99 protein-coding genes and 1 pseudogene (1 of these 100 running past the window's edge) are annotated in these 115,343 nt (G+C 62.3%); 51 read left to right on the forward strand and 49 right to left on the reverse strand.

Going from position 1 to position 115,343, the window contains the following annotated elements:
- Nucleotides 1-871: 871 nt before the first annotated feature.
- Nucleotides 872-1,408 carry an ankyrin repeat domain-containing protein gene (locus NKH16_RS04105; protein ID WP_352663153.1) on the forward strand — a complete coding sequence of 179 codons (537 nt, stop codon included), beginning with the start codon at nucleotides 872-874 and terminating at the stop codon, nucleotides 1,406-1,408.
- 27 nt (nucleotides 1,409-1,435) lie between these two features.
- Complete coding sequence (locus tag NKH16_RS04110; protein WP_352741920.1) at nucleotides 1,436-1,948, forward strand: YHS domain-containing (seleno)protein; 513 nt, start codon at nucleotides 1,436-1,438, stop codon at nucleotides 1,946-1,948.
- A 42-nt stretch (nucleotides 1,949-1,990) separates the two neighbouring features.
- Here the strand turns inward: NKH16_RS04110 and NKH16_RS04115 are convergent, their stop codons facing one another.
- On the reverse strand, nucleotides 1,991-4,210 hold the full coding sequence (locus NKH16_RS04115; protein ID WP_352741921.1) for an adenylate/guanylate cyclase domain-containing protein: 2,220 nt from the start codon (nucleotides 4,208-4,210) through the stop codon (nucleotides 1,991-1,993).
- A 694-nt stretch (nucleotides 4,211-4,904) separates the two neighbouring features.
- A complete protein-coding gene (locus tag NKH16_RS04120; protein ID WP_352741922.1) occupies nucleotides 4,905-5,114 on the reverse strand; it encodes a hypothetical protein in 210 nt (69 codons plus the stop codon).
- A gap of 209 nt (nucleotides 5,115-5,323) precedes the next feature.
- Between NKH16_RS04120 and NKH16_RS04125 the strand changes: the two genes are divergently transcribed.
- From NKH16_RS04125 to NKH16_RS04155, 7 genes are read left to right on the forward strand one after another with little or no spacing between them, the layout of a single operon-like run.
- On the forward strand, nucleotides 5,324-5,638 hold the full coding sequence (locus NKH16_RS04125) for a helix-turn-helix domain-containing protein (protein WP_352742228.1): 315 nt from the start codon (nucleotides 5,324-5,326) through the stop codon (nucleotides 5,636-5,638).
- Entirely contained in the window at nucleotides 5,635-7,656 is a 2,022-nt protein-coding gene (gene hyfB / locus NKH16_RS04130; RefSeq protein WP_502894905.1) for a hydrogenase 4 subunit B, read from the forward strand. The genes NKH16_RS04125 and hyfB overlap by 4 nt, the downstream gene beginning before the upstream one ends.
- On the forward strand, nucleotides 7,647-8,603 hold the full coding sequence (locus NKH16_RS04135) for a respiratory chain complex I subunit 1 family protein (protein ID WP_023675520.1): 957 nt from the start codon (nucleotides 7,647-7,649) through the stop codon (nucleotides 8,601-8,603). The genes hyfB and NKH16_RS04135 overlap by 10 nt, the downstream gene beginning before the upstream one ends.
- Nucleotides 8,603-9,265: a hydrogenase-4 component E gene (locus NKH16_RS04140; protein ID WP_023675519.1), complete on the forward strand. Its 663-nt coding sequence runs from the start codon at nucleotides 8,603-8,605 to the stop codon at nucleotides 9,263-9,265. The genes NKH16_RS04135 and NKH16_RS04140 overlap by 1 nt, the downstream gene beginning before the upstream one ends.
- Entirely contained in the window at nucleotides 9,262-10,713 is a 1,452-nt protein-coding gene (locus tag NKH16_RS04145; protein WP_352452925.1) for a hydrogenase 4 subunit F, read from the forward strand. The genes NKH16_RS04140 and NKH16_RS04145 overlap by 4 nt, the downstream gene beginning before the upstream one ends.
- Nucleotides 10,714-10,731: 18 nt before the next feature.
- Nucleotides 10,732-12,249 carry a hydrogenase large subunit gene (locus tag NKH16_RS04150; protein ID WP_352741924.1) on the forward strand — a complete coding sequence of 506 codons (1,518 nt, stop codon included), beginning with the start codon at nucleotides 10,732-10,734 and terminating at the stop codon, nucleotides 12,247-12,249.
- A 12-nt stretch (nucleotides 12,250-12,261) separates the two neighbouring features.
- Nucleotides 12,262-12,801, forward strand: a complete 540-nt coding sequence (locus NKH16_RS04155; RefSeq protein WP_352452927.1) for an NADH-quinone oxidoreductase subunit B family protein — start codon at nucleotides 12,262-12,264, stop codon at nucleotides 12,799-12,801.
- Here the strand turns inward: NKH16_RS04155 and NKH16_RS04160 are convergent, their stop codons facing one another.
- The 6 genes and pseudogenes from NKH16_RS04160 to NKH16_RS04185 form a co-directional block, all read right to left on the reverse strand.
- A complete protein-coding gene (locus NKH16_RS04160; RefSeq protein ID WP_352741925.1) occupies nucleotides 12,802-13,335 on the reverse strand; it encodes a hypothetical protein in 534 nt (177 codons plus the stop codon).
- A gap of 232 nt (nucleotides 13,336-13,567) precedes the next feature.
- Nucleotides 13,568-14,872, reverse strand: a complete 1,305-nt coding sequence (locus NKH16_RS04165; protein WP_352898452.1) for an NAD(P)/FAD-dependent oxidoreductase — start codon at nucleotides 14,870-14,872, stop codon at nucleotides 13,568-13,570.
- Nucleotides 14,872-16,257, reverse strand: a complete 1,386-nt coding sequence (locus tag NKH16_RS04170) for a glutamine synthetase family protein (protein ID WP_352898454.1) — start codon at nucleotides 16,255-16,257, stop codon at nucleotides 14,872-14,874. The genes NKH16_RS04165 and NKH16_RS04170 overlap by 1 nt, the downstream gene beginning before the upstream one ends.
- A complete protein-coding gene (locus NKH16_RS04175) occupies nucleotides 16,250-17,545 on the reverse strand; it encodes a glycosyltransferase (protein ID WP_352452939.1) in 1,296 nt (431 codons plus the stop codon). Before NKH16_RS04175 ends, NKH16_RS04170 begins: the two co-directional genes overlap by 8 nt.
- A 5-nt stretch (nucleotides 17,546-17,550) precedes the next feature.
- Nucleotides 17,551-18,273 carry a GntR family transcriptional regulator gene (locus NKH16_RS04180; RefSeq protein WP_352742232.1) on the reverse strand — a complete coding sequence of 241 codons (723 nt, stop codon included), beginning with the start codon at nucleotides 18,271-18,273 and terminating at the stop codon, nucleotides 17,551-17,553.
- A 63-nt stretch (nucleotides 18,274-18,336) separates the two neighbouring features.
- A pseudogene (locus NKH16_RS04185) lies at nucleotides 18,337-18,501 on the reverse strand (GntR family transcriptional regulator); the annotation flags it as partial.
- Between the two features lie 219 nt (nucleotides 18,502-18,720).
- Here NKH16_RS04185 and NKH16_RS04190 point away from each other — a divergent pair.
- From NKH16_RS04190 to NKH16_RS04225, 8 genes are all read left to right on the forward strand, one after another.
- On the forward strand, nucleotides 18,721-19,785 hold the full coding sequence (locus NKH16_RS04190) for a polyamine ABC transporter substrate-binding protein (protein ID WP_352741931.1): 1,065 nt from the start codon (nucleotides 18,721-18,723) through the stop codon (nucleotides 19,783-19,785).
- A 106-nt stretch (nucleotides 19,786-19,891) separates the two neighbouring features.
- Complete coding sequence (locus tag NKH16_RS04195; protein ID WP_352742234.1) at nucleotides 19,892-20,734, forward strand: ABC transporter permease; 843 nt, start codon at nucleotides 19,892-19,894, stop codon at nucleotides 20,732-20,734.
- Nucleotides 20,727-21,521 carry an ABC transporter permease gene (locus NKH16_RS04200; protein ID WP_352741933.1) on the forward strand — a complete coding sequence of 265 codons (795 nt, stop codon included), beginning with the start codon at nucleotides 20,727-20,729 and terminating at the stop codon, nucleotides 21,519-21,521. The genes NKH16_RS04195 and NKH16_RS04200 overlap by 8 nt, the downstream gene beginning before the upstream one ends.
- A complete protein-coding gene (locus tag NKH16_RS04205) occupies nucleotides 21,518-22,591 on the forward strand; it encodes an ABC transporter ATP-binding protein (RefSeq protein WP_352741935.1) in 1,074 nt (357 codons plus the stop codon). Before NKH16_RS04200 ends, NKH16_RS04205 begins: the two co-directional genes overlap by 4 nt.
- Nucleotides 22,592-22,608: 17 nt before the next feature.
- The gene (locus NKH16_RS04210; RefSeq protein ID WP_352539292.1) at nucleotides 22,609-23,883 is read left to right on the forward strand and encodes a glycosyltransferase; all 1,275 of its coding nucleotides are present in this window, start codon (nucleotides 22,609-22,611) and stop codon (nucleotides 23,881-23,883) included.
- Nucleotides 23,880-24,227: a cupin domain-containing protein gene (locus NKH16_RS04215; RefSeq protein WP_352539293.1), complete on the forward strand. Its 348-nt coding sequence runs from the start codon at nucleotides 23,880-23,882 to the stop codon at nucleotides 24,225-24,227. The genes NKH16_RS04210 and NKH16_RS04215 overlap by 4 nt, the downstream gene beginning before the upstream one ends.
- A 23-nt stretch (nucleotides 24,228-24,250) precedes the next feature.
- Nucleotides 24,251-24,595: a cupin domain-containing protein gene (locus NKH16_RS04220; RefSeq protein ID WP_352452935.1), complete on the forward strand. Its 345-nt coding sequence runs from the start codon at nucleotides 24,251-24,253 to the stop codon at nucleotides 24,593-24,595.
- A gap of 161 nt (nucleotides 24,596-24,756) precedes the next feature.
- Nucleotides 24,757-26,265 (forward strand): aldehyde dehydrogenase family protein, encoded by a 1,509-nt coding sequence (locus tag NKH16_RS04225; protein ID WP_352741937.1) that lies wholly within the window; start codon nucleotides 24,757-24,759, stop codon nucleotides 26,263-26,265.
- A 127-nt stretch (nucleotides 26,266-26,392) separates the two neighbouring features.
- Here NKH16_RS04225 and NKH16_RS04230 read toward each other — a convergent pair whose 3' ends face one another.
- On the reverse strand, nucleotides 26,393-27,724 hold the full coding sequence (locus NKH16_RS04230) for a PQQ-dependent sugar dehydrogenase (protein ID WP_352741939.1): 1,332 nt from the start codon (nucleotides 27,722-27,724) through the stop codon (nucleotides 26,393-26,395).
- Between the two features lie 398 nt (nucleotides 27,725-28,122).
- Here NKH16_RS04230 and NKH16_RS04235 point away from each other — a divergent pair, with 398 nt between their 5' ends.
- Nucleotides 28,123-29,082, forward strand: coding sequence for a DMT family transporter (locus NKH16_RS04235; protein ID WP_031211408.1), 960 nt, complete (start codon nucleotides 28,123-28,125; stop codon nucleotides 29,080-29,082).
- 68 nt (nucleotides 29,083-29,150) lie between these two features.
- On the opposite strand, the gene NKH16_RS04240 is transcribed toward NKH16_RS04235, so the two are convergent.
- Entirely contained in the window at nucleotides 29,151-30,347 is a 1,197-nt protein-coding gene (locus NKH16_RS04240; RefSeq protein ID WP_352448122.1) for an ROK family transcriptional regulator, read from the reverse strand.
- 143 nt (nucleotides 30,348-30,490) lie between these two features.
- Here NKH16_RS04240 and NKH16_RS04245 point away from each other — a divergent pair, with 143 nt between their 5' ends.
- From NKH16_RS04245 to NKH16_RS04300, 12 genes are all read left to right on the forward strand, one after another.
- The gene (locus tag NKH16_RS04245) at nucleotides 30,491-31,756 is read left to right on the forward strand and encodes an ABC transporter substrate-binding protein (protein WP_023675509.1); all 1,266 of its coding nucleotides are present in this window, start codon (nucleotides 30,491-30,493) and stop codon (nucleotides 31,754-31,756) included.
- Nucleotides 31,757-31,813: 57 nt separating this feature from the next.
- On the forward strand, nucleotides 31,814-32,752 hold the full coding sequence (locus NKH16_RS04250; RefSeq protein ID WP_352466746.1) for a carbohydrate ABC transporter permease: 939 nt from the start codon (nucleotides 31,814-31,816) through the stop codon (nucleotides 32,750-32,752).
- Nucleotides 32,745-33,647, forward strand: coding sequence for a carbohydrate ABC transporter permease (locus NKH16_RS04255; protein ID WP_352741943.1), 903 nt, complete (start codon nucleotides 32,745-32,747; stop codon nucleotides 33,645-33,647). The genes NKH16_RS04250 and NKH16_RS04255 overlap by 8 nt, the downstream gene beginning before the upstream one ends.
- Nucleotides 33,648-33,657: 10 nt before the next feature.
- Entirely contained in the window at nucleotides 33,658-34,755 is a 1,098-nt protein-coding gene (locus NKH16_RS04260) for an ABC transporter ATP-binding protein (RefSeq protein ID WP_352741944.1), read from the forward strand.
- 3 nt (nucleotides 34,756-34,758) lie between these two features.
- Nucleotides 34,759-35,532 carry an SDR family NAD(P)-dependent oxidoreductase gene (locus NKH16_RS04265; protein WP_352741946.1) on the forward strand — a complete coding sequence of 258 codons (774 nt, stop codon included), beginning with the start codon at nucleotides 34,759-34,761 and terminating at the stop codon, nucleotides 35,530-35,532.
- A 37-nt stretch (nucleotides 35,533-35,569) separates the two neighbouring features.
- Entirely contained in the window at nucleotides 35,570-36,571 is a 1,002-nt protein-coding gene (locus NKH16_RS04270; RefSeq protein ID WP_352741948.1) for a sugar phosphate isomerase/epimerase family protein, read from the forward strand.
- A complete protein-coding gene (locus NKH16_RS04275; RefSeq protein WP_352741949.1) occupies nucleotides 36,568-37,380 on the forward strand; it encodes an SDR family NAD(P)-dependent oxidoreductase in 813 nt (270 codons plus the stop codon). Before NKH16_RS04270 ends, NKH16_RS04275 begins: the two co-directional genes overlap by 4 nt.
- Nucleotides 37,381-37,580: 200 nt before the next feature.
- Nucleotides 37,581-38,828 (forward strand): ABC transporter substrate-binding protein, encoded by a 1,248-nt coding sequence (locus tag NKH16_RS04280; RefSeq protein WP_352898463.1) that lies wholly within the window; start codon nucleotides 37,581-37,583, stop codon nucleotides 38,826-38,828.
- A 4-nt stretch (nucleotides 38,829-38,832) separates the two neighbouring features.
- Nucleotides 38,833-39,786 carry a carbohydrate ABC transporter permease gene (locus tag NKH16_RS04285; RefSeq protein WP_023675501.1) on the forward strand — a complete coding sequence of 318 codons (954 nt, stop codon included), beginning with the start codon at nucleotides 38,833-38,835 and terminating at the stop codon, nucleotides 39,784-39,786.
- Nucleotides 39,787-39,793: 7 nt separating this feature from the next.
- Entirely contained in the window at nucleotides 39,794-40,609 is an 816-nt protein-coding gene (locus NKH16_RS04290) for a carbohydrate ABC transporter permease (protein ID WP_352741952.1), read from the forward strand.
- A 22-nt stretch (nucleotides 40,610-40,631) separates the two neighbouring features.
- Nucleotides 40,632-41,966, forward strand: coding sequence for a sulfatase family protein (locus NKH16_RS04295; protein WP_352741954.1), 1,335 nt, complete (start codon nucleotides 40,632-40,634; stop codon nucleotides 41,964-41,966).
- A 68-nt stretch (nucleotides 41,967-42,034) separates the two neighbouring features.
- On the forward strand, nucleotides 42,035-43,030 hold the full coding sequence (locus tag NKH16_RS04300; protein WP_352741956.1) for a LacI family DNA-binding transcriptional regulator: 996 nt from the start codon (nucleotides 42,035-42,037) through the stop codon (nucleotides 43,028-43,030).
- Between the two features lie 12 nt (nucleotides 43,031-43,042).
- Here NKH16_RS04300 and NKH16_RS04305 read toward each other — a convergent pair whose 3' ends face one another.
- Both NKH16_RS04305 and NKH16_RS04310 read right to left on the reverse strand, forming a co-directional pair.
- Nucleotides 43,043-43,483 (reverse strand): DUF2267 domain-containing protein, encoded by a 441-nt coding sequence (locus NKH16_RS04305; RefSeq protein ID WP_352741958.1) that lies wholly within the window; start codon nucleotides 43,481-43,483, stop codon nucleotides 43,043-43,045.
- 120 nt (nucleotides 43,484-43,603) lie between these two features.
- Nucleotides 43,604-43,864, reverse strand: a complete 261-nt coding sequence (locus tag NKH16_RS04310) for a hypothetical protein (RefSeq protein WP_352682016.1) — start codon at nucleotides 43,862-43,864, stop codon at nucleotides 43,604-43,606.
- 311 nt (nucleotides 43,865-44,175) lie between these two features.
- Between NKH16_RS04310 and NKH16_RS04315 the strand changes: the two genes are divergently transcribed.
- Nucleotides 44,176-44,601, forward strand: a complete 426-nt coding sequence (locus NKH16_RS04315; RefSeq protein WP_352469607.1) for a VOC family protein — start codon at nucleotides 44,176-44,178, stop codon at nucleotides 44,599-44,601.
- Nucleotides 44,602-44,677: 76 nt separating this feature from the next.
- Here the strand turns inward: NKH16_RS04315 and NKH16_RS04320 are convergent, their stop codons facing one another.
- From NKH16_RS04320 to NKH16_RS04340, 5 genes are all read right to left on the reverse strand, one after another.
- Complete coding sequence (locus NKH16_RS04320) at nucleotides 44,678-45,874, reverse strand: glycoside hydrolase family 172 protein (protein ID WP_352741960.1); 1,197 nt, start codon at nucleotides 45,872-45,874, stop codon at nucleotides 44,678-44,680.
- A gap of 24 nt (nucleotides 45,875-45,898) precedes the next feature.
- Nucleotides 45,899-46,741 carry a carbohydrate ABC transporter permease gene (locus NKH16_RS04325; RefSeq protein WP_352448136.1) on the reverse strand — a complete coding sequence of 281 codons (843 nt, stop codon included), beginning with the start codon at nucleotides 46,739-46,741 and terminating at the stop codon, nucleotides 45,899-45,901.
- Nucleotides 46,734-47,660, reverse strand: a complete 927-nt coding sequence (locus NKH16_RS04330; RefSeq protein ID WP_352448137.1) for a carbohydrate ABC transporter permease — start codon at nucleotides 47,658-47,660, stop codon at nucleotides 46,734-46,736. The genes NKH16_RS04325 and NKH16_RS04330 overlap by 8 nt, the downstream gene beginning before the upstream one ends.
- A 21-nt stretch (nucleotides 47,661-47,681) precedes the next feature.
- On the reverse strand, nucleotides 47,682-49,037 hold the full coding sequence (locus NKH16_RS04335; protein ID WP_352821190.1) for an ABC transporter substrate-binding protein: 1,356 nt from the start codon (nucleotides 49,035-49,037) through the stop codon (nucleotides 47,682-47,684).
- 73 nt (nucleotides 49,038-49,110) lie between these two features.
- On the reverse strand, nucleotides 49,111-50,115 hold the full coding sequence (locus tag NKH16_RS04340; RefSeq protein ID WP_352690525.1) for a LacI family DNA-binding transcriptional regulator: 1,005 nt from the start codon (nucleotides 50,113-50,115) through the stop codon (nucleotides 49,111-49,113).
- Nucleotides 50,116-51,011: 896 nt separating this feature from the next.
- Here NKH16_RS04340 and NKH16_RS04345 point away from each other — a divergent pair.
- Nucleotides 51,012-51,476: a hypothetical protein gene (locus NKH16_RS04345; RefSeq protein ID WP_352448140.1), complete on the forward strand. Its 465-nt coding sequence runs from the start codon at nucleotides 51,012-51,014 to the stop codon at nucleotides 51,474-51,476.
- 39 nt (nucleotides 51,477-51,515) lie between these two features.
- Here NKH16_RS04345 and NKH16_RS04350 read toward each other — a convergent pair whose 3' ends face one another.
- The 3 genes from NKH16_RS04350 to NKH16_RS04360 form a co-directional block, all read right to left on the reverse strand.
- A complete protein-coding gene (locus tag NKH16_RS04350) occupies nucleotides 51,516-52,190 on the reverse strand; it encodes a LuxR C-terminal-related transcriptional regulator (protein ID WP_352448141.1) in 675 nt (224 codons plus the stop codon).
- The gene (locus NKH16_RS04355) at nucleotides 52,187-53,629 is read right to left on the reverse strand and encodes a sensor histidine kinase (RefSeq protein WP_352821187.1); all 1,443 of its coding nucleotides are present in this window, start codon (nucleotides 53,627-53,629) and stop codon (nucleotides 52,187-52,189) included. Before NKH16_RS04355 ends, NKH16_RS04350 begins: the two co-directional genes overlap by 4 nt.
- A 148-nt stretch (nucleotides 53,630-53,777) precedes the next feature.
- A complete protein-coding gene (locus NKH16_RS04360; RefSeq protein WP_352741963.1) occupies nucleotides 53,778-55,295 on the reverse strand; it encodes a S10 family peptidase in 1,518 nt (505 codons plus the stop codon).
- Between the two features lie 282 nt (nucleotides 55,296-55,577).
- Between NKH16_RS04360 and NKH16_RS04365 the strand changes: the two genes are divergently transcribed.
- Nucleotides 55,578-56,075: a hypothetical protein gene (locus NKH16_RS04365; RefSeq protein ID WP_352741965.1), complete on the forward strand. Its 498-nt coding sequence runs from the start codon at nucleotides 55,578-55,580 to the stop codon at nucleotides 56,073-56,075.
- Between the two features lie 113 nt (nucleotides 56,076-56,188).
- Here the strand turns inward: NKH16_RS04365 and NKH16_RS04370 are convergent, their stop codons facing one another.
- Together NKH16_RS04370 and oiaX are read right to left on the reverse strand one after the other, a co-directional pair.
- Entirely contained in the window at nucleotides 56,189-57,523 is a 1,335-nt protein-coding gene (locus NKH16_RS04370) for a four-carbon acid sugar kinase family protein (RefSeq protein ID WP_352741967.1), read from the reverse strand.
- A gap of 4 nt (nucleotides 57,524-57,527) precedes the next feature.
- Entirely contained in the window at nucleotides 57,528-58,802 is a 1,275-nt protein-coding gene (gene oiaX, locus NKH16_RS04375; RefSeq protein WP_352741969.1) for a 3-oxo-isoapionate-4-phosphate decarboxylase OiaX, read from the reverse strand.
- A 178-nt stretch (nucleotides 58,803-58,980) separates the two neighbouring features.
- Here oiaX and NKH16_RS04380 point away from each other — a divergent pair, with 178 nt between their 5' ends.
- Both NKH16_RS04380 and NKH16_RS04385 read left to right on the forward strand, forming a co-directional pair.
- Nucleotides 58,981-59,694: a transcriptional regulator NanR gene (locus tag NKH16_RS04380; protein ID WP_352741971.1), complete on the forward strand. Its 714-nt coding sequence runs from the start codon at nucleotides 58,981-58,983 to the stop codon at nucleotides 59,692-59,694.
- Between the two features lie 312 nt (nucleotides 59,695-60,006).
- Nucleotides 60,007-60,975, forward strand: a complete 969-nt coding sequence (locus tag NKH16_RS04385) for a GlxA family transcriptional regulator (RefSeq protein ID WP_352821184.1) — start codon at nucleotides 60,007-60,009, stop codon at nucleotides 60,973-60,975.
- A gap of 76 nt (nucleotides 60,976-61,051) precedes the next feature.
- On the opposite strand, the gene apnL is transcribed toward NKH16_RS04385, so the two are convergent.
- The 7 genes from apnL to NKH16_RS04420 form a co-directional block, all read right to left on the reverse strand.
- Nucleotides 61,052-62,959, reverse strand: coding sequence for a D-apionate lactonase (apnL, locus tag NKH16_RS04390; RefSeq protein ID WP_352741974.1), 1,908 nt, complete (start codon nucleotides 62,957-62,959; stop codon nucleotides 61,052-61,054).
- A complete protein-coding gene (locus tag NKH16_RS04395) occupies nucleotides 62,956-63,990 on the reverse strand; it encodes a Gfo/Idh/MocA family protein (RefSeq protein WP_352741975.1) in 1,035 nt (344 codons plus the stop codon). Before NKH16_RS04395 ends, apnL begins: the two co-directional genes overlap by 4 nt.
- Nucleotide 63,991: 1 nt before the next feature.
- A complete protein-coding gene (locus NKH16_RS04400) occupies nucleotides 63,992-65,056 on the reverse strand; it encodes an ABC transporter permease (RefSeq protein WP_023675478.1) in 1,065 nt (354 codons plus the stop codon).
- Nucleotides 65,053-66,597 (reverse strand): sugar ABC transporter ATP-binding protein, encoded by a 1,545-nt coding sequence (locus tag NKH16_RS04405; protein ID WP_352741977.1) that lies wholly within the window; start codon nucleotides 66,595-66,597, stop codon nucleotides 65,053-65,055. Before NKH16_RS04405 ends, NKH16_RS04400 begins: the two co-directional genes overlap by 4 nt.
- The gene (locus tag NKH16_RS04410) at nucleotides 66,594-67,247 is read right to left on the reverse strand and encodes a DUF2291 family protein (protein WP_352448153.1); all 654 of its coding nucleotides are present in this window, start codon (nucleotides 67,245-67,247) and stop codon (nucleotides 66,594-66,596) included. The genes NKH16_RS04405 and NKH16_RS04410 overlap by 4 nt, the downstream gene beginning before the upstream one ends.
- Before the next feature lie 112 nt (nucleotides 67,248-67,359).
- Nucleotides 67,360-68,301, reverse strand: coding sequence for a D-ribose ABC transporter substrate-binding protein (locus NKH16_RS04415; RefSeq protein WP_023675475.1), 942 nt, complete (start codon nucleotides 68,299-68,301; stop codon nucleotides 67,360-67,362).
- Between the two features lie 265 nt (nucleotides 68,302-68,566).
- Complete coding sequence (locus tag NKH16_RS04420) at nucleotides 68,567-69,394, reverse strand: phosphogluconate dehydrogenase C-terminal domain-containing protein (RefSeq protein WP_352568083.1); 828 nt, start codon at nucleotides 69,392-69,394, stop codon at nucleotides 68,567-68,569.
- 341 nt (nucleotides 69,395-69,735) lie between these two features.
- On the opposite strand from NKH16_RS04420, the gene NKH16_RS04425 reads away from it, so the two are divergent.
- The 3 genes from NKH16_RS04425 to NKH16_RS04435 all read left to right on the forward strand — a co-directional run bounded on the left by NKH16_RS04425 (nucleotide 69,736) and on the right by NKH16_RS04435 (nucleotide 72,240).
- Nucleotides 69,736-70,410: a DUF2161 domain-containing phosphodiesterase gene (locus NKH16_RS04425; RefSeq protein WP_352741979.1), complete on the forward strand. Its 675-nt coding sequence runs from the start codon at nucleotides 69,736-69,738 to the stop codon at nucleotides 70,408-70,410.
- A gap of 147 nt (nucleotides 70,411-70,557) precedes the next feature.
- Entirely contained in the window at nucleotides 70,558-70,983 is a 426-nt protein-coding gene (locus tag NKH16_RS04430) for a hypothetical protein (RefSeq protein ID WP_352448156.1), read from the forward strand.
- A gap of 66 nt (nucleotides 70,984-71,049) precedes the next feature.
- Nucleotides 71,050-72,240, forward strand: coding sequence for an NADH-quinone oxidoreductase subunit D (locus tag NKH16_RS04435; protein WP_352702790.1), 1,191 nt, complete (start codon nucleotides 71,050-71,052; stop codon nucleotides 72,238-72,240).
- A 288-nt stretch (nucleotides 72,241-72,528) separates the two neighbouring features.
- On the opposite strand, the gene NKH16_RS04440 is transcribed toward NKH16_RS04435, so the two are convergent.
- Entirely contained in the window at nucleotides 72,529-72,960 is a 432-nt protein-coding gene (locus tag NKH16_RS04440; RefSeq protein WP_023675469.1) for a hypothetical protein, read from the reverse strand.
- Between the two features lie 476 nt (nucleotides 72,961-73,436).
- Here NKH16_RS04440 and NKH16_RS04445 point away from each other — a divergent pair, with 476 nt between their 5' ends.
- The 3 genes from NKH16_RS04445 to NKH16_RS04455 are packed head-to-tail and all read left to right on the forward strand — an operon-like array spanning nucleotide 73,437 to nucleotide 76,243.
- Entirely contained in the window at nucleotides 73,437-74,405 is a 969-nt protein-coding gene (locus NKH16_RS04445; protein ID WP_352741981.1) for an HlyD family secretion protein, read from the forward strand.
- Complete coding sequence (locus tag NKH16_RS04450) at nucleotides 74,402-76,015, forward strand: DHA2 family efflux MFS transporter permease subunit (protein WP_352448159.1); 1,614 nt, start codon at nucleotides 74,402-74,404, stop codon at nucleotides 76,013-76,015. The genes NKH16_RS04445 and NKH16_RS04450 overlap by 4 nt, the downstream gene beginning before the upstream one ends.
- 60 nt (nucleotides 76,016-76,075) lie before the next feature.
- Nucleotides 76,076-76,243, forward strand: coding sequence for a hypothetical protein (locus NKH16_RS04455; protein WP_352448160.1), 168 nt, complete (start codon nucleotides 76,076-76,078; stop codon nucleotides 76,241-76,243).
- Nucleotides 76,244-76,247: 4 nt separating this feature from the next.
- Here NKH16_RS04455 and NKH16_RS04460 read toward each other — a convergent pair whose 3' ends face one another.
- Nucleotides 76,248-77,000, reverse strand: a complete 753-nt coding sequence (locus tag NKH16_RS04460) for a metallophosphoesterase family protein (protein ID WP_352898482.1) — start codon at nucleotides 76,998-77,000, stop codon at nucleotides 76,248-76,250.
- The gene (locus tag NKH16_RS04465) at nucleotides 76,993-77,805 is read right to left on the reverse strand and encodes a nucleotidyltransferase family protein (RefSeq protein ID WP_352448162.1); all 813 of its coding nucleotides are present in this window, start codon (nucleotides 77,803-77,805) and stop codon (nucleotides 76,993-76,995) included. The genes NKH16_RS04460 and NKH16_RS04465 overlap by 8 nt, the downstream gene beginning before the upstream one ends.
- Before the next feature lie 54 nt (nucleotides 77,806-77,859).
- Here NKH16_RS04465 and NKH16_RS04470 point away from each other — a divergent pair, with 54 nt between their 5' ends.
- Both NKH16_RS04470 and NKH16_RS04475 read left to right on the forward strand, forming a co-directional pair.
- On the forward strand, nucleotides 77,860-78,051 hold the full coding sequence (locus NKH16_RS04470) for a hypothetical protein (RefSeq protein ID WP_352741984.1): 192 nt from the start codon (nucleotides 77,860-77,862) through the stop codon (nucleotides 78,049-78,051).
- 463 nt (nucleotides 78,052-78,514) lie between these two features.
- Entirely contained in the window at nucleotides 78,515-79,378 is an 864-nt protein-coding gene (locus NKH16_RS04475) for a hypothetical protein (protein WP_352448417.1), read from the forward strand.
- Nucleotides 79,379-79,437: 59 nt separating this feature from the next.
- Here the strand turns inward: NKH16_RS04475 and amaB are convergent, their stop codons facing one another.
- The 15 genes from amaB to NKH16_RS04550 form a co-directional block, all read right to left on the reverse strand.
- A complete protein-coding gene (gene amaB, locus NKH16_RS04480) occupies nucleotides 79,438-80,952 on the reverse strand; it encodes an L-piperidine-6-carboxylate dehydrogenase (RefSeq protein ID WP_352741985.1) in 1,515 nt (504 codons plus the stop codon).
- 186 nt (nucleotides 80,953-81,138) lie between these two features.
- Nucleotides 81,139-82,413 (reverse strand): RNA polymerase sigma factor, encoded by a 1,275-nt coding sequence (locus NKH16_RS04485; protein ID WP_352741987.1) that lies wholly within the window; start codon nucleotides 82,411-82,413, stop codon nucleotides 81,139-81,141.
- A complete protein-coding gene (locus tag NKH16_RS04490; protein WP_292663532.1) occupies nucleotides 82,410-82,784 on the reverse strand; it encodes a YciI family protein in 375 nt (124 codons plus the stop codon). The genes NKH16_RS04485 and NKH16_RS04490 overlap by 4 nt, the downstream gene beginning before the upstream one ends.
- A gap of 87 nt (nucleotides 82,785-82,871) precedes the next feature.
- Nucleotides 82,872-83,987 (reverse strand): DNA topoisomerase IB, encoded by a 1,116-nt coding sequence (locus NKH16_RS04495; RefSeq protein WP_352448165.1) that lies wholly within the window; start codon nucleotides 83,985-83,987, stop codon nucleotides 82,872-82,874.
- Nucleotides 83,988-84,105: 118 nt separating this feature from the next.
- Nucleotides 84,106-84,990, reverse strand: a complete 885-nt coding sequence (locus NKH16_RS04500) for a transglutaminase family protein (protein WP_352448166.1) — start codon at nucleotides 84,988-84,990, stop codon at nucleotides 84,106-84,108.
- Nucleotides 84,991-84,997: 7 nt separating this feature from the next.
- Entirely contained in the window at nucleotides 84,998-87,409 is a 2,412-nt protein-coding gene (locus NKH16_RS04505) for a circularly permuted type 2 ATP-grasp protein (RefSeq protein WP_352741988.1), read from the reverse strand.
- A gap of 6 nt (nucleotides 87,410-87,415) precedes the next feature.
- Nucleotides 87,416-90,787 carry a transglutaminase family protein gene (locus NKH16_RS04510; RefSeq protein WP_352821178.1) on the reverse strand — a complete coding sequence of 1,124 codons (3,372 nt, stop codon included), beginning with the start codon at nucleotides 90,785-90,787 and terminating at the stop codon, nucleotides 87,416-87,418.
- A 446-nt stretch (nucleotides 90,788-91,233) separates the two neighbouring features.
- Entirely contained in the window at nucleotides 91,234-92,439 is a 1,206-nt protein-coding gene (locus tag NKH16_RS04515; protein WP_352741990.1) for an acyl-CoA dehydrogenase, read from the reverse strand.
- Nucleotides 92,440-92,681: 242 nt separating this feature from the next.
- A complete protein-coding gene (locus NKH16_RS04520; RefSeq protein ID WP_352741992.1) occupies nucleotides 92,682-94,994 on the reverse strand; it encodes a Tex family protein in 2,313 nt (770 codons plus the stop codon).
- 119 nt (nucleotides 94,995-95,113) lie between these two features.
- The gene (locus NKH16_RS04525; RefSeq protein ID WP_352741993.1) at nucleotides 95,114-96,295 is read right to left on the reverse strand and encodes a serine hydrolase domain-containing protein; all 1,182 of its coding nucleotides are present in this window, start codon (nucleotides 96,293-96,295) and stop codon (nucleotides 95,114-95,116) included.
- Between the two features lie 150 nt (nucleotides 96,296-96,445).
- Entirely contained in the window at nucleotides 96,446-97,480 is a 1,035-nt protein-coding gene (locus NKH16_RS04530; RefSeq protein ID WP_352741995.1) for an ABC transporter substrate-binding protein, read from the reverse strand.
- Nucleotides 97,481-97,503: 23 nt separating this feature from the next.
- Nucleotides 97,504-98,304 (reverse strand): ABC transporter permease, encoded by an 801-nt coding sequence (locus NKH16_RS04535; protein WP_352681964.1) that lies wholly within the window; start codon nucleotides 98,302-98,304, stop codon nucleotides 97,504-97,506.
- Entirely contained in the window at nucleotides 98,297-99,217 is a 921-nt protein-coding gene (locus tag NKH16_RS04540; protein WP_352681962.1) for an ABC transporter permease, read from the reverse strand. Before NKH16_RS04540 ends, NKH16_RS04535 begins: the two co-directional genes overlap by 8 nt.
- Nucleotides 99,217-100,311, reverse strand: a complete 1,095-nt coding sequence (locus tag NKH16_RS04545) for an ABC transporter ATP-binding protein (protein ID WP_352741997.1) — start codon at nucleotides 100,309-100,311, stop codon at nucleotides 99,217-99,219. Before NKH16_RS04545 ends, NKH16_RS04540 begins: the two co-directional genes overlap by 1 nt.
- A gap of 139 nt (nucleotides 100,312-100,450) precedes the next feature.
- Nucleotides 100,451-102,118: an amidohydrolase gene (locus tag NKH16_RS04550; RefSeq protein ID WP_352741999.1), complete on the reverse strand. Its 1,668-nt coding sequence runs from the start codon at nucleotides 102,116-102,118 to the stop codon at nucleotides 100,451-100,453.
- A 141-nt stretch (nucleotides 102,119-102,259) separates the two neighbouring features.
- Here NKH16_RS04550 and NKH16_RS04555 point away from each other — a divergent pair, with 141 nt between their 5' ends.
- The gene (locus NKH16_RS04555) at nucleotides 102,260-103,291 is read left to right on the forward strand and encodes a histone deacetylase family protein (RefSeq protein WP_352448177.1); all 1,032 of its coding nucleotides are present in this window, start codon (nucleotides 102,260-102,262) and stop codon (nucleotides 103,289-103,291) included.
- A gap of 75 nt (nucleotides 103,292-103,366) precedes the next feature.
- On the opposite strand, the gene NKH16_RS04560 is transcribed toward NKH16_RS04555, so the two are convergent.
- Nucleotides 103,367-104,554: a TMEM43 family protein gene (locus tag NKH16_RS04560; protein WP_352742001.1), complete on the reverse strand. Its 1,188-nt coding sequence runs from the start codon at nucleotides 104,552-104,554 to the stop codon at nucleotides 103,367-103,369.
- Between the two features lie 1,149 nt (nucleotides 104,555-105,703).
- Here NKH16_RS04560 and NKH16_RS04565 point away from each other — a divergent pair.
- Nucleotides 105,704-107,347 (forward strand): MFS transporter, encoded by a 1,644-nt coding sequence (locus NKH16_RS04565; RefSeq protein ID WP_352742003.1) that lies wholly within the window; start codon nucleotides 105,704-105,706, stop codon nucleotides 107,345-107,347.
- Between the two features lie 220 nt (nucleotides 107,348-107,567).
- On the opposite strand, the gene NKH16_RS04570 is transcribed toward NKH16_RS04565, so the two are convergent.
- Nucleotides 107,568-109,868, reverse strand: a complete 2,301-nt coding sequence (locus NKH16_RS04570; RefSeq protein ID WP_352742005.1) for a hypothetical protein — start codon at nucleotides 109,866-109,868, stop codon at nucleotides 107,568-107,570.
- A gap of 323 nt (nucleotides 109,869-110,191) precedes the next feature.
- Here NKH16_RS04570 and NKH16_RS04575 point away from each other — a divergent pair, with 323 nt between their 5' ends.
- From NKH16_RS04575 to NKH16_RS04600, 6 genes are all read left to right on the forward strand, one after another.
- Complete coding sequence (locus NKH16_RS04575; protein WP_352742007.1) at nucleotides 110,192-111,052, forward strand: FAD binding domain-containing protein; 861 nt, start codon at nucleotides 110,192-110,194, stop codon at nucleotides 111,050-111,052.
- The gene (locus NKH16_RS04580) at nucleotides 111,052-111,528 is read left to right on the forward strand and encodes a (2Fe-2S)-binding protein (protein ID WP_352742009.1); all 477 of its coding nucleotides are present in this window, start codon (nucleotides 111,052-111,054) and stop codon (nucleotides 111,526-111,528) included. Before NKH16_RS04575 ends, NKH16_RS04580 begins: the two co-directional genes overlap by 1 nt.
- A 2-nt stretch (nucleotides 111,529-111,530) precedes the next feature.
- On the forward strand, nucleotides 111,531-113,795 hold the full coding sequence (locus tag NKH16_RS04585) for a xanthine dehydrogenase family protein molybdopterin-binding subunit (protein WP_352742237.1): 2,265 nt from the start codon (nucleotides 111,531-111,533) through the stop codon (nucleotides 113,793-113,795).
- Nucleotides 113,795-114,040, forward strand: coding sequence for a MoaD/ThiS family protein (locus NKH16_RS04590; RefSeq protein ID WP_352898495.1), 246 nt, complete (start codon nucleotides 113,795-113,797; stop codon nucleotides 114,038-114,040). The genes NKH16_RS04585 and NKH16_RS04590 overlap by 1 nt, the downstream gene beginning before the upstream one ends.
- Before the next feature lie 319 nt (nucleotides 114,041-114,359).
- Nucleotides 114,360-115,268 (forward strand): tyrosine-type recombinase/integrase, encoded by a 909-nt coding sequence (locus tag NKH16_RS04595; protein WP_352821177.1) that lies wholly within the window; start codon nucleotides 114,360-114,362, stop codon nucleotides 115,266-115,268.
- 3 nt (nucleotides 115,269-115,271) lie between these two features.
- A protein-coding gene (locus NKH16_RS04600; protein ID WP_352742013.1) for an IS91 family transposase crosses the window boundary here: on the forward strand, nucleotides 115,272-115,343 show its 5' end (the start). Its footprint extends 1,122 nt past the window's final position; only the first 72 of its 1,194 coding nucleotides appear in the window; its start codon is at nucleotides 115,272-115,274; the stop codon falls past the right edge of the window.

The following is a 115,343-nucleotide window of genomic DNA, read 5'->3' on the forward strand; positions in this document are numbered from 1 at the left end:
CCGCCGCAAGCGGGATCATGGAACAGGTGCATGCGCCCTGACCGAATATAAGGTGGACTGGGTTCGTTCGCGAACCGCGTCACGCAAACGGACCCATCGAATGGATCTACGGATTGCCGCGGAGGTACATGACAATGTCGACGTGACGCCGTTTGTAGTTGACCATCCCATATAAGAGTTTCGGGCGCCGGCAGGCGTACGAAGCTCTTCACGGAAGGGTAACTAAAGGCGCATAAGCGGACATTGCCTGGGTTAGGCGGCGCCCGGGTTTGACCCATTCCAGACATTCGGCCCCCTTTTTCGCGAAGGAGGGTCAATTCGACATCGCCTTTTTCTACGGAAAACACAGGTTCTCCCCAAGCGACGCTGCCAGCGCGCCCATCAAGAAGCTGACACTAAACTTCGCGCCTACGCACAAGCGCAAGGCTGGTGGGCTGCCCTTTTAAAGGATGAACCTCGTTCCACTCTAAATCGCCGTCATCGGCGTCCTAATGCTCGCCACGCCGTCTGGCGCTTCCGGCAGCACGATATGATCGGCATGGCCGCCTGCCTGCTGATGGCCATTCTAGCGGTCGTGGTGCTGGTGCCCGGATAACCCGCTGCCGGGGGTGACACAGGGCGCCTCGCGCGACTTCGACTCGCGCATAACCCGGACACCCTATGGCTCCGCTGCGCCAAATGTATTAGACTGATCTCATACACGTCCATCCGCGGGCGAGCGCGCCCGGAGGGTTAGACGATGACGGTCTACAGGCGATTGTTGCTGCCGAGGGCCTTCCCGATCAGGGTCAGGCTTTTCGAAACCGGTTGGCTTCGGCTTGTCAGTCGGGCTCTGGTCGTTGCTTTCCTTTCTTGTTTTGCCGTCGGTGCGGTGACGGCCGGGCCGCTCAACGACGCTGCTCGGGAGGGCGACGCCGGAAAGGTTGCCGAACTCCTGGCACAAGGCGCCAATGTGAACGATCGCGACGAGAGCCGTCAGACCCCGCTGATCGATGCGGCGCTTGCCGGCAAGACCGAGGTCGCCATTGCGTTGATCGGGGCCAAGGCGGACATCGAAGCCCGCAACGATCGCGGCTTCACCGCGCTACATGCGGCAGCCTACTCAGGAAGCCTGGACATCGCAAAATTGCTGCTCGACCACGGGGCCGAGGTCGACGCGTTGAGCACGCACAAGATCACGCCGCTGCATGTGGCAGCAGAAGAGAACCAGACGGCCATCGCGGAGCTGTTGATCTCGCACGGCGCACAGGTCGAGGCAATCCAGGAATACGGGTACACGCCTCTCAGCCGCGCGACATTCTATCAGAGCACCGACGTGATGGTTTTGCTCAAGAAGCACGGCGCGAAGTGCCAACCCAAGGAAACGATGGGGTCGTCGTACAAGGTGTGCATCGCCCTCGGCAACTGACATCGAGAAAGGCTACTGGAGGAGAACATGACAGAGAACCGTTCCAGAACGTTTGACAGTTTGCTTTGCGCGGGAGTAGCCGCCGCCTCCCTCCTCCTCTTCGGCACCGGTGGATCCCACGCCGGCGACGGAGTGAACACCGGATACTTCGGCAATGTCGCCATCCTGGGTTATGATCCGGTAGCATATTTCACCGACGGTCGCGCGACGATGGGTTCGCCCAAGATCTCGAGGAAGTGGCTCGGGGCGACGTGGTACTTCGCCAGCGTCCAACACCGGGATGCCTTTGTTTCCGAGCCGGTGCGCTATGCCCCTCAGTTCGGCGGCTTCTGCACCGGGGGAATGTCAGTTAAGGAGGCATCCGCGAACCTTGACCCGAAAGCCTTCCGCATCGTCAATGGCAAGCTCTTCCTGTTCTCCGGAAAGGAGGGCCTGGAGGAAGACTTCGATGCCAACCCGGCGCCTGTCATTGCGAAAGCGGAAGCCGAATGGCCCGCAGTGGAGGCGAAGGAATTCGAGGCTAGAGCGGCCGCCAACTAGCTCCGGCGCGATGTCGTGAGCCCGCAAGTTGAATGGCGCCCGTCACGGAGACACCGAGAAATACCAGACTGTGACGGAGTCCGGCCAAGCGTACTCGTCCTGCGTATCGCTGCTCCCTAGGGGATTGCGATAGACCGGGGCGCAGAACTTGCGGCCGAGCAAGGTCGCGGTGGATTGCGTGCAGAAGAGGTCGCCATCCACGCTGGACGTGCCGGTGATGATGCTGCTTTGCGAGCTCAGTGCGACATCTCCATTTGCGCTCAGCTCCATGACGAAGGCTGCGCCATTGTGTTGATGTCCTACCCATGTCCGATCGCCCGTTAGGGCTCGGATCGCGGCGGCGCCCAGGCGGTCCTCCTCCCGCCCGCGAAAATCGAAGCTCCGCTCGGGAATCCCCGCGGCGCGAAGGGCGCCCAGCCGGTGATCGAGGTCCTCTTGCCGCCGATGGTGGGCGTAAACGACACGATAACCAGCGAGGTTCTGTTCGGGTATCTCTTTCAGGATTGCTGCAGCCGCATCGTGCGCCTCGGCCATGCGGCCAAGCCGCGCATTTGCCATGGCCAGCGTTTCGAGACCAAGGTCGCTGCGCTCTCCCGGCTGGACCTTGCTCAGCGCCTGCAAAGCCTTCTCGTACTGATGGTTCATGTAGAGCACGAAGCCGTAATAGTCGAAGACCTGAGCGCGCGGCTTGGGATCGAGCCGCAACACGCGTTCCATCGCTGCCAGCGCCTCCAGGTTCTGTCCTGCGTAGGTCAGCACGATCGCCCGATTGAGCTCCGCCTCCGCGCCGTTCGGGTCCAGCGCGACGGCTTTCTGGACCGACGCGATCGCCTGGTCCCATTCGCCGTCCAGCATCTGCAGGATGCCGAGCACGGCATAGGCGCGCGCAGATTGCGGATTGAGCTCCAGCGCCCGCCCTGCCGCTTCGTAGGAGCGCTGGCGAGCGACGGCGCTGAGCATGAGCACCTGGTAGTCGAAGCCGAGCACGTCCACCGTGGCGCGGGCATAGCCCGAGTAAGCATCTGCAAACGTAGGATCGAGCTTGATCGCCTTTTGATACAGGGACAGGGTCTCTCCGAGAGACCTGTTGTCGACCACATAAACCTTCTGCTCGGCTCGGGTGTAGAAATCGTATGCCTCCAGGCTTCGCGTGGGGAGGCGAGCAATCTGCGCTCGTTCGCCTTCCGTCAGACGCACCGAAAGTGCCTCAACGATACGCCCGATCACTTCGTCTTGAAGTGCAAATATCCTGGAGTAGTCGCGGTCGTATCGCTCGGCCCAGATGTTGCTCCCCGTTTGGGCATCGATGAGCTGGACATTGATGCGGACTAGATCTTCCTCCCGCCGGACGCTGCCCTCGACCACGTAACGGACGTTCAACTGCGCCGCGATCTCGTCGACGTCGAGGGATCGATCCTTGAAGGAGAACGCGGAGTTGCGTGCGATGACGAGGAGCCCCGAGATCTTCGAGAGATCGGTGATGAGATCGTCTGCGAGCCCTTCCGCAAAATAATCCTGGCCTGCCTTCTCGCTAAGATCGGTAAACGGTAGCACGGCGATGGAGGGCTTGCCGACCGACGAACCGACCGGGGTGGAACCGTGACCGGCCAGCAGGGCAATCGCTTGCGGCCAGAGAATCACCGCAATCCCCGCTATCAGAGCCAGAACGAGTACCGTGGCGCCGATCACAGGCCATTGCCGAGAGCGCGACTTATTGGCTCCTGCGGTCTGTTCCAGCAGAACCCGATAGGCGCGGACCCGCTCTGGAATGTTCTTGAGACGCTGTTCGCCGAGTGACTTGAAGGTCAGGCCGAGCTTGTTGTGAGCCTGATCGTAGGCCGTTCCCGAGATGACGATGCCGCCAGGATCGCTCAGTCCTTCCAGCCGGGCCGCGATGTTGACGCCGTCGCCGTAGAAGTCGTCCTTGTCGGGGATCACGTCACCAAGGTTGATGCCGATGCGGAACACGATCCGGGTATCTTCGGGAAGACCGAGGTTCTGCTGCGCGGTGACCCGTTGGATTTCAACGGCGCATGCTACGGCATCGACGACGCTCTCGAACGCGACCAAAGCGCCGTCGCCCATGAGCTTGACGATGCGGCCATGGTAGCCCTCGATCGCGGGTTCGATGAATTCGCGCCGGAGCGCCTTGAGCCGCGAGAGTGTGCCCGTCTCGTCCAGCCCCATCAGCCGGCTGTACCCCACCACGTCGGCGGCGAGGATAGCGACCAGCTTCCGTTCGAGATGTTGAACCTGTTCCACTGGGCAGAATTATAAGGAAAGCCCAATGGCAAGACCATACACACTTAGCAGCCAACACCCGTTTCTCCGATGAGGTACGTTACAAAATCGGCTACGGGCGTTCGCCTTGAATTCCGAAAAGGTGATGTTCGACGGAATGTCGGCTCATGGTGCAACCGCGACCTACGTATTCGCCGACGTCAGACTTTCGGGCGACGGCAAAGCTTGCCCCTACGGCCGACATCAGGCGCAAACGCGACTGGCCACGGTCTGTCTGCTTGCAGGAAGAGCAAAACTGATCCCGACGGCCGATATAGGGCGCAAAGCTGCCGTTCGCGTCGTGGAAAACGTACGTCGCCTTCGGGTCGGACTTCCGTTCCCCAGCGGTCGTTCCAGCACCGAGACAGGTCCCTCACGCCCAAAACCGTAGAAAATATCGCAGGGGTTCCGAATGGGGTAAAAGGCGGTAGCGCTCTCCCGCTACCAAATTCTAAAGAAAAATCAGATACATAGAGATGTACCGGTGCCAGTCGTCTCATTGTAGCGGGTCGCGCGATTTTGCAATTTTGACACCCGGTTTTGCAGCAGGGCGCTTCTCTCAAGACAGGGCGATCCGATAGCTGCGAGGGCCATGACCTTTCGGTGCTCTAGATTGCCCTCCCGTACAAGCCTCGAGACAACATCCCATCGAAGCGGTGGCTCTCCTACGCTTTCTTCAGAAATTCCGTCCGGCGTTGAGGAGATCGGCGAGTTTCTCGGGATCGTGCTGGTTCATTCCAACGATGGTTCGGCTGCCCATCTCGGCGGGCCGCCCGGTACGAGCATCATTGACGGTCCAGGTGCCGGTCGGATCCTGAAAAGGTCTGTAGCCCGCGGCGGCTCCAATCGAGTGGCCGGCCGAGATAAGGCCCATTGCGAGCGCCATCACGCGCAATCCGAGATGGCTGGCGACAAGACTGGCCGTGACGGGAATGGTCGCATGGCTTTGGTTCGAGGCGCAGGACGTATCGCCAGGTTTTCTACAACTTCAAGACAGATGCGTCACGCATCATTAATTGAATGCGCCGCATTTTAATATATGCTGCAAGACGTAGAGATAATATCTCAAAGCTGATCAAGAAGGGGGATGCGACCGTGATAACTGCTCCACAGTTGCGTGCCGCGAGGGCGCTCCTTGGCATCGACCAGCGCAGGCTTGCCGAATTGTCCGGTCTTTCCGTGCCGACAATTCAACGCATGGAAGCCAGCGAGTCGATTATTCGGGGTAACGTCGATTCTCTCATGAAGCTGATCGGGGCACTTGACCTCGCCGGCGTGGAATTGATCGCTGAAGGCGCCTCCAGCCAAATCGGCGGGCGCGGCGTGCGACTGAAAGCGGATTTCGACCCCGCCAAAATTCTTGGCGGGGTCGATACGAATGCCAAACTCCCCGTGAGGAGCGTGGCGTGATTTCGGCGGCCGCGGTCCTCCTGTGGGGCGTTGCTGCGCTCCTGGGGACTGCGGTGCTTGCGATTGCGGAAAGCCGCAGATCGGACTCGGGAACACGCCTGATCTACGGCTTGACGCTAGGTATATCGGCGGCCGTGCTCATGGTTGTCGCGAGCCGCATCGCCGACAATCCCGTCACCCCGTCGACTGTGGTGTTGCCTCTTGGATTGCCATGGATTGGCGCTCATTTCCGTTTGGATGCGCTCTCGACTTTCTTCCTCATCGTCGTCAACTTCGGCGGCTCCATGGCCAGCCTTTATGGCCTCGGCTACGGCAGGCATGAGTCTGCGCCGCATCGGGTGCTGCCGTTCTTCCCGGCTTTCCTAGCCGGAATGAACCTTGTCGTGGTGGCCGACGACGCCTTCACTTTCCTGCTTTCCTGGGAATTCATGTCGCTCGCCTCCTGGGCGCTCGTCATGGCGCACCATCGCGAGCAGGACAATGCGCGGGCGGGCTACATCTATCTCGTGATGGCGAGCTTCGGCACACTCGCGCTGCTGCTTGCGTTCGGCCTGCTCGCCGGATCCGATGGAACCTACACATTCGACGCGATGCGAGCCGCCGACCCCACCCCGTTCGCCGCTGCTTTCGTCCTGGTTCTCATGCTGCTGGGCGCCGGCTCCAAGGCTGGACTTGTCCCGCTGCACGTTTGGCTGCCACTCGCTCATCCGGCCGCGCCAAGCCAAGTCTCGGCTCTCATGAGCGGCGTGATGACCAAGGTCGCAGTCTATGGCTTTATACGCGTTATTTTCGATCTGCTCGATGAGCCGGCATGGTGGTCGGGCGTTGCCGTGCTTTTCCTTGGCGGCCTGACGGCGGTTCTCGGCATCCTCTACGCGCTGATGGAAAAGGACCTGAAGCGACTGCTTGCCTATAGCACCATTGAAAACATCGGCGTCATCTTCGTAAGCCTTGGTCTCGCGCTCGCTTTCAAGGCGAACGCCATGCCATCGGCTGCAGCGCTGGCCCTCACCGCCGCGCTGTTCCACGTCCTCAACCATTCCTTTTTCAAGAGCCTGCTGTTTTTCGGCGCGGGCGCCGTGCTGACGGCAACCGGAGAGCGGGATATGGAGAAGCTGGGCGGTCTCATCCACCGCATGCCCTTTACAAGTTTTGCCTTTCTCGTCGGTTGCGTCGCGATCTCGGCACTTCCACCCTTCAACGGCTTCGTCTCCGAATGGCTGGCCTTTCAGGCCATATTGCAGAGCCCCGATCTGCCACAATGGGGACTTAAGGTCATGGTGCCCGCCGTTGGCGGTCTGCTGGCGCTGTCGGCGGCACTGGCCGCGGCCTGCTTCGTAAAGGCGTTCGGGATTACATTCCTCGGCCGGCCACGCTCGGCCGCGGTGGAACTGGCGCATGAGGTCGACCGCTACTCGCTGGCGGCAATGTTCATTCTCGCTGCCCTTTGTCTCCTGGCCGGCATTCTGCCCGGTCTTGTGATAGACGGCCTCTCATCGGTGACACTGCCACTGATCGGCAGCCGGATGCCTGTGCAGATGGCCCAGCCCTGGCTGTCTATCGTGCCGATTGCAGCGAGCCGCAGTTCCTACAACGGCCTGTTGGTGTTCCTGTTCATCGCCTTTTCCGCATCCGCTGCGGCATATGTGATCCATCGCTTTGCATCACATGCACTCCGTCGGGGTCCCGCCTGGGGTTGTGGCTTCCCGGATGTGGTCCCGAGCTCGCAGTACACGGCCGTCAGCTTCGCGCAGCCGATCCGCCGCGTCTTCGGCACGTTCGTATTCCGTGCAAGGGAAACCGTCGAAATGCCGGCACCTGGCGAGACCGGTCCGGCTCGTCTGAATGTCGAAATGCATGATGTGATCTGGGAGACGCTGTACCTGCCTATCGGCCGGGCCCTCGACTTTGCGACCGACCACCTCAACCATCTGCAGTTCCTGACGATCAGGCGCTACCTGACCCTCGTCTTTCTCTTTCTCATTGTCCTGCTCCTGGTGCTCGCACTATGGCCGTGATTCTCGAGTTGGCCGTTCAAGGCGCGCAGATGGCGCTGGTGCTTTTGCTGGCGCCGCTCCTGACCGGATTCGTGCGCAAGGTGAAGGCACGGCTCTTGCGCCGCCAGGGTCCTTCCCTGATCCAACCTTACCGCGATCTCTTGCGGCTGATGCGCAAGGAAGTCGTTCTGGCGGACAACGCATCCTGGCTGTTTCGCGTGACGCCCTATCTGATCTTTGCCACCACCTGGGTCGGCGCGGCGCTCATCCCGACATTCGCCGCCGGCCTCACATTCAGTTGGACCGCCGATCTCATAGCCATTGTCGCACTGCTGGGAAGCGCCCGGTTCTTCCTGGCGCTGGCAGGCATGGACGTCGGCACGAGCTTCGGCGGCATCGGCTCGAGCCGCGAGGTGATGATCGCTTCGCTGGCCGAACCCGCCATGCTGCTCATCGTGTTCAGCCTGGCGCTCGTCGCGGGTGCTACGCAACTCTCAACGGTCGCCGCCTTCATGGGGTCACCGGAGGTTGGCTTGCGGGTGTCGCTCGGGATGTCGCTCATCGCCCTCGTGATGGTGGCGATCGCCGAAAACGCCCGCATACCCGTGGACAACCCATCGACCCATCTGGAACTCACCATGGTTCATGAGGCGATGGTGCTGGAATATTCCGGTCGCCATCTGGCGATGATCGAGTTTGCCGCCTTCCTCAAGCTTCTGCTCTATGTGTCGCTGATTTCCTGCGTCTTCCTACCTTGGGGACTGGCGAGCGCCGGGGCAGGACTGGAATCCCTTGCTCCGGGTGTCGTCGCCTATGTCGGCAAGCTTGCCGTCTGTGGCGTTCTCCTCGCCGTGTTTGAGACTGCCATCGCCAAGATGCGCGTCTTCCGCGTCCCGGATTTCCTCGGGGCAGCGCTGATGCTGGCCCTGCTCGGCACGCTCCTGCTGTTCGTCTCACGGAGCCTCTGATGAACGGCCTCACCTTCGACATCGCTCACCTGCTCGCCGGCGGCCTGGTGCTGGTCAGTTTCATGATGCTGTATCAGGATCGCCTCTTTGCTCTGATCAACGTTTTTGCGCTTCATGCAATCGTGCTGGCCCTGTCCGTAGCTTGGCAGGCATACATTCAGGACGCGCATCATCTCTACGTCACGGCGGCGATCGCCCTCGTCTTCAAGGCGATCGTCATTCCTGTCGGGCTTCATCGCATCATTCAGCGGCTCGGCATCCATCGTGACGTCGAGACCGCCGTCGGCATCGGTACGACGATGCTTGCGGGGATAGGCCTGGTGACCTTGTCCATGGTCCTGATGCTGCGCGTCACTCCCGAGGCTGATCCCCTCGCCCGCGAGGACCTGGCTTTCGCGCTGTCCATCATTTTGCTGGGGCTGCTGGTGATGGTCACCCGCCGCAACGCCGTCAGCCAAGTTGTCGGATTCATGTCGCTCGAGAACGGTCTGGTCCTCGCCGCCACGGGGGCCAAGGGCATGCCTCTGGTCGTCGAGATCAGTGTCGCCTTCTCGATCCTTATCGCCTTCATCGTCATCGGAGTCTTCCTGTTCCGCATTCGCGAGAGGTTCGACTCGGTGGATGTCGGCGCGCTCGACGACTACAGGGGAGAACACCGTTGACCGCGTTTTCCCTCGATGCGGTGGCCGCCATTTTGCTGATACCGGTCTTCGCGGCCGCACTTCTGGCGGCGCTGCCGAAATACCGGATATCGGCGGGCGTCAATGTCGCTGCGAGCTTGCTGACCTTGCTCGCCGCACTGTCCCTTCTTGTCACCGACCGCCCGCAGCCTGGGCAGTATCTGCTCGTCGACGATCTCAATATCGTCTTCATCGTGCTCAACACATTCGTCGGCTTCACCACCAGCGTCTTCAGCGCTTCCTACATTGCCCACGAACTGGAGAGCGGGCGGCTAACAGTCCCGAACTTGCGGTTTTATCACGCAATGTACCAGGTCATGATGTTCGGCATGAACCTGGCGTTCGTGTCGAACAATATTGGCTTGATGTGGGTGGCGGTGGAGCTTGCCACGCTGACCACCGTGCTCATGGTCGGCATCTACCGCACGCACGAAGCGCTGGAGGCCGCCTGGAAATATTTCATTCTGGGCAGCGTCGGCATCGCGCTCGCACTGTTCGGCACCATCCTCGTCTACATGGCTGCACAGCCGGTTGTTGGCGAGGGGACGAATGCGATGGTCTGGACGGTGCTCATCGCTAACGCCGCGCGCTTCGATCCGGCTCTGCTCAATGTCGCCTTCATCTTTCTGCTGCTCGGCTACGGGACGAAGGTCGGCCTTGCGCCCTTGCATGCCTGGCTGCCAGACGCGCATGCTGAGGGTCCAACGCCGATTTCCGCAGTGCTGTCGGGCTTGCTGTTAAACGTCGCACTCTATGCCGTGCTGCGCTTCAAGCTATTGCTCGCGGCAAGTCCGGAAGCGATCGCACCTGGGCCATTGATGATCACGATGGGACTGACGTCGCTTGTCTTCGCGGCCTTCATGCTCTACCGCCGCCGCGACATCAAACGCCTGTTCGCGTACTCCTCGATCGAGCACATGGGCATCATCGTGTTCGCCTTCGGCATAGGAGGCCCGCTCGCCAATTTTGCCGGGCTGCTGCACATGGTCATGCACAGCCTGACCAAGTCGGCGATCTTTTTCACGGTCGGCCACATTGCCCAGGTCAAGGGGACACAGAACATCGCCGAAATCCGGGGACTGACGGAAACACATCCTGCCCTTGGCTGGGCGCTCGTCATCGGCGTCGTTGCCATTGCCGGCCTCCCTCCGCTCGGTATCTTCATGAGCGAATTCCTGGTCGTGAGTTCGACATTTGCAAGACACCCTCTTTTGGCGATGCCCTTGGTTTTCGGGATTCTGCTCGCTTTCGGCGCCCTGCTGCTTCGACTGACCGGCGTCGCTTTCGGCGAACCGCGCGGCAGCACTGCACCCGCCGAGGCGTCCTACATTCCGATGTATTCCCACTTGGCGTTGGTGTTTGCCGCCGGCATCTATCTGCCGCCACCGCTGGTCACATGGTTCCAGCACGTCGCAAGTATCCTGGGGTGAGCAGAAGAGAGAAAGAGCATGCCCGCGCTGATCGACCTCATCCTTGCTGGCCAACGTGTCGAAAATCATTTCCCGTGGTCGCGCGCCGTGGTGACTCCGAAAAAATGGGGCTTTGCCGTCGAGCAACTGGCCGAGGGCCACTGGAGCTTGCTCGGCCTATGGGGTGAGCCAGGCGCCGTCCACATGGCACTTCTCGATGAAAGCGCCGGGGACATCGGCGTCGTCAGCCTGGAATGCCCCAGTGGCCGCTACCCATCGGTCGGCCGGCTGCATCCGCCCGCATTGCGGCTCGAACGTGCGGCTGCTGACCTGTTCGGGCTCCTGCCACAAGGCGCGCCTGATACGAGACGGTGGCTTGATCATGGCCATTGGGGTGTCAGCTATCCGTTGAGTACCCGCGTCAGGACGTCTGCTGCGACAGCCTTCCCGTACAGTTTCCTGCCTGCCGAGGGGGAGAGCCTGCATCAGATCCCGGTCGGGCCCGTGCATGCCGGCATCATCGAGCCGGGCCATTTCCGGTTCACGGCGAGCGGTGAAACGGTCGTCCGGCTGGAGCAGCGCCTCGGATACGCGCACAAAGGTATAGAAGGCCTGATGGCGGGGTCCGACATCGACCATGCGGCCAAATTGGCGGGCAGAACCTCTGGCGACAGTACCGTGGCATACTCCCTCGCTTTTGCCCGCGCCGTCGAGGCGGCGCTGGGTGTCCAGGTTCCCCCACGCGCGGTCTGGCTGCGAGCGCTCATGGCCGAGTTGGAGCGCCTGGCCAATCATCTGGGTGACATCGGCGCTATCTGCAATGATGCCGCCTTCGCGCTCATGCATGCCCACTGTGGGGTGCTGCGTGAGCGCGTATTGCGGGCAAGCGATGCTGCCTTCGGTCATCGTTTGATGCGCGACTGCATCGTGCCCGGAGGCGTGGCAAGCTTCCTGAGCGATGAGGGCACGACAGCGCTCAGGTCCCTGATCGCAGAGATCAGGCAGCGGTTTCCCGCGCTGGTCGAGCTCTACGACAACACGGCGTCGCTGCAGGATCGGACTGTCGCAACTGGCCGGCTGAAGGTGGAACTCGCTCGTCAATATCGCGCCGGAGGCTACGTTGGCCGGGCCTCCGGTCGGGACTTCGATGCCCGACGCAATCTCGCTTATCCACCCTATGGCGAACTCGCCTTCGATGTACCTCTCCTCCAGGAAGGCGATGTGAACGCCCGTGTATGGATTCGTATCCACGAGGTCGAACAGAGCCTGTCCCTGATCGAACAAGTCCTGCGACAGCTGCCAGACGGGCCGATCCGCGTCGATTTCGCGCAGACAAACCGATCGCATGAAGGCATGGCGCTCGTCGAAGGTTTCCGCGGCGATATTCTGGCCTGGCTGCGCATTGGCAAGGGCGGCTTGGTCGAGCGCTGTCACCTCCGTGATCCGTCATGGTTTCAATGGCCGCTCCTTGAAGCGGCGATCGAAGGAAACATCGTTGCCGACTTTCCGCTGTGCAACAAATCGTTCAACTGCTCTTATTCGGGCCATGATCTCTGAAGGCACGCTGTCATGCGCAAGCTTCTTTTTGAAAGCCTGATACGCCCCCCTCTCACCGAGCGTCCGCCGTTGGCAAGCAGCACGGCAGTCGACGAACTCGCACGCGCGCTCGATGGGGCTGCTCACAAACGATTGGGGCGAAGCCTGTCGATCCGGGCGGTCGATGCTGGTTCCTGCAACGGCTGCGAACTTGAGATGCACGCGCTGAACAACGCCTTCTATGACATCGAGCGTTTTGGGATCCGGTTCGTCGCATCACCGCGCCATGCCGATGTACTGCTCGTCACCGGGCCGGTCACAAAAAACATGCGCGAGGCATTGAAGCGGACCTACGACGCAACACCCAACCCAAAATGGGTGGTCGCACTGGGAGATTGCGCAGGCAATGGCGGCTGTTTCGCCGGCAGCTATGCGGTGGTGCGCGGAGTGTCCGAGGCCTTGCCTGTCGATCTGCACATTCCAGGTTGTCCGCCGCCGCCAATCGAAATTCTGAAAGGCCTGCTCGCCTTGCTTGAGGGCGTGAATTCCAAGACTGGTGCTGCCCGAAGGTGACTATGTAGAGGCTTTGCCAAGGTTGGCCTTGTCGCTGCATAGATCCAACCAATGCGTAGCCGTGAGTTTAAGGGCATCAGCCAACCTCTGTCCCAAAATTGGAAGGCGCTCGGCGGCGAGAACGGCTAAAACGCCTGCTTTTTCGCCGGCAGCCCAGCGCTTTCGATCGAAGGGGAACCCGTTCCCTAGTCCGAAATGGTTACTTGCGCTGCAGCTAATGTAGTTACAATCTTGTGCAGTCGGAAGCTGCATGGGCCGGCCAGGCGCGAATACCGCCTTCGCCGGCGTCTCAAGGCAGTCGACCACATTTTTGCGGTGCTCTAAGGGGGAAACAATGAGATTGACGATTGTTTGCGCGGCAATTGTGATGGCCGTATCCACCGCCGCCGTTGCGCACGAGAAAAAGAGAGTGGTCAGTACAGAAGTAACGTCGGCCGGCGCCGACCTGTCGGGCAGCACGATCAAGAAAAACAGGGAAACAAAATTGGATTGCAGTTCAACCGGAACTGTCTCCAGCGCGATTTCGAAAGACAAATCGGAGCCGCGCCTGGGCTATGAAACAGTTAATCCTGCAATCATATCGATCTATTAGCTGAGGAAATAGCAGGCAGGTCTATCGGCGCTCAGGCTTCGGGAGCAGGGCACGAACCGACTCGCGACCATTGCCTGCGGACCATATTCAAGCATCGATCAAGTCGGACGCCGCCGCGAAATCAGCCGTTAATCGCTTGGTGGCGGCGCTCGGCCTCATTGCGCATGCCTGCGCTCAATGTTTGATGCGGTCACGCATTGCGTACCAAAGCATGCCGAGCACATAGAGCGGGCCGCGCAGCGCCGTGCCGCCGGGGAACGGCAGCGGGCTTAGGGTCGAAAACAGATCGAGCCGCGAAGCATCACCGGTGAGCGCCTCAGCGAGCAGCTTGCCCGACAGCGTCGACAGGATCACCCCCTTGCCCGAATAGCCATGCGCAAAATAGACGTCGCCATAGCGACCGACATGCGGCAGGCGCGATGTCGTCACCGAGACCAGCCCGCCCCAGGCGTGATCGATGCGGCGGCCGCGCAATTGCGGAAAGGTGTTTTCCATGTGCGGCCGCACGAAGCCGGCAATGTCGGCGGGCGGCGACGGCGTATAGCGCTCGCCGCCGCCGAACAGCAGGCGTCCATCCGCCGATAGCCGGTAGTAATTGACGACGAAGCGCGTGTCGGAGACGGCCACATTGCTTGGGATGACGTCGCTCGTGTCGCCCAGCGGCTCGGTGGCGATGATGTAGTTGCCGACCGGCATGATGCGGCTGTTGACGCGCGGCTCAAGCCCGTGGAGCAGCGCATCGCCGGCCAGTACGACATGCCTGGCCCGGACCGAGCCTTTGGCCGTCGAAACCCGGGGGGAAGGTTCCCGCTCCAGCCGCAGCGCCACCGAATTCTCGTGGATGGTGACGTCCGCCGCAGCCGCGGCGCGAGCAAGACCGAGCGTGTAGTTCAGCGGATGCATATGGCCACCGAGCTTCTCGTACATCGCGCCGTGATAAGGTGTGTTCACCATTCCGCGCGCCTGCGCTGCCGACAGCATCTCGACATCATGAAAGTTCATCACCGTCGAAAGGCACTCGGCCTCTTCTTCGAGGTCGCGCAGGTCGGAACCGTTGACCGCACCGGCCAGATGGCCGGTGAGCCTGAGGTCGCAATCGATGGCATGGCGCTCGATCAGACCGAGCACGAGGGCCCGCGCCTCGAAGGCGAGATCGAACAGCGCCCTCCCCCGTTCCGGCCCATATAGCTTGACCAGCCCCTTGGCGCCCTTGCGCAGGCCGGGGATCATCTGGCCGCCATTGCGCCCCGATGCCCCCCAGCCGATCTTGCTGCCTTCGAGCAGCACCACCTTCAGGCCGCGTTCGGCTGCATGAAAGGCTGCGGAGAGGCCGGTACAGCCGCCGCCGACCACCACCAGATCGGCGTCGACGTCGCCCTGCAGCGCCGGATGGTCCGGAGCCGGATTGGCCGTCGCGACATAGTAGGATTTGCCGATATCCAGGCCGGAGTTGAAGCCCCCAGAATTGAAGCCCATCATCACACCTTGAGCAGCAGATGGTCGCGTTCCCAAGAGGTGACGACGCTCTGGAACAGGTCGAGCTCAACGCTCTTGACGCGCAAATAGGTCTGGAAGAATTCCTCGCCGAGCACCGCCCGAACCGGATCGCACGCAGCGAAGCGGTCGAGCGCCTCTTCCATGGTTTTGGGCAGCGTGCTCCTGCTGCGATAGGCATTGCCTGACGCTTCCGTCGAACGAGCGATCTTCTCCTCGACGCCGAGATAACCGCAAAGCAGCGAGCCGGCTATCGCCAGATAGGGATTGGCATCGGCGCCGGGCAGCCGATTTTCCACGCGCCGCGCGGTGCGCCCGCCGGCCGGCACACGCAGGCCGCAGGAGCGGTTGTCGTGCGACCACTCGATGTTGGCGGGTGCACTGTGGTTCGGCCGGATGCGGCGGAACGAATTCACGTTCGGCGCAAACAGCGGCATCACCTCGGGAATGTATTTCTGCAGGCCGCCGATGAAATGCCCGAACATCTCGGTGTCGGCGCCGTCACGCCCGGCAAACAGCGTGTTGCCCGCCTCGTCGACGACAGACATGTGGAGATGCATTGAGCTGCCGGCTTGTGCGGCTATCGGTTTGGCCATGAAGGTCGCCTGCATGCCACCTTCCTGCGCGGCCTGGCGCGTCATTCGCTTAAACAGCAATGCCTTGTCTGCCAGCGGTAGCGCGTCGCCATGCAGGAAATTGATCTCCAGTTGGGCCGTGCCCGATTCATGGATGAGCGTGTCGAGCGGCAGTCCGGCTGCCGCAGCATAGTCATAGAGGCGCCGGATCACCGGCTCGAATTGCTCCAGTGCCGCCATGTCATAGGGGTGCTGTACGCTTTCGGAGCGGCCATTGCGCCCGACCGGCGCCGTCACCGGCCTGTCGGGATCGGGATTGGGCGCGGTGAGATAAAATTCAAGCTCCGGCGCCACCACCGCCCGCCAGCCGCGCCGGCGATATAGATCGAGCACGGCCCGCAACACGTGCCGCGGCGAAGCCATCCACGGCCGGTCGTCCATGTGGAACGCATCGGCGAAGGCATAGGCCTTGCCTGGCCCGCCACCGGGCGCCAGACAGATTGTTGCGACATCCGGCACCATCCGCATGTCGGGGTCCTGGTAGGCGAACCCCTCGTCGACGGAACCGGAATAGCGGCCGTCGATGCTGACCAGGAACGCGCTGCTCGGCAGATAGAGTGCTCGGTCCTCGATCGCCTTGAGGAACTTGGCCGCTGGCAGGGCCTTGCCGCGCAGCACGCCGTTCATGTCGGGCACCAGGCACTCGACCTCGCTGACAGCGTGAGCGGCCAACCAGTCTTTCGGGTCGTTGGTGCCGTTCATGGTCGAGGCATCCGTTGTTGTGGTGTCAAGCATCAGGTCGGGTCCTTGCGAGAGCGAGAATGGCTTCGGCAGCCACGTCCGTTCCGGGTGTCAGCGCCATATGCACTGCATTCTCCCGGAGGCGTGCGCGCATTGCAGCATCGGCCATCAGGCCGAGAATGCTTCGCTCCAATTCGTCTTCCGTCCAGCCATCGCGGCTGATGTGGCGCCCGACGCCGGTTTCCTCGGCACGTTGCGCATTGTCATGCCCGTCCCAGCAATAGGGCATGACCAGCGACGGCACACCGAAACGCAGTGCTTCGCAAAAGCTGTTGTTGCCGCCATGATGAATGAAGAGGTCGCATTTCGCCACGACCGAAGGCTGTGGAAACCAGGCATCGAGATAGACATTGTCCGGAACGGCGCGATAGCTGTCGCGCAGACCTCCGGCATTGACAATGAAGCGGGCCGGCAGCCTGTCGAAAACGGCGAGCATGCGCTGGATCAGGCCGACATCCATGGCGCCAAGACTACCGAAACTGACATAAACCAGCGGTCCGCCATTGCGCGGAAAGACCGGCACGTCGAACGGCCCTTCCGAGCGGACGCAGCCTTCGAGATAGACGAAGCTGGCAGGGTCGAGCGGCTCGGCGCGCTGCCTTCGCACAATCGTTGGGGTCAGCAGCAGATTGAGGGCGGGCGAAGGTTCCAGAAAAAGACCCGTTGGCAAGGGCGCAAGACCGGCGTCGGTCCGAAGCCGATTGAAGCGGTCATGGGCCGGAGCGACCGCTGCCAGGTAGCGCGCCTCGAACACCGCGCGGCTCGGGTCGTCGGCGGCGAGACCGGACAGATAGGGTGGCACATTGGCATCGGGAAGCTCGGTTTCGGCGCAGGAGACGACGCGCACCCACGGGCAACCGGCTGTCGCCAATGCCGGGAACATGACGACGTTGTCGAGCACCACGGCGTCCGGCTTCAGCCGCGCCAGCAATTGGCGCAGCGGCGCCTCGGCGTTGACCGCAGTGTCTACGATTGCTTGCCAGGTCGGGGCAACGTAGGTTTCGAGCTGATCGATGGGGCTCAGCCTGAAATGCGGCAGATGACGGCGCACGAAGGCCTGCCAGTAGCTCTGGCGTTCGCTGTCGGTCAACGGATCGTCAGTCGGCAACTGGTATTCCTGAAAGCCATAGTCGGCGAACACGCCAGAAAAGCCGGCATGGCAGATGAACACCGGACGGGCGCCACGAGCGCGCAGGGCCTGCGCTATGCCAACGCAATTCAGCGCAGCACCGAAGCTCGCTTCCGGAAACAGTGCGATGGTCGGGCTGCCTTTGCGCATGATCCTCGTTATTCCGGCCGGCTGATCATGCCGAACAGCGCGGGCGCCCCGCGACTGGCCGCCTGCGGTCGCTGGCTGCGGGAAAGCCGCAGATGGACCCGAAGCAGATCGGCTGCAACCTCGTACTGCTGGCTCTCCAGATGGTCGAGTATGGTCAGATGCTCGCGCAATGATTGCTTCAGCCGGAAGACATTGACGCCGGCATACGTTCCCGGCAGCCGGCGCAGCCTGAGATGATCGGCCAACGCCTCGGCGACGAAGCGGTTGGCGGAGCCACCGGCGATCATTCCATGAAAATCGATGTCCAGCCGTTGGAACTCTCTGGAATCGAATGCCGCGTCGGGCAGAGCCAGCAGCATTTCCATGCCCTGTCGCAAGGCTGCCGCGCGCGTCCCATCCAGCCGGAACCCAGGCACCAGAAGCGCGGCGGGTTCCAGCAACAGCCGGAATTCATAGCTCTCCCCTTGTGCGCCAGGATCGTCCGGCACTCTCCTGAAAAGCCAGGACTGCCCCGGCGCGCGGTCCAGAAGATTTTCCTCGGCCAGTTTCTTCAGCGATTTTAGTACCGTCCTGCGCTCGGCATTATACCGTCGCATCAGCGCGCCGACGGTGACCGTCTGGTCCAGCCGGCGCGCCGAGCGGTCTCGCAGGATCATGTCGGCAAGTTCATCCTCCTCGGCGCTCGGCAGGTCGGCGGCGACGGTCGCCTGGCTTGTGAGGTCTACGGCCAAGCGATAGCCGGACTCAGCCTCCCATTGAACTACGCCTTTTTCAGTGAGCAGACGCAGCGCGGCCCGCACCGGAGTTCGGGATACATTGCAGAGCGAAGCGATCTGCTGCTCTGGGAGATGAGCGCCGGGTTCAAAGCCGCGTTTCCGGGCCACATCGAGAATGCGCTGTGCAAGGTCGAGATGGTTGGTGCGGGGACGTCGGGCTGCAACTTGCATGGTAATTCTCATGAAGGACTGGCGGCGCAGGTTTGGCCGATTGCCCTTGCGGATGCGATCGGCCGGGATTCACCGTAGTTTGACAAATTATGGATTGACGTACTTTTTTCTGCAATAGTACTGTGAGATCAATCGGCAATAAAAAGACTGGGGAACAGGATCAAAGCGGCTACGGCTGCAAGCGCTGGTCCGACGACTAAGTTCGATGATCAACCAGAATGGGAGTCTGTCATGACCACCACCACCCTGCGGCACCGTCCGTTAAGGAAATCCTTGATCGCACTTGGCCTTGGCCTGGCGCTGTCAGCGCCGGCGGCTGCCTCCGACCTCGTTATATCCAACTGGGACGGCTACATGGCGCCGGATGCCATGAAAGCTTTCAAGGCGGCGACCGGTGTCTCCGGTGAAGTCGTGGTTCACGCCACTAACGAGGAGATCATGGGCAAGCTCGTCGCGTCCGGCGGCAAGGGCTATGACGTGGTCTTCGTCTCCTCGCCCTTCGCCGAAGTGCTGAACAAGCTCGGCCTGATCGAGGCGATCGACCATGCCAAGATCCCTAACCTCGCCAATCTCTACTCCGAGGCGGCGAAGCTGCCGCACGACGCCGGCAACAATTTTTCCGTGCCCTACACTTGGGGCACCACCGGCCTTTGCTACCGTTCGGATCTGGTGAAGGCGGAGCCGGTGAGCTGGAACGACCTTCTCGCCCCGTCCGATGCGCTCAAGGGCAAGACGACGATGCTGGCGACCGACCGCTGGCTGCTTGCCGCCGGCCAACTCGCCAAGGGCTATTCGGTGAACGAGACCGATCCGGCAAAGCTCGGCGAAGTCAAGGACCTGCTAATCTCGGCCAAGAAGACCTTGCTGGCCTATGACGACACGACCTTTTATTCAAAGCTGGTCTCAGGCGAGGCGCTGATGGTTCAGGCCTGGGATGGCTGGTGCAATTACGGGATCGCCGAGAATCCACAAATTAAGTACACCATACCGAAAGAAGGCTCGGATCTCTGGGTCGATACGATGGTCGTGATGAAGGCATCGGCCAACAAGGACGCCGCCTTCCAGTTCATCAACTTCATGCTGGGCGCCAAGAACCACGCCTGGGCGGCCCAGAACATCGACTACAAGGTACCGAACAAGCCGGCTATGGAAAGCCTGCCGGCGGATTTTCTCGCCAAATTTCCCAATATGAGCATGCCGGTGGCAGAGTTGGTCAAGTTCGAGCAGTTGCGCGATGTCGGCGATGCCCAACGCGACTACTCGAAGATCGTCAGCGAAATCAAGGCCGCGCAATAACCGACATCAAAATCAGAGATCCCGGTCGACGGCGGGGCTTTTCGCCGCGACCGTTGAATGCGGTACCGCAATCTTGTCCCAAACAAGACTTCGCTCATCCTTGCTGATGACGCCGGCGCTGGCCTGGCTCACCGCCTTGATGGTCGTGCCATGCGCGCTGGTGCTGGCGCTCGCCTTCTTCCGGCGCGGCATCTATGGCGGCATCGATTACACTTTCACGCTGGAGAATTTCGGGCTGGTGTTCGACCCGCTCTATGCCGGCATCTTCCTCAATTCGGCGCGCATTGCCGGCACGGCAACCCTGGTCGCGGTGGTGATCGGTTATGCCGCCGCCTATGCGATCGCGGCAGCACCCCGGCAACTGCAGCCGGTGTTTCTGTTCTTTGCCGTCTTGCCCTTCTGGTCCAACTACCTGATCCGTACCTATGCCTGGATCGTGCTGCTCAACCGCGAAGGGCTGATTACACAACTGCTGCGCTGGTTCGGCTACACCGGCGAGCCGCCGTCGATGCTTTATACCGAAGGCGCCGTCATCGCCGGTCTGGTGTACAACTATCTGCCCTTCGTCATCCTGGCCTGCTACGCGCCGCTGTCGCGGCTCAATCCGGAGCTCGCAGAGGCCTCGCGCGATCTCGGCGCGTCGGCCGTGACCACATTTCGCCGGGTCATCCTGCCACTGACCGTGCCGGGTATCGCCGCCGGTGCTGTTTTCGTCTTCGTGCTGTCGATCGGCAATTTCGTGACCCCTGCTCTGCTCGGCGGTGGGCGCTTCCAGATGATCGGCAATGTCGTCTACGAGCAGTTCCTGACCGCCAATGACTGGCCCTTCGGTGCGGCACTGGCAATGGTGCTGATCGCCATCATGCTGCTGGTGCTGACGGCGCAGGCCCTGGCTGCTGATCGCGCCTCGGGCCGTACCGCGGAAGCGAGAGGAGGCGCCGATGGCTGAGCGCTCCCTCGCCACGAGGCGCGCGCTCTGGCTCGTGCTTTCACTGGTCCTGGCCTTCCTCTACATCCCGATCGCCGTGCTGGTGGCGCTGTCGTTCAACCAAGGCGGGCTCCCGACCGTCTGGTCGGGCTTTTCGCTGAAATGGTATGTCTTGCTAATCGGAAACGCCGCAATCCTTTCTGCCGCGCTCAACACACTGATCGTGGCACTTGTCTCGACCGCCATCGCCACGCTGCTCGGCACGCTGCTGGCGATCGGCGTCGAAATACGCCGGCAATACGGCAAAGGTCTCGAGGCGCTGATCTTTGCGCCGATGATCATTCCCGACATCGTGCTGGCGATCGCGCTGCTCAGCTTCTTCTCGATGCTTGATCTCACCTTGGGCCTGCACACCATCATCCTCGCCCATGTCGTCTTCAATCTCGCCTTCGTCTGCTCCGTGGTGCGCGCTCGGCTGAAAAGCTTCGACTGGTCGATCGTCGAGGCCTCTGCCGATCTCGGTGCTTCCGCGCTCACGACATTTCGGCGGGTGACGTTGCCGGTGATCCTGCCTGCCGTCGGCGCCGGCGCGCTGCTCGCCTTCACCCTTTCGGTCGACGAATTCATCATCGCCTTCTTCACCGCCGGCGCCGGCCGCGCCTCGACCACGCTGCCGATGCAGATCTATTCGATGATTCGCTTCGGCATCACGCCGGAGATCAATGCATTGGCGACTATCGTCATGGCGGTCTCAATCACCGCGCTGACCCTGTCGCAGCGGCTCAACCGTGGAGTGATCGGCCAATGAACGAGCCCCGCACGCTGCTGGCGATCGACAACGTGTCGAAGAAGTTCGGCCGGGTGACGGCGGTCGACGGCATTTCGCTGGATATCCGCGAGAACGAGTTCTTCGCCTTGCTTGGACCTTCGGGCTGCGGCAAGACAACGCTGCTGCGCATGTTGGCCGGCTTTGAGACGCCCAATGACGGGCGCATCCTGCTCGACGGCCGTGACATCGCCAGGACCCCGCCCAATAAGCGGCCGGTCAATCTGATGTTCCAGTCCTATGCGCTGTTTCCGCATATGAGCGTCAGGGCGAATGTTTCCTACGGCCTCGAAATGGAACGCTTGCCTGCAAAGGAAATCCGCTCCCGTGTCGACGCCATTTTGGCGACGACCGAACTCGTTGCCTTCGCCGACCGCAAGCCGGAGCAATTGTCTGGCGGGCAGAAGCAGCGCGTCGCGCTTGCCCGAGCGCTGGTCAAGCGACCACGGCTGCTTCTGCTCGACGAACCGCTTGGTGCACTCGACAAGAAATTGCGCGGGGCCATGCAACTGGAGCTGAAGCGGCTGCAGCACGAGGTCGGCATCACCTTCGTCATCGTCACCCATGATCAGGAGGAATCGCTCGTCATGGCCGACCGTATGGCAGTGCTCAGGGACGGCAAGCTGCTGCAATGCGATACACCCCATGCGGTCTACGAGCACCCGGGGGACCGTTTCGTCGCCGACTTCATCGGCGTCATGAATTTCGTACCGGGCAAAGCCGCCGGCGACGGCGTGCTGGCAAGCAACGGCGTGCGGATCGCCGGCGATGTTCCCGCAACAATTTCGCCCGGCGCTGCGGCGCTAGCTTCAGTGCGGCCCGAACGCATCCGGCTGTTCCCATCGGCAGAAACGGCCAACCGTATCTTCGGCGCGGTCGAGGCGCTGGCCTATCAGGGACTCGATCTGCAGCTGCACGTCCGCACCGCCCTGTCGCCAAAGCCGTTCCTGGTGCGCGTCACCGCCGACGCCGCCGACCGCCGCCCGGTCTCGTCGGGCGATACAGTCGAGCTCGGCTGGGATGCGGCTGACGTCAGAATTTTCGCAGATTGATCGAAGGAGAACCTCTCATGACGCAGAAGACGATCGCGTTCTTTCCGGAGGCCGCCTATGGCCCCGCGCTCAATTCCGTCGGCATAGCCCAGGCGATCGAGGCGCGCGGCCACAGAGCGGTGTTCCTGTCGGACCCCGGTTTCGTCGACGTCTACAAGGGCTACGGCTTCGAGGCTCATCCGGTGAACCTGTCCGAGCCGATGCCGCCGGAACAGATGGCCAAGTTCTGGGAAGACTTCATCAACGGCCACATCCCGAACTTCCGCAAATCGCCCTACGACCAGGTCGACAATTACGTGAAGGATTGCTGGACGGCGATCGTCGACAGCGCCAAATGGGCTGAGAAGGATCTGCCTGGCGTGCTTGCGACGATCAAGCCTGATGTCATCTGCGTCGACAACGTCATCCTGTTCCCGGCAATCAAGCAGTATGGCAAGCCCTGGGTGCGCGTCATCTCCTGCTCGGAAAACGAGATCGAGGACGAGGACATCCCGCCACATCTGTCCGGCTGCGGCGAGAACGACCACGCCTGCCATCGGCGTTACCGCGACCATTTCAACGCCGTCATCAAGCCGATCCATGACAACTTCAATGCGTTTTTGAAAGCGAACAACGAAGCGCCGTATCCGATCGGCCAGTTTTTCGAGGCCTCGCCGTACCTCAATCTGCTGCTTTATCCCGAGGCGGCGAAGTTCATGCGCCGCTATCCGCTCGACCCGGCAAAATTCCAATATCTGGAAGGCTGCGTGCGGCAGGAGAAGCCCTACACCGTGCCGGTTTTTGCGAAGAATAATGACGGGCCGCTGCTCTATGTTTCCTTCGGCAGCCTTGGCGCCGGCGATGTCGATCTGCTGAAGCGCATCGTCGCAACGTTGGGCAAGACGCGCTACCGGGCGCTGGTCAATGTCGGCGGCTACAAGGAGCAGTACGCGCAAGTGCCCGAAAACGTCATCGTCGAGAGCTGGTTCCCGCAGCCCTCGGTCATCCCGCAGGTCGATGCGGTGATCCATCATGGCGGCAACAACTCGTTCACGGAGTGCCTGTATTTCGGCAAGCCGGCGATCATCATGCCCTACGTCTGGGACGGCCACGACAATGCGACGCGGGTCGAGGAGACCGGCCACGGCTTCGGCATGCCGCGCTACGACTGGAGCGACGCCGAGCTCATCGCCAGGATCGAAACCTGCCTGACCGACCCGGCAATCAAGGCCAAGCTGGCCAAGACGTCGGCCCAGATGCAGTCGCAGAACGGCCCGGAGAAAGCGGCTGCTTTGCTGGAGAAATTGCTGTGATCTCAGCCCCACACCTCCAGCAAGCCTCGACCCGCACCGACCTCGTCGACTGGGGCACCCAGCCCGACGCGCTGGAAGGCGCTTCGCACTCCACCGGCAGGCTGGTGCACAAGGGGCCGAACAACCAGCCGGAATCCGGCATCTGGGTCTGCACACCCGGTCGCTGGCGGCTGGCGATTCCGCGCGACGAATTGTGCCATTTCGTTGCCGGCCGCGCGACCTACAGATCGGACGACGGCGAGGTGATCGAGGTATCCGCCGCCACGGTTGTCATGTTCCCGGCCGGTTGGACCGGCGAATGCACCGTCCACGAGACCATCCGCAACGTTTACATGCTGGCCTAAAGCCGGCCACTGGAGCTCCCGACATGCCGACACCGATCATGAAATCGCCGCTCGCCCTCACCGACCTGGTCGACTGGGGCGTCATCCCCACCCTGATCGAGGGCGAATCCCGCACTTCCGGCAAGCTGCTGCACAAGGGGCCGGAGGGCCGCTCCGAATGCGGACTGTGGGTCTGCACGCCGGGCAAATGGCGCTGCCACGTCACCCGCGACGAGTTCTGCCATTTCCTCGAGGGACGCTGCACCTATGTCCACGAATCCGGCGAGGTGATCGAGATCGAACCGGACACCGCAGCGTTCTTTCCGCAGGACTGGAAGGGCGTCTGCACCGTCCACGAGACCATCAAGAAAGTTTACATGATCCGCTGAACCTTCTCGATAATTCTACCCTACCGGACACCTGACGCCGTTTTCTCCGCTTCCGATGCTCACGGACTTTAATGTCCGCTCCGCTTCGGTTCTCGAAAACCACGCCGCCTGTCTCGGCAGGGTGAATTCTCAAAAAGTTTCCGTGCACACGGGAGGACAGAATGGACTTTTCACCTGACCGGCCGACCTTCTTCGTCAATCCGGATTATCGGCCAATGACCGGTGCGGCAAAACCGGTGATCGATCCGGCGACGCTCGAAACCGTCGGCGCGATCACCGCAGCCAGCAACGGCGAGATCGACGCCGTGCTCACCGCAGCGACCAAGGCGCAAACGGCCTGGAAAAAGCTCGACGCCAAGAGCCGTGCCCGGCATCTGCACGCCGTCGCGAACGCCATCGAAGCGGCCGACTTCACGCGCTGCGCCGAGCTGATGGTGCACGAGATGGGCAAACCCTATCCGGAGGCGATCGGCGAGATCGCCAATTGCGCGCCGATCTTCCGCTATTACGCCGAAATGGCGCGTGACGACGCCGGCAAGATCGCCGGCACGACGCAGGCCGGTTCGTTCCAGTATGCCCGCTACGAGCCCTACGGCACGTCGGTGCACATCATGCCTTACAATTTTCCGATCCTGTTGATGTGCTGGACCGTCGCCGCCTCGCTTGCCGCCGGCAATGCCTGCGTGATCAAGCCCGCCGAAGCGACAACATTGTCGACGCTGGATTATATAACCGTGTTTCGCTCCCTGCCGGAGGGCCTGGTTTCCTGCATGCCAGGCGGAGCAGCAACGGCGCAGGCGCTGATCGCCTCGGACCGCACGCATGCGGTTGCTTTCACCGGTTCGGTCGCCGCCGGCAAGGCTGTCGCCGTCGCATGTGCAGAGCGCATGAAGCCTTGCGTCATCGAGGCCGGCGGCAGCGATCCCCTGATCATCAGCCAACACGCCCCACTGGACGTGGCGGCTGCCGGCAGCGTCACGGCTGCCTTCCATCTCACTGGCCAGGTCTGCACTTCGGCCGAACGGTTCTTCGTGGTTGATGCCGTTCACGACCGCTTCGTCGATCTGTTTGCCGAGAAAACGCGCGCGCTGCGTATCGGCAACGGCCTCGACAAAACCGAGATCGGACCGCTGGTCAGCGAGGCCGCGCGTGCGAAGGTCATCCGGCTGGTCGACGATGCGATCCGCAGCGGTGCCAAAGCGATCACCGGCGGACGCATTCCGCCGGCACATAATGTAGGCTGGTTCTACGAGCCGACCATCCTGACCGGCATCACCGCCGATATGGCAATCGTGCGCGAAGAGTGTTTCGGGCCGGTCGCCGCAATCTGCCGGGTCAAGGATTTCAACGAGGCGATAGAGCTTGCCAACGACAGCCCCTTCGGTCTCGGCGCCTCGGTCTTCACCACCGATCTTGCCGAAGCGCATGAGGCCGCGGAGCGGCTCGAGGCCGGCATGGTCTGGGTCAACAATCCGCTGATAGACAATGACGCGTTGCCGTTCGGGGGCTGGAAGGCTTCGGGCCTCGGCCGCGAGCTCGGCCGCCAGGGTCTGGATGCATTCCGCCGCTCGAAGATGGTCATCATCGACCACAGACCGGAGATTCAGGGCTGGTGGTATCCCTATCCTGACAGCTGGTTCCGCGAGGCAGGCGGGCGCAAGCATGTTTGACACGACTATCTTCGGGCGTGCTGCTAGCTAATTGTTTAGGATATCCGTCTCCGCCGAATGCAGCCATATCGGGCGTGGCGCTGTAGCCGAAGGCTGGTGAGATCGGAATCAGAAAGGCCACCTGCGCTCAACGGCCGTTCGCCCGGCGGACCCGCCAGATGACATTACCGACGTCGTCGGCGACGAGCAGTGCGCCAGTCTGATCGATAGCGACGCCGACCGGACGGCCCATCGCCTCGCCATTCCGCCCGATGAAGCCGGTGAGCACATCCTTCGGGAGACCGCTCGGTTTGCCCCCACGGAACGGCACGAAGATGACCTTGTAACCGCTGCGCACACTCCTGTTCCACGAGCCGTGCTGGCCGACGAAGGCGCCGTTGCCGTAGGCCGGACCGAGTTGCGCGCCTTTGGAGAAGGTCAGTCCCAGCGAGGCGGTATGAGAGCCCAGGGCGTAATCGGGCTTGATCGCTGCCGCCACGAGATCGGGGCGCTGCGGCTTGACGCGTTCGTCGACGTTCTGTCCGTAGTAGCTGTAGGGCCAACCGTAGAAAGCGCCGTCACGAACCGAGGTCATGTAATCCGGCACAAGGTCGTCGCCGATCTCGTCACGCTCGTTCACGGCGACCCAAAGCTGGCCAGTCTCAGGATTCCAGGAGAGCCCGTTCGGGTTGCGCAGGCCCGAGGCGAAGACCCGAGTGCGGCGGGTAGACCGATCCACTTCAAGGACAGCGGCGCGGTTCTTCTCGGCGGCTATGCCGTTTTCTCCAACGTTGCTGTTGGAACCAACGGTGACATAGAGCTTGCGTCCATCCGGAGTTGCGATCACGTCCTTGGTCCAATGATGGTTGAGGTCCCCGGCCGGCAAGTCGATGATCTTTTCCGGCGACGTGCTGACTCGGGTCTGGCCATTGGAGTAGGGGAAAGCGACGAGCGCGTCGGTATTCGCGACAAAGAGTTTGCCTTTGGACAGCGTCATGCCGAAGGGCGAATTGAGGCCTTCCGCGAACGTCGTGCGCACATCCGCAATGCCGTCGCCATCGGTGTCGCGCAGGAGCGTGATGCGGTTGGCGCTTTTGGTCGCGGCGCCAGCCCGCTTCATAGCCAGGTCCATGAAGACCTTTCTAAGACTGAAGCCTTCGTCATGCTTGGCAGGGGCATTGGTTTCAGCAACCAGCACGTCGCCGTTCGGAAGCACATGTAGCCAGCGCGGATGGTCGAGGCCGGTGGCGAAGGCGTTCACTGTCAGCCCCTTCGCCGGGGTCGGCATACCTTCTTTCTGCCAGCCTTTCGCCTCGGCGATGTTAACAGTCGGGATCAGCGTCGGTCTTGGTTTCGGTAATGTGGGGTTGGGGCCATAGCCGGATATTGCCCCGGTTTTTTGCGCCGGAATGCCAGCGCAGCTTGCCATGACGGTGCCCAACACCGCTACGAGTACGCTTCCTGGGAAGCCGGCATGCATCGGACGTCCTCCGCATGGATTTGTGTCGCGCTCTTTGTGCAAACGGAAGTCAGTGGCTTATTCTTCCAATTGCTTCGAAACAGCGGCGCTCGTAATCCGAGGGCCAGGAATTCGCGACAGATCTGCGCTCGGTAGAAATATGGCGCGAGAAGATTGTGGCAACCGCGCGAATATCTGTCGCGCAATATAAATCTCACATTTGTATCGCGCGAAATCGGTACGGCTTGCGCTTTTCGGTATCGAGTTGCTCATGGGCCAACATGCGTTCGAATGGAAGGAGACCGTGAACGGCGGGACCCACAACGACCCACCGATTGCACCAGCTGGTGAAACAGCTGTTGTTGCTGCTTAGCAAGACGCCGCAAATCTGCTAAAGTCTGCGGTGGGAGGAGACGGATATCCAATCGCTGCCGATAGCACATCCAAGTGTAGCGAAGGCGACACCCGGCGCATCACTTCCGCTCGCCTATTCCCTCGCGACGCTCTGCTGGCTCCTGTCGGCCGGCGTCTATATCGCCGCCAAGTGGGTTGCCCCCGAGATGCCGCCTTGGGCGCTCTGCTTCTGGCGGCTGACGCTCGCGTGCGCGATCCTGCTGCCTATCGTCCATCGTCATCACGGGGCGATGCTCGTGCTGATCCAATCCCGGGTGATCGAGGTGCTGGTCATCGGCACTATCGGGCTAACCTTGTGTCAGGGCATGATCTACACGGGCCTCAACTACACCAACGCGACAACCGCCGGCATCATCATGGCGCTGTCGCCGATCATGACTATGGTGCTTGCCCGCTTCGTGCTCGGCGAGCCCCTCGGTATCTGGAAAGCGCTTGGAGCGCTGGTCGCTCTGGCCGGGATGGTGGTGATCGTGGCGCGCGGCGACCTTGCCGCGCTGATGCAGCTGCAGTTCAATCCCGGCGAGTTGTGGATCGTCGGCAGCGCGTTTTGTTGGGGCCTCTACACCGTGCTGCTGCGTCGCGCCAAATTCGCTATCGAGCTTCTGCCGATGGTGGTCCTGCTGCTGGGAGCCGGCGCGCTGGCCGCACTGCCCTTCTATCTCTGGGAACTGTTTTCCGGGGATCGTTCGGCGCTGCATGCGAACGGCCTTCTGGCTCTCGCCTATGTTGCCGGCCCCGGCGGCGCTCTGATGTACTATCTCTACAACCGTAGCGTCGAGACACTTGGTGCGGGGCGCGCCAGCATGCTGCTCTATCTCCAGACCGCCTTCGTCGCCGTTCTCGCTTATCTGGTCCTTGGCGAAAGCTTGCACGACTACGATCTCGCCGGCGCCGCCTTCATCATCGCCGGCCTGCTGCTCGCCACCGCGATCAAGCCGAGGCAGCGCACGGTGCGTGTCGCGTAGGCAAACATCAGTTCCGCTGCTTCGGCGAGCAGCTCGCAAAATCAGAGCGCCACCCGAAGCAAGCCGGGTCACTGAAGCCGGCTGTTGTGGCGCAGCACGAGGCCGACCGCGCCGAGCAATGCGTCGTTCTCCGTGTGCTTGCCAACGATTATCCGCGTGCGCAGCGCAGGCGCCACATCGCGGGACTTGATGAGCGTGTGGCGTTCATATGATGCGATCAGTGGCGCCAGGAGAATGTCGCCCGCCAGGGCCATGCGGCCGCTGATGATGATGAGCGGCGGATTGAGAACCGAACCGATCAGGCCAAGGCCACGGCCGGCGAACTCGGCGGTGTCCTCGATCATCCGCAGCGCCCTCACGTCGCCCTCCTCGGCCATCATGATCACGTCGTCCATCGTGACCGGCCGCCGCACGATGCGCGAAATCTGCTCGAGCGGTCCGGCAAAGCTGGCATAGAGCTCCAGGCATCCTCGATTGCCGCACCGGCAAAGGTCGCCGCCGGGATCGATGCTGATGTGCCCGAATTCGCCGGCGCCGCCGGCGATGCCGCTCACCAGCCGACCGTGCTGGACAATGGCCCCGCCGACGCCCAGATCGACCTTGAACAGCACGAAATCGTCCTGGCCGACGGCCGCACCCCACATCAGCTCGGCAATGGCCGAGCAGTTGCTCTCATTGTCGGCGAAGATCGGCTGTTCAAGGACCGGCCCGAACACATCGCGGATGTTGACCCCGGCCCAGGTCGGAACGATACTCGCGCGCAGCACCACTCCTTCGCGGCTGACTGGGCCCGAGACGGAGACCCCAACCCCCAGGAGCCCCGCCATCGGCAGACCGTTCTCTTCGTAGCATCGGGCAATTACTGACTTGGCGAGCTGGGCCGCCTGTTGCGGCTGGTAGTCCAGACCCATGGGGATAGTTTGTTCGGCAACGAAAGAATGCGAGACGTCAGCGACGACACACCGCATCTCGTCGAGGCCCAGATGGATGCCGACGCAGGTGCCCGCAGCGGGATTGAGCGTCAATGTCGTGGCAGGCCTGCCGATACCCCTGGCCGCGTCATGATGGGCCGAGGATTCGATCACCATCCCTGACTTTCTCAAGCCGTTGAGCGCGGTTGAAACCGTCGACCGCGCCAAACCGGTAATGCGGGTAATTTGCGACGCAGAAAGCACGCCGCGCTCGCGCAGGCATCGGACGATCAGGCTCTCCGGCGACGCCGACGGCCTGTCGATCAGCCAATTTCTAAGCGAAGGTTTGTTCATGATGAGCACAAAGCACGTTGACTGATAGCCCAAATATGTCATCTTGGAAAGAACGGAGATTACTGCATCTCGCCGGCCACGACCTCAAATCGCGGGCCACAAGCGGTCGATACGAACCGTGCATCACATATGGGAGTGAAACGATGAAATACCTGAGGACGGCCTTTGCGGCCGCTACCGCCTTCACCTTGATTACCGGAACAGCCCTCGCGGAGCCGAAGACCAACCTCTTGCATCAATGGGCCACCGGATCGGACGCCCAGGCTATCGCCAAGCTCGGCGAGATGTTTACCGCCAAGGGTGGCACCTGGCAGCAGACCTCCATCGCAGGCCATACGGCCAATACATTGGCCAAACTGCGTGCTGATGTGATCGCCGGCAACGCACCTCCCGCTGTGCAGCTAAAGGGCCCCGAGATCGCCGAATGGAACGAGACGGGCATGACAGCCAATCTCGACGACCTGGCGAAGGCGGAAAATTGGGAGAAAGTCGTCGCTCCCGAATTGCTGCCGGTGATGAAGCCGACCGGGAATTGGGTGGCCGCGCCGATGAACATCCACCGCATCAACTGGCTGTGGGCATCGCCGAAGGTCATGAAGGACGCGGGCGTCACCGAGATGCCGAAGACATGGGCGGAATTCAACGCCGCCTGCGACAAGATCGTGGCCAGCGGCAAGATCTGCATTTCGCACTCGACCGCCGACTGGACCGACTCGACCGTCTTCGAAGTGGTCGTGTACGGTCAGGACCTCGATCTCTACAAGAAAGCTTTCGTCGAGGGCGACGTCGATGCCATGCGCAGCGACGGCATGGTCAAGGCCTTCGAGCAGTTTCGCACCATGACCTCGAAGTACATGGACCCCGGCATGAACGGGCGTGACTGGGATACCATGTCGCATCTCGTCGGCCGCGGCGAGGCCGCCTTCCACATCATGGGCGACTGGACGATCGGCCTGCTGACGGCCGGCGGCTTCAAGGAGGGCACCGACTATGTCTGCGCTCAGGCGCCGACCGATTGGGGCAAGCCCGGTTTCATCTTGAATTCAGACTCGGTCGTGTTCTTCAAGCAGAAGGACCCGGACTATATCGAGGGACAGAAGCTGCTTGCCAGCATCATCCTGTCGCCCGAATTCCAGACCATTTTCAATCAGACCAAAGGGTCCATTCCGGCCCGCCTCGACGTCGATCTTTCGAACGGCTTCAATCCCTGCCAGCAACTCTCGCAAAAGGATCTGCAAGCCTCGATCGCCGCCGGCACGCTCGTCCGTTCGATGGCGCACAACATGACGGTTCCGCAAAAGGTCCGCGGCGCAATAATGGATAGCATCACGGAGTTTGTAGCAACGCCGGATATGAGTGCGCAGGACGCGGCCAATGCGATGGCGGATGCGGCCGAAGCGCAGAAGTGACGCTGCCGATGATGGCCGGGGGCGAAGCTCCCGGCCAGACCTCGCCGGAGCAGCCCGATGTCCACCCATGATCTGATTGTACCAGCCGCAGCTGCCGCGGCCCGTCCGTGGCGCGAGCGCCTTGGCACGATGGTGCCCATTCTGGTGCTGGCGCCGTCGATAGCGGCGAGTTTCATCTATGTTTTCGTCTTCACGCTCTGGACGCTCTACATCTCGCTGTCCAATTCGTCGCTGTTGCCGACCTATGGGTTCGTCGGCCTGGACAATTACGCTTCGCTCTGGGCAAACCGGCGCTGGAACATCGCCTATACCAATCTCTTCCTGTTCAGCGGCTTCTATATCGTTGGCTCGATGGCCGTTGGCCTGCTGCTCGCGATCGCGATCGACCAGCGCGTCCGCGGCGAGGCGGTTTGGCGCACCATCTTTCTCTACCCGTTGGCGGTGTCCTTCATCGTCACCGGTACGGTGTGGAGTTGGCTCTATAATCCTGTCGACGGTATCCAGGCCTTCGTTCGCGGGCTCGGCTGGACCGACTTCAGCTTCGCCCTGACGGCCAACCGCAACACTGCGATCTATGCGGTGATCATAACCGGTATCTGGCAGTCGTCCGGCTTCGCAATGGCACTTTTCCTGGCCGGTCTGCGGTCGGTCGATCCGGATCTCGTCAAGGCCGCGCAAATCGACGGCGCGTCGGTTTTCCGGACCTATCGCAGGGTCATCCTGCCAACCATCGCCCCGATATTCCTGGCGGTGGCGGTCATTCAGATACAATTCGCCATCAAGACCTTCGACCTGGTGGCGGCGTTGACGCGAGGCGGCCCAGGTGTGTCCACCACCTTCCCCGCCATCTATGTCTACGACCTGATGTTCCAGCGCGGCCAAATCGGCGAAGGTGCCGCCGCGGCGATGATGATGCTCGCTGCGGTCGCGGTGGTGCTGGTGCCGTATTCCTTGTGGATCGTCTGGCGCCGGCGAGCGGAGGGCCGCAATGGCTGAAATTGCGCCTAATGCCCGTTTTGATCCGGAAGAAGCCGCTGCCACGCGCCGGCATTTCTGGAGCCGCTTCCTTGTCTATGCCGTGCTGACGCTTTTCGCGGTCGTTTATCTCGTGCCGTTGCTGGTGGTGATCTTCAACTCATTGCGCGAGCAGTCGGAGATTGCCCGCAACGGCCTCATCTCCGTACCGCGCAGCTTCCGGTTCGATGCGTGGGCGCAGGCCTGGGGATCCTACTGCGTCAGCGGTACCTGCGAGGGAATGAAGCGCAATTTCTTCAACTCCCTGGCCATGACGATCCCCGCCACCATCATCTCGACCATTCTCGGCGCCATGAACGGCTACATCCTCTCCAAATGGCGCTTCAGGGGCTCTGAACTGATCTTCAATCTGATGCTGCTCGGCGTATTCATGCCCGGCCAGATTTCGCTGATGCCGTGGGCGTTCCTGCTCGGCAAGCTCGGCCTGACCAATTCCACATATGGGCTGGTGCTGATCCACATCGTCCAGGGCATCTCGTTCACCACCCTGTTCTGCCGCAATTTCTACGTCAGCATACCGGACGACCTGATCAAGGCGGCACGCATCGACGGCGCCGGCTTCTGGCGGATCTTCCGCAAGATCATCCTGCCCCTGTCGCCGCCCATCCTAATCGTCACCGTCATCTGGCAGTTCACCGGCATCTGGAACGAGTATCTGTTCGGCGTCGTCTTCACATCGGGCCAGCAGCAGCCGATCACAGCGGCACTGGTCGCGCTCACGGCCGGCGGCACGACCGCACGCGCTTACGATGTGATGAGCGCAGCCGTGCTGATCGGCGCGTTGCCTCCGCTGCTGATCTATCTGTTTGGTGGAAAATACTTCGTGCGCGGCCTCACCCAGGGCGCCATAAAATGAGGCGTCGCCCATGTCCGCGTTGATGATCCGCAACCTTCACAAGAGCTACGGCTCGCTCGAGATTCTTGCCGGCATCAATCTCGAGGCTAAGACCGGAGAATTCGTCGCCCTTGTCGGCCCGTCGGGTTGCGGCAAATCAACCTTGCTCGCCATGATCGCCGGACTGGAAACCGTCACGTCGGGCGAGATATGGATCGGCGACCGGCTGGTGAACTCGGTGCAACCCAAGGACCGCGATATTGCGATGGTGTTCCAGTCATACGCCCTCTATCCCACCATGACGGTGCGCCAGAACATCACCTTCGGCATGGAGAGCCGCGGCGTGCCAAAAGCGGCGCAGGCGGAAGCTGTCCAGCGGGTTACCGCACTCCTGCAGATCGAACAGCTGCTTAAACGCAAGCCCGGCCAGCTCTCGGGAGGCCAGCGGCAGCGCGTTGCGATGGGGCGTGCCCTCGTGCGCGACCCGAAGCTGTTTCTGTTCGACGAGCCCTTGTCCAACCTCGACGCCAAGCTGCGCGTCGACATGCGTACCGAAATCAAGAAGCTTCACCATCGCGTCGGCAAGACCACGGTGTATGTCACCCACGATCAGGTCGAGGCGATGACGCTTGCATCCCGCATTGCGGTGATGAACCAGGGCTCGGTACAGCAGTTCGACACGCCGAAGCGGATCTACGACCGGCCGACCAACATGTTCGTTGCCGGTTTCATGGGATCGCCGGCGATGAATTTCATTCCCGCTCGGCTTACGGGCTCGACCAGCATCTCGGTACGCGCCGCTGACGGCAGCGACGCCAGCCTCGCCCTTGCCGCGCCGATGCCCGCCGGTGCGCCAAAGGACGTCGTGCTCGGTATCCGGCCGGAACACATCTACCGTTTCACGACCGATCTGAAGTCGCGCAAACCTGCTGTGGCGTCCATGCAGGCGCCGGTCGAATTGGTCGAGCCTACCGGGGCCGAGACGCTTGCCGTGCTCAGGCTGGGTGACCTGGAGATCACCGGCCGTTTCGAGCCGGATGACGCTCCCGTCATGGGCGAGACGATAACGCTCGGCATCGACATGTCGCGCGCCTGTCTGTTCGATCCAACAACCAAGGCGCTTCTGTAATCGATGTCCGTACAATTCGCGACTTATCCGAGCTTGACCGATCGGGTCGTGCTGATCTCCGGCGGCGCCTCCGGCATTGGCGCCGATGTGGTCCGCGCCTTCGTGGCGAACGGCGCCCGGATAGCCTTTCTCGATGTGCAGGACGAACCAGCGGAGGCGTTGGTGCGCGAGCTCGCTGGTGCCGCCGGGCAGGCTCCGTTATTTCTCCATTGCGATGTGACCGACGTCGATGCGCTAAAGGCGTCGGTAGCAGGCGTGCGCGCGCGGCTTGGTCCGGTCGCCGTCCTGGTGAATAACGCAGCCAATGATCAGCGCCATCCCATCGACGCGCTGACGGCCGACTATTGGGACCGCAGCTTCGACGTCAATCTGAGGCATCACTTCTTCGCCGCCCAGGCAGTGCATCCGCATATGAAGGAACTCGGCTTCGGCTCGATCATAAACTTCTCCTCCATTGCCTGGCGGTTCGGAGCGGACCAGATGGTGGCCTATGCCACCGCCAAGGGGGCCGTGGTGGCGCTGACGCGTGCGTTGGCGCGGTCGTTCGGACCGGATAACATCCGCGTCAATGCGATCGAACCCGGCGCCGTCATGACCGAGCGGCAGCGCGAGCTGTGGTTCAAGACGCAGGAGGCAGTCGACCAGACGGTGCAGCGGCAATTGATTCGCCGCGTCCTGCTGGGCGAGGAGATTGCACGCACCGTGCTCTTCCTGGCGGCCGACGACAGCCGCATGATCACCAAACAGTCCATAACCGTCGATGCCGGTCTGCGCTAGTGACGCCTCTCCGCTCTCCATTGGAACCGCCAAGCTGATGTTTCGTCTCGGCCTCAACCCTTACGGACTGACCTACTATCTCGGCCTGCAGGGCCGCGGCACGCCGCGGCACAATCCGGACGGCGTGGGGCTGGAAGGCTTCATCACGCTGGCGCAGGAACTGGGCGCACGCACGCTCGAGATCTACGAACCCTGGTTGACCGACTTGACTGACGCCGAAATCGTCGCCCTGCGCAGGCGTCTTGCCGCGCTGGACATCGTCCCGGTGGTGAGCGGCGGACTTCTGGTGGCAGGTCCGCTGGACAACGCCTTTCGGGCTGCGCGCCTGCTCGAGGCGACGACCATCCGTATCGCACTGACGCCTGTCCTGTGCGGCGACCGCAATGCGTGGGGTCCGAAATGGAGCGAGTTCAACGCAACGATTCGCGCTGCCTTGACGGAATGGGGGCCGCGTGCGGCGGCCGAGGGACGCGTGCTCGGCATCGAGAACCATCAGGACTTCGGCAGCGACGAACTGGCTGCGTTCTGCGAACTCGGCGGGCCGGGTGTCGGCATCACCTACGACACCGGCAACACCTTTCCTGTCGGCGAGGCGCCGCTTGCCTTCACGCGCCGGATCGCGCCCCATGTCCGCCACGTTCACCTCAAGGACTATCGCGTCCAGTTCACGGATGAGGGCTACCGCCTGGTCCGCTGCGCGATCGGCGACGGCGCCGTGCCTTTCGCCGAACTGGCAGCCATCCTTGGCGAGCACCACGACACGCTGACGGCGGTGCTTGAGCCCGGCGCGCTGGAGGCCCGTCACGTTCGCTGTCTCACCGACGACTGGTGGAACGGATATGCGCCGAAGACCGCCCGCGAATTCGCGGCCTGCCTGAGTGCTGCGCGCCTGAACCGCCTTGCGGACGACGCCGACTACCGCACGCCATGGGAGCGCGATGATGACGGTGCGCTCGTTTCGTACGAGCTCGACATGATCCGGCGCAGCGCCGCCAACATGATGAAATTCGATTTCATTGCAATGGAGAAATCAGCATGACTGCCCGAGAACTCAGCGGCCTGACCGCCTTCGTCACCGGCTCGGGACGCGGCCTCGGCCGCGTGATGGCCGACCGCTTGGCCGAACTTGGCGCAAACGTCGCGGTCCACGACCTCGATTGGGCCCGGCCATCTCAATATGGCGAATTCGCGGACCTCGGCGACTCTGCCAGGGGCTTGGAGAAGCACGGGACGCGCATCACCGCGGTCACCGGCAACATCGGCGACAAGCAAGCTGTCGCGGAAATGAAGAGGAAGATCGAGGCGGAGCTCGGCGACGTGCACGTCTTGGTAAACTGCGCCGGCGGCGACATCGGCGCCAAGGGCGAAAAGCCCAATCCCAACAACGCACTGGACATCGACTACGAAGACATCAAGGTTCTAACCGAGAACAACCTCATCGGCACTATGCTGGTCTGCCAGGCGTTCGTTCCGCCGATGGTCAAGCGTGGCTCGGGCTCGGTGATCAACATCGCCTCGGCGGCAGCGCATATCGGATGCTCGCCCGAGGTGGTCTACTCGACGCTCAAGGCGGCTGTCGTCCATTATACGCGCTGCCTCGCCAAGGAACTGATCGACGATGGCGTACGCGTCAATGCGGTGAGCCCCGGCGCCACCAAGACGGCACGGTTCCAGGCGAGCCGCGTGGTCGATCCACAGCGCATGGATTCGAGCAAGAAATCGCTGAACCGGTATGCGGAGCCTGAAGAGATCGCCGAAGCGGTTGCCTTCCTCGCCGGTCCGCGCGCGCGCTTCATCAACGGGCAGGTAATCCGCGTCGATGGCGGTTTCACGATCTTTCCAGGTTAGGCCGCGATCGTCCATACCGGGTACCGGAAGCAACTTCGCCATCGCGCGCTGTAGATAGCTCCGCCCGAGTTCGGGCAGAACTATGCACTGCATTACAGTCGGAGCTTGACAAAAACTGCGGTATAGCGGGTATATTAATCGAATAATATGACGCCATCCATTGCGAGGAAAGCGGGTGGCAAACCAGGGAGGAGACCAAGATGAGCCGCTACAAGTCAGTCGGATTCCTGCACGGCATGGTTTTGGGCGTGGCCCTGACGACCGCGACTGCGGCCCATGCCGAGACGTTGACGCTCTATTGGAACGCCGGCCACGCCTATCAAGCTTATGCCGATGCAATAGCAAAGTTCGAGGCCGATCATCCCGGATGGTCGGTGCAGTGGGAGAAATTCCAGTGGCCGGATATGCGCACCAAGCTGGTGGCGGATTTTGCTGCGAAGAGCCCGCCCGATCTCGTCGCCGAACCCGGCGGCTGGGTGCAGGAATTCGGCCAGCGGAATCTGCTGCGGCCGCTGAACGACTTCATCGAACAAGACGGCAAGGCGATCGGCTATCCCGACGACTGGCAAGCCTATTCCGTCGAGCGCAACAAACTCGGCGACCAGTACTATGGCGTCCAGATCCACCTCACCTGCGCCACCCTCGTCTACAACGTCGATATGCTGAAGCAGGCGGGCTTCGACGCGCCGCCTGCGACCTGGGAGGAGTTCCTGAAGGTTGCCAAGGCGACGACGACCGGCGCCCGCTTCGGCTTCGCTCCCAACCCGAGCATCGGATATTATTCGTCGTGGCTGCTGCAGAACGGCGTAAGCTATTACGATCCCAAGACAAACAAGGTCAATCTCGACAGTCCGGAGGCGATCGAAGCGATCCAGTTCCTCGCCGACCTGATCCACAAGGAAAAAGCAGCGACCAAGCCGGCGGCGGGTGCTGACTATGAGGGTCCGCAAAAGCTGTTCACGGCCAACCGGGTCGCAATGATCATAACCGGTCCGTGGGACGTGAAGCCGATCCACTCGGGCAACCCGAAGCTCAACTGGGCGGTTGCGCCATCACTCAAGCACAAGGTGCAGGCGACGTTCGCGGGCGGCGTCAGCTTGATGATCCCTAAGGACGCCAAGCACCCGAAGGAGGCCTGGGAGTTGTTGAAGCGGCTCGTCGCGCTCGACACGGAACTAGCGGCTACCAAGGAAGCGGGCATGACGATGCCGCGCAAATCCTGGGCCGAAAACGCCGAGGTTCAGGCCGATCCGGTCATCGGCAGCTTCAGCAAATGCCTGCCTTACGCGCAAGACGTCACCGCCGAGCTGCGCCTCACCGGCAAGCACGCGCGAATCGAGAAGCTTCTGCAAAGTGCGCTCGAGGATATCATCTACAATCAGAAGCCAGCAGCCGAGATCATGCCGAAATTCGCGGCCGAGGCCAACGTCATCCTGGCCAACAACTAGGCCGATGTTTATCAGCGGCAGCACCGATACGGCCGATACGGACATTCGCGTCGGTGCGATGCCGACCCGGCGAGCTGCCCGCTTCAGCCGGCGCACCAGACAAACGCTTCTCGCTTACCTGCTGCTGTCGCCAGCAATCCTCTATTTCTCGGTCTATTTCTTCTATCCGATAGGACTGGAGTTTTGGGCGAGCCTGTACAGCGGCCAGCCGCTGATCGGCGAGAGCCGATTCGCCGGACTGGACAACTACGTTGCTGCCCTCGGCGACGCGCGCGTTCGGCAGTCGCTCTTCGTGACGCTGGCCTTCGCGATAGGCGTCACTGCGGCCAGCATCGCCATTGGCCTCGGACTGGCGGTCGTGCTCAACCGGCCGATCCCGGGGCGCACTCTGATCCGCGCAATCATCTTCTTTCCCTACATCACCTCCTTCGTGATCGTCGCGTTGATGTGGCAGGCAATTCTCGATCCCTACACTGGCATCTTGAACAGCTTCCTTGCCGAGCTTGGGCTGCCGACCCAGAATTGGCTCGGCGACACCTCGACCGCGCTGCCGACGCTCATCGCCATCACGGTGTGGAAGGATGTCGGCTATGCCATGCTGATCTACCTCTCCGCGTTGCAGTCGATCCCGTCCGACTTCTATGATGCCGCATCCATCGACGGCGCCACGCCGACGCAGCAATTCCGCTATCTGACCTGGCCGTTGTTGACGCCGACCACGCTGTTCATCGCGGTCGTCAGCACGATCAGCCAGCTGCAGGAGCTGGCGCCGGCCTACCTGATAACCAAGGGCGGACCGGCCGACGCGACGCGGTTCTTCAGCCTGCACGTGTTCGAGGCAGCCTTCTTCGAGCTCAACATCGGCTACGCCTCGGCGCTGTCTTTCCTGATGTTCCTGCTGATCCTGGCCATCACCTTCGTTCAGTTCCGCCTGCTCAACCGCGAAACCACCTATTGAGGTTGGCATGACATTCGCAAAAACGCTCCCGTCCTACCTACTGCTGCTCTTCTGCGTGGCGCTGTCGATCTTTCCGTTCCTCTACATGCTTTCGCTGTCGCTGCAGAGCGATGCCGACGTCTTCAGCGGCATTCCGATTCTGATCCCCGAGACGTGGCAATTCACGAATTACATCGACATCTGGCAGAAGGCGCCGTTCGCGCGTTTCACGCTCAACAGCTTCATCATCGCCGGCGGGATTACCTTCCTCCATCTGATCTTCGATCCGTTGATCGGCTACGTCTTCGCGAAGATGGAATTCGCCGGTAAGCGCGTCATGTTTGTCGCGGTGCTGTCGACGCTGATGATCCCATTCTTCATCCGCATGATCCCGCTCTATGTGCTCACCGCGCGGATGGGATGGCTCAACACCTATCAGGGCCTTATCCTTCCATTCGCCATGAGCGCCTACGGAATCTTCCTGATGCGGCAGTTCATCCGACCGATTCCCGACGAGTTGCTTGACGCTGCACGGATGGACGGCTGCTCGGAACTCGGCCTTTACTGGCGCATCGTGCTGCCGCAGGTCCGTCCGGCACTGGCGACGCTGGTCCTCCTCACCTTCGTGTTCCAGTGGAACGAATTCCTCTGGCCGCTGGTCGCCGTCAACACCACCGAAATGCGGCCGATCACGACGGGACTGACGCTTTTCAACCAGGAATTCTTCACCCAGTGGAACCTGACGGCGACGGGCGGGATCATTCTCTTCATCCCGAGCCTGCTGCTGTTCCTCTTCACGCAGCGCTACTTCGTCCGCAGCGTGATGCTGGCAGGCATGAAATGACCATTCGGAGGCATTGCACCCTATGACGTCCCGCCGACCGAACGTGATCGTCTTCTTCACCGACCAGCAGCGTTGGGATACCGTTGGTGTCCATGGCAATCCGCTCGAGCTTACGCCAAATTTCGACCGCCTCGCCGGGACCGGCACGTTCTTGGCGAATTCGTTTACCTGCCAGCCCGTTTGCGGCCCCGCCCGCTCCGTCTTTCAGACGGGGCGGTACCCGACCATCACCGGCTGCTACCGCAACGACATCCCGCTGCCTAAGAGCGAGCGCACGCTCGCGCATCATTTCACCGCGGCAGGTTATGACACCGCCTACATCGGCAAGTGGCACCTGGGGTCCGCCGAGCCGGTCACCCAGGAACAACGCGGCGGCTATCGCTACTGGCTGGCCTCCAACATCCTGGAGTTCACGTCCGGCCCCTTCGACACCGTCGTCCACGACAATGACGGCAAGGCGGTGAAGCTGCCGGGATACCGCGTCGATGCCCTAACCGACGCTGCAATCCGCTATGTCGCATCGAGGGAAGACGAGCCGTTCTTTCTATTCCTGTCCTTCCTCGAGCCGCATCACCAGAACCAGACGGACAACTACCCTGCCCCGCTCGGATACGAGGACAGGATCCGCAAGAAGCTCGCCATTCCCGGCGATCTCGCCGCACTTGGCGGCACGACAGCAGAACATTTCCCCGGCTATCTGGGCATGGTCGCGCGCCTCGACGAGGCGTTTGGACGGCTGATCGAGGCGCTCTACAGCCTTGGCCGGCTTGACGACACGATCATCCTCTTCACCTCCGACCACGGATGTCACTTCAAGACCCGCAACAACGAATACAAGCGTTCCTGTCATGAGGCGTCGATCCGCGTGCCGACGCTATTCCACGGCCCCGGCTTCCAGCGCATCGGCACATATGAAGGCCTAGTCAGCCTCGTCGATCTCGCGCCGACCCTGCTCGCCGCGGCCGGCCTGAAAGTGCCCAATTCGATGCAGGGCGTCTCGCTGCTCGACGCGCTGCAGGGCGAACGGCCGCCGCGCGACGAGATATTCATTCAAATCAGCGAGCACCATGTCGGCCGCGCGTTGCGCACCAGACGGTGGAAATATGAGGTCGAGGCACCGGGAAAAGACGGCTGGCGGGATTCCGGCAGCGATTTCTATGTCGAGGCGAGGCTCTACGACCTCGATGGCGATCCGAACGAGCTAACCAATCTCATAGCTTCGCCCGATCACGCAGAGACGCGTGCATGGCTGCGAGGCCGCATCGTTGCCCTGATGGAGGAGGCCGGCGAGGCAAGGCCCGAGATCCTTGCCGCCGGACATGGAAGCTGGAATGAAATCCGGCTGAGCGACAGCTGATCATGTCACGTCGCGCAGCGGATCCAACAATGCACGAGAGAAGTTCCGATCGCAGAAAGGCGCCGACCATGGCGGATGTCGCCCGGCGCGCCAATGTATCGACCGCTGCCGTGTCGTACCTGCTCAGCGGCGACAGCACGCGCCTGAAGTTCGTCGGCAAGGAGGCGCGGCAGCGCATCCTCGAGGCCGTCGCTGAGCTCAACTACGTGCAAAACCGCACCGCGCGGCAGCTGCGCCGCCAGCAGGCCGAGCGAATCTGCCTTGTACTGCCTCGTCTCGGCGTGCCGTTCAGCGACCGGATCGCGCAGGATATCCAATCTGCAGCGGCGCTGAGGGGATTTTCGACAATTATCACCGCGGGAGACACCTTCGAGCGAACCGACCGGATCGTGAGGGAAATCGAGAGCGGGCTGGCAGACGGCATTATCGCCGACTGGCAGCATCTCTCCGAGCCCGAGGTGATGGTCTTGGCCGCGCGCCTGGCGGCCGCGGGCCGGCCAGCGGTGATCTTCCATCCGACCATCGAGCCGGCAGGCTTCTCGGTTGTGCGCCAGCATACCGGCAGGGCCGTCTTCGAGGCACTCGACTACCTCTACCGAGCCGGCCATCGCTGTATCGCCTATATGGTGCATGAGCAAGCTGTGGACGGGAGCCGTCTCGCCGCCTATCGCAGCTTCCTGCAAGCACGCGGCCTTCCGCTGCGAGACGACCTGGTGATCGGCGGTGCAGAGGCGCGCAAGGCTGCGTTTGCCAATGCTACGGCGCTGGCCGCCCGCAAGGATCGGCCGACCGCGCTTTTCGTCGAATCCGATCTTGCCGCCGTGACCGCCCTGCACGCATTCGAGGAGGCCGGCCTCTCCGTGCCCGGCGACATTGCAGTCATCGGCTGCGGCAATATCGACGAGGGCGAATTCAGTCATCCGGCATTGACGACAATCGGCCCCGAAACTGCCCACTACGACCATCTTGCCGATCATCTGATCTCATTGATCTCGGCAACACCGGGCGCAATACCTACCCTTTTCAGCGTTTCGTGGCAGTTGGTCCGTCGCGTGTCCGCATGAGCAGGATCGCCGCTATTTGACGCCCACGCTTTCAGGCCAGAGGACCTGGATTTCCTTTGGCAGCGCATCCCGCACCTTTGCCGACTGGCCAAGGTCGATATGCCGTGCAAGCACACGCAGTACTGAGCGTGCCGCATCCTCGGGATCGACAGGACGGGTCGATTTCAATTCATCGGCGATGTGTTGCAGGAACCTCTCGAGCGAGCGTGTCTTGTCGGGCATGTCGGCGGGCCGATAGCGATCATAGTAGGCGCCGCGCACGAGCAGCGGCAGTTCCGCTCCCAATTTGGCCGCCAGTCCGATCTGCAGCCTGTCGCGAAGGGTTCGCAGAACGGCGCCCAATGTATGCCAGGCCACGTGTCGATCCGGACCAAGATCCGCCATGATCTCGTCAAGCCAGATGTTTGTTATTTGCAGCGTTTTGTCAAAAACGTCCAAGCCGGTTGCGCTCATCGTCGCCTCCTCGAAAGGTTCTGCGGGCGAAACGGCGACCGGAGATTATTGTTTCGTGATCCTGTGAAAATCGTCCTGGCAAAGCGGCGGAAACCGGTTCGGTCGGAGAGCCTGTCGGCGTCAGGTCTGCTCGACACTCTGCTTCTGCTGGATTTCGGCGATCTGTCGGAAGCGGCCGTTTTCCACCCCGTTGAGTGCAGTCACAGCGGCCAGATTGTCGCCCTTTTCATCCCACCGCACCGGCTCGCGATAGGCGATTCCCCTGAAACGGATATCGCGCACCGCCGCCAGAACGTCGCGCCGGCTCGGATATCCCTTGGATACAGTGCTGGCGTCTTTGATCGCGGCAAGGAGAAGGCAGGCCGAATCGTAGGCATTCACGGCATAATTGCGCTTCGGCTTCGCCGTCCGACGATCTCGCCAGCTTCGGCGAGCGTCGCTTCCAAGCAATCCCTTCGCGCGTCAACGACGCCCGTTCAACCTTCCCACAGTTGTATTCGGCGCCTGCGTTCCGATCATTAAAGTCGGCCTTGCTGATCCGAAAGGTGGTTGTCCTCCGCCTAACTGAGCTTGTGCTCATCGGTTCCGAACGCCGTCTCAGCAATGAGACCAGTCCTCACGTTGCCCCAGCCCGGGTATCTCTTGACTGACTGAGCGGCCCGCGCCGACAATGGCATTGGGAAGATGGCGGGATGGCGCCCACGGTGTTCGGCACCACTTGGCGATCAAGCTGCGAAAGGGCTGTCATGGATTGGAAGCTGGAACTGGTCCCGGTCCCCGTATCGGACGTCGATAGAGCAATTGCCTTTTATGTTGGGAAGGTCGGCTTTCATCTCGATCACGACCACACCGTAAGCGACGAGATACGTTTCGTGCAATTGACGCCGCCCGGTTCGGCCTGTTCGATTGCCATGGGCAAGGGCCTCGTCGACAGCCCCCCGGGATCCATAAGGGGCCTGCAACTCGTCGTGCCCGATATCGATGAGGCTCACCGGTACCTGGCCGCTCAAGGTATCGAGGTCAGCGATATCAAGGATTTTCCCTGGGGCAGATTTGTCTTCTTTGAGGATCCCGACGGCAACACCTGGTCTGTCCAGCAACTTCCACCTCGCAGCTGAGGTGGCGCGCTGCGGCACGGTCGTGCCCCGACACAGATAGCGCGGAATGCACGGTTCAATTCGAACGCATCCCGGCCTAACGCCTCTTCTCGTCGAAGGCGGCATTCCAATTGTGATAAGGCGCGCGATAGGTGGGGATGCGGTCCTCGACATCGGCAAGCGCTTCGAACGGTTTGTGCGGTTCGGCCTGATACCAGAAGGCGACCGACGAAATGTCGTCCGAGCGGCGATTGGCGTGACCGCGCTCGATGGTCACCCGGATGCGTTTGTGGAAGATGACCGGGTCCTCTATGTGCCAGCGATAGAGCGTAACCGGCTCGGTCCAGTTCGGCCCGCCGGCGGCGATGATGCCGTGATAGGGCGCGCTGTAGTCCTGTGTCGGGCACCATGCCGTGTTGAAATAGTCCTCGGTGCCGGTGCCGTGCAGCGTCGGCGGCCAGGCATCGTTGGCGGCGGGGCCGGTCTCGCCGCGATCGTCGATCAGTTCGGCCTTCGGTCCGATGCGCGGATCGGGCTTGCGCACTGTATCCGGCACGGAAATGCCCGGCTCGCCGTCGACGAAGATCATGTCGTCGCCCTCGCCATACCAGTCCCATAGTGCGGAACGCCGCCGCGAATAGACGGAATAGAGCACGCCGACATAGTGGCCGTGACCTTCCGCCTCCAGGATGGTGTAGTTGCCGTTCCCGTCGGTGTTTTCCCCGCCAAACAGGACCTGCTCGTTGGCCAGCCCCGTCTCGTCTATGCCGTCAGGTCGCTGCTGCCTGTATTGGGCGTGGAAGCGGCCCAGGCCTTCCTCGAGTTCCTCATGCAGTTCGAGATCGACATAGTAATAGAAAAGCAGGTCGTCCTCAGCCTCATTGGTGACGGTGAAGCGCATGTGGCTGGCAAACGGCATCGGAAAGTAGCAGTTGAAGGCCTTGCCATCCTCTGGACTTGCCTGCACCGGCAGGCTGGCAAAATTGCGGGTGCGGGCATGGCCCATGCCGAAGAAATCGCCGATCGGCGTTTCGATGCTCGGATGTGCCTCACCATCCCAATAGGCGCGCAATACGATCTTGCGCAGGAACGCCTCGCTCTCGCAGGCGAGCGTCGCCCAGATATGCGTGACGATGCCGGCACCGTCATGCTCGGCAATCACCACCGTCTGGCCGGGTTCGATGTGCAGCCGGTCGTCATTGCCGCCGGTGCGGTCGTAGCTTGAGAACCGGCGGGTTTTGGCGTCGCGCAATTTGGCGAGCCCGCGAAGCGGCGACAGGCCGGCATTATCCATGTGTTTCTCCTCTTGCTTCAGCGGTTATTTCAGGCCGCTTGTCTTGATGGATTCCATGATCTGGCGCTGGAAGATCACGAAGAGGACCAGCATCGGCACGGCGACGATGGTCGAGGCGGCCATGACATAATTCCAGGCGGCGGCGTACTGGCTCTTGAAGTTCGCAATGGCTACCTGCACCACCCAGAGGTTGAGGTCCGATGTGATCGTCAACGGCCACAGGAAAGCGTTCCAGTTGGCGAGGAAGAACAGGATCGCCAGTGCCGACAGGATCGGCCGGCTGAGCGGCAGGATGATGCTCCAATAGATGCGCCAGTAGCCGGCGCCGTCCATGATCGCGGCTTCTTCCAGTTCCCTGGGCAGCGACAGGTAATATTGCCTGAGCAGAAAGATGCCGAACGCGTTGAAGATCGCCGGAATGATCAGCCCGGCATAGCTGTCCAGCATGTGCAGCGTCCGCGTCAAAATGAACAGCGGCACGATGATGACTGGCAGCGACACCAGGAAGGTCGAGAACATGGCGAGGAACAGAATGTCGCGGCCCGGAAAACGCAGCCGTGCGAGCGAATAGCCCGCCATCGAATGGAAGAACAGCGCAGCAACCGTCACCGTCGCCGACACGAAGAACGAATTGAAGAGATAGCGCAGGAACGGCACCTCGGTCAGCACATAGAGGAAATTGCCGAGCGTCGGGCGTTCCGGAATGAGGCTCGGCGTGAAGACGTCGCTCGCCGGCTTGAGCGAGATGACCAGCATCCAGACAAGCGGGAATACCGTCATCAGGCCAAGTGCGGCGGTTGCCAGCATCCAGGCAAGTCTCGCCGCTCGTATCTGCGAACGGCCGGAAGGAGTTCGGCCGTCAGTCATGCTCGAAACGTCCGCCGCGCGTCAGCACGAAGAAGAAGACCGTGACCAGCATCAGCGCCAGCACCAGCAGCGATGCCATTGCCGACGCATAGCCGAAGGCGCCGAACTGGAACGCCTGCTTGTAGATGTAGATGATCAGCACCGAGGTCGAATTGACCGGCCCGCCTTTGGTCATCACATAGATCAGGTCGAAGACCTGGCCGCCGGCGACAGCCGCGACGAGCGAGACCAGGAGGACGAAGAAGCTGGTCGGCTTGAGCAAGGGCAAAGTAATGTACCAGAAGCTTGTCACCGGCCCGGCACCGTCGATCTTTGCGGCTTCGTAGTACTCTGCCGGGATGTCCTGGAGCCCGCCGAGGAAGATCAGCATGTAGAAACCCATCAGGAACCAGACGCTGACCAGCACCAGCGTGAACAGCGCCAGATTTGGATCGCCGAGCAGCGAAATTCCGCCGAGGCCGACGAGCGGCGCCAGCCGGCTGACGATGCCGACCTTTTCGACCAGCATGAGCTGCCACACGAGCGCCACCACGACCAGGCTGACCATCTGCGGCGCAAAGAACATCGAGCGCATGACCGCGTTGAAGCGGTTGGTCTTCTGCACCAGAAGCGCCAGTCCCAGTCCGGCGACGTAGAGCGCCGGCACCAGCATGACGGCATAAGCTACCGTCACCTTCACGGACGACCAGAACAGCGGGTCGCCCCACATGCGCCTGTAATTGCCGAACCCGACGAACCTGTAGCCGCCGAAGCCGTTGACCTCGAAGAACCCGACGGCGAGCGACAGCAGCATCGGCACGCCGACGAACACCAGCAGGCCAACCGCATCGGGCAGGACGAACAGCCATGCGGCGCAGCGCTCCCTTTGCTTGGCGGTGAGGCCGCGGGCGGAATTCGCGCCCGCGGCTGGCGGTTTCATCTGATCCATGCTGGAAAGGGCCTAAAGGATCGGCGCGCCGGAATAGGAAGCGAGGAACGCATCGAGTTGCTGACTGGCCGTCGTCGCCGCCTGCTGGGCATCAACCCCGCCAAGCTGTGCCGACTGGATGGCGTCGGAGATGATCTTGTAGGCCTCCGGCGGAACCCGCGGCTCGGCGCGCGTCCCCGGATGGATCTCCTTGGCGAAGGTGCCGAACTTGCCGGTGCTGAAGACATCGGCGCCGGCCTTCAGCGCGCTGTTGCGCGGCGGCATGTCGCTCTTGGCGACAGTGCACCAGTTGACGACCCGGTCGATCGATGCCGGATCCATTGAGGCCAGCGCCCAGGCGCAGAACTGGGCGGAAGCATCCGGGTTCTTGCCTCCGGCATTGGCGACAAAGGCCCAGCCACCGCCGACGGTGACGTATTTGCCATTGGCCGGTGTCGGCAATTTGAAGATGCCGTAGGGCACGTCCTTGGCGTTGTTGTCCATCGCCGAAATGCCCCAGATGCCGCAGTTCTGCATGGCGCACAGCCCTGCCCCGAGATTGGCGACTATGTCGAAGCCGCCGCCGACCACCTGACGCGGCGCCACGCCGGTATTGATGGCATCCTGCCAGAGTTTCAGCGCCTGGACGGTGGCCGGCGAATCGAAGGCGCTCTTGCCGTCCTTGCCCTGGAATTCGCCGCCGCCCTGCCACAGGAACGGATACCAGGTGAAGTTCTGGTAATAGCCGGGAGTCGTTTCGAACAGCACGCCGTAGCGACTGGGCGTCGTCAGCTTTTTGGCGACCGCCAACAGCTCGTCCCAGGTCTTCGGCACGTCGTTCTCGTTGAGCTTTGCATCCTCGAACGCTTTGACCGAATAGTAGAAGGCCATCGGCTCGACTTCCATCGGCACACCGTAGATCTTGCCGTCCACCATGCGGTTGGCGATGACGCTTTCCGGGAAATCGGCTTTGGCGGCATCCTCGATATGCGGCGTCAGGTCGGCAAGTACGCCGCCATTGTAATAACGCAGGAAATCGCCGGGGCTGATGAGGAAGATGTCAGGGCCCTCGCCCGACGCGAAGGCCGTTGCCAGCTTGGAACCGGAGATGTATTCGCTGTTGACGACATATTCGAGCTCGACCTTCTGGTCGTGGCCGTCGTTCCAGTCGGCCACCAGCTTCTCGAACCACTGGACCTGCGGCTTCACGTCTCCCCCAGGCGCATAGAACTGCCAGAATTTCAGCGGCGCTTCCTGAGCGCGCACGGCCATCCTGTTGATGAACGGGAAGCCTGTGAGGCCGGCGGCAGCGAAAGTGGCGCCGCCCTGGATCAGCCGACGGCGGTTCAGGCTGGCCAATGTCCGGTCGCGGGTCGTTTTGTCAGTCATCAATTCCTCCCTTGGATGTTGTTCGGTCGAACGTTGGCGAAGGGACCTCCGTTCCCTTTGCCGGCATCTGGCGTCACGCGCTGTCGAATGGGCTCAACACGCATGGGATCACTTCGGTGCGCGGCGCGCCCTCGACTTTGCCACCCAGCCGTTCGAGCAGCATTTGCGTGGCGCGCTTGGCAAGCATTGTCGGACTGTTGCCGACACGGGTCAGCTTCGGCCTGACATATTCCAGTTGAGGCAGGTCATCGAAGACTGCGATGGCGATATCCTGAGGGATATTGATCCCATGGTCGTAGAATTCGGTCAGCGCACCGGAGGCCATCAGATAATTGGCGAAGAACATCGCCGACGGCAGGTTTCCGCCGTGCTTCTCCCTGAGCCAGGTGACCGCTTCCCGCCCGGACGGGGCAAGATAGCTTCCCTCGAACCGCAGATCGGCGGAGATTGGCACGCCATTGTCGGCGAGCCCTTTTTCGAAGCCGGCGGCACGCGCCATCGCCTCCTTGAAAAAGGCTGGCCCGGTGACATGGGCGACGCGGCGATGGCCCCTCTTCGCCAGATACTCGCCCATCAGATAGCCGCCGCCGAAATCGTCCAGCTGGACGCTGTCGACAGCATGGTTCGGCAGATGGCCGATGAAGACGGCGGGCAGATCGAGGCTGAGCAGTTCGCTGTGCATGCCGTGCAGCGCGAAGTCGGCAACGATGACGCCGTCGACCCGCTTGCGCCCTATCTGGCGCAAATACTCGCGGCCGTGATCCTGTGAATGTCCGCCCGGCACGTCGGTGTTGAAGATCAGCATGTCGAGGCCGACCACTTCGAGCGTCGACTGCGCCGTTTTCACCAGCTCCGGATAGAACGGGTTGCGGATGTCCGGGATCAGCATCGCGATGATGTTGGTGCGGCCGGTGCGCAGGCTTTGCGCCTGCGGGTTCGGCGTGTAGCCGAGTTCGTCGATCGCCGCTTGTACGCGTTCACGCAGCGATTTCGATACCCGGTCCGCATGGTTGATGACATGCGACACGGTCGTGCGCGACACGCCCGCTCGCGTAGCAACTTTGGAAATCGTGCTCATGGTGACAGGTTATGAGCACATGAATGCATTTGCAAATCGATTTTACCGGTGTCTCGCAAATTAGGGCCGTCAGGCGGATTGCGCAAAATGCCAAAAGAAAAGGCCGGACTGTTAAGCCCGGCCAAGTGTGAAGGTCTATAACCTCCAGAGGGGAACGCGCCGGACGCAATGGGAGGAGACATCCGACGCAATTCGCATATGGGTCTGTATTGGTGGCGTTTCAACGATGCGGCAGTAGACCAACGGCGTTGCTGCCATAGAGCCAGAAACGCAAAGCATTCGAAGGGGGCGGTGGATCGCAGCTGCCAGTTGGACACAAAGGTCGCCGAATGCAGGGTGGCTCCTGGCATAGGGACTTCAGTCTGTAGGCCTATCGACCAAGGACCCGCACAGCCAAACTTTGGTCCGAGGCTGCTATCGCAAAAGCCCGAAATGCGAGAGTTTCAGGAACTGAGTTCCGAGGAGCCCCGTTGCGATGCCGACTGTTACAGGAGGCCGCCATGGACCCGAGCATTCACCAGGCGCGTTGGCTGCTTTTTCCGTTATTTGGCCTGTGTTTCGGGATCGCGGCCATTGGATTTATTGTTGGCTGACAGTGGGAACTCGGCGCTATCGCGGAGAGACGCAACCACGGGAAGGCAAAAGACTTGCGCAGTAAATAGTCCCTTCCTGCGCTAGCGAGACCCACCAGTTACCATCGTGGGACTGGTGGGCCTTGACGTTCCGGACGCAAACCATTGTTTTAAGCATCACACGAATTCGAACAGGAGGCAGTACGACAGAGCCGTATGATTAAGGGGAGTTCCGACATGCGACTGGCAAGTTCATTGATGACGACCCGGAAACGAAGGACCGGATCTTCACGAGGACGTCGTGTCGGCATTTCTGTAGTCGTCTTGACCTTCATTCTCGTCGTAAGCCCCTATCGCGTCGTGTTCGATGGATCATCGCAGCCGCTCGGCCCGCAGGCTGCCTGGGCCAAAGATGGCGGGAACGGCAACGGCAATGGCGGGAACGGGAACGGGAATGGGAACGGCAATTCGGGCAATTCGGGTGGAAACTCCGGCAATTCGAACTCGAACGCTGGTGCCGGCAAGGGCAAAGCAAAGTCGCAGGACGACAATCTCCCTGATCCCGCCCCTGCGGTAAACCCCGATAGCAAGCCAAAACTCTTTGTCAACGCATCCACAGGAGACCGGGTCGAGGTGAGCGGCCCGAGCATTGGCGTGGTGCATTCGAACGGCCTCAGCGAGCGCATCGACAGCGACCAATATGAAATGCGGGATGCCGAGGGCCGCACCATCATTCGGCGCCTGGCGACGCGTTCCGATCGGGACAGGTTGCTTGGAATGATCAACTGAGGGCCAGTTCACATGGCCGCGCTGTGCGGCAATTTCGGCTCAAGCATGATCGCGAACAGGCGGATGCCGGCGCTCAGTCGCATCGCGCAAGGTCATGGCGGCTTCGGTCCTGTTGCTGACGTTGAGCTTGGCCAGGATTCGCGTCATGTGGTGCTTTATCGTCTTTTCATGCAGGTTCAGCCGAAGCCCGATCCGCTTGTTGCTCAGTCCCGCGGCAACCAGCGTCAGGATCTCCCTTTCGCGGCTGGTGAGGTCGGCAAGTCCGTCAGCTTTCGCCGGCTCTTTTGATTGAGCCGAGAGATCGGCCAACAGGCGCGCCGACAATTGTGGACAGACATATCGTTCGCCCGACGCTACCGTGCGCAGGATCGCAGCCAACGTCCTCGACCCGACCCCCTTCAGAACATAGCCCCTTGCCCCGCTCTGCAACGCGGTCATCACGTGCTGGTTTTCTTCCGAAACGGTCAGCATCACAATTTTCAGTGCCGGATGCCGCTCAAGGGCCGGTCCGATCACGCCAAGGCCACCTCCAGGAACCGAGATGTCCATCAGCAGAATGTCGGGCCGCTGGTCTTCGATTATCCGCAGGGCATCGTCTCTGCTGCTTCCTTCACCGACGATCTCGAACCCGCCGATCTGATCGAGCGTGCGCACAACGCCTTCCCTGAACAGCGGGTGGTCGTCGACGATGGCGAGCTTGATGGCTACTGTCATGTCTGCCCCATTTCAACGATGTTGAGGGCCATTCTTACGACTGTGCCACTCTGTGAGGAAGTCACGGTAAACTGGCCCCCGAGGCTTTCCACCCGCTCGCGCAGCCCAATGAGTCCCAGCCTCTCGGGACGCACGATTTGCGGGTCAAAGCCAGCGCCGGCGTCGGCCACTTCGATACAAACGCGCTCGCCGTCGAAATGTTTCTCGACCGACTGACCTTCACCTCCGGCATGACGGAATCCATTGTTCAGCGCCTCCTGGACGAAGCGGAAGATGCAGATCTTGGCCGCCGGCGACAACGGCGCATGGCCGCCGGTCATCGATAATCTCACTTTGACGCCGGTTCGTTCTTCGTGCGCCCGTACGGCTAGCTGGAGAATTTCACCCAGTTCGGCATGCTCGATATGCGGCAGGACAAGGCCCTTGCTGATGCTCCTGATCTCGCGCATGGCATCGTCCAGATGTGCTTTGATGGCCAGCAATTCCTGTGCACGCTTCGATTGCGGCGTAGCGGGATCGGCAATGACGGGGCTGTCGATCCCCAGCGCCGCGAGAGCAACCAATTGCGCGGGGCCATCGTGCAAGTCCGCACCGATGCGCCTGAGATAGCGTTCGTTAAGTGCGGTGGCACGCTGCGAGGCACGCTGCACCCGCAGCCTCAACAGTCTGTTTTGCGCAAGCAGATCGGAAAGCTCGGCAATGCGCTGCTTCAACGAGCGGCTCTGCGAACTGATCATGCGGCTGCCACGGAACACGATTGCCGACAGCCCGAGAAAGAAGGCCGCTGTGACGACGGCAACGTCCAGCCAGGTTCGAATGAGCGCCTGATGCAGGTTTCTTTCAAAATCAGTGGCGACCTCGTAGAATTCCGAAACGGCCACCACTTCCCCCGACCATGGCTGCAGCACCGGATTGTAGATCTCGAGGAGATGCAAGCCGCTGGCTCTTTCGGCCTCGCTGTCCGGATCGTCGAGCTTGTCGAACTCCGAGACCATTTGGCCTGCGAATGCCGCCCGGAGATTGTCGCTGGGTTCGAAGCGCTTGCCGATCAATGTCTTGTCGGTCGAATACAGGATGGTTCCGTCGCGACGCCAGAGCTTGAAGGATTCGAGCCTTGTGCCGAGTGCCCCTTGTCCCAGCGTTTCATCGAGCGCATGGGCGACGCTCTCGTCGAGCACTTCGCTCTTGCGCATATCCGGAAGCAGCGGCGCGATAACGCTGTCCACGTAAAGAGCCGTTGCGGATGCCGAATTCTGCGTGACCACGGTTTCTATATGGTTCGTGACGGAAATCCCCACCACCACCATGGCTGACAGGGAAAATAGGCCGCCCGCGAGCAGGAACTGCGTTGCCAGCGACAGCGCATTCCAACGGTCAACAAGGCTTGTCAGCCTGTGTGGCTTGGTGTTCCGAATGGCCCGCTCGGCAGCACGCCGCACCAGTGGCGCGATTCTGGAGAGCCGGCTAATCCGTTGTCGAACGTCGCTGAAAGACGCCATCCTAGGTGTGTAACCGATCAATCGCGATGGAACTAGGGCCTGATGAGAGGGCGAACAGCGTATCCGGCGCTTTTTTGGGCAAACCGTCTCATTGCGTCGTTCGGTAAAGCTCGGACGCGGCCTGCTTCAGTGCCGCCCGTCCATCCGGCCTCAGATACATCATGTGCCCGCCCTCCAGCACCTCGGTGCGAATGGGCTTTGCGCCGGCAAGCGAAGGAATTTGACCAAGCAGGTAGCGCGAGCCCATGTACGGCGTCACCAGGTCGCTGTAGCCGTTGACGATCAGCACGCCGAGGCTGGGGTTTAGCACGCGCGCCTGTTGAAGGTCGTCCATGACACCCGCATAGCCCTGACGCGTCGCGCTCGTCCCATAGTCCCAATTGCCGCTGACTTCACGGTTGAGAAGCCGATAGCTGATATCCGTGCGGAAGTTCAATTCATCACGCACATAGCCGACGAAAGCGGAGGTGAGCGCCGGCACGCTTCGGTCGAGCACCGGATCGGGACCCTCGACTCCCAGGCTCTCTGGCGCCACGTCCGCTGTCGCGATGTTGCCGTCATAGGCGCTGAGAACATTGCCCTTTGCCCGTGCAAACTCCTTGGCGAACAGCCCTATGGGAATGCGTGCAAAGTGCCGCTGGACGAGATCGAGCGGCAGACCGGTGATTGCGGCGACACGCTGGCTCGCCAGGCGTCCACCCTGCTCCAGCCCACCTGCCAGCGCGGCCAGATAATCGCCGAGCGCATAGCGTTCGACTTCTGCCAGCCGCTCCTGCAGGGCCGGGCCGGAAACGCCTTCGCTGTGTAGGCGCACTGCCGCCAGCGACGGCAGTTCCAGCGCCCAGTGGAGCGGCTGGAACTCGTCTGGGCGCACCAGCGTGAATTCGAGCGCCGGCGAAATCAGCACGACGCCACTCGGGCTGATGCCGATGTCTTCCTGAAGCTTCCTGGCGAGCAATGCTGCTCGAAAGCCGCCATAGCTTTCGCCAGCCAGGAAGACAGGCGATGCCGTACGGTTCGTCTGCGCCAGATAGAGCCGGATAAACGCGCCTATCGACGCGACGTCCTGGCTGACGCCCCAGAAGCTGTGTGCTTCTGTGCCGGGCGCTTCACGGCTGTAACCGGTTCCAACAGGGTCCACAAAGACCAGGTCGGTCATGTCGAGCCAAGTGTCGGCGTTGTCGAACAGCCTCTGCGGCGGCGGCAGGAAACTTCCATCGGCCGCCGTCGCCAGGACCCGCGGACCGAGCGCGCCGAGATGAAGATAAGCGGAAGCTGCTCCCGGACCGCCATTGAACACGAAGGTGATCGGGCGCCGCGGATCCGGTCCCGTTTCTTTCCCGGAATGCAGTGCATAGGCGACGTAGAAAATCTCGGCGGTGATATCGCCTTTGCCGGACGGCAATGACAGCGTGCCGGCCTTGGCCTCGTAATCGAGCGTGCGTCCGGCTATGACGATCGAATGATCGGAAGTCTGCGGCGGTGGCAGGAGCGAGAGAACCCCGCCTGTGGGCGGCGGCCGCTGGGCCGTCTCCGCGTGACCCACCCCAACTCCGGCAACCAACAGCAGAAGAGCGAGGGCGATTTCTTGCAGCTTGATAGGCATGACGTCTCCGGAGCAATTGGCTGGAAACTAGCACACCGTCGGCCGAACCAAAGTCACAGCACCGTGCGCCAGTACATCTGACAAGAAGAGGGGTCGGATTTGGAAATCCGATGCCCAGGCGGAAGATAGGGCGCGAGGGTCACGGCAGCAGCCTCAACCTCTTCCAGCAGATGCGTGCGGCGGATTGGCGGACCAAACGACTTCGTGAATTTTCTGCCGGTTGACTCGATTGGCCCACTTCCTAGGTTGGCATTCGGGGCTCCCGTGCAATCCGAAGTTGGTATGACATCTTTCCACACCCGAAAGCTTGCCTTTCTCCTTCTATCGGCAAGCGCCGCCATCCTGTCTTCCTGCGTCATGCCCGACGACACGTCGAGCACTGCGAAGGAAGACGCCACGGCGGCGGCAGCCCGCAGGGAGATGGTCGGCCTTAGCGAGGCGGACGTTCGAATGTGCGCCGGCTTTCCGACCGCCACTGCCGATGTCGGCAAATCCGGCCAGATCTGGACCTATCAGCGCGTCGTTCAACGCGGCAATCTCAACATTGTCGTTCCGACCGTGGCCATTGGCCCGGTCCCGGCGCTGGGAGGTTCCGTCAACGTCGCCCCCGGCGGCTATTGCAACACGCAAATTCGAATGGTTGACGGTCATGTTGCCGAGGTTGCCTACGCCGGCGACAACAACCTGCCGAACAACCGCGATGCGCTCTGTGTCAGCACGGTAGACGCCTGTGTCGCCTACGCCCGTCAGTATCATCCAGGCAGGACAATGGGCAGATAGCGGGATGAGTGGCATTGCCGCTGATCTGAACGCCTGAGATTTCTGGTTTGCCGGCTATTGACTATCCTCGATCCCGATCGAGCATCACCGATTTGACCTGACATTCCCCGCTCTCAACCGCCGACCCCATCGCGAATAGTGGAGAAATAGCGGTCGGTTCCGACCTGCCCGCCCTTGAGGGCAATTTCCAGCCCATCGATCGCCTTAATGCTTGAATGCGCCACACAAAGTGGCGAGCCCGGCGATGCCGGCAGCGGCATTCGCACAGTCAGCGCGTCGACGCCCATCTGGCCAAGTGCATGGCTCGACGTGTCGCCGCCGGCGATGACCACGCGCAGTAGCTTCTCTTGAAGCGTCAGTTCGCGGAGAACCTCGCCAAGGCCGCGGCCGAGCTTATGGCGGGCGCCTTCCCGGAGATCGATTTCTGCACCGCGGTCGGCCGCAGGTCCGAGCGCGGTGTAGAGGATGACGCTGCGCCCGGCCCGTAGGCTGGAGCGGCCGGTTGCCACCGCGCGCGCAATCGCGTCGTTCGAAGCCTCAGAAACCAGTTCGACCGGGTCGAGCTCGATCCCGTCGAAGCCGTCGGCCAGAGCATGACGGATCTGTCGTTCCGTCGTCGGCGAGCAGCTCCCCGAGACCACGGCAATCCTGTCGGCAGCGCCCGGCGGCGAAAAGGCGGATTTGGTATCCACGATCCGGTTCGATGCCCATTCGACCAGCAAGGCATATTCGATGCCTGAAGAGCCGACGACGAAATAACCGCCCGGCTTGCGAGCGCGCCAAATCTCCTTGCCGGCAATTGCCTGGGTTTCCAGGCTATCGACATCGACAAGCACGATACCTGAGCCATTCTCCACAAGCCGGTCGAATGCTTTCGACCGCGACGCGGACTGCAGCGTCGCCAGGTCGACCAGGCCCGAGGCGAGGCTGGTCTGGCGCGACAGATGGATCAGCAGGTCTGATTCGTCCATCGGCGTGGTCGGATGGCGGCTCATCACGGGATGGCGGTCGATGCGGAAATATTTTTCGCGATAGGCCGCGAACAGATGACCGAAGGCGGTGTAGCGCTTCAGCTGCGGCGCGCCGACCACCAGCGGCACGCCGTCTTGCCGGAAAACCGAGCGGCCGATTTCGATCGCCCGGCCGATGCTGCCGATTGCCGGGCTGGAATCGAAGGTCGAGCAGACCTTGTAGTGGCAGATCTCGGCGTTGACGGTCTTCAGCCAGGCGAAGGCATCTCGCAGATGCGTGTCCATCCACTGCGGCGTCTCGCTGCGGCTGGTGCCGGCCAGCCCGAGGGCGCGGCAATGCGCAAATTGCGAAAGCAGCGCCTCGTCCGGCTGGCGCATGAACAGGACGGTCGGCACGCCGCCGAGCTCGAGCGCCTCCATAACGTCGGTCGAGCCGGTCAGGTCGTCGCCATAGTAACTCAGAAGCCGGTTTTGCATGGCGTCAGGCCGCCTCGCCGCCGCCGAACTTCTCGATCGACCGCGCCAGCTCGACATGGCTCAAGGCATAATCTGCCAACGGAATGTCTTGGACCGCCGCCTGCCAGGCCTGCTGCACGGCGCGCACGCCGGCGCCCGGCCCGTCCGGGTGGCTGACGATGCCACCGCCGCAGAGATAGAGAAGATCGACCGTCCGGCCGGTTCGCTGGAAGGTTTCAGGCGCCTGCCCGCCCCACTGGCCGGAGCCGGCGACCGGCAATGCGCAATCGGCCGGCGAAAAGATCGGCGTGGTCACCGCCTTGAAGGATTCGACGAAGGACCAGTCGGGTTCCCAGTATTTCGAGGCGATGCCGTTGATCTGGAACTGGTCGACGCCGAGCAACCGCCAGAACTGCTGCCAGACCTTGAAATCCATGCCGAGGCCGGGATGGCGGGTGAGAATGTCCCAGCCATTGCGGTGGGCATGGAGCACCAGGCTGGAGCGCTTTCGGAGGTAAGCCATGCCACCAAAGCCGATCGAATTGATGCTGACCACCGCGCAATTGCCGCCGGCCTTTGCCACCAGATCGTGGTTTCGCATCATCTCGTCGGGATCGGCATGTGAAATGCCGAAGGCATACATGACCTTCTTGCCGGTCTTCTGCTCGTGGTCGAGGATCAGCGGCATGATTGCCCTCACCCGCTCCGACAGCGGTGAATAGGCCGGGCTCATCAGCTTCTCGTCGTCCTTGATGAAGTCGACGCCGGCGGCAATCAGCTCTTGCACCATTGCGGCCGTCTCGTACGGGCGGAGTCCCAGCGCCGGCTTGACGATGGTCCCGATGATCGGACGATCCGCGACACCGGTCAGCCTGCGGCTGCCCGTGACGCCGAATTGCGGGCCCGGATGCGCGCCCCGGTACTCCTCGGGTAGCTTCATGTCGACGACACGGATGCCGGACAGGCCCTTGATCGAAAAGGTGCCGCCGATGGCGATGGTCATCAGCGCCGACAGGTCGGTGCCGATGGCGTCCAGCGGAAAGGCGATATCGATGTCGGCGCGCTTGACCGGGCCGTTGCGTGCTTCGGGGCTTGCTCCGGAACCGGTTTCGGGAAGGGACGGCCGGTCCGCGTCCGGCAGATGCCGTATCGCCAGGACTCGCGCTGCGACCCTGGCCTTGAGCTCTTCGGTCTCGCCGGCCAGCGCGACGAAGGTTCCGGTCGACTGGTCGCTTGCAATCTTGGCCGCCAGCGCCTCGATATTGCCGGGCGTTTCGATGCGATAGGTAAGAACAATCATATTCGCGCGGCCTGCCGGGGAGGTTTCGAAAAAGGTTCCTTGGCCCTCGAAATCTGGTATAATGAGTACATAAGCATTGCAAGCCCTATCCGGCTTGGCGGTAAGGGCGAGCCCGCAACTGGCGTTCCGGAATTCACGGCGGAAATGCATAGGCCGGTTAAAGGAGTGATTCGCGACGATGAACCGTTCGGAGCCGATCGTCCGGCGCAAGCTTTCCGACGAAGTATTCTTGAGACTGAAGCGCCTGATCACCAGCGGCGAATTGCTGCCGGGTGACGACATGCCGTCGGAGCGCGAATTGATGGAGCGTTTCGAGGTCGGCAGGCCGGCGATCCGCGAGGCGATGCAGGCGTTGAGCAATATGGGGCTGGTCGCGATCTCGCATGGTGAGCGTGCCAAGGTGCTGCAGCTCACCGCCAAGTCGATCATCAAGCAGGTCGACGGCGCAGCCAAGATCATCCTGTCGTCATCGAAGGACACGCTCGAGCACCTCAAGAACGCGCGCATCTTCTTCGAGCGCGGCATGGTCAGGGAAGCCGCGGAGAAGGCAACCGCCGAGGACGTGCAGCGGCTGCGGGAAACGGTCGCCGAGCAGCGCAGCCATCGTGGCAATTCGGAAGCCTTCATATCCGCCGACATGAAATTCCACACACAGATCGCGGCAATATCCGGTAACCCGATCTATGTCGCCGTCAGCGAGGCAATGCTAGGCTGGCTAAAGGAATACCACACCGAAATGCTGATCTGGACCGGCAAGGAAAAGTTCACGCTGACCGAGCACGAAGAGATCGTCGGACACATCGAAGCCAAGGATGCGGATGGCGCCGAGAAGGCGATGATCAAGCACCTCGAACGCTCGCGCGCGCTCTACGTGATGAATTCCGGCAACTGAAAATCAAGTGCAGGTCCCGACCGGCGTCGCGGTCGAACCTTGTTCTCGGCCTACTGGCTGACCACAGATCAGCCTGAGCCCGGACCGACGCAGTTTTATGTTGCCGTCTGAATCCGGTGTATGTGCCGCGTTGTTTTCATTCAGCGATTTCAGCATTTGCATCTTCCCAGCCGTGGATTTCCGCCGCCCGCTTTCGTCAGCAGGCCCGCATAGGCCCGTCTTGGAGGCGCCTGGCTTCTTCTTGAATTGGCAATTCTTGCAAAGACTATGCTAGATTTGCCGCTCGGCGAGAACGACACCGGGAGAACCGCAATGGCTGACAGGAGCCTCCACGTCGTGATCTGGCTGCCGTCGAATTTCTATTCGGCCGTCGTCTCGACGCTCGTGGAAATGTTTCAGCTTGTGAATGACGTCTGCCGGTCACAGGTTCTCTCCTGTGAGTTCGTTTCAAGGGGCGCGCCGTCGACATCAAGCACAGGAATTTCCTTCCCGACGAAGGCTCAACCATCCCGGAAAATGGATGTCCTGATTCTCATTGCGATGCCGGGTGTCGAGATTCCGGAGCTTCTGCGCTCGCTCGACGAGGAGTGTGAACATTCAAAACCGCTGATCGCGCTCGCGCAACAGCAGGACGCAATCATCGCAGCACATTGCGGCGCGTGTTATCTGCTCGCCAATTCGGGATTATTGGACGGTAAACGCGCAACGATATCCTGGTGGCTGAAAGCCGAGGCAAGCCGCCGGTTTCCGCAAGTGCGATGGGACGCTTCCCGCCTGCTCATTCGCCAGGACCGCCTTTACACATGTGGAGGCGGGTTTTCCGGACTCGAACTCGCCAGGGCTTTGCTGATCGATCTGGGCTTCGAGAAGGAAGAGCGGATCATTCGAAAACTTTTGGTTCTTCCTCCGCCGCGCAAATTCCAGAGTCCCTACGAATTTCCTCTCGACAAAATTTCGAACGACGCCAGCCCATTCGAGAAAAAGCTGCGCGAGCTCTCGAAAGACAAGATGTCAGAAATCGATTTGAAATTTCTTGCAACCGAATTGGCGATGTCTTCGCGAACCCTGTCTCGCAGGTTTTTCGACGAGCTCCAGACAACGCCGGGAAAATGGATCCAGGAAAGGCGGCTGGAGTTGGCAAGGTCCATGCTTGAGGAAACGAAACTGAGCGTCTCAGAAATTTGCTATCGGGTGGGATATCAGGACGTCGCTTCGTTCAGCCGTCTTTTTTCCAAGACAACTGGAATGGCACCAGGCGAGTTTCGAAAGCAAGTCCGGTGACAAGTCGGCAGCGGAAGTACTGCGGCTACGGGCAACCGCTGCGGAACTGCGGCGATTCATGAACCCCGGCGTGACTTCAGCCAATCCGGACGATTGCGTAGGGCGTCATCACAAGACGGTCTCGGCCCGACGCGTCGCGCTGAATCTGGCGTGACGTTCGTCCATCCCAGATATTCAGAAAATCCTGATCGGAACCGAGCCCGGAAACATCGACTGGAAGGTCGGCCGGGGTAAGGTTCGCCAGCCAGACGATGATCCTGCCTGTCCGGGAGCGGCCGGCCAGTGCCAGCACCCGCGTCTCATCGGTCGTTGTCGCCGCCACATGCGCATGGCCGGCCAGATCGCAAAGTCCTTTCACTGCGTGGAAAATCGGCCGGGGTGTACCTTCTTTGACAGGTTCGCCCGACGAGGCCAGCACGCCGAATGGTCCGGTGAAGCTGCAGAGCGTCAGCATTTCGAGCCCGGCCGGCGCAACGCGCGCGGCATAGCCGATCGTCCATGCGGCCCCGAACAGCCCGGCATGGCGAGGGTCGCGGTCGGCCATGGCAATGCGCTGATTGTCGGGATTGGCCTTGGTCGCGCCGCCATAAGGGTTCTGGCGCATGGCAATGGTCGACGGCCCGATCCGATAAGGTATTGTTCCGAAGATCGTTCGTACTGACGCCGTGATGAAAGGCAATGCCTCCAGCGATTGCATGACGCTGAGATCGTCGGCGGCGTGCACGATCGGGCAGGTGCAATGCGTGACGAAATCGAGCGGGTCGGCCGGCACACGCTTGCGATTGAGTTCGGTGAAATAGCTGAACATGCCGCCGCCGAGGCGGCTGTCGGGAAAGGCGCGCCGCGTCGCGGCGTAGACGTCTTCGAGCGGCGGGCATTGCGGCCATGCGCTGCCCGGCGGCGTCGACTGCCGGTCGACCGAGGGCGAGACGGCAATCGCCGAAAGCTTGAGCCCGGCCTGGCGCACCCTGTCGGCGACGCCTGAAAGCTCGGCGTCGAGATCGCCGTCGCCGGCAATGACACATTCGAGCGTTGTCCGGACCGGATAGGCGGCGGCCAGCCGGGCGTAGGATCGCAAGGCGTCGAGCCCATGGCCGCGCGTCGGGTCGTAGTGGAACATCAATTGCTGCGGACCAAGCTCGCACAGCATCGGTAGCTTGCCCAGCGCCGCCTCGACCTCATCCGGATAGACGATCACGCCGATATCCGGCAGCCCCGGTCCGGCCTTGCCGAGCGTGACGCGAATTGGTTCGACGGTTGCCGCAGCCGCCGGCACTTTCCCGCGACCCTCTATCCGCAAGCTGATGGTCTGACGGAAGGTCTTGCCGGCGGGCAGCACATAGGGCCGCGGCAGCGCCAGCGGCCGAACATAGGTCTTGTAGGAGGCATCCGACCAGTTGCGCTGGTCCTCCATCTCGAAAGTATCGCCTTGCATACGGCATTCGGCGGTGACGCCCGGCCGGACCTCATGGGTGATCGCCCGCAGATCCTTGAAAGGCTGCCAGGCATCGATCAGCTCTGGAAGCCGCATCGCGACCACGCTGCCATCGGTATGCTCGACCGTGACCGGGCTGCCGGCCAGGCCGGCAATCGGATGCAGGATGCAGAAGCCGCAGCGATTGGTCTCGAAATCGTTGTCGGGAAGAGCGCTCACGTCGAAGATCAGCTGGCCATCGGCCGAGCCCTTGATGGTCGCACGGAAGTCGAGCCGGCTGCCGTCCGGTGCTTGGCAACTTGCCGAATAGCTGACGAAGAAAGCGTCATCGCCCTGGTCGATGATTAAATCGGTGAGCGTCGGCTCGTAGGTGCCCCAGTCGCGATCCCTGACGATGTAGGCGATGGCACGCAGAACTTCGGTGTCGCCGTGCCGGATGGTGCGCAGATTGCCATTGACGAAGTCCGCCGTCAGCGCGCCGGCGCGCAGCCTGACCGGTTCGGCTTCAACGGCACGTGTGCCGTAGAGGAGGAAGGCGTCGGCTGTCATTTCAGCAAGGCGTCGAGTTGCACCGGCTCCCGGCTTGCGGCGCCGGCGTAGGCTGCCTCGACCAGCGCTAATGTCTTGAGGTTGTCCGCGCCCGAGGTCGCGGGCTCGGTTCCGTTGGTCAGGCAATCGACCCAGTGCTTTTGAATGGCGACGACGCTTTCCTGGATGTTGTGCCACGGCCGCGATGCCCAGGCCAGCAGCGGTGGCGAGACATCGCTGACGACTGTCCCGCTTCTTCCGGTGACGGTGAGCCGGTAGCCCTGCGCCAGCCGGATCGTGCCGTCGCTGCCGTCGATTTCGATCAGCGTCTCGGGGAACGGCTCTGTCGCGAGCTTGCTCGCGTAGCTGCAGTCGACCATGGAAGTGGCGCCGCTCGCGTGGTCCATCAGCATCGTCGCAACATCCTCGCCGGCAATGCCGGGATTGATGCGCGCCGTTCGCGCAGTGACCGTCGAGACGTCGCCCAGCAGAAAGCGGGCGATGTCGAGGATATGGATGCCGAGATCCTCGATAATGAAGCGCTTTCCGGTCGCCAGATAGGGCTGGCCGGAAAACACGTCATAGGCAGAGCGGAACGAGATCCGTCCGAAAAAGGGGGTGCCGATTTCGCCGCTGTCGAGCACGGTACGCACCGCCTGGATCGGCGACTGCCAGCGAAAATTCTCATGCACCATCAGCGGCACGCCAGCGTCAGCACAGGCCTTTACCATCGCCTTGGCGTCGGCAAGCGTCGGCGCAAACGGTTTTTGGCAGATTGCAGGAACGCCGTGCTGCGCCGCCATCTCCACCAGCATTCTGTGGCTTGGTGCGGTAGTGGCGATGTCGACGAAATCCAGCCTTTCGCCGGCAAACAGCGCTGCGGCGTCGGTATAGCGCCGCGCGACCCCGAACTGGTCGCCGACGATCCGCAGCCGGTCCGGATCACGGTCGCAGATGGCGGCGATCGAGGCGCCCTCTATGTCGCGCCAGGCATGCATCTGGTTGAGGGCAAAGAAGCCGCAGCCGATCAGCGCTCCCCGCAACTCCGCCATTTCAGCCGGCCTTTGCCATCTGCATCAGCGTCACCCGGCTCTGCAGCCGGCGCTGTGCTTGGTCGACGACGACGGCGACGATGATGACCAGGCCCTTGATCACCATCTGCCAGAACGAGCTCACCCCCATCATCACCAGCCCGTCCGAAAGGATGCCTATGACGAAGGCACCGACAATGGTGCCGCCGATGGTACCGCGACCGCCCGACATCGAGGTGCCGCCGAGCACCGCCGCGGCAATGGCGTTCAGCTCGAAGCTCTCGCCGGTCGCCGGATGCGAGGCCATCAGCTCGGACGAGATGATCAGCCCGACGATCGCCGCGCAGAAGCCGGAGAACATGTAGACGAACATCTTCACCATATTGACGCGGACGCCCGAAATCCGCGCCGCCCGTTCGTTGCCGCCGACCGCGAAGATGTGGCGGCCGAGCGGAGTGTATTTGGCGAGATAGGCCGCCCCTAGCGCAACGACGAGCAGAATCCAGAGCGCGACCGGCAGGCCGAGCAACCGGCCGGCGCCGAGAAAGCCGAATCCGGTGGTGCCGAGCTCCGGCTTGCCGACGAGATTGGGGAAAGTACGGCCATCCGACGACAGCAGCGCCAGGCCGCGTGCGACATAGAGCACGCCGAGCGTGGCAATGAAAGGCGCAACGTTAAGCCTGGTGATCAGCAAGCCGTTGACGGCGCCGATCAATATGCCGACGGCAAGCGTGATCAGCGCGATCTCGAAGACGTTGAAATAGATGGTGTAGCCGACCTGCAGGTCGATGCCGTTGAGCACGAGGTAGCCGGCCACCATGCCGCACAGGCCGACGATTGAGCCGACCGACAGGTCGATGCCGCCGGTGATGATGACGAAGGTCATGCCCATTGCGAGGAATGCGTTCAGCGCCACGTGCTTCGACATCAGGATAAGATTGGCGGCCGATAGGAAATTGGGGGCGGCTATCGAGAAGAATAACAGCACGGCGATCAGCGCGATGAACGTCCTCGCCTTCATCAGCGTCAGCAGGACCGAGCCGCCCGACATGGAGTTGACCGCCGCCTTGGCTGGGATGTCAGTCATGCGCCTTGCTCTCCGTGCGGGACCGGTCCGTGGCCGAAGGCCGAGGCAGCGACGAGCGCGGCCTCCGTCGCCTCGGCGCGATCGAACATGCCGGTCAATTTTCCATTGCTCATCACTGCGATACGGTCGGACAACGCCATCACTTCGTCGAGATCGGAGGTGGCAAACAGAATCCCCAGGCCGTCGCGTGACAGCTTGCGCATGGTGCGGAACACGTCGGCCTTGGCGCCGACGTCGATGCCGCGGCTGGGCTCGTCCATCAACAGCACCTTCGGGCCGGTGAGCAGCGCCTTGCCGATCACCACCTTCTGCTGGTTGCCGCCTGACAGCGACGAGACTTCCTGCGCCGGATCGGCGACCTTGATGGCCAGTTCGCGCACCGTCTGGGTCACCGCCTGTCGTTCGGCGGCACCACGAATGTGGAACAGGCGCACGAACCGCGACAGGCTGGCCAGCGTCAGATTGCTGGCGACGGAGAGGATCGACACCAGCCCTTCGCGCTGGCGGTCTTCGGGAATCAGCGCCAGGCCGCGCCGGATGCGCCGCGTCGTGTCGCGCTCGTGCACTTTTTTGCCGGCAATGAATATCGTGCCCGTCGAATGGCCGTGGCGGCCCATGATGCAGTCGAACAGCTCGCTGCGTCCGGCGCCCATCAGGCCATAGATGCCGAGAATTTCGCCGGCGCGCAGCGACAGCGAGACGTGATCGACCGCAAGCCCGCCGGTGACGCGCGGCAGGCAGATGTCCTCGGCGCGGAATATTTCCTCGCCCGGCACATGGCCGTCGGCCTTGGCGAAGTCCTTGGCGTCCGAGCCGATCATCTGCCGCACGATCCACTGGGTGTCGACGTCTTTCATCTCCGCCTGGCCGGTGATGCGGCCGTCGCGCAGCACCGTGATGGTGTCGCCGATGCGGATCAGCTCCTCGAGCCGGTGCGAGATGTAGACGACTGCCACGCCGCGTGCCTTGAGGTCGGCAATCACCTTGAACAGTATCTCGACTTCCGCCGCGCTGAGCGCCGAGGTCGGTTCATCCATGATCAGGATGCGCGCATCGAGCGAAACCGCCTTGGCGATCTCGACCAGCTGCTGCTGGCCGATGCGCAGATCCTCGACCAGCATGTCGGGCCGGATGCCGGCTTCCAGGCGTTCAAGGAACTCCGCCGCGCGGCGCTCCTGCTCCTTGCGGTCGATCTTGCGGAAGCGGTTGGTGATCTCGCGGGTGGCGAAAATATTTTCGGCGACAGTCAGATTGCCGAACAGATTCAGCTCCTGGAAAACCATGCCGATGCCGCGGCTCACGGCATCACCGGAAGACGAGAATGAAACCTCCTCGCCGTCCAGAAGGATGCGCCCGAGCGTCGGTTGCTCGACGCCGGCGATGATCTTCATCAGCGTCGATTTGCCGGCTCCGTTTTCGCCGACCAGCACGTTGACCGCGCCTTTGCGCACCTCGAAATTCGCCCGCTTGACCGCGACGGTGCCGGAATAGACTTTCGAGACGTCCTCCAGCTTCAGGATGACATCTTGATCGCCGGTCATGGCTTCGGCCCGATCTTTGCCTCCGCCGGCGTCACCAGCGGCAGGTCCTGGCCACTGCCCGGCGTATAGGCGCCAAGTACCTCGACGCTGCGGCCCTCGAGTGCCTCGCGCGGCAGCTTGGAAAGCACGGTCTTGTCGGCATAGGCGTTGAAAGCCTTGCCGAACTGGGCGAAGTCGATCTGGTTGGTGAAATCGTTGAACTGGATGAAGTCGAGGCTGTCGCGCAGCGCGGTTCCGCGCATGGCGGGTCCGATCTGCACCCGCGCGTCCGCCTTGCCGTCGCCGTCAGCATCGATGTCCATCGTCGCCGCGCGTGACTGTGTATTGGCTGCAACGACCTTGCCCTCGAGCCGAACCGCGAAGGTCCATGGCGAATTCGCCTGCTTCTTCGGGTTGCCGTATTTGGCGCCGGCAGCGGCGGGATCGGTCTTGGCCAAGGTGTGAACCTCGGCAAACGGCCCGGCCTTCTGCTGCAGATAGGGTATGACTTTCGCCGCCCAGATGTCCTCGACCATCTTGTCGGGATTGAATGCGGAGCCAGTGCCGCCGTTTTCCGCTGACGGCGTCGGCAGGATCTTGCAGGCGGTCAGGCTGACTATAGCTGCAAGGAACGACGCGACAAGGATCGGCCGGGTCAGCTTGTTGAACATGTCGGCTCGTTCGGCATGGCAGTCAGGAGCACCCAAAGAAATGGAAGAAAGGGCGAAATGGAAGCAAGGGACGAACCGGAGGCTCGTCCCTTGCTGCTGATGTTACACCGGCTCAGTTGGTGAGCGCGAATGTCTCCAGCTTGGCGGCATTGTCGCCATTGACCAGGACGCAGTCCATCAGCTGCTTTTCTTCGGCGGGAGACTTCTTGTTTTTGATGAAGTCGTTGGCCTGCTCGACCGCCATCTGCGCCTGCGCGAAGGCCGGCTGCAGGACTGTCGCCTTGATGCCGCCGGAGGTGATCGAGTCGCGCACGTCGTTCGACCCGTCGAAGCCGACGACGATGACGTCTTTGCGGCCGGCAGCGGCAAGTGCCGCGTAAGCGCCCATCGCCATTGTGTCGTTGCCGGAGATCACGCCCTTGATATCGGGATTGGCCTGGAGGATCGATTCCATCTTTGAATAGGCCTCGGTCTGGCTCCAATTGGCCGACTGCTGCGCCACCATCTTCAGGTCCGGATAGTCGTCGATGACGTCGTGGTAACCCTTGGAGCGGATGCCGGCATTGGTGTCGGATTCCTTGCCGACGAGCTCGACGAAATTACCCTTCTCGCCCATCAGCTTGACGAATTCCTGTGCGCCGAGCTGGGCGCCCTGATAATTGTTGGAGACGATCTGCGCGACGGCAACGCCGGTGGCATTGATCTCGCGATCGATCAGGAAGGAAGGAACGCCCGCGTCCTTGGCCTTCTGCACCGCGGCGACGGTGGCGTCGGCGCCGGCATTGTCGAGGATGATCGCCTTGGCGCCGCGGCCGATCGCCGTGTCGATCAATTCGGACTGCTTGTTGGCGTCGTCGTCATGGACGAGCACCAACGCCTCGTAACCGAGTTCCTTGGCCTTGGCCTCCGCGCCGACAGCTTCCGCCTTGAAGAACGGATTGTCATGCGAGGGCGTGATGATGGCGATCAAATCCGCCGCATAGGCGGGTGCGGCGGTGCCAAGCGCCAGCATGCCGGCAAAAGCCGCAAGCGTCATTCTGCGTGTCAGTTTCATGTATTCCTCCCGTTGAAAATCCGTGCCTTGTCCCAAGGCTATATGCATTCGATTTCGTTAGCCGGCCGTAGGCGGCGGGTCGCGTCAGATTCACAAGCCCTTGGCCGGCTTCACCTCGACGGATCGCTCCCCCTATCCTCCACTCATCCAGCGCCTGATCCTGCTGCGAAGCTTGACGGTCCGATCCATCGAACAGCTAAGCCAACTGGTATAATGAGTCAATGACAATTTCAGGTGACATGTTCCGGAGAACGCGTCGCTGCCCTCAAGTGATGCGCTGAATGCTCGCGGCAATCTCCTCCGGCTCGAACACCCGCTTCCAGTCGTCGCGCATCAGCACCGGCTTGCCGAACTCTATCGCCTTGTTGCAGGCGTCGGAGAACACGCCTTTGGTCTCGCCGAAGATGACGGCGCCAAGCACGTTCATATGACCAAGCAGGAAGTCGAGCGCCGCCTGCTTGTCGACCCCGCGCGCCACCACCTCGTCGACCGCCTCTTTCATGACGACGAGCAGCGAGGCGCATACCGTTTCAGAAAGGCCGGGCTCGAGCAGGGCCATCTGATCGACCGTGACGCGATGCGAGCGCATGACCGGCGCCCAGATGATTTTTGCGATCGCCTCACCCTTGGCGAAATCCTCCTCCGGTCCCTGCATCAAGGCGCTGACCATATGCTGCTTGGCCTTGACGCCGCCGAAATAATCCTTCTTGGCCGCCATGTCGGTCTCGTCGTTGAAGATCGGCGGATGGCACGGGTGGGTGACGAAATAGGTCAGGTCCGGCCGCTTCGGCAAATGCCCGGCGAAAGGTGCCGCGGCGTCGAGCACGACGACCATGGTGCCTGATGCAAGCTTGCTCTCGATACTCGCCGCGACCTTGCCGATGTGCGTGTCCGGCACCGCCAGGATCACCACATCGGCGCCATCAAGCGCCTCATCGGCGCTGACGGCATCGATGCCGAGGCCCGACTTAAGCCGCTCGCGGCCGGCGTCGCTGACCTCGACATGGCGTATCGTATAGGGAGATCCGCGAAAATTGGTCGACAGACGGTAACCCATTTTGCCGCCCGCACCAAACAGCGCAATCGTTGTCATGTGTCCGTTACTCCTGAATTCCAACGACGGCCCTGCCGATCGTCATCCCATTGACTTGTATGCACATTGCCGCCGGTTGGCGGATTAGAAAACGCAGGGGAGCCGCCGCTCAAATGACGATGCCATGGACGATATCTCGGGCGCCCGGATGTCCAGCACAGCGCAGCTACGCGGAGCATGCTACCTTAGGTACACATTATACCAGCATACCAAATTGGCAAGCGGCCATGGCACGGCTCTGACCACTTGGTCGGCCGTCGTTTACCTCCTGTTCAACGGCAAGGAGCGATCATCGCGCTGAACCGCCGATCGGCGGGATGATTCGCAGCCGACAAAGGCCCATGCTCGAAACGTCACTCTACAGCCCGGTCAAGGCCTTCCTCGAAGGCCTGGGATTTATAGTCAAGGGCGAGATCGGCGGCTGCGATCTGCTGGCGCTGAATGCCGACTCTCCACCGATCGTCGTCATCTGCGAGCTGAAGCTGAAGTTCAATCTCGAGCTCATCCTCCAGGGCATCGACCGTATGGCGGCGAGCGACGAGGTCTGGCTAGCGGCATGCATGTCGGCCCGTGGCAAGGGCCGTGAGAGCGATGTGAGATACCGCAATCTCTGCCGTCGGCTCGGCTTTGGCCTGCTTGGCGTGCGACCGAACGGCGAGGTTCAGGTGCTGCTCAGCCCGACGGCATTGGCTCCGCGTCGCGATCCCCGGCGCCGCTCGAAGCTAATTGACGAACATCGGCGTCGGCAGGGCGATCCTGTCGCCGGCGGCGGCTCGCGTGCGCCGATCATGACCGCTTATCGCCAGCAGGCGCTGGCATGCGCCGCAGCCCTCGCCGACGGCCCAAAGCGGCCGCGTGACTTGAAGCCCAACCTGCCGAACGCGCCTAAGATCCTGCTGCACAATGTGTATCGCTGGTTCGCACGCACCGATCGCGGGATCTACGAACTGACCGCTCAGGGCCGTGAGGCGTTGCAGCGCTGGCCGCAGCCCGATCGCAGCCACACCGCTGCCTGAGACAGGCAACGCCGGATTTCGCGCCCTGCTTTCCGCGACAATCACGGCTTTCGGCAAGACATCACCTCGGTCACGGAACCATATTTCGACACGATGGTTTTGTCGTCACCGAATTGATCGTCCGCTGAGCAAACGGAAGGAACGGCCATGCGCCTATCGACGACAATTGCCACACTTTCGGCACTGGCCCTTGCCTCGCCGGTCTATGCGCAATCCGTGGGACCAGAGCTTGCCCCTGTCCCGCCGACGGCCCCGCAAACCCTGCCGGAGCAAGCCACCCCCGAAGGGACCACTCCCGACCAGGCTACACCTGACCAAGCCTTCTCCGCCCAGAATTTCACCGCAGTGACAATCGTGGCGATGGAGGATCTGCCTCCTGACATCAAGGCACAGGCGGAGGCCGTCGTCACGCAGACCAGCGCCGAGGATTTGCGCATCCTGCAAAGTTCGATCGACGCATCGCCGCAGGCGGCATCGGCGCTGGCGGCGAACGGGCTTAATTCCACGCAGGTCGTGGCGGCCAATATCGACGGCGACGGCACGCTGACGCTGATCATCCAGACGACGACGTGAGCGGCTGAAAGCGGACAAGCCGGCTCCGGCACGGAAACGAAGGCCGCCCGATCGCGGAGGACTGTCATGGCCGAGGCTGCAGTTCGCAACTTCACCATCAATTTCGGGCCACAACATCCCTCCGCTCACGGCGTCCTGCGGCTGGTGCTCGAACTCGACGGCGAGATCGTGGAACGCGCCGATCCCCACATCGGCCTGCTGCATCGCGGCACCGAAAAGCTCATCGAGTACAAGAACTACCTGCAGGCCTTGCCCTATTTCGACCGGCTCGACTACGTCGCGCCGATGAACCAGGAGCATGCATTCTGTCTCGCCGCCGAGAAGCTCCTCGAAATATCGGTTACGAAACGCGGACAGCTCATCCGCGTGCTTTTCTGCGAAATAGGCCGGCTGTTATCGCACCTCCTCAACGTCACCACGCAAGCCATGGACATCGGCGCGTTGACGCCGCCGCTCTGGGGTTTCGCCGAGCGCGAGAAGCTGATGGTCTTTTATGAGCGCGCGTCCGGCGCCCGCATGCACGCGAATTATTTCAGGGTCGGCGGCGTGCATCAGGATCTGCCGCCGGAACTCCTCGACGACATCTGGAAGTTCTGCGATCCGTTCCTCAAGGTCTGCCACAATCTCGAAGAGCTGTTGACCGAGAACCGCATCTTCAAGCAGCGCAATGTCGATGTCGGGGTGATCGGCCTCGATGATGCCTGGGCCTGGGGCTTTTCCGGGGTGATGGTACGCGGATCGGGCGCGTCCTGGGACCTGCGCAAGGCGCAGCCATACGAATGCTATTCGGAGATGGATTTCGATATTCCGGTCGGCAAGCATGGCGACTGCTACGACCGCTATCTCGTACGCATGGAGGAAATGCGCCAGTCGGTCCGGATCATGCGGCAATGCCTGGAAAAGTTGCGCTCACCCGAAGGCCAGGGACCGGTCGCGATTCCGAACCACAAGATCACGCCGCCGCCGCGTGCCACGATGAAGCGCTCGATGGAAGCGACGATCCACCACTTCAAACTTTATACCGAAGGCATTCGCGTGCCGAGCGGTGAAGTCTATGCCGCCGTCGAGGCGCCGAAGGGTGAATTCGGCGTCTACCTCGTGTCGGACGGGGGCAACGTTCCCTACCGATGCAAGATCCGCGCACCTTCCTTCGCCCACCTGCAGGCGATGGATTTCCTGTCCCGAGGCCATATGATCGCCGATGTTGCCGCGATCATCGGCTCGCTCGACATCGTGTTCGGAGAAATCGATCGCTAGTTTAGCCAGGTCGCAGGATCTTCCCCGATCGCAGGATCATTTGTGTCGTTAGTAGCCGCGCAGGCAGGCCTGGACGGCGCTCGGCCGCCGGCCAGACGAAGGCCCTCACCTGCGGCGGGCCAGCTCAAATTCTCACATCAAAGACGGACGCATGGCCGCGACAAGGCGCAGCCAAGCGTCGAGGAGTTTCACAATCTGCGCGGCCCGACGGCGCACGAGCCCTTCCAAATTCGGAAGCGCTCTCCACGGCGCGGAAAGAACGCGTGTTCCGCCGTTCCTCGTACCGCCTCAATGCACGATCAAGCCCTTCATCCAGGCAACAAATCTGTTGCCGCGAACTATCCCGCGCACCCTGGCAGCGGCCCATCTCGCTTGCATCGTAGCGCCGACATGGCAATGGCAGACGATTTGGTGCAACTGCCGGTCGCTCAGTTCGAAGAAGCGCTTTGCCTCACCATAGGTATCATCGCTGAGGCCCATGGCACGCAGAACCGGATCCTCGAAGGCGACAGTGAGCGGCGTGCCAGCGCCACGCGATCTGTCGCGCGCTTCCCTGTTCATATATTCGGTGCCTGGAAGCGCCCCAAGGCATCGCGTCGGGTTTTGTTCGAGAAGTTCCGCCCAACGTTCAATCCGCTGGGTTCGAGTCATCGCCGGATACGCCGCGAAGGACTCAACTTCCGCGACGGCCTGCAGTTGGTCGAGTGTTTGATGTTTCATGGTCGGCTCCTGTCGACAGGTGAATTCGCCCACGCCTACATGAGCAATTATCGCGCCATGGAGCGCTGACAAGGCCGGACCGCCGCAACATGAGGCGTACGGATCACCTGCCCCGTCGAAGCGGCGCTCGAATTCCGACGCGCCCCCGCCTGTGTTCGATGTCGACCCGTTAACCGAACCCGTTTCCGGACAGGAACTTTTGCGGAAGCTTGCCGTTTGGCTTTGCGTCCGCTTCGGCGGCTGCAATATCAATCTTGAAAGCAATTCCGTTGGACACGAAGCCTCAACGCGTCGAGCAAGACGTCGAGCCTGTAAATGAAACCCGGGAGCAACCGGCCCCGGTTCGAGAATCTCATAAGCGATCGGCAGAGCCCCGGCAGGAAAAACCCGACGGGAATGCCTCGCAACGAAAGGCCGGTCTGCTCGGCTTTCCCAGGCGCCATCCCTATGCGGCCGCAGCCATCGCGCTTGCGCTGTTGCTCGTCGCGGCAGGCATCGCGATCTGGTGGCTGAACGCTCGCCAGTACGAATCGACCGACGACGCCTTCATAGATGCGCGCACAGTGACGATCGGTGCGCAAATAGCCGGCCGCATTACCGAGCTGGCGGTTACCGACAATCAGCATGTACAGGCGGGCGATGTCCTCCTGCGTATCGACGACAGCGACTATCAGGCAAACCTGAAGCAGGCCGACGCCGGCGTCGCCGCGGCCGAGGCCGAAATCGTCAATGTCGCCGCCCAGATCGAGGCTCAAAACGCAAAGGTAAACGCTGCCCAGAGGCAGGTTGCACAGGCCAAGGCAGCGCTGGACTTCGCCAAGGCCGAGGATCAACGCAATCGCGAACTCCTGGCCAGGGGCACAGCAACGCAGCAGCAGGCGCAGCAGGCGGCATCGACGTTGCGTCAGGATCAGGCCGCGCTGGACAGCGCCGAGGCCAATGTAGCCTCCGCAAAAAGCCAGGTTTCGGTCTTGCAGGCACAGGCCAGGAGCGTCGAGGCGCAGCTCGAGCAGGCAAAGGCCAGCCAGGAGCAAGCCCGCACGACGCTGTCGCGCACGACTATCACAGCACCCGCAGCCGGGCGGGCAACGAGCATTTCCGCCGCGAACGGCACCTACGCCCAACCCGGCCAGGTATTGATGATGTTCGTTCCCGACGAGGTCTGGGTGAAGGCCAATTTCAAGGAGACGCAGCTCGATCTGATGCGGCAGGGACAGCCGGTCGACATCGACATCGACGCCTACCCGGACAAGTCCTTTCACGGCCGCGTCGACAGTATTCAGGCCGGCAGCGGCACCGCCTTCAGCCTCCTGCCGGCCGAAAATGCCACCGGCAATTATGTCAAGGTGGTGCAGCGCGTGCCGGTCAAGATCGTCTTCGACAAGCCGCCGGATGTGCTTCTCGGGCCAGGCCTGTCGGTGGTGCCGACGGTCAAGGTGCGATGAACGGCGAAACCGCCAGAAATCAGGGCGAAAGCCGATCCGCCGCCGGGACACACAATCCGTGGCTCATCGCCGTCGTCGTCTCCATCGCCACTTTCATGCTGGTGCTGGACACCTCGATCGCCAATGTCGCCCTGCGCAACATCGCTGGCAGCCTGGCGGCCGGAATGGACGAAAGCACCTGGGTGATTACCACCTATCTCGTTGCCAACTCGGTGATCATTCCGGTCAGCGGCTGGCTGGCAAGCGTCATCGGCCGCAAGCGCTACTACATGCTCTGCGTTGCGACCTTCACCGTCGCGTCGCTGCTGTGCGGACTGGCACCCAACCTGGAACTGCTCATCCTGTTCAGGGTCCTTCAGGGCCTCGGCGGCGGCGGCATGGCGCCAAGCGAGCAATCGATCCTTGCCGACACCTTTCCGCCTGAAAAGCGCTCGCAGGCCTTCGCGCTTTACGGCATTGCCGTCATCGTCGCACCGACGGTCGGGCCGACGATCGGCGGCTGGCTGACCGACCATTTCTCCTGGCACTGGATCTTCTTCATCAACGTGCCGTTCGGCATCCTGTCGCTGGCCCTGGTGCAATGGCTGTTGGTCGAACCGGACGTACTCGAACGCGAACGCAAGGAACGGCTGAAGGGCGGCCTGAAGATCGACGGGATCGGGTTCGTCCTGGTGGCGACGGCCTTGGGGTGCCTGGAGATTTTTCTCGACCGGGGCCAGCGCTACGATTGGTTCGCCTCGGATTTCATCACCACTTTCGCAGTGATTTCCGCGATCGCGTTCCTGCTGCTTATCCCATGGGAGCTCAGTCGCAGCGATCCGGTCGTCGACATGCGTCTGTTGTTCACGCGCCAGTTCGGCACGGCCTTCCTGGTCATGATGGCGGTCGGTGCTATCCTGTTCAGCACCACCCAGATCGTGCCGCAGCTGCAGCAGACGACATTTGCCTACACCGCGACGCTCTCGGGCCTTTCGATGATGCCGGGCGGCATCGCCATGCTGATCTTGATGCCGGTGTCCGGATTTGTAGGCAGCATCGTGCAGCCCAAATACCTGATCATGATGGGCATGTCGGTGGTCGCAGTGGCCCTCTGGCATATGACCTCGCTTACTCCGGACGCCAGCTTCCGCTTCTTTGCCTTTGCCCGTGTTTTCCTGATGGTCGGGCTGCCGTTCCTGTTCATTCCCATCTCGACCGCGGCCTATGTCGGCCTGCCCCCGCAGAAGACCAACCAGGCATCGGCGCTGATCAACGTTGCACGCAATATCGGCGGCAGCATCGGCGTCTCGCTGTCCAACACCGTCATTGCGCAAAGCTCCCAGATCCATCAATCGTATCTGGTCGGCCACACCGTGCAGTCGTCGCCCGCCTATCAGCAGGCGCTTCGGCAGGCGACCGAGCATTTCGTCGCCCAGGGTTCGCCGATGGTCGAGGCGAAGCAGCAGGCGATCGGCTGGCTTGGCCAGTTGATCGCCCGCCAGGCCACGCTGCTCGCCTATGTCGATGTCTTCCGCTACTGCGCGGTGGCAACCGCCCTGCTCGTTCCGCTTGCTCTGCTGCTGCGATCAAGCAAGTCGGGCAGCAGACAGGCGAATCCGGAGATGGGCTGACCAGAAGGCGGGAACCAGCTGACCCATTGCGTTGTTCTGCGCCAAGAGGAGATGATCACGATGGCCACTATTCCCACACCCGAGCCAATGCCGACCCCGGTGCCGCCGCCTCCCATCCCCGATCCCAAGCCCGTGCGTGAGCCGGACCCCGACAGGCTCCCCGACGAGGACCCCATTCCCAATCCGGATGAAAACGATATTCCGCCGAAGCGGGCGTTCAACATCTAGCCTATTAGATTTCGAGCACAGCGTAGGGGCGGCCGGTCGGCTTGGCGACATGCATGGCAACGTTATAGACCGTCGCCCCGCCCGGTGTGCGGCCCTCGTAGGCGCCGCGATGCGCATGGCCATGCACCACCGCGCTGACCTGGAACCGGTCTATTGTCTCGGCCAGGCGTGACGAACCGAGAAACGGGAAGATCTCCAGCGGCTCGCCTTCGACCGTCTCGACGACAGGCGCGTAGTGCAGAACGACAAGCGTGCGTTTGGCGCGGACCTGCCGCATTGCGTTTTCAAGCCGCATCGCTTCGTTCACGCTTTCCGCCACCATTGACTTGATCGCCCGTTCGCCGAAGGAGCCGAGCATGCGCGATCCAAAACCGCCAACGAAACCCTTGACCCCAACGAACCCGACCTCGTGAATCTCCGTCGCCTCGCCGTCGAGCAGGTGAACGCCCGCCTGACGCAGAATGTCGGTGACCTGCTCGACGGCGCCTGACTCATAGTCGTGATTGCCAAGTACGGCGACGACCGGGATCGTGCAGGCACGCAGTTCCTCGGCAAGGATTTCGGCCTCCCGAGGCTTGCCGAGATTGGTAAGGTCGCCCGTCAGCACGAGAACCTGGGCTGCACGCGACATCTCGCCGAAAAGATCGCGGTACGAGGCCTGGTCCTCCTTGCCGACATGCAGATCGCCAATGGCGGCGACTTTGAGTGCGCTGCCGTTTTCCGCCTTCGGCGAAGCAGTTTCGAGCTCGTCAGCCATTGCTATGTTCTCCTTCACCGCCGACGTCGGCAAAACCCCAGTCGTTGACGTCGATCTCATAGTCAGTTCGTGAAAGCATGCGCCCACGGCAGATTTTCATCCGGGAAGGTGGCAATTCGCGCTGCTTGGCCAGCCGGTCAAGCAGCTCGTCGAGCAGCCAGGCGGGCACGCGGCCCCGCTCCGTCGGATAGATCCATCGGAAGTTCAAGAGATGCATCAGCAGAACTTCCCAATGAACTTCCATGTAGGAAAGCAGCCTTTGCCAGTCGATCTGGTCGTGGGCCTTGAGGATGGTGTGCGAGATGTCGGCACCATCGTGGCGACCGCGGTCCTGGATGAAACTTTTGGACCAGATAAGCTCGGTGGGCCCGATGATCCGCACCTGGCTGCCCAGCAATTCGCCCTGACGGGCGTGCTCCAGCCACTGGTCGTCGACAGGCATGGTGCCGTTCATCGAGGCGAAAATGACGTCGAAAAAATGGGTGCCCTTGAACACTTTACCGAGCCACCGGTCGTCCTCGACCACGACGGCGTAGCCGATCTGCTTGAAATGGGCGAGGATGCGCGGGCAGTCGCCGGCCTTGCAGAAAATGTCGAGATCCTTGGTCTGGCGGATGATCCCGGTATAGGCGCTTACGGCATAGGTGCCGGCGACGAGAAAGGGGATGCCGGTCGCGACAAGTTCGCGGATCGCTTCGATATAAAAGACCTCCGCTTCGGCATTGCGAAGCGTCGGGGCGGCTTTTGGATCGACCGACGGAACGGATGCCGGGATCGCGCTTTCCGGTGGGGGATTAATGATCATAGCAATAGCTCCTGGCCCGGCAGACCAGCAGCCGCCTGTATCTAATAGCCAAGCATGCCCGATGGTTCCCGCCGTTACGCGGCACTGCCGCTCCCGCCGCTGCATCAGGCGAACACATCGCCGTCGCAGGCCTTCGAAGCGGTCATGGCTGTCGCCGCCGCGGCAGTGATGAAAAGACATGCGACCGGTTATTTTTGGCGTCAGGATCGCAGTGCAATCAGCCTCAAGCGCGTCGAGGCGGAGTAGGCCCGCTATCATCCTCAGGTCCGGAAAGGATTGGCTTCAACATGGTTCCGGAGCTGTCGGAGGCGCTGCGCACCCGGCGCAACAGCCATTTGAGCGCCCGTAGCCAAACCGACTCTGTTTTCCGTAACGCTGCAGGCGGCGTGGCGAAAAGGCCATTCTCCATTTTGTAGTTCCTCACAGTCTCAGTCCAAATCAGCGTTCTTCAACGAGCAAAGCTTGTGTTGGTTCCGCGTCGCCATCGGCGGGAGCACGGGCTGGACGGGGCGAGGCCATCATTGGCGGGTTCGAGCGGGCTAGCCTTCTGCAGCGAGATCAGTGGCCTCGGCGATCAAGTCGCGGAATTCAGCCCACTAGCCGGCGGGATTCAGCTCGTATCGTAATGCGCCGGCTCTGGACACGACCCGCGAAGGCTGAAATTGTGATCGGCATTTTCCAGTTGCAAATTTGGTTGGGCTCGGCGGGGATGGCGCTGGTTTCTGAAGACATTGCCAGCCATCCGGCACTGCGTCGCCATGTCCAGGCTCAGTCGCGGACGCTTCTCCAGACCTATGAAGCGAACCCGCGGCTGGCTTCCGTATTCGCCACGCAACAGCGTTGGCTGATGGCCCATATCGGCCTTGGCTTGTATTTCAATCGAGAGCCGGACGATCATCGCAAGGGCCTTACGTCCGCACGGTTCATGGACGACATCTGCCGGCATTCGGTGGCCAGCCGCAACACCGCCGACGCCTTCCTGAAGGAGATGCTGCATTACGGTTTCATCCGGCATCTGCCGATTAAATATGGGCGCGTCCGCCCGTTTGAGCCGGCCGCGGGCACTCTGGAGACGGTTGCCGGCTGGGTCATGGCTCATCTGAAAACGCTGGACAGCCTGGACGGTGGATTTCGACTGCCTGCATTCGTCGCACAACCGGATGTGCTCGCCAAACTGCAGCCACTGGTGGCCGACGGACTGCTTTCGTCGCATGCCGTGCGCGAGCCAAGACAGACTTTTTCCTTGTTCACCTGGCTCGACAATGGCGGCATCGTCATGGATTGGCTGATGTCCGGCGTCGACCCCGATCATGCCGACCTGGACCGAATCCCGACCGGTGTCGTCTCAATCGGGGATTTCGCGAACTGGCTCAAGCTTTCCCGCACTCACCTGTCACGCAAATTGCGCGATGCCGAGGAACTCGGCAGCATCGGCTGGCTGGGCCAGCGCGGTCACTCGGTCATGTGGGTGTCGAGCGAGTTCTATCAGGAATACATGACCGCCCAGGCGGTCAAGCTCGCCATCATCGATGCAGCCTTCGACAATTGTGTTGTAACTTCCGAAGCCAGCTGAACCGCGAGCCGACCGCCGTCGTGGCGGCTTTCGCGCCGCCGCGACGGAGGTCTGGCTTTTCAATCGATGTCGAACGACACGCCCTGCGCAAGCGGCAGCGCCTTGGAATAATTCACCGTATTGGTGGCGCGCCGCATATAGGCCTTCCAGGCATCGGACCCCGACTCGCGGCCGCCGCCGGTCTCCTTCTCGCCACCGAAGGCACCGCCGATCTCGGCCCCTGACGTGCCTATATTGACGTTGGCGATGCCGCAGTCCGATCCGTCGACGCTAAGAAAGCGCTCGGATTCCTGCAGGTCGCGGGTAAAGATCGAGGATGACAGCCCCGCTCCCACCGCATTGTGTTCTTCTAGCACGATGTCGAAGTCCGAATATTTCATCACATAGAGGATGGGCGCGAAGGTTTCCTCCGTCACCGGCGAAACCTGCCGCGGCATTTCGACCAGCGCCGGACGCACATAGTGGGCCTCGGGGTGAGCGTTCTCGACCCGCATTCCGCCGGTTATCTTACCGCCATGCGAAGCCGCCTCCTCCAGCGCCTTCTGCATATTCTCGTAGGCAGCCTTGTCGATCAGCGGGCCAACCAGAGCGCTTGTCTCCAGCGGATTACCGACCGAGACGCTCTCATAAGCCTTCTTCAGGCGCGGAACGAGCTGGTCATAGACGCTCTCATGCACGAACAGGCGCCTGAGCGTCGTGCAGCGCTGGCCGGCCGTGCCCATGGCGCCGAAGGCGATAGCGCGGAGCGCCATGTCCAGATCGGCCGTCGGGCAGACGATGCCGGCATTGTTGCCGCCGAGCTCCAGCACCGCACGGGCAAAGCGCTTCGCCAGCCGTGGGCCGACATCCCTGCCCATGCGCGTCGAGCCGGTGGCCGAGACCAGCGGCACCTTCGGATGGTCAACCAGGATCTCGCCGACGGCACGGTCGCCGATCAGCACCGGCGCCAGGCCCTGCGGCGCGTCCGTGCCAAAACGCTTTACCGCGCGTGCAAAAATCGCTTCGCAGGCGAGCGCCGTCAGCGGGGTCTTCTCGGACGGTTTCCACACCACCGCGTCGCCGCAGACCAGCGCAAGTGCCGCGTTCCACGACCATACCGCCACCGGAAAGTTGAAGGCCGAGATGACGCCGACGACGCCCAGCGGATGCCAGGTCTCCATCATGCGATGGCCGGGACGCTCGGTGGCGATGGTCAGGCCGTACAATTGCCGGGAAAGACCGACAGCGAAATCGCAGATGTCGATCATCTCCTGCACTTCGCCAAGACCTTCGGATGGGATCTTGCCGACTTCGATCGATACCAACCGGCCAAGCTCGGCCTTGTGTGTGCGCAATTCCTCGCCGAGCAGCCGCACCAGTTCGCCACGCTTGGGAGCTGGCACCTGCCGCCACGCCAGGAAAGCTTTGTGGGCATTGTCGATGGTCGTTGCCGCATCGGCCGGCGAGATGGTCTTCAGCGCGGCGATCTGCTCGCCGGTTACCGGGCTGCGCACGATGAGGTCGCCGCCCGTAAGCGCGCCCTCGGCAACGCCCAGTTTCGCCAGAAGCCCGGCCGTTTCCTTCGCAATCGTCATTTCGTTCGTCCCTTTCAGATCCCGTCGCTCATATGGCGTCGGTCCAAGCTTTTCGCCATACCGGTTCCCTGCCGGTCGGCATACCAGGCGCTGTCATGGCGTGGCATTACGCGTTTCAGGGAGAAATCGCCACCCCGGCATGGTCCAAGCCGGCGTCCGACTGTTGAACCAGCCAGATAGAGCGAATCAGTGTGCCGTCTTGGCGGTTTCCCGCACGGCGCTTTCTTTCATCAGCTGGTCGATATGCATGCGGATATGCGCTGCCTCGGCGGCCGTATTGGCGAGCGCGATGGCGCGGTCGAAAGCGACACGCGCCTCCTCGCCGCGGCCAAGCTGCATCAGCAGTCCGCCCTTGAGGCCGAAGAAATGGAAATAGCCGGAAAGCCTTCCCTCGAGCGGCTCGATCATGGCGAGTGCGGCTTCCGGTCCACGCACCTTGGAGACCGCGACGGCGCGGTTGAGCGTCACCACCGGCGACGGCTGCATCTGCTCGAGCAGCCCGTAGAGCAGGTCGATCTCGTTCCAGTCCGTATCCTCGGGTTTTTCCGCCCGCGCATGCAGTGCGGCGATCGCCGCTTGCACCTGGTAGGGACCGGGCTTGCGATGGCGCAACGCCTTATCGACCAGCGCCAGGCCTTCATCGATCATCTTGCGGCTCCACAGACTGCGGTCCTGGTCTTCGAGCAGCACGATCTCGCCGTTCTCGTCGAAGCGAGCCGGCGAGCGTGCATGCTGCAGCAGCAACAGCGCCGTCAGCCCCATGATCTCCGGCTCGGTCTGGAACAGCCTGAGCAGCAGCCGGGCCAGCCGGATCGCCTCTTCGCAAAGCGGCGCTCGCGCCGAAGCCTCGCCGCTGTTGCTGGAATAGCCTTCGTTGAAGATCAAGTAGACCATGGCGGCGACGGCGGCGAGCCGTTCGGAGCGCTCGACCGCTCCCGGCGTCTCGAACGGCACCCCGGCGTCGGCGATACGCGCCTTGGCGCGCGTGATACGCTGCTCCATGGCGCTTTCACCGACGAGGAAGGCGCGGGCGATCTGCTTGACCGTCAGGCCGGAGACGATGCGTAACGCCACCGCGATCTGCTGTGTGGCCGGCAGGTCGGGATGGCAGCAGATAAACAGCAGCCGCAAAATATCGTCGCGGTAATGCGCCCCGTCCAGCCGCTCGGCGACGTCGCTCTCGGCATCCTCCAGATCGGAGATCTGGTCCTCCTCCGGCAGCGGCGCCTGCTTGGCGCGCTTGCGCACCGCATCGATGCCGCTGTTGCGGCCGACGAAAATCAGCCAGGCTGCCGGATCGCGCGGAGGACCGTTTTTCGGCCAGTTGTTCAGTGCCCTCAGGCAGGCGTCCTGGAATGCTTCCTCCGCCGCGTCGAGGTCGCGGAAGTAGCGCAGCAATGCCCCCATCGCCTGCGGGCGAGCGGTGCTGATTGCCGTGCTGATCCAGGCGAGTTCGGTCATGCGGAAACCTTGGCGGGATTGAAGAGCGAGACCGGCCGGATTTCATAGGAGCCGCCGCTCGGATTGACCTCGGAAAGCTCGCGCGCGAAGTCGACGGCCTCATCGAGATCGGCGCATTCGAGCGTGTAGAAGCCGAGGAACTGTTCCTTGGTTTCGGCAAACGGGCCGTCGATGACGATCGATTCGCCCTTGACCTTCCTCAGCGTCGTCGCCGCGGTCGTCGGCAAGAGCCGCGCCACCGGACCAAGCCGGCCCGCCTGGGCATATTTTTCCTGCACACCGATAAGCTTTTCCATGACTGCGTCGTCCTGCTCCTTGCTCCAGGAGCAGACGACGTCTTCAGAGGCATAGCAGAGGATCGCGTAGAGCATGGGTCGTCCTTTTCTCTGTCAAAGGACGAAACACTAGGACCGATGCCGACATGGCGTCGACAAAAAAAATACGCCCCCGGTCTGGCGTCATTCCCTCGCCTTCAGCCATCTCAAGACCAAGGCCTCCTCGTCGTCGAGCCCGGCGATCGAGCGCTTGCCTTTGTTGGCATCCGCCATTTCGTCCAGCAGCCGTCCTTCGGACCAGGCGCGAAACACTTCCGGATGGATGTAGCATTGGCGACAAACCGCGCGTGTGTTGCCAAGCCGATCGGCAACCTTGTCGATGACACTGTTCATCACCCTCTTTTGCTGCGCCTGGCTTTCCGGACGTTCGGTTTGCGCAAACAGCGACGCTGCATGGATGGTGCCACCCCAGGTTCTGAAGTGCTTGGAGCTGAACTCCGCTCCGGCATTTTCCCTGATATAGCGGTTGACGTCGTCTGAGCGCACCGGATGCCTGTTTCCGTCCTCGTCGAGATACTGGAACAGTTTTTGGCCCGGCAGGTCCTGCGCTCCACGCACGACCTTGGCAATCCGGCGATCGACAAGCTTCAATCTCCATTCCTTGCCGGATTTGCCGATGAAGGCAAAGCGCAGGCTCGAGCCCTTGATGTCGACATGGCGGTCACGCAGCGTGGTCAGCCCAAAACTCTTGTTGTCGCGGGCATAGGCGGCATTGCCGACACGGATCATCGTGTTGTCGAGCAGCCAGACGATAGCCGCAACGACGCGTTCCAGCGGTAGGCCGTGACGGCGCAAATCGACGTCGATCTGCCGCCGCAGTTCGGGCAGGCTTTCGGCGAAGGCGACCAGGCTCGAATATTTGACGCCGTCACGCTCCTCCGCCCAGTACGGGTGATAGCGGTATTGTTTGCGTCCGCGCTGGTCCCGACCGGTCGCCTGGATGTGACCGTCGGCATCCGGCGAGATCCACACATCCGTCCAGGCCGGTGGAATGGCGAGCGCCTTGATGCGTACCAGCGCCTCCCCGTCGACAATCCGCCCGTCGGGTCCTTTGTACGAGAACCCCTTGCCCGAACGCAGCCGGCGAATACCGGGTTCAGTGTCGGTGACATAGTTGAGCGAGGCCCGAACGGCCGAGGCTTGCGCGCCGTTCTCCAGTGCCCCGTTCTGCGGCACCGCGTTTTTTGGTGCAGCTTTCCTTACAGCCGATCGGCCAGACGACCCGGATTTGTCCAGCATGTCCTCTCCACGGAATTTCCGTAGATAAGCCGCTTGCCGGCTGCGGGTTCCAACGCCTCTTGATCTCTTGGTTTCAGAACAGCCTATCGACGTCGCCGTGCAACGAAGACGTGAGTCGTCACGCCTTTTCGAGCACGACCGGAATGACGTCGACCGCCTGCTCGCCGACCTGCCCGCCCGTGGTTTTCAGCACGCCGACGATCGGCGCCACGTCGGAGTAGTCGCGGCCATAGCCGACCGTGATATGGTCGTTGCTTGCCCGCATGCCATTGGTCGGATCGAATTCCTGCCAGCCGGCATCGCGCCCGCACCACACCTTGACCCAGGCGTGCATGGCGTCGGCGCCTTCGAGCCGCGGCTTCCCGCGCGGCGGGATGGTGCGCAGGAACCCGCTGACATAGCCCGCGGGAATACCGAGGCCGCGCAGGCCGGCGATCATGATGTGGGAAAAATCCTGGCAGACGCCGCGCTTCAGGCCGAAGGCGTCGCTGGCCCGCGTCTGCACGGTGGTCGCCTCGCCGTCATAGGTGAAATCGCGGTGAATGCGGTTGCACAGAGCCATGGCCGTGCCGACTGTCGAACTGCCGGCACTGCCTTTCGCATAGGCAGTGATTGCCGCGTCGATGCCGGCATGATCGCTGGCGGCCAGAAAGTGATGCGGCGAAGCCGGCGCCAGCGAGTGCACTGCGCCGAGTTCTTCCCTCAGCCGGCGTATGTCCGGCGATACGTCGAGCCCGGGTTCGGGCCGCGATACCGACACACGCGCGCTCATCCTGATGTCGAGCGCATCATGCGCGTCACGAAAGGCGATCGAGGTGACACTGTTGCCGAAAAAGTCGGAAAAGTCGGAACGTTCGCTGGGCGCCGGCACAAAAGACAGTGAAGCGGCGATGACGCGTTGCACGCCAGGGATGGTCGGCGGCAGCACGCGCACCTGATGGCGGCCACCGCCGGCCGCCGCATCATAGTCGTAACGCAGGTGAAGCCTGATGTCGTAGAGCATGCTGTCTCTACCCGAAATAGGCTTTGGCGAGGCTGTTGTAGAGCCCGCCGATTTCATTGGCGAGATCGCCGAGGGCGTTGGCCGTCATGTCCGAGGGCTCCTTGATGGCGATCGACGTGTTGAGCTGCAGGATTTCCTTGGCCGCCGGCGACATATGGCCTTCAGCGCCGACAGCGGGCAGCAGCGCGATTTCGGCCTTCAGCCGTTCGAGCTGGAAAAGGATTGAGCGCGGGTTGAGCGGATCGAGCGCCAGAAGGTCGACCACCGTGCGCCGTCCCGCTTGCACCGGATATTGCCGACGGTGGGTCATGACGCTGTCGCCGATCTCCAGCATCATGTCGAGCGCACCTTCCGGCGCCTGGGCTCTGGTCAGCCGGGCGAGCGTGCGGGCTATCTGGATGCCGCGTTCGAGCCTGCGGCCGATTTCCAGGAAACGCCAGCCGGCAAAGCGGTACATATTCTCGTGCAGCAGGCCGGAAAACCCGGCCAGCTTGCGCAGGATGACCGTCATTGCCCTTGTCGCGTCGTCGCCCGGCGCCACTGTCGCGGCAAATTGGTGGATGGTCTTCGATAGATCCTTCAATGCCAGCCAGCCATCGGGCGAGAAGCGGTCGCGGATCTGCCCGGCGCTGTAAACGGCGCTGTCCAGCGTGCCGATGAGCCCCAATGGGATTGCCGTCTCGACGTCGATGCCGAACGGCGCGAGATAGTCGCTGATATCGGCGAGCAGCGGCATCTCGGGATCGGATGTCTCGGCCAGCCGCACATGGTAGGCGCGCAGGATGCGCACCGTGTCTTCCGATCGCTCGATATAGCGGCCGAGCCATGTCAGGTTCTCAGCCGCGCGGCTCGGCAGGCTGCCCGGCAAGGTTCGGGTGAAGCTGTCGTGCTCCTGCGGCAGCAGCGTCTCGCGCTCGACCGGCCTGTCGCTGACCACCCAGACATCCGCCGCCTGGCCGCCGCGCTGCATGGCGATGGCCGTCGGGTCGAGCGAAAAGCCGACACGGGCAAAACCGCCCGGCATCACCGTCCAGCCTTCCGGCGTCCGCGCCAGATAGACGCGCAGGCTTGCCGGCCGCGGCTCCAGCCAACCGCCGACATAGACAGGCGTGGTCGACAGCGTCACCGCTTCCTGGCCGACGAAGTCGCCGCCGTCCCGTTCGATCCTGGCGACGAGTTCGGCCCGTTCCTCGACCGAAAGCGCTGACCCTAGCTTGGTCGAGCCGTCGTCCTCGAAGGCAAGCCGCGTCGACAGCGCCGGGCCGATCACCATGCTATCGATATTGGCGAGCACATGCTCGCGCTCCGTCTCCTGTCCGCACCACCATGTCGCGACCGTCGGTAGCAGCAGTTCCTCGTTGCGCAGGGCGCGCGAAATCTTCGGCAGGAAGGCGAGCAGCGCGCGCGTCTCCATCAGGCCGGAGCCCAGTGCATTGACGGCCGAAACCGCCCCTTGCCGAACCGCCTCGACCAGCCCCGGCGTGCCGATCTGCGAGTCCGGCCGCAATTCAAGCGGATCGGCGAAGGCGGCGTCGAGCCGCCGCCACAAGACGCTCACGGGCATCAGCCCCGAAACCGTGCGCACCATCAGCCTGCCGCCCGAGACGGTCAGGTCCTCGCCCTCGAGCAGCATGATGCCGAGATAGCGGGCGATATAGGCATGTTCGTAATAGGTTTCGTTCAGCGGTCCCGGCGTCAGGATGGCGACACGGCCGCCGGCTTGCTTGGCCATGCCGATCAGCGCGTCGCGGAAGCGACGGAAGAAGCCGGCCAGGCGGTGCACATGCATTTCGCCGTAGATGTCGGACAGCGCCCTTGTGGTGGCGACGCGGTTTTCCAGCGCAAAGCCGGCGCCTGACGGCGCCTGTGTGCGGTCGCCAAGCACCCACCAGCGGCCGTCCGGGCCACGACCGAGCTCGAAGGCGCAGAAATGTAGGAAATGGCCGCTGGCCGGCCTGGTGCCGACGACCGGCCGCAAATATTCCGGGCTGGCCGCGATCAATCCGGCCGGCAGAATGCCTTTCTCGACCAGCCGGTTCGGCCCGTAAATGTCGGCGATGGTCTCCTCGAACAGATCGGCGCGCTGGACCAGGCCGGCGCTGATGTCAGCCCATTCCTGCTCCTCGATCAGCAGCGGCACATGCGCTAGCGGCCATTCCCGCTCATTGGCGCCGGCCTTGTCGTAGACGCGGTAATAGACGCCGGCATCGCGCAGGTACTGGTCGGCGCGGGCGAAGCGCTGGGCAAGCTTTTCCGGACCCAGGTCCTCCAGCGCCTCGATGAAGTGCCGCCACGCCGGCCGCGGATTGCCCGACGCATCGACCATCTCGTCGACGACGCCGTCGATCGGCTGATAGTGCTCCAGCAGACTGTGGGTTTGCGGCTTGCTGCGCAGCCTTTTGTGATTCCCCTTCGCCATGGCTGATCAGAGTCTTTGCGGCCGCCGAAGGTCAAGGGTCATCGGGAAATCTTCAGAGGCTTCTTGGTTGCGCAGCACATAGCTGGACGGCGTATGGCCACGTGGCTCGAAGCGGGCGAGCCGCCGCGCCTCCGCTTCGTTGCCATTGACCGGGAAGGTGTCATAGCTGCGCCCGCCGGGATGTGCCACATGGTAGACGCAGCCGCCGACCGCGCGGCCCGACCAGCGGTCATAGATGTCGAAGACCAGCGGAGTGTTGACCGGTAGCGCCGGATGCAGGCCCGACGCCGGCTGCCAGGCCTTGAAGCGCACGCCGGCCACCGCGATCTCGCGGTTGTCGGTCACCTTCATCGGCACGACGCGGCCGTTGCAGACGACGGCGTGACGCTCCGGGTTGAGTCCCTCGGTCTTCACCTGCAGCCTTTCGACGGAGGAATCGACAAAGCGTACGGTGCCGCCGATCACGCCTTGCTCGCCCATCACGTGCCACGGCTCGAGCGCCTGCCTGAGCTCCAGCTTGACGCCGGCATGCTGGACCTCGCCGCAGAACGGGAAGCGGAATTCGAGCTGGGCGTCGAACCATTCCGGACGGAACGCAAAGCCGTTCAGCTTGAGGTCGTCCAGCACGTCGAGAAAATCCGCCCAGACATAATGCGGCAGCATGAAACGGTCGTGCAGCGAGGTGCCCCAGCGCACGAAGCGGCCGTCGAGCGGGTTCTTCCAGGCCCGGGCGATGATGGCGCGCACCAGCAATTGCTGCGCCAGGCTCATGCGCGCGTTGGGCGGCATCTCGAAGCCGCGGAATTCGACCAGCCCAAGCCGGCCCGTCGGCCCGTCCGGCGAAAACAGCTTGTCGATGCAGATTTCCGAGCGATGCGTATTGCCGGTCACGTCGGTCAGAAGGTTGCGGAACAGCCGGTCGACCAGCCACGGCAGGGGTGCCGCGCCCTTGTCCGGATGTGGCACCTGCGCCATCGCGATTTCGAGTTCGTAGAGCGAATCGTGGCGCGCCTCGTCGAAGCGCGGCGCCTGGCTGGTAGGGCCGATGAACAGGCCGGAGAAAAGGTAGGACAGCGACGGATGTCGCTGCCATTGCAGCACCAGGCTCTTCAACACGTCGGGGCGGCGCAGGAACGGACTGTCATTGGGTGTCGCGCCGCCGACGACGACGTGGTTGCCGCCGCCGGTGCCGGTGTGGCGGCCGTCGATCATGAACTTGTCGGCGCCAAGCCGCGTCTGCCGCGCCTCTTCGTAGATCGCCGTGGTCGTCGCCACGCAATCCTGCCAATTCGCGGCGGGGTGGATATTGACCTCGATGACGCCGGGATCGGGTGCGACACGGATGACGTTGAGGCGCGGATCGTGCGGCGGGCCGTAGCCCTCGATATGCACAGGCAGGCCGATCGCCTTTGCCGCGTTCTCCGCCGCCGCCACCAGTTCGAGATAGTCCTCCAGCGCCTCGACCGGCGGCATGAACACACAAAGCCGTCCGTCGCGCGGCTCGACCGAAAGGGCCGTGCGCACGGCGCCGCCGATCTCGGTGATCTCCTGTTCGACGCGGTCCTGCTGGCCGGTAACGGCCGTAAAGGATACCGCCTGCTGGCGTCGCGCCATCTCGTCGGCGCCCTCCAGTTCGGCCGCAGCGGGCGACGAAGCAGAACCGGGCAAGATCGCCTCACGCGCCGGCAGTGGTCCGCGCGGCAGCGATGGATCGACCGGGACTATGTAGGGGAACTGGGCCGGCGGCACATAGGGCAGCGTGCCGAGCGGCAGGCGATAGCCGACCGGCGAATCGCCGGGCACCAGGAACAGCCTGCCGCGCCGCGTCTTCCATTTCTCCGAGCGCCAGCGCGGTCCGGAAGCCTGGCTGTTCCAGCGCTGGACGGGCAGCACATAGCCCGACGGCTTGGTCAGCCCGCGTTCGAACACCCGCGCCATGCGGCTGCGCTCCTCAGGGTCCTCCAGCTTCGAATTGGAAGGATCGACGTTGTCAGGCAGCTTGCCTTCCTTGAGCAGCCATTCGGCCGGATCCTCATAGGCTTCGCTGACCATCGTCTTGTCGATGCCGAGTTCGTCGGCGATCGCCGTCAGCAGGCCTTCGGCCTGCTTCGGTCCGACATCCGCCTCGCTCTTTTCATGCGCGATCAGCGACGGGTCGCTCCACACCGGCTCGCCGTCGGTGCGCCAGTAGAGCGAGAAGGTCCAGCGCGGCAGGCTTTCGCCGGGGTACCACTTGCCTTGCCCGTAATGCAGGAAGCCGCCCGGCGCGAAGCGTTCGCGCAGCCGGCGGATCAGCGCATCAGCCTTTTCGCGTTTGGTCGGCCCGACGGCGGCGGTGTTCCACTCTGCAGCCTCGAAATCGTCGATCGAGACGAAGGTCGGCTCGCCGCCCATGGTCAGCCGCACATCGCCGGCCTGGAGCGCAGCATCGACCTGGACCCCCAGCGCGTCCAGCGCCTGCCAGCTCTCGTCGGAGAACGGCTTGGTAATGCGCGGATGCTCGGCGATGCGGTCTACCCGCATGTCGAAGCCGAATTCGACATTGGCGAAGCTCGCCATGCCGGAGATCGGCGCGGCATTGCGGAAATGCGGCGTTGCCGCGAGCGGCACATGGCTTTCGCCGGTGAGCAGGCCGGAGGTCGGGTCGAAGCCGATCCAGCCGGCGCCCGGCAGATACACCTCGCACCAGGCATGGAGGTCGGTGAAATCGGTCGCCGTGCCAGGCGGCCCGTCGAGCGCAACGAGGTCGGGTTTGAGCTGGATCAGGTAGCCGGAGACGAAACGCGCGGCGATGCCGAGGTTCCTCAGTATCTGCACCAGGAGCCAGCTGGAATCGCGGCACGAGCCCTTGCCGGCGGCCAGCGTTTCCTCGGGCGAGAAGACGCCGGTTTCCATGCGCACGATATAGGCGATCTCGCGCTGCAGCCGCGCATTGAGGTCGACGACAAAATTGACGGTGTTGGTCGGGTGGCGCGCGATGGTTTTCAGGAATGCCTCCAACAGCGGCCCCGCCGGTTCCGGCGTTCGGTAGATGGTCAGATCGTCCCGGATCTCTTCGGGGTATTCGAATGGAAACGTCTCGGCCGACGGTTCGACGAAGAAATCGAACGGATTGTAGACCGTCATGTCGGCAACGAGATCGACCTCGATCTTCAGTTCCGTCACCGGCTCGGGAAAGACGAAGCGGGCCAGGAAATTGCCGTAGGGGTCCTGCTGCAGATTGACGAAGTGATTTGCCGGCCCGACCTTCAGCGAATGGCTGAGCACCTTGGTGCGGGAATGCGGCGCAGGCTGCAACCTTATGACTTGCGGGCCTAATACGACCGGCCGGTCGTATTTGTAATGGGTCAGGTGATAGACGGCTGCCAGAATTGCCATGGTGCCCCTGAAGTCGGCGTTTCAAAAGGAGTTCGCTGAACCCTGACACGAATGCTGACCATTCTCCAAGCAGAGATGTTGCGCTGCACCTAAATCAAGCAGCTTGCATAGCTCACGAAACGGAGCGCCGACCCCGGGATTCCGCAGTGTGGCGGCAAAACGTTGCAACGCTGCAGAGCCGAAGTCCGGCGGGTCAGCACCGGGCGCTTCCCGCCGATATCGATGATCGGCAGCACACGCGATGCTTCGTCGAAAAGAGCTGAAAAGAAAAACCCGCCTCGGCGGACGGGTCGTTGGAGCCAATTAGCACCATACCGAAATTAGTAGCATAGCTGCCGGCACAAAGCAAGAACAAAATGTGGCATCGTCGACGAAAATTGCCGATCTCCCGCTTTGCGAGCGGAGATACCAGGCACGGGCATCCTGGAAGCGGAGAACACCTGAACCTAAAAGAACGCCTGCAATCCGGTCTGCGCCCGTCCGAGGATCAGCGCATGCACGTCATGCGTGCCCTCATAGGTGTTGACGGTTTCCAGGTTCTGGGCGTGGCGCATGACGTGGTAACCGATCTGGATGCCATTGCCGCCATGCATATCGCGGGCCTGGCGGGCGATGTCGAGCGCCTTGCCGCAATTGTTGCGCTTGACGAGCGAGATCATCTCCGGCGCCATCTTGCCTTCATCCATCAGCCGCCCGACGCGCAGGCTGCCCTGCAGGCCGAGCGCGATCTCGGTCTGCATGTCGGCGAGCTTCTTCTGGAAAAGCTGCGTGCCGGCCAGCGGCTTGCCGAACTGCTTACGGTCGAGGCCATACTGGCGGGCGCGGTGCCAGCAATCCTCAGCCGCGCCCATGGCGCCCCAGGAAATTCCGTAGCGCGCCCGGTTGAGGCAGCCGAACGGTCCCTTGAGACCCGAGACATTGGGCAGCAGCGCGTCCTCGCCTACCTCGACGCCTTCCATCACCACTTCGCCGGTAATCGAGGCTCGCAGCGACAGCTTGCCGCCGATCTTCGGCGCCGATAGCCCGTTCATGCCCTTTTCCAGGACAAAGCCGCGAATCTGGTTGTCATGCGCGCCCCCACTTTCGTCGGACAACTTTGCCCAGACGACGAACACGTCTGCGATCGGCGCGTTCGAAATCCACATCTTCGAGCCGGAGATCCTGTAGCCGCTCGCGGTCTTTTCGGCCCGCGTTTTCATGCCGCCCGGGTCGGAACCGGCGTCAGGTTCGGTCAGGCCAAAGCAGCCGATCCATTCGCCCGACGCCAGCTTCGGCAGGTATTTCTTGCGCTGTTCTTCCGAGCCATAGGCATGGATCGGATACATTACCAGCGACGACTGCACGCTCATCATCGAGCGATAGCCCGAGTCGATCCGCTCCACTTCCCGCGCGACCAGCCCGTAGGTGACGTAGTTGGCGCCGAGCCCGCCATATTCTTCCGGGATGGTGATGCCGAGCAGACCGGCCTCGCCCATTTCGCGAAAGATCCCGGCGTCGGTCTTTTCCTCGAGGTAGGCTTCCTCGATCTTCGGAGCGAGCTTGTCGGCGGCAAACGCCGCGGCGCCATCGCGCACCATGCGCTCGTCCTCCGAAAGCTGGGCCTCGATCAGGAAAGGATCATCCCAGACGAATGCGTTCTTGTCGGCGGCCATGGCTCTCGGTCTCCCAAACTCATGCATGTCGCCCAAAGCTTGCCCGCGGGCCTGACCCGAGGGTGTTCGGCAGCTTGGAGATAACGACATGCATCGAAACAGAAATCTTGAAACGCGCGGCTTATCGGCTCCCGTCCTGAAAAAATCAAACGAAATAGCTTCGCCGATCCATGAGCATTGGTGATGGATCATCAATGTCGAGCGCCGCCGCCTGACCTGGCGGCGCAGCCCGGCTCGCGAAATTACTTCCGCTTCAACGCATCGGCCAAAGCGGCGCCGAACGCGCCCTGCTGCACCGGCCGCTCCGGCTGGCGTTGGGGCGCGGGCGCGCGCGGCACCGGCCTGCTGCCATTGTCGCGCGGCTTCGGTGCGCCACCGTCGCCATCCTTGCGCATCGACAGACCGATGCGCTTGCGCTTGATATCGACGTCGACGACACGCACCTTGACCACGTCGCCGGCCTTGACCACCTCATGCGCGTCCTTGATGAACCGATCGGCCAGTTGCGAGACGTGCACCAGTCCGTCCTGGTGCACGCCGATATCGACGAAGGCGCCGAAGGCGGCGACATTGGTGACAGTGCCTTCAAGCTGCATGCCGGGCTTCAGATCCTTGATGTCGTCGATGCCATCGGCAAAAGTCGCGGTCTTGAAGCCGGGGCGCGGATCGCGGCCGGGCTTTTCTAGCTCCGCCAGGATATCGCGCACCGTCGGGAGGCCGAAGCGCTCATCGACGAAGACGCGCGGATCGAGCGCCTTGAGTGCGGCGCTGTCGCCCATCAGCGAGCGAACGTCGCGCCCGCAGGCCGCGACGATCTTCTTGGCCACGCCATAGGCTTCCGGATGCACGGCGGAGGCATCGAGCGGCTCGCTGCCGTCGGGAATGCGCAGGAAGCCGGCGCATTGCTCGAACGCGCGGGGTCCAAGGCGGGAGACCTTCAACAGTTCGCGACGGCTGGCGAACGGGCCGGTCGCGTCCCGGTGCGCAACGATCGCCTCGGCCAGCGATGCGCCGAGACCCGAAACCCGCCCCAGAAGCGGCGCTGAGGCCGTGTTGAGATCGACGCCGACGGCGTTGACCGCATCCTCGACCACCGCTTCCAGCGAGCGGCCGAGGCGGTACTGATCGACGTCGTGCTGGTACTGGCCGACGCCGATCGACTTGGGCTCGATCTTGACCAGTTCGGCGAGCGGATCCTGCAGGCGCCGCGCGATCGACACTGCCCCGCGCAGCGACACATCGAGGCCGGGAAATTCCGCCGCCGCCGTTGCCGAGGCAGAATAGACCGAGGCGCCGGCTTCGCTGACGATCACCTTGAGCGGCTTCGGCCCGGACCCGGCAGGCATGTCAGCCAGCATGTCGGCCACCAGCCTTTCGGTCTCGCGGCTGCCAGTGCCGTTGCCGATCGAAATCAGCTCGACCTTGTGCAGCCGGATGAGCTTGGCCAGTTCGGCCTGCGCGCCGCGCACATCGTTCTTCGGCGGGAACGGATAGACCGTTGTCGTCGCCAGCAGCTTGCCGGTGCCGTCCACCACCGCCACCTTGACGCCGGTGCGAATGCCCGGATCGAGCCCCATCGTCGGCCGCGAGCCGGCAGGCGCGGCAAGCAGCAAATCCTTGAGATTGCGGGCGAAGACATGGATGGCTTCTTCTTCGGCCCGCTCGCGCAGATCGCGCATCAGATCGAGCGTCAGGTGCAGCGACAGCTTTATGCGCCAGGTCCAGCCGGCGACCTCCATCAGCCAGCGGTCTCCCGGCAACTGGCGGCCGATGGCGTAGGCGTCGGCGATCATCCGCTCAACCGGTTTCACCGGAGAGGCGTCATCGGCATCGACTTCGATGTCGAGCGACAGAACCTCCTCGTTGCGGCCGCGCAACATGGCCAGCGCACGATGGCTCGGCACGTTGGTCCAGCGCTCGACATGGTCGAAATAGTCGGAAAATTTCGCGCCGGCCTCCTGTTTGCCGTCGACGACGCGCGAGCGCAGGAAGGCGCGTTCCTTCATGTAGGTCCGCAATCTGCCGACCAGATCGGCATTCTCGGCGAACTGTTCGGACAGGATGTCGCGCGCACCCTCGAGCGCTGCCTTGGCGTCGGCCACGTTTTCGCTGATGTAGGCCAGCGCCAGCTCGGCGGGTACAGCCGTACGGTCGGCGAGAATAGCTTCCGCCAGAGGCCCGAGCCCGCGCTCGCGTGCGATCTCGGCCTTGGTCCGGCGCTTCGGCTTGTAAGGCAGGTAGATGTCTTCGAGTTCGGCCTTGGTGCCGGCCGCAGCGATCTTTGCTTCGAGCTCCTCGGTCAGCTTGCCCTGCTCGCGGATCGAACCAAGGATGGTGTCGCGGCGCGCGTCGAGTTCGCGCAGATAGGCGAGCCGCTCAGCGAGGTCGCGCAGCTGCGTGTCGTCGAGGCCGCCGGTGACCTCCTTGCGGTAGCGCGCCACGAACGGCACGGTCGCACCGTCGTCGAGCAAGCCGATCGCCGCCGCAGCCTGTTCGGGCCGCGCGCCGATTTCGGCGGCTATGATGGTTGCGATGCGCTTGATGTCGGCTGCCATGTCGTACCTGTCGCTAGTCGAAACGAGCAGCGACCATAGGCGCAGAGCACTGCCGCGCCAACCGCGCCATTTTCAACCCGGCGAGAGGTCCACAGGAAAGGTCGGGCTGTCTGGATGGATCAGACCATCCGGCTCAGCGCCTCGAAGAAAGAAATCATATCCAGATCGAGCGGATCGTCGACCGGTACCGGCTGCGACGACATCTTTGCGATTACAATTTCGGCCTTCGGATTGACGTAAAGCCACTGGCCGTGGATGCCGATGCCGCAGACGGCGCCGCTTGCCGCGCCCGTCTGGTACCATTTGTTGCGGTAGCGGCCACGCGGAAACAGGAACGCCATCGTGCCGCGCCGCCAGGCCTCGGCGTCACCGCCAGTTTCGGTCGTGTCGCGCACCCAGGCTTCCGGCACGACACGGCGGCCATTGGCCGTACCGCCTTGCCGCATCATCTCGCCGACGCGCGCGAGGTCGCGCGGTGTCACCGAAATGCCGCCGGCGGTGCGCGCCGTACCTTCCATGTCGACTGTCACCGAGGCGTCGCTGACGGCGCCGAGCGGCGCCCATAATTTTTCGTGCATCAGATCGGCGAAGCGCCGGCCAGACGCACGTTCGAGCAGGATGCCGAGCAGGTCGGAATTGGGCGAACGGTAGCGGAACGTCCGGCCATGCGGCTCGGCCAGGCCCTGCAGCGTCATGAGGAAAGTGGCCAGGCTCTCGGTGCCCCCGCCCGGATTCCACAGCATGGCGCGGCGGTAGCGGGCGAAGGCGCTTTCCGGATCGAGATAGGCCTCTTCGAAATCGAGGCTGACACTCATGTCGAGCACGTGCCGCACACGCGCATCGCCATAGGCCGAGCCGGCGGCTTCGGGCAGATAGCGGCTTACCGGAGCCTGCGGATCGAAAATCCCCTCGCCTTCCAATATGGCGGCAACAATGGCGGTCAGCGACTTGCTGATCGAAAAGACGATGTGGCGCGCCCCAAACTCCATATGCGGCGCGAACCAGTCGCCGACGAATTTGCCGCGTTTCATGATCGTCAGCGCGTCGGTATCGGAGCGCGCGAGAAACGCCGCGACAGTCTCTGCGCCGCCTGCAAGAGCGACCTTTTCGCCAAGTAGCCCGCCGAAATCCTGCTCCGGCGCCTCGCTGCTGCCCGGCTGTGCCGCCACGGCAGCGCTCGGCACCAGCTCGCCGACATTCTGGAACGACCACCGGCTGAACGGGCTTTCCCGCCAATTGCCGAGCAGCACCTCCTTGCGGGCAAAGCCATACCTAGTCTCGAACGCGGTCTTGCCGGCCATAGCCGCTTCCTTCCGGGTCTTTGGCGTTCTAGGCGAGCGCCGCGGCGATGGCGTGCACGGCTTTCAGTGTCGCCACCGATAGGCGACGTTAAAAAAATGCGGACAAAACGGACCCGGCCGGCGCCTGCCGCCGGGTCCATCACGATGCGGTCACTTCTGCAGTTCGGTCCAGATCTTGCTGTAGATGGCCTGCACTTCCTCGGAACACAATTTTTGCAGCTCGCCATGCGCCTTGACGTCCTCCGGGATGATGACTTCCGGCGCATCCTTCATATCGGCCGGCATGTACTTGTCGGAACCGGCAATGCCGTTGGCGTAGCGGTGGAAGGCGGATAGGCCGGCGGCATTTTCCGGATCCATGATGAAGTTCTGGAACAGCTTGGCGTTCTCGACATTCTTGGCGTCCTTCAGGACCATGACATTGTCGCTCCAGAGGCCAAAACCTTCCTTGGGATAGAAATAGTGGATCTTGGGGTTCGCCAGCCGCTGGCGAAAGGCCGAGCCGTTCCAGTCGCTGGTCGCCTTGAAATCGCCGGCGCCCATTTTCTCGATGGTATTGTATTCCATCGCGATCCAGTTCGGCTTGGCAGCAACCAGAGTGTCACGCACCTTCTTCAGCGTTTCCTTATCGCTGGCGCATTGCGCGGCGCCGACATATTTGGTCGCCGCGAACATGACGTCGTTCATTTCCGGCACGACGTTGACCTTGCCCTTCAGTTCGTCGGGTGTGTTGAAGATAATGCCCCAACTGTCTGACGGCCCCTTGTAGACATCGGTGTTCACCACGATGCCCACCGTGCCCCAGGCCCATGGCACGGAATATTTGCGGCCGGGATCGAAATCGGGATTGGCCCATTCCGGCGCCACGTTCTTGAAATTCTCCATCTTGCCGGGATCGGTCTCCTGAACGAGGCCTTCCTTGATCCAGATCGGCACGAAGGTTTGCGAAGGCACCGCGATGTCGAAGCCGGTGCCGCCCTGGCGAACCTTGGCCAGCGCCGTATCGTTCGAATCGTAATCGGTGATGGTCACCTTGACGTTGTATTTCTGCTCGAACTTCTTGATCACGTCGGGGCTGGTGTAGTTGCCCCAATTGTAGATGTTGAGTTCACCGTCGGCGCGAGCAAGGCTCGTCGAGGCGAGCAGCGCCAGCCCGATGGCGGTCGCTGATGTCTTCCAGTTCATGTTTTAGCTCCCATTTTCGATTTTCAGTCTCGTTTCCTGCTGATGAAGAAAAACAACGTCACGATGGCGACCGACAAGAGCAGGAACACGGTCGATATCGCGTTGATCTCCGGCGTTATACCTCGACGTATCTGGCCAAGCATGTAGGTCGGCAGCGTGTCCTGGCCGCCAGATTTCACGAACTCGGTGATGACGACATCGTCGAGCGAGATAACGAAGGCCAGCATCAGTCCGGCCAGAATGCCGGGCCAAAGCAGCGGCAAGGTGATGCGGCGGAACGTTTTCCACGGCGTCGCATAGAGATCGGCGGCGGCCCGTTCCAGCGTCAGGTCCATGTTCTCCAGCCGCGCCCGGATCGGCAGATAGGCAAAGGGAATGCAAAAGGCCGTATGCGCCGCGATCAGATAGCCAAGCCCCGAATAGCCGGTGAATATCTTTATGCGCGAAAAGAAGATCAGCAGCGCCACGCCGGTGACGATCTCCGGCACCATCAGAGGCTGGTTAATGGCGGCATATTTGAAGGTCAGGCCGGGATAGGGCGGCGTGCGCGTGGTGGCGAGCGCCGCCATGGTGGCGAAGACGGTGGCCAGGATCGCCGCGATGGCGCCGATCTGAAAGGAGCGCAAGGTGGCGTCGATGACTTGCGTGTTCTGCCACGCCGACTGGAACCATTTGAGCGAGAAGCCGCCCCATTCCGACGTCGAGGTCGCGGCGTTGAAGGCATAGACGACCAGCACGACGATGGGCAGATAGAGCACGACGAAGCAGGTCGCGGCGATCGCGGTGAATCCCGGCTGATGCTTGATTGCGAAGCTGCTAGCCATGACGCATCTCCGACCGGCCGGTGTTACGCACATAGGCGAGCAGCGCCACCATGACGATGATCATGACCGCGATCGACAGGGCCGAGCCAAGCGGCCAGTTGCGGCCTTGCCCGAACTGCAGCTCGATCAGGTTGGAAAGCATCATGGTCTTACCGCCGCCCAACAGGACCGGTGTGACATAGGCGCCGAGCGCCGGAATGAACACCAGGATGGAGCCGGCGATGACGCCCGGCTTGACCAGCGGGAAAATGATACGCCTGAGCACCTGGAAGCGTGTCGCATAAAGATCGTAGCCGGCTTCGACCAGCCGGAAATCGAGTTTTTCCATGCTGGCGTAGATCGGCAGCACCATCAGCGGCAGGTAGACATAGGCCATGCCGATCAGGATCGCCGTATCGGTGAACAATATCTGGATCGGCGCCGAGATGATGCCGAGCTTGAGCAGCACCGTGTTGATCAACCCCTCGTTGCGGATGATCTGCAGCACCGCGAAGGTGCGGATCAGCAAGTTGGTCCAGAACGGTATGGTGATCAGGAACAGCCAAAGATCGCGCGTCTTCTCGCTGCGCGTCGCCATGAAATAGGCGGTAGGAAAACCAAGCGCCAAAGTGGCGATCGTGGTCACGATGGCAAGCTTGATCGAGCGCCAGAAGATAGTGACATGGGCGGCAGCAATGGAAAGCGTGTCGTCGAAGATGTCGCGTTCCATGAACACCGATGTCCAGGCCTCGGGCGAGAATTGCCACTTCACGTCGCCATAGGGGCCGGGCGTCAGGAACGAATAGACCAGCACAATCAGCAACGGCCCGGTCGCTGCCAGGAAGATGATCAGCAGGGCCGGCGCGGACAGCAGCCAGCGGTCGCGGATGTCGCGTCGCTCGGCCGCCTTGGCGACTTCTTCCGCGCTCGTCATCAATCCCTCAGCACTTGCGCGGCGTCGTTGCCGATCGAGACACCGACCTTGTCGCCCCGCTCGAAACCGCAGCCTGCGCTGCGCGTGTTCTGCTGGCGCACGGTGAAGGCTTCGCCGCTGTCCAGTTGGACATGAATATGCGTGTCGGTGCCGAAATAGACGATGTTTTCGACGGTTCCGGAAAGATCGCCCTTGCCGCCGGTCAGCTTGGCGTGTTCCGGCCTGACCACCACGGTAGCATTATCCTTCGGCTGGAAGCCGTCAGCCACGGTCGCGTCGATCGTTGCGCCGGATTTGAGGGTCGCGCGCGCCTTGCCGTTGCCGATGCCGGTGATGGCCGCAGTCAGGAAATTGGTTTCGCCGATGAAGTCGGCGACGAAGCGCTCGGCCGGCTTGTCATAGATGTCCCAGGGCGTGCCGACCTGCAGGATCTTGCCGGCCGACATCACGGCGATGCGGTCCGACATGGTCAGCGCTTCTTCCTGGTCGTGGGTGACGAAGATGAAGGTGATGCCGGTCTGGTGCTGCAGCCGTTTCAGTTCGATCTGCATCTCCTTGCGCAGCTTGTAGTCGAGCGCCGACAATGGCTCGTCGAGCAACAGCACTTTTGGCTGCGGCGCCAGCGCGCGCGCCAGTGCGACGCGCTGCTGCTGGCCGCCGGAGATCTGGCTGGTGCGGCGGCCACTCAGCGCCTCCATCTTGACCAGCTTCAGCATCTCGGCGACGCGCGCCTTGATTTCGGCTTTCGGCTTGCCCAGCATCTCCAGGCCGAAGCCGATATTCTCGGCCACCGTCATGTGCGGGAACAGCGCATAGGACTGGAAGACGGTGTTGACCGGCCGCTTGAACGGCGGCAGCGGCGCGATGTCGTGGCCGTACAGCAGGATTTCGCCTTCGCTGGGAAAATCGAAGCCGGCGATCAGCCTGAGCAGCGTCGTCTTTCCGCAACCGGACGGCCCCAGCAGCGTGAAGAACTCGTTCTCGCGGATCGACACCGAAACCGTGTCGAGAGCGGCGACTTGTGCGTCCCCGGTACCGAACACCTTGCGGACGCTGCGGACCTCGATTGCACTCTTACCCGGTTGATCCGGCACGCATTACCCCATTTTCATGTCCGCTCTTGATGGCGGATCCAGTTCCCATTCGATTGTCAGCATATGCCGGTCGGCTTGGCAACCATGCATCTGGGCCTCGGTTCAGAACGCAAGCTCCGTGCCATGGTCAGCGCCACCATCAACCCTGGCAAGTGATCTTGCCGCCGCAGATGGTGCTGACCGGATGCACCTTGTGCAGCAAACCCGGTTCAGTTGCTTCGATATCGGCCGACAGCACCACCAGATCGGCCAGATAGCCTGGTTTCAGCCGGCCCTTGCGGTGCTCCATGAATTCGGCATAAGCGCCTTCGACTGTATAGCCCGCAAGCGCTTCCAACAGCGAGAAACTCTGGTCGGGAACGCCGTCTGCCCAAGGTTTGCGCAGCATCGCCGCCTGAATGCCCAGGATCGGCTCGATCCGCGACACCGGCCAGTCGGAAGCGAAGACGACATGCGCGCCCGCCTGCTTCAGCGTCCGCCAGGCATAGCTCAGCGGCCATCTTTCACGGCCGATGCGTGAAAGCGTCGGCTCCAGCGGGAAATCCATGGCGCCGGGCGGGTGCGGCGGCTGCATCGAGGCGATGACGCCGAGTTCGGCAAAGCGCGGCACGTCGGCGGCGGTAGTCACCTCGATGTGCTCGACCCGGTGACGGCTGTCGCGCCTGCCGTTCTTCCGCCGCGCCGCCTCGTAACCGTCCAGAACCGCGCGCACAGCGCCGTCGCCGATCGAATGCACGGCGACCTGCAGCCCGCGCCGGTCGGCCTCCACCGCCACCTCGGCAAGATGCTCCGGCGTGAACAGCGGCTCACCGCGCCAGCCCGGCCGGTCGGCATAGTCGTCGACCATGACCGCGGTCCAGCCTTCCAGCACGCCGTCGTAAAACATCTTGACCATGCCGGACGACAGCCATTCCGATCGGTAGGAGTTGGCCATGCTCGATGCCTTTTCCAGCTTGTCGAGCGTCATGAAGTTCTTGAAATGAAAAGGTATCTTGGTGCGGCAGAGCAGCCGCCCTACCTGCTCCAAACCGGCAAGCAGTTCGAGCTGGTAGAGATTGCCGTCCATGTTCTGGATCGAGGTGATGCCGTGGCGGGCGCACCATTCCAGCCCGCGATGCATCAGGTCGCGATCGGCCGCGACTTCGGCTGCGGAAGGGTACGGCTCGGGCTCGCCGCCTGTCGCAAGGCCGAGCCGCACGCGGTTCTGCCCGGAAAGCTCGAGGATCGGCCCAAACGCCTCGCCCTCACGCAATTCGCCGGCCGCGAGGCCGTCGGCGCCCATGACGATCTCGTTGCCGGGGCCGAGTTGCTTGCCGTGCAGGATGCCGGCCAGCTTCAGCGCCTTGGTGTTGGCCCACATCGTGTGGTGATCGGAAGCCGACATCGCGAACGGCCGGTCGGCGATGATGCGGTCGAGATGATGGCGGGTGACCGGCTCTTCCTTGGAGAGGATAGTGTAGTCGACGCCGGCCCCAAGCAGCAATTTGGCGTTCGGCCGTGCCGCAGCATAGGCGCGGATCGCGTCGCTCAGCGCATCGAAGCCATGCACGCCCTGAAGGTGCAGATTGTCGAGTTCGGCCGCGCCGCCGAAAAGATGCATATGCGCTTCGATGAAGCCCGGCACCACCGAACCGCCTTGCGCATCGATGATCTTCGTGGCCGGCCCTTTCAGCGCCTCTATGGTCCGGCGATCGCCAACCGCCAGGATATTGCCGTCCTTTATCGCCACCGCCTCGGCAGCCGGATTGCCTTCATCCATGGTCAGCACACGGGCATTGGTGACGATCAGGTCGGCATTTGAACTCATGATTACCCGCGGGTCGGTTGCGCTGCCGGCAGGCTAGACGACCGGCTGCCGGGCCAGCAAGCCATGGCTGGTTGGCCCAGCGCCTTGTGAAAGGCAGTGCAGGACGGTTAGGGTCGCCGCGTCTCACCACGGAACAATTTCATGAAGACTGTTTTTTCGCCTTTCCATGCCGGCCATTCCGGCAATGTCGAATTGATCGCCGGCGCCATCGTGCCGGCCTTTGAAAAGCCGTCGCGCGCCGAGTTCATCAGGGCGCGGGTGGAGAGCGAGAAGCTCGGTCCGATCCTGCCGCCGGAAAGCCACGACCTCGCCGCCGCCAGGAAGGTGCATGCCAGCGACTACATCGATTTCCTGCCGACCGTGTGGCCGCTCTGGGAAGCATCGGGCCGCAGCGGTTCGGCCATTCCCTTCACCTGGCCGACGCGCGGCCTGCGCGGCGACGTGCGCCCGAAAGGCATCGATGCGCTGCTCGGCTTCTACTCCTTCGACGGTGGCGCGACGTTCGTCAAAGGCACATGGGATGCGATCAAGTCGTCCTATGATGTCGCGCTGACCGCCGCCGCGCTGGTCAAGGCCGGTGAGCCTTCCGCCTTCGCCCTCTGCCGCCCGCCGGGGCACCATGCAGGGGCGGCCTTCATGGGCGGCTATTGCTTCATCAACAACGCCGCCGTCGCCGCGCAATGGTTCCGCGACCATGGCGCCGGGCGCGTTTCGATCCTCGACGTCGATTATCACCACGGCAACGGCACCCAGGAGATCTTCTATCGCCGCGGTGACGTTCAGGTGCTGAACCTGCATGGCGATCCGATGACCGAATATCCCTTCTTCCTCGGCCATGCCGACGAACGCGGCGAGGGCGACGGCGAAGGCTTCAACGACAATTACCCGATGCCCTTCGGCACCGGCTGGGACGTGTGGAACGCCTCACTCGAGGACGCTTGCACGAGGCTTTCGGCTTATGCTCCTGACGTCGTCGTGGTTTCACTCGGCGTCGACACTTTCGAGAAGGACCCGATCAGCCAGTTCAAGCTGAAGACCCCCGACTATCCCAGGATCGGCCGCCGCATCGCCAGGCTCGGCCTGCCGACGCTGTTCGTCATGGAAGGCGGCTACGCGGTCGAGGAGATCGGCATCAACGCCGTCGGCGTGCTGACCGGCTTCGAGGACCGCTAGAAGCAATTCCAGGAAATAGGGCGGTTCGTCGTTTCCGTGAAACGATGAACCGCTAGAACCGCCGGCGCCTGCAAATCATGTGGCCGCGCTCGGCGCCGCAACCGGCGGAGCCGGCCTGCGCGAGCGGCCGAGGTAATAGACCGCCGCCGCTGCGATGACGCCCGCTGCCAGGATGCCCGCCGCCAGCACCGGCCGGTACCAGAACCAGGCGATGGCCATCGTCGTCGCCCCGACCAGGATCGCCAGGAAGAACGCGATGATGCCGGTACCCATCCGCGCCATGCTGCCGAGCAAAGGAATGACGTCGAGGATGACGCCGATCGGCCCGAGCAGCAGGGCAAAGCCGATGGCCAGGAGCAGCACGCCGGCGGCGCGCAGCAGCCAGGTGATCAGCGTGTTCGCGCTGACCGCTTCGGCGAACATCTTTTCCGCCGGAACATTGCCGGTGTCGACCATCAGCAACTGGTCGCCGGCGATTGTCTGGTATGGCTCGAAGCCGCCCCCCGTCCGGCGCGCGACGACGCTGACCACGCCGAGCGGCGCCAGTTCGTAGCCGATGCGGTAGTCGCCCAGCGCCGGCGACGTGGTGTTGAAACCGAGATAGATTTTTCCGTCGACGATGTTGACCCGCTTGGTGCCGGTATAGGCGGCGTCTATGGCGGCCGACTGATCGGCAGACAGTGAGAACGTCTTGTCGCCGCCGATCAGGTCCAGCACGGGCCGGTCGAGCGTGAAAGCACCAAGCTTGCCGTCCGGAATCTGGAATTGCTTGCTGTGGATCTCCATCGGCGGATTCTCGTGGCCGTCCGGCTTCTTGAACTCCGACGAATTGATCTGGCTGTCGTCCCACACCTTCGAATAGCTGTAGGTCGTCACCGTCTCCTCGCCGCCGCCCAGCTTCTTCGTCGTCTCGGATTTCTCCTCTTCTTTCCACTGGTACATCTCGGCGCCGCGCGACAGCCGCAACCCCTGCGCCGAAATGCCGAAGTCCGGATCGGCAAGGCCGCTGCTCGCCGTCACCGCCCCGGTGACATGGACGAGCTTGCCGTCATTGGCGGCATCGACGCTGTCGGCGCCGACCGAGACCACCGCGCCCGATCCCTCGGCCAGCGAGCGCGCCGTCTGCACGGCCCGGCCCTCGTTCCAGAACAGGCCGATCACCATCAGCACGATCAGGAGCAGCCCGAAGACGACCCCGCCGACCGCGCGTTTGATCCGCCCGAACCACGAGACGGACGTCACTTCCTGAAATGAATCGCTCACTATTTCCCCATCCCCCGAAACCAGTCTCGCGAAATCCGCGCTCTGCCGCGCAGTGGCAAGCAACCGGCGTCACCCCAAACCGGCGGACGCCCATCCGTCCCGGCACCGGGAGCTTATCGCAATCGGCGAGCCGCCGATACGGCACAGTTGCGATCCGACCCGGTTTCGCGGCCGTAAAGCCCATCGCTCACCGCCAATTCATTGAATTCGTTTCCGTCAAATCGCGTTGATGTCAGATTCGTCTGCAGTTGGATTGTAGCCGAATCAGCCGTTCCTTGGGGGGCGCGGCAATCACCAAAGCTTGATGGTCCGCCACTATTCCGGAATCAGATCGGCTAGTGGGCAATGCTCCACCAGCAGGCTCTTGCAGAGTGCGTAGTCTTCGTACGCGAAAACACCTTGGTGCGCCCGTAACCCCGTTGCGTGACGTGGTGCGGCAGACGGCGAACGACAATGCGGGCAAGGCGAGGCATGCGATCAATCCGAACGCAGAGCCTGTCGGTTGGGCAGCAAAAAGTGCACCATCATCGTAGTTCGATTCGGACGGATCTCAGTATAAAAAGGAGAGATATAGGAAAAATAAATAGGACAATAAATCCATATATGCTGCCGGCTATCAAAAATACGTTCTCATATGGGTAAAATGTAGTTATTAGACAAGCGATAATATACAATACTACGTTCTTTTCGTACAATTTGTCACCAAGTATGTTCAACACAAGATATGTGTACAAAATAGCACATGTAAATATTTGTATTAAAGCCAGGTCGCTCATGCTCGCAAGCGGTCTAAAAAATACGTGAGGTATAGCCACTATGAGAATGGCAATCGACATCACCTTGAGAGCTCGCGCTTTCATTTCAGTCCCTCGGTAATTTCCTTCTGGCAATTTTCCTACGTACGGACCGCAGTTTGATCAAGTCCGAGCTGTGGAGCCTGAAGGGCCGAATTACCTTCATGCCAGCATCTGAATCGGCGCACGCAGTGGCGTGCGCTGACCGGCTCCGCGATCGCTATCTTGTTGTTGGACCATGATGTTTTTCCAGAATGCGTTCGCCCTTTGCGAAATGATGTTCTATTTTTTGAACCCACGGCTTGCGGGGCCGATGGATCGGAAGAACAAACGCATTTGAGCCCGGGAAGCATTTATGAACGACGACACACCGGAAAGCGAAAGCGCCTCGGCGCTGGCGCCGTTCCGGCACGGCATCTTCCGGGCGGTGTGGTCCGCCAGCCTCGTCTCCAATTTCGGTGGCCTCATCCAGGGCGTTGGCGCCGCCTGGATGATGACGACGATCGCCACCTCGTCCTACCAGGTGGCATTGGTCCAGGCCTCGACCACCTTGCCAATCATGCTCTTCGCGCTGCTGGCCGGCGCCATCGCCGACAGCTTCAACCGGCGCAAAATCATGCTGATCGCGCAGATCTTCATGCTGGTTGTTTCGGCTCTTCTCACCGTCTTCACCTATCTCGACCTGATGACACCGTGGACGCTGCTCGCCTTCACCTTCCTGATCGACAGCGGCACCGCGCTCAACAGCCCGTCCTGGCAGGCTTCGGTCGGCGACATGGTGCCTCGCACCAAGGTGCCGGCGGCGATCGCGCTCAACTCGATGGGCTTCAACCTGACGCGCAGCGTCGGCCCGGCGATCGGTGGCATCATCGTTGCCGCAGCAGGTGCCGCCGCGGCCTTCGCCGTCAACACGCTGAGCTATGTCGGCCTCATCGTCGTGCTGGCCCGCTGGAAGCCGGAACTGCCGGCATCGACCTTGCCGCGCGAGACGCTGGGCGCCGCAATGGGCGCCGGCCTGCGCTACGTCGCCATGTCGCCTAACATCGGCAAGGTGCTGGTCAGGAGCTCGGCTTTCGGCTTCAGCGCCGGCGCGGTCCTGGCATTGCTGCCGCTGGTCGCGCGTGACGTCGTCAAGGGTGATGCCTTGAGCTACGGCATCATGCTCGGCGCCTTCGGCATCGGGGCCGTCGGCGGCGCGCTGATCAGCGTCAGGCTGCGGCAGCTGCTGTCCAGCGAAACCATGGTGCGCATGGCATTCGCCGGCTTCGCCGTCTGCGCCTTCAACGCCGCCGTCAGCAATCATGCCTGGCAGACGTCGCTCGGCCTGCTGCTCGGCGGCGCCTGCTGGGTGACGGCGCTTTCGCACTTCAACGTCACCGTGCAGATGTCGACGCCGCGCTGGGTGGTCGGCCGCGTGCTTTCGGTCTATCAGACCGCGACCTTCGGCGGCATCGCGCTCGGCAGCTGGGTCTGGGGTGTCGTTGCCGACGCGCATGGCGCCGAAGTCGCCCTGATGGCGGCCAGCGTCGCCATGCTGGCGGGAGGCGCAATCGGCCTGCTGCTGCCGCTGCCGCAGCAGGCGGTGCTCAACCTCGACCCGCTCAACCGTTTTCAGGAGCCGCATCTGGCGCTTGATCTCAAGCCGCGCAGCGGTCCCATCGCCATCATGATCGAATATGTCATCCGCAACGAGGACGTACCGGAATTCCTCGCCACCATGGCCGAGCGCGGCCGCGTCCGCCGCCGTGACGGCGCCCGCAACTGGACATTGGCGCGCGATCTCGAAAATCCGTCGATATGGATCGAGCACTACCACACGCCGACCTGGGTAGAATATATCCGCCACAATCGGCGCGCCACCTACGCCGACGCGGTCATCGGCGAGCGTATAAGGGCGCTGCACAGCGGCAACGAGCCACCGCGCGTCCGCCGCATGATCGAGCGCCCGACGACTGCCGGCACGGCGCTGGTCATGCCGAAGGGACCGATCGAGCATTAAAGCATTTTGCAGCCAAGGGAATCACTTGACGTCGCAGAAATGTGGTTAAAACAAATAGATAAAGCGGGATGCACCGTTCAATTTGAACGCATCCCGCTCCAGCGCAATTCCAGGAAAAGTGTGAAACGGTTTTCCGTCCGGAAGAGACAGAGCGGTTCGCCGTTTCCGTGAAACGATGAACCGCTCCAGCCACCCTGACGCCCTTCCGCTGGCGATTCGACTACATGAGCTCTATGACGAAATAATCGCCCTGCTGTATCCACTTTACCAGGAAGTTGATCGTCAGGTCGGTACCGCTCCAATGCATCTCGACGGTTGATGGAGACGGCTTTATGAGGCCTCCCTCGATAAAGTCACTCGACCTCGTCCCAGATACGCCTGAGATGAAATTGAAATCCTGGAACTGGAATGTGACCTCGCAGCTGAGAGTGAACGGCGTGAACCCGCCGCCGGCCGGCTTGGGCAACGCGAACTGAACCAACGCCGGCTCTGCGTTCGGCTTTTCGGTCTTTGAAAAGCTGCCGGATGGCCCCTGCAGGTGCCAGGTGATTTCAGTGATTTCTTTCTTGCTGGCGTTGAACCAGAGACCCGTTGCTATCGTCAGCATCGCCGGCTTGACGACCGGCGCCGCGGTAAGGGGAATACTGATGGTCTCGGTCTTGTAGCCAACGGCTGCAACTTGCAAGCTGACCGATGCTTGGCCGGTCGGCGGAGATAGCGTGAACGGTGTGTTGGTGGCCCCGACCACCGTGCCCCCTTGCGATATGGTCCCGCCAACCGATTGGTACTTGTTGTCGGCGTCGACTGCTTTGATGGTTATCGTCGCCGGCCGGCCCGCTATCAGGGACGGGGGAGCCGCGGAGAGCAACATTTCCCCGAGGGTGACATTGACGGGAACTCTGGTGAGCGGAGACATCTTCGTGCACAATGTCTGCATCACCGTAATTTGGTCTTCCACCTTGAGCTCGCCCACGTAAATCGCAAAGAAGAACGTCGTCCAACCAAGTGGCATATCGCTGGCCCGCCACTTCCCGTTCACGAACACATGCACGCGCGCCCCGGGGATTACGCCCGATACGCCAATTAACCGCTGGAAGACCCGCACGGGCTGTTGAATATCCGGCGTCTTGAGTGGGGTCAGATCGGATACTTTGATCGGGGGCCCGACCCTAAGCGCGGGGGGCTGACAAGTAAGCTCCAGCTCGGCGTGAATGTGCTCGCCGGCGCGCAATGGCCGAAATGTCTCGACCCAGACGGCGCCGCCAAAACTGAATACGGGCTTGCTGATTACAGGAGAATCAGGCGCATCCGAGTATAAACGTACGACCGCAGCGTCGACGCTGTTGACGAAAGCGCCGCTTGCACATTCAAATGCAGGCTCCATGACGGTCGGCGGAAATATGCTGCCCTGGTAAGACCCTACCACCAGCAACTTATCCGATGTGGCTGTCTTGCCGCATAGCTCCTGGATGACGACGAGCGATGGAAACGGCGGCGAGGCCGGGATCAGGGCCGACACGTCGGGAATCCAGTATTGGCCGGAACTCACATCCTCGCCGACTCCGATTCTCCCGAGCACGGTAGCTGCACCCGAAGTCGGATCGACAAGTTGGATCGTCAATGTCGCGCCGGGCTCGAGGTTGGAAATAGGCAAAGCACGGGCTGCCGGGCAGGAATACTGTGCGGTCCCGATTACGGGCTTTCGAACCGGCAAGGTTTCGTCGACGATCACCGGAGGGGCAGACGACGGACTTGATGCATTGCAGCGCTCGAAGTGCTGCGTGGCGCTGAAGACGTCCGGATTATGCGCGGTGCGGCCGAGCAGCGCTAGCAGGTTTGCACCAACGAAAGGATATTCCAGCACGTCGCCATTGAAGTGGACTTTGGTGGTGGCGCCTTGAGCCAACCCCCTGACGGGTACTGCTTGCGCACAGCCAGGAACTGGGCCGACCGCCGGTGCCGGCATGGTATTTTCCCGATACGGCGTCGGTTCGGCGGGCAAGCTCGGGGTCTGACTGCTCTTCACTAGTCCGCCGGGCGTCTGAACGGACTGCATCGCGTTAAGGACATCATTGGCCTGGATCGGCCCGCGTATGCGCACGGGTACGACATTTCCGCGTGCGGTATCGCTGCCAATCGATACGCCGCCGTTGAAAATCTCGACCGTGGCGCCAGGATAGGCTGCGCCTATCAGCACCCAGTCGACGCACTCGTGCACCTGGCTCAAATACACCAATGGGCCAAGCGTCGAGGGATACCCGAGCACGACGATCGGGACCGGGCTTGGGTCACTGGTTTCGGCGCCGAGTGTCCAGCGTGCGGTCAGCGCATCCCCCACGTTGAGGGAGCCTGCGGTGATTGGTACAAAAGTGGTGGTTGTGGCGCCGGCATCTACGGCAGGGACAGGTATGCCGTTTACCAAGAGGGAAATGCTCGACCCGGGAAGCGGCCCATCGATACGTACCGAGGTATTCAAGACCGACACGGGGCCGATCACAATTGGTGCAAGAAGCGTGCTCATATTCGTTCCCCTCTATACCGCGCAGACATGTCGCCTGGTTCGAAACAGGACGTAGAGGGAGCGCACTTACGGATGACTTACGGATGGGTCGGCGCGGTGCTGGACTGCGCGCGTCCGCCGCATGATCGAGCGCCCGACGACTGCTGGCACGGCGCTGGTCATGCCGAAGGGACCGATCGAGCATTAGTGGCTGGCGGTGCGTCCAGTGGACGAGCAAAATGAAATTGCGGCGCCTGGCCTAATCCGCGAATGCACGAACAGGATGGCCATTGTGAAGAGACGGTTATATCAGTTGATGTGACTATGACCACTAAGGGGAGACGATGCGCTACATACGTCCGCTTTCAATGGAAGATGCCGTTGGCCAGTTGGCCGGATCAGTCGGCACGGCCGCCATCCTCGCCGGAGGCAGCGACCTCTTGGTGCGAATGAAAGGCGGCTTTATCGAACCCGACCTGATCGTCGACATCAAGGCGATCGACGGGCTTGGCGAGATCAGGGAAACAGCCGAGGGCTTCAGCATCGGCGCGGCGGTCCCCTGCGCATTGCTGGGCGAGAACGCGGCCCTGCAGAAGGCATGGCCTGGCGTCGTCGAAGCGGCCAAGCTGATCGGCTCGAAGCAGGTGCAGGGACGCTGCACCATCGTCGGCAATCTGTGCAACGCCTCGCCGGCCGCCGACAGCGTGCCGGCGCTGGTGGCCGCTGGCGCCAAGGCTGTGGTCGTCGGCCCGGGAGCCAGGCGCACGATTGCCGTGGAAGCGGTGCCGACTGGGCCGGGCAAGACGTCGCTGGCCAAGGGCGAGATCATCGAGGCAATCCTGCTCGACAGCCGTCTGCCGCGTTCGGGCGATGCCTATCTGCGTTTCATTCCGCGCACAGAGATGGACATCGCGGTGGTAAGCGCCGGCGTGAACTTGACGCTCGATGAGCAAGGTCGCGTCAAATCCGCCCGTCTGGCGTTGGGCGCCGTGGCGCCGACGGTGATTCTGGTCGAGGAGGCCGCCGAGGTTCTCATCGGCTCCAAGCTGGACGAAGCCACGCTGGAGAGGCTCGCCAAGGTCTGCTCAGGGGCCTGCCGCCCCATCGACGACAAGCGGGGCACCATCGAATTCAGACGGAAAGTTGCGGGTGTGCTGGCCAGGCGGGCCGCCACGACCGCCTATGCACGCGCAGGAGGCAAATGATGGCTGGTGTGGCAGTATCAACGACAATCAACGGCGACAATGTCGAGTTCCTTTGCCAGCCGGACGAGACGCTGCTTGATGTCCTGCGCGATCGCCTGGGGCTGACGGGCGCCAAGGAAGGCTGCGGCACCGGCGACTGCGGGGCCTGCAGCATCATCCTCGACGATCGGCTGGTGTGCTCGTGCCTGGTGCTCGGCGCGGAGGCCGAGGGCCGGCACGTCGAGACCATCGAGGGCATGGCGCATGGCGACAGGCTGCATCCCCTGCAGCAGAAATTCCTGGAACACGCCGCACTCCAATGCGGCATCTGCACGCCGGGCTTCTTGATAGCGGCGAAGGACCTTTTGGCCAAGAACCCCGATCCGACCGAGGAGGAGATCCGCTTCGGCCTCGCCGGGAACCTCTGCCGCTGCACCGGCTATGACAAGATCGTGCGTGCCGTTCAGGACGCCGCCAGCGTGATGAAGGGAGCATGACGATGAATTTCGATCCGCGTTACTCCGGACGCAATTTCACCTCTGTCGGCACGCGTCCCATCCGTCCCGACGGCGTCGACAAGGTGACGGGCCGCGCACGCTATGGCGCCGACTTCAACATGGCCGGGCAACTGGTCGGGCGCGTTCTCAGAAGCCCCCATGCGCATGCCACGATCAGGAAGATCGACACGTCGAAGGCGGAGAAGCTCGCCGGCGTCAAGGCCGTGATCACCGCGGCCGACCTGCCCGACCTCACCGACGGCGATGCCGCCATGTACGACATCCTCGACAACTGCATGGCGCGCAAGAAAGCGCTCTATGACGGCCATGCCGTGGCCGCGGTGGCTGCGGTCGATGCCCGCACGGCGAGGCAGGCACTGAAGCTGATCGAGGTCGACTACGAGGTGCTGCCGCATGTCACCGACGTCGACGAGGCGATGAAGCACTCCGCACCTCTGGTCAACGACGCCATCTTCACCGAGGGCCTCGAGCAAAAGGCCGTCAAGCCGTCCAACGTCACCAAGCGCACCCAGTATGGCCATGGCGACATCCATGAAGGTTTCGGCCAGGCCGATTTCGTCGTCGAACGCTCCTTCAAGACCGAGCAGACGCACCAGGGGTATATCGAGCCGCATGCCTGCGTGGCCAATGTCAGCTCCGACGGCACCGCCGACCTGTGGGTCTGTACGCAAGGCCATTTTGTCTACCGCCAGCACTGCGCCCAACTGCTTGGCATGGAAGCCTCGAAGCTGCGCGTCACCTCCTCGGAGATCGGCGGCGGTTTCGGCGGCAAGACCCATGTCTGGGCCGAGCCGGTGGCACTGGCGCTGTCACGCAAGGCCGGGCGGCCGGTCAAGCTGGTCATGACGCGCGACGAGGTGTTCCGCGCCTCCGGCCCGACCAGCGCCACCTCGATCGATGTTCGGATCGGCGCCCGCAAGGACGGCACGATCACGGCGGCCGAGGCGACGCTGCGCTATAGCTGCGGCCCCTATGCCGGCACGTGGGCCGAGATCGGCGCCATGACCGCCTTTGCCTGCTACAAGCTCGAGAACGTCAGGACGGTCGGCTACGAAGTGCTGGTCAACCGGCCCAAGACCGCGGCCTATCGCGCGCCGTCGGCTCCAATGGCGGCGTTTGCGGTGGAAAGTGCGGTCGATGAGCTGGCCAAGGAGATCGGCATGGACCCGGTCGAGTTCCGGATCAGGAACGCGGCGCAGGAAGGCACCAGATCGTCCTATGGACCGGTATACGGCCCGATCGGCATCGGGCCGACGCTGGAGGCGGTGAAGAACCATCCGCACATGAAGGCGCCGCTCGGCAAGAACCAGGGCCGCGGAATGGCCTGCGGCTTCTGGTTCAATTTCGGTGGCCAGACCTGCACCGACCTCAACATCGGCATGGACGGCTCGGTCTCCCTTGCCGTCGGCACTGTCGATGTGGGTGGTTCCCGCGCGTCGCTGTCGCTGGTCGCGGCGGAGGAGCTCGGCATCCCCTATGAGCAAATCAAGGCGGTGGTCGCCGATACCTCCAGCCTCGGCTACAACGATATGACGGACGGCAGCCGCGGCACCTTCTCCTCCTCCATGGCGACGATCTCGGCCGCTCGCAACGCCATCAAGGTGTTGCGGGAACGCGCCGCACAGATGTGGGACATTCCCGTCGACGACGTGGTCTGGGAAAAAGGTCACGCGATTGCCAAGGGCGAGAAATACGGCAACCTTGCAGCATTGTCGCTGAAGGAGATCGCAGCCGCGTCAGGGAAGACGGGGGGACCGATCGCAGGCCACAGTGAGCTCGTCGCCGACGGCGCCGGCGTCTCCTTCGCCACCCATATCTGCGATATCGAGGTGGATCCCGAGACAGGCTCCACCAGGGTGCTGCGCTACACCGTCGTTCAGGACGCCGGCAAGGCGGTGCATCCGACCTATGTCGAGGGGCAGTACCAGGGCGGTGCCGCACAAGGCATCGGCTGGGCGCTCAACGAGGAGTATATCTACGGCAAGGACGGGCGGCTGCAGAACCCTGGCTTCCTGGATTACCGGATCCCGGTCTGCTCGGACCTGCCGATGATCGACACACAGATTCTCGAGATCCCCAATCCTAACCATCCTTACGGGGTGCGCGGCGTCGGCGAGACCTCGATCGTGCCGCCGCTGGCGGCGATCGCCAATGCGGTGTCAAACGCCGCGGGCGTGCGCATGACGCATATTCCGATGTCGCCGCCGCGCATCCTGGCGGCGCTCGAGGCGGAACGGGGAGGCTGATGGTCGAAGTAACGCTCTGGGGGTCGCTCGGCGCGATCGCCGGAGGCAAGAGCAAGGTCGAAATCGAGGCGAATGACATAAGGGAGCTGTTCAGGAAACTGGCTGAACAGTATCCCGGCCTCGAGCCGTACATCGATCGCGGCATCGCCGTCGCCATCGACGGGACGATCTATCGCGATACCTGGTCGAAGGAACTGCCGGAAGGCGCGGAGATTTTCCTGCTGCCGCGTCTTGCCGGGGGATAACTGGACAACCCTGTCCTGCCCTGTCCTATCCGATGACGACCAAGACATGGCCTGGGCTCGAGAAAAACCTCGGCTATCCACGAGAATTCTTGGCCAGTTCAGCCTGCGAGTTTGGCTCCTTTTCGATGACTGCTTCTGTGTCAATCACAGACATAGAGGCGAGCGAGCTACACGTCTGCTTTGAGGCGGTGAACGAACCCGCTGCGCGGGAGGGCGCCTGCGGCTGAGGTTAGGGGGCACAGGCCGAGCATCGCGCCTGCATTGAGCGTCGCACGGCAGCGGCAGAGCATGACGGGCTTCTTCAATAAGGAGCCCGACCATGCAGCACTCCCATCTCGACACACTCGTCAGCCCGCTGCGCCAGCGGTTGATCGACGACATGAACCTGCGGCGTTTCTCACGCGAGACGCAGCGCAACTACCTCCGCGACATCGGACGCCTGGCGACATTCCTCGGGCGCTCACCGGACACGACGACCGCCGACGACCTGCGCCGGTTCCAGATCGAGCAGCAGGAGGACGGCGTCCCCGTGCCGACGATGAACAGCATCGTGTCGGCACTGCGCTTCTTCTTCACCCACACGCTCGACCGCCCGGATCTGGCGCGCAGGCTTGTCCGGCTGGCGCATCCGCGCAACCTGCCCGTGGTGCTCAGCCGCGACGAGGTGGCCCGGCTGCTCAACGCCACCACGTGTCTCAAGCACCAGGCCGCATTGTCAGTCGCCTATGGCGCGGGCCTGCGCGTCGCCGAGGTGTCGATGCTGAAGGTTGCCGACGTCGACAGTGAGCGCATGCTGCTGCGTGTCGAACGCGGCAAGGGCGGGCGCTATCGCAACGCGATGCTCTCGGAGGACCTGCTGACGCTTCTGCGTGAGTGGTGGAAGGTCGGGCGGCGGCAGGGCGTGATGCACCGCGACGGCTGGCTGTTCCCCGGGCAGCACGCGATGAAGCCGATCAGCACCCGGCAGCTCTATCGGATCGTCGTCGAGGCGGCCCGGGCCGCCGACATTGCAAAACGGGTCGGGCCGCACACGCTGCGTCACAGCTTCGCGACCCACCTGCTAGAGGACGGCACCGACATCCGGATTATCCAGGTCCTCCTCGGGCACGCCAAGCTGAACAACACGGCCCTCTACGCCAAGGTCGCGACCCGGACGGTTCGCACGGTCACGAGCCCGCTCGACAAGCTCGGCCTGTTCAGGCCAGCAGAGATCTCGCCGGACGGCTGAGCCGTGCGCGCTTCCATCGAGGTCGCCGACATCTTCCGCGCAGCCGGGTCTGCGTATCGGGCCGCCCAGACAGGT

Source organism: Mesorhizobium sp. M1307 (assembly GCF_040318155.1).
GTDB lineage: Bacteria > Pseudomonadota > Alphaproteobacteria > Rhizobiales > Rhizobiaceae > Mesorhizobium.

What these genes read in the sequence shown, in the direction of transcription:
- NKH16_RS04110 (WP_352741920.1), top strand. Translation starts at nt 1,436, where the DNA reads ATGACAGAGAACCGTTCCAGAACGTTTGACAGTTTGCTTTGCGCGGGA.
- NKH16_RS04120 (WP_352741922.1), bottom strand. Translation starts at nt 5,114, where the DNA reads ATGGCGCTCGCAATGGGCCTTATCTCGGCCGGCCACTCGATTGGAGCC.
- NKH16_RS04135 (WP_023675520.1), top strand. Translation starts at nt 7,647, where the DNA reads ATGGCCGTGATTCTCGAGTTGGCCGTTCAAGGCGCGCAGATGGCGCTG.
- NKH16_RS04140 (WP_023675519.1), top strand. Translation starts at nt 8,603, where the DNA reads ATGAACGGCCTCACCTTCGACATCGCTCACCTGCTCGCCGGCGGCCTG.
- NKH16_RS04150 (WP_352741924.1), top strand. Translation starts at nt 10,732, where the DNA reads ATGCCCGCGCTGATCGACCTCATCCTTGCTGGCCAACGTGTCGAAAAT.
- NKH16_RS04155 (WP_352452927.1), top strand. Translation starts at nt 12,262, where the DNA reads ATGCGCAAGCTTCTTTTTGAAAGCCTGATACGCCCCCCTCTCACCGAG.
- NKH16_RS04165 (WP_352898452.1), bottom strand. Translation starts at nt 14,872, where the DNA reads ATGATGGGCTTCAATTCTGGGGGCTTCAACTCCGGCCTGGATATCGGC.
- NKH16_RS04170 (WP_352898454.1), bottom strand. Translation starts at nt 16,257, where the DNA reads ATGCTTGACACCACAACAACGGATGCCTCGACCATGAACGGCACCAAC.
- NKH16_RS04190 (WP_352741931.1), top strand. Translation starts at nt 18,721, where the DNA reads ATGACCACCACCACCCTGCGGCACCGTCCGTTAAGGAAATCCTTGATC.
- NKH16_RS04195 (WP_352742234.1), top strand. Translation starts at nt 19,892, where the DNA reads ATGACGCCGGCGCTGGCCTGGCTCACCGCCTTGATGGTCGTGCCATGC.
- NKH16_RS04200 (WP_352741933.1), top strand. Translation starts at nt 20,727, where the DNA reads ATGGCTGAGCGCTCCCTCGCCACGAGGCGCGCGCTCTGGCTCGTGCTT.
- NKH16_RS04205 (WP_352741935.1), top strand. Translation starts at nt 21,518, where the DNA reads ATGAACGAGCCCCGCACGCTGCTGGCGATCGACAACGTGTCGAAGAAG.
- NKH16_RS04210 (WP_352539292.1), top strand. Translation starts at nt 22,609, where the DNA reads ATGACGCAGAAGACGATCGCGTTCTTTCCGGAGGCCGCCTATGGCCCC.
- NKH16_RS04220 (WP_352452935.1), top strand. Translation starts at nt 24,251, where the DNA reads ATGCCGACACCGATCATGAAATCGCCGCTCGCCCTCACCGACCTGGTC.
- NKH16_RS04225 (WP_352741937.1), top strand. Translation starts at nt 24,757, where the DNA reads ATGGACTTTTCACCTGACCGGCCGACCTTCTTCGTCAATCCGGATTAT.
- NKH16_RS04230 (WP_352741939.1), bottom strand. Translation starts at nt 27,724, where the DNA reads ATGCATGCCGGCTTCCCAGGAAGCGTACTCGTAGCGGTGTTGGGCACC.
- NKH16_RS04240 (WP_352448122.1), bottom strand. Translation starts at nt 30,347, where the DNA reads ATGAACAAACCTTCGCTTAGAAATTGGCTGATCGACAGGCCGTCGGCG.
- NKH16_RS04245 (WP_023675509.1), top strand. Translation starts at nt 30,491, where the DNA reads ATGAAATACCTGAGGACGGCCTTTGCGGCCGCTACCGCCTTCACCTTG.
- NKH16_RS04250 (WP_352466746.1), top strand. Translation starts at nt 31,814, where the DNA reads ATGTCCACCCATGATCTGATTGTACCAGCCGCAGCTGCCGCGGCCCGT.
- NKH16_RS04255 (WP_352741943.1), top strand. Translation starts at nt 32,745, where the DNA reads ATGGCTGAAATTGCGCCTAATGCCCGTTTTGATCCGGAAGAAGCCGCT.
- NKH16_RS04260 (WP_352741944.1), top strand. Translation starts at nt 33,658, where the DNA reads ATGTCCGCGTTGATGATCCGCAACCTTCACAAGAGCTACGGCTCGCTC.
- NKH16_RS04265 (WP_352741946.1), top strand. Translation starts at nt 34,759, where the DNA reads ATGTCCGTACAATTCGCGACTTATCCGAGCTTGACCGATCGGGTCGTG.
- NKH16_RS04270 (WP_352741948.1), top strand. Translation starts at nt 35,570, where the DNA reads ATGTTTCGTCTCGGCCTCAACCCTTACGGACTGACCTACTATCTCGGC.
- NKH16_RS04275 (WP_352741949.1), top strand. Translation starts at nt 36,568, where the DNA reads ATGACTGCCCGAGAACTCAGCGGCCTGACCGCCTTCGTCACCGGCTCG.
- NKH16_RS04280 (WP_352898463.1), top strand. Translation starts at nt 37,581, where the DNA reads ATGAGCCGCTACAAGTCAGTCGGATTCCTGCACGGCATGGTTTTGGGC.
- NKH16_RS04285 (WP_023675501.1), top strand. Translation starts at nt 38,833, where the DNA reads ATGTTTATCAGCGGCAGCACCGATACGGCCGATACGGACATTCGCGTC.
- NKH16_RS04290 (WP_352741952.1), top strand. Translation starts at nt 39,794, where the DNA reads ATGACATTCGCAAAAACGCTCCCGTCCTACCTACTGCTGCTCTTCTGC.
- NKH16_RS04295 (WP_352741954.1), top strand. Translation starts at nt 40,632, where the DNA reads ATGACGTCCCGCCGACCGAACGTGATCGTCTTCTTCACCGACCAGCAG.
- NKH16_RS04300 (WP_352741956.1), top strand. Translation starts at nt 42,035, where the DNA reads ATGGCGGATGTCGCCCGGCGCGCCAATGTATCGACCGCTGCCGTGTCG.
- NKH16_RS04305 (WP_352741958.1), bottom strand. Translation starts at nt 43,483, where the DNA reads ATGAGCGCAACCGGCTTGGACGTTTTTGACAAAACGCTGCAAATAACA.
- NKH16_RS04315 (WP_352469607.1), top strand. Translation starts at nt 44,176, where the DNA reads ATGGCGCCCACGGTGTTCGGCACCACTTGGCGATCAAGCTGCGAAAGG.
- NKH16_RS04320 (WP_352741960.1), bottom strand. Translation starts at nt 45,874, where the DNA reads ATGGATAATGCCGGCCTGTCGCCGCTTCGCGGGCTCGCCAAATTGCGC.
- NKH16_RS04325 (WP_352448136.1), bottom strand. Translation starts at nt 46,741, where the DNA reads ATGACTGACGGCCGAACTCCTTCCGGCCGTTCGCAGATACGAGCGGCG.
- NKH16_RS04330 (WP_352448137.1), bottom strand. Translation starts at nt 47,660, where the DNA reads ATGAAACCGCCAGCCGCGGGCGCGAATTCCGCCCGCGGCCTCACCGCC.
- NKH16_RS04335 (WP_352821190.1), bottom strand. Translation starts at nt 49,037, where the DNA reads ATGACTGACAAAACGACCCGCGACCGGACATTGGCCAGCCTGAACCGC.
- NKH16_RS04340 (WP_352690525.1), bottom strand. Translation starts at nt 50,115, where the DNA reads ATGAGCACGATTTCCAAAGTTGCTACGCGAGCGGGCGTGTCGCGCACG.
- NKH16_RS04350 (WP_352448141.1), bottom strand. Translation starts at nt 52,190, where the DNA reads ATGACAGTAGCCATCAAGCTCGCCATCGTCGACGACCACCCGCTGTTC.
- NKH16_RS04360 (WP_352741963.1), bottom strand. Translation starts at nt 55,295, where the DNA reads ATGCCTATCAAGCTGCAAGAAATCGCCCTCGCTCTTCTGCTGTTGGTT.
- NKH16_RS04365 (WP_352741965.1), top strand. Translation starts at nt 55,578, where the DNA reads ATGACATCTTTCCACACCCGAAAGCTTGCCTTTCTCCTTCTATCGGCA.
- NKH16_RS04370 (WP_352741967.1), bottom strand. Translation starts at nt 57,523, where the DNA reads ATGCAAAACCGGCTTCTGAGTTACTATGGCGACGACCTGACCGGCTCG.
- oiaX (WP_352741969.1), bottom strand. Translation starts at nt 58,802, where the DNA reads ATGATTGTTCTTACCTATCGCATCGAAACGCCCGGCAATATCGAGGCG.
- NKH16_RS04380 (WP_352741971.1), top strand. Translation starts at nt 58,981, where the DNA reads ATGAACCGTTCGGAGCCGATCGTCCGGCGCAAGCTTTCCGACGAAGTA.
- NKH16_RS04385 (WP_352821184.1), top strand. Translation starts at nt 60,007, where the DNA reads ATGGCTGACAGGAGCCTCCACGTCGTGATCTGGCTGCCGTCGAATTTC.
- apnL (WP_352741974.1), bottom strand. Translation starts at nt 62,959, where the DNA reads ATGACAGCCGACGCCTTCCTCCTCTACGGCACACGTGCCGTTGAAGCC.
- NKH16_RS04395 (WP_352741975.1), bottom strand. Translation starts at nt 63,990, where the DNA reads ATGGCGGAGTTGCGGGGAGCGCTGATCGGCTGCGGCTTCTTTGCCCTC.
- NKH16_RS04400 (WP_023675478.1), bottom strand. Translation starts at nt 65,056, where the DNA reads ATGACTGACATCCCAGCCAAGGCGGCGGTCAACTCCATGTCGGGCGGC.
- NKH16_RS04405 (WP_352741977.1), bottom strand. Translation starts at nt 66,597, where the DNA reads ATGACCGGCGATCAAGATGTCATCCTGAAGCTGGAGGACGTCTCGAAA.
- NKH16_RS04410 (WP_352448153.1), bottom strand. Translation starts at nt 67,247, where the DNA reads ATGTTCAACAAGCTGACCCGGCCGATCCTTGTCGCGTCGTTCCTTGCA.
- NKH16_RS04415 (WP_023675475.1), bottom strand. Translation starts at nt 68,301, where the DNA reads ATGAAACTGACACGCAGAATGACGCTTGCGGCTTTTGCCGGCATGCTG.
- NKH16_RS04420 (WP_352568083.1), bottom strand. Translation starts at nt 69,394, where the DNA reads ATGACAACGATTGCGCTGTTTGGTGCGGGCGGCAAAATGGGTTACCGT.
- NKH16_RS04425 (WP_352741979.1), top strand. Translation starts at nt 69,736, where the DNA reads ATGCTCGAAACGTCACTCTACAGCCCGGTCAAGGCCTTCCTCGAAGGC.
- NKH16_RS04430 (WP_352448156.1), top strand. Translation starts at nt 70,558, where the DNA reads ATGCGCCTATCGACGACAATTGCCACACTTTCGGCACTGGCCCTTGCC.
- NKH16_RS04435 (WP_352702790.1), top strand. Translation starts at nt 71,050, where the DNA reads ATGGCCGAGGCTGCAGTTCGCAACTTCACCATCAATTTCGGGCCACAA.
- NKH16_RS04440 (WP_023675469.1), bottom strand. Translation starts at nt 72,960, where the DNA reads ATGAAACATCAAACACTCGACCAACTGCAGGCCGTCGCGGAAGTTGAG.
- NKH16_RS04450 (WP_352448159.1), top strand. Translation starts at nt 74,402, where the DNA reads ATGAACGGCGAAACCGCCAGAAATCAGGGCGAAAGCCGATCCGCCGCC.
- NKH16_RS04455 (WP_352448160.1), top strand. Translation starts at nt 76,076, where the DNA reads ATGGCCACTATTCCCACACCCGAGCCAATGCCGACCCCGGTGCCGCCG.
- NKH16_RS04460 (WP_352898482.1), bottom strand. Translation starts at nt 77,000, where the DNA reads ATGGCTGACGAGCTCGAAACTGCTTCGCCGAAGGCGGAAAACGGCAGC.
- NKH16_RS04465 (WP_352448162.1), bottom strand. Translation starts at nt 77,805, where the DNA reads ATGATCATTAATCCCCCACCGGAAAGCGCGATCCCGGCATCCGTTCCG.
- NKH16_RS04470 (WP_352741984.1), top strand. Translation starts at nt 77,860, where the DNA reads ATGCCCGATGGTTCCCGCCGTTACGCGGCACTGCCGCTCCCGCCGCTG.
- NKH16_RS04475 (WP_352448417.1), top strand. Translation starts at nt 78,515, where the DNA reads ATGGCGCTGGTTTCTGAAGACATTGCCAGCCATCCGGCACTGCGTCGC.
- amaB (WP_352741985.1), bottom strand. Translation starts at nt 80,952, where the DNA reads ATGACGATTGCGAAGGAAACGGCCGGGCTTCTGGCGAAACTGGGCGTT.
- NKH16_RS04485 (WP_352741987.1), bottom strand. Translation starts at nt 82,413, where the DNA reads ATGACCGAACTCGCCTGGATCAGCACGGCAATCAGCACCGCTCGCCCG.
- NKH16_RS04490 (WP_292663532.1), bottom strand. Translation starts at nt 82,784, where the DNA reads ATGCTCTACGCGATCCTCTGCTATGCCTCTGAAGACGTCGTCTGCTCC.
- NKH16_RS04495 (WP_352448165.1), bottom strand. Translation starts at nt 83,987, where the DNA reads ATGCTGGACAAATCCGGGTCGTCTGGCCGATCGGCTGTAAGGAAAGCT.
- NKH16_RS04500 (WP_352448166.1), bottom strand. Translation starts at nt 84,990, where the DNA reads ATGCTCTACGACATCAGGCTTCACCTGCGTTACGACTATGATGCGGCG.
- NKH16_RS04505 (WP_352741988.1), bottom strand. Translation starts at nt 87,409, where the DNA reads ATGGCGAAGGGGAATCACAAAAGGCTGCGCAGCAAGCCGCAAACCCAC.
- NKH16_RS04510 (WP_352821178.1), bottom strand. Translation starts at nt 90,787, where the DNA reads ATGGCAATTCTGGCAGCCGTCTATCACCTGACCCATTACAAATACGAC.
- NKH16_RS04515 (WP_352741990.1), bottom strand. Translation starts at nt 92,439, where the DNA reads ATGGCCGCCGACAAGAACGCATTCGTCTGGGATGATCCTTTCCTGATC.
- NKH16_RS04520 (WP_352741992.1), bottom strand. Translation starts at nt 94,994, where the DNA reads ATGGCAGCCGACATCAAGCGCATCGCAACCATCATAGCCGCCGAAATC.
- NKH16_RS04525 (WP_352741993.1), bottom strand. Translation starts at nt 96,295, where the DNA reads ATGGCCGGCAAGACCGCGTTCGAGACTAGGTATGGCTTTGCCCGCAAG.
- NKH16_RS04530 (WP_352741995.1), bottom strand. Translation starts at nt 97,480, where the DNA reads ATGAACTGGAAGACATCAGCGACCGCCATCGGGCTGGCGCTGCTCGCC.
- NKH16_RS04535 (WP_352681964.1), bottom strand. Translation starts at nt 98,304, where the DNA reads ATGGCTAGCAGCTTCGCAATCAAGCATCAGCCGGGATTCACCGCGATC.
- NKH16_RS04540 (WP_352681962.1), bottom strand. Translation starts at nt 99,217, where the DNA reads ATGACGAGCGCGGAAGAAGTCGCCAAGGCGGCCGAGCGACGCGACATC.
- NKH16_RS04550 (WP_352741999.1), bottom strand. Translation starts at nt 102,118, where the DNA reads ATGAGTTCAAATGCCGACCTGATCGTCACCAATGCCCGTGTGCTGACC.
- NKH16_RS04555 (WP_352448177.1), top strand. Translation starts at nt 102,260, where the DNA reads ATGAAGACTGTTTTTTCGCCTTTCCATGCCGGCCATTCCGGCAATGTC.
- NKH16_RS04565 (WP_352742003.1), top strand. Translation starts at nt 105,704, where the DNA reads ATGAACGACGACACACCGGAAAGCGAAAGCGCCTCGGCGCTGGCGCCG.
- NKH16_RS04570 (WP_352742005.1), bottom strand. Translation starts at nt 109,868, where the DNA reads ATGAGCACGCTTCTTGCACCAATTGTGATCGGCCCCGTGTCGGTCTTG.
- NKH16_RS04575 (WP_352742007.1), top strand. Translation starts at nt 110,192, where the DNA reads ATGCGCTACATACGTCCGCTTTCAATGGAAGATGCCGTTGGCCAGTTG.
- NKH16_RS04580 (WP_352742009.1), top strand. Translation starts at nt 111,052, where the DNA reads ATGGCTGGTGTGGCAGTATCAACGACAATCAACGGCGACAATGTCGAG.
- NKH16_RS04585 (WP_352742237.1), top strand. Translation starts at nt 111,531, where the DNA reads ATGAATTTCGATCCGCGTTACTCCGGACGCAATTTCACCTCTGTCGGC.
- NKH16_RS04590 (WP_352898495.1), top strand. Translation starts at nt 113,795, where the DNA reads ATGGTCGAAGTAACGCTCTGGGGGTCGCTCGGCGCGATCGCCGGAGGC.
- NKH16_RS04595 (WP_352821177.1), top strand. Translation starts at nt 114,360, where the DNA reads ATGCAGCACTCCCATCTCGACACACTCGTCAGCCCGCTGCGCCAGCGG.